General features: G+C 70.0%; 113 protein-coding genes and 3 tRNA genes (2 of these 116 running past the window's edge). 72 read left to right on the forward strand and 44 right to left on the reverse strand.

All coding sequences use genetic code 11. The features are described 5' to 3' along the window. On the forward strand, nt 1–38 hold the end of the coding sequence (locus tag OHT01_RS22680; RefSeq protein ID WP_328554953.1) for a TetR/AcrR family transcriptional regulator. Its footprint begins 724 nt before the window's first position; the window shows 38 of its 762 coding nt (coding positions 725–762); the start codon falls outside the window, past its left edge; the stop codon is at nt 36–38. A 108-nt stretch (nt 39–146) separates the two neighbouring features. On the opposite strand, the gene OHT01_RS22685 is transcribed toward OHT01_RS22680, so the two are convergent. Then, complete coding sequence (locus tag OHT01_RS22685) at nt 147–542, reverse strand: nitroreductase/quinone reductase family protein (protein ID WP_328554954.1); 396 nt, start codon at nt 540–542, stop codon at nt 147–149. Between the two features lie 92 nt (nt 543–634). On the opposite strand from OHT01_RS22685, the gene OHT01_RS22690 reads away from it, so the two are divergent. Further along, nucleotides 635–1,471 carry an endonuclease/exonuclease/phosphatase family protein gene (locus tag OHT01_RS22690; RefSeq protein WP_328554955.1) on the forward strand — a complete coding sequence of 279 codons (837 nt, stop codon included), beginning with the start codon at nt 635–637 and terminating at the stop codon, nt 1,469–1,471. A 6-nt stretch (nt 1,472–1,477) separates the two neighbouring features. Here OHT01_RS22690 and OHT01_RS22695 read toward each other — a convergent pair whose 3' ends face one another. Both OHT01_RS22695 and OHT01_RS22700 read right to left on the reverse strand, forming a co-directional pair. Beyond that, nucleotides 1,478–1,726 carry a DUF397 domain-containing protein gene (locus OHT01_RS22695; protein WP_328554956.1) on the reverse strand — a complete coding sequence of 83 codons (249 nt, stop codon included), beginning with the start codon at nt 1,724–1,726 and terminating at the stop codon, nt 1,478–1,480. An 11-nt stretch (nt 1,727–1,737) separates the two neighbouring features. Then, nucleotides 1,738–2,589, reverse strand: a complete 852-nt coding sequence (locus OHT01_RS22700) for a helix-turn-helix domain-containing protein (RefSeq protein WP_328554957.1) — start codon at nt 2,587–2,589, stop codon at nt 1,738–1,740. A gap of 212 nt (nt 2,590–2,801) precedes the next feature. Between OHT01_RS22700 and OHT01_RS22705 the strand changes: the two genes are divergently transcribed. Both OHT01_RS22705 and OHT01_RS22710 read left to right on the forward strand, forming a co-directional pair. Next, nucleotides 2,802–3,242 (forward strand): ATP-binding protein, encoded by a 441-nt coding sequence (locus OHT01_RS22705; RefSeq protein WP_328554958.1) that lies wholly within the window; start codon nt 2,802–2,804, stop codon nt 3,240–3,242. A gap of 101 nt (nt 3,243–3,343) precedes the next feature. Further along, nucleotides 3,344–3,664: a hypothetical protein gene (locus OHT01_RS22710; protein ID WP_328554959.1), complete on the forward strand. Its 321-nt coding sequence runs from the start codon at nt 3,344–3,346 to the stop codon at nt 3,662–3,664. On the opposite strand, the gene OHT01_RS22715 is transcribed toward OHT01_RS22710, so the two are convergent. After that, the gene (locus OHT01_RS22715; RefSeq protein ID WP_328554960.1) at nt 3,636–5,150 is read right to left on the reverse strand and encodes a CehA/McbA family metallohydrolase; all 1,515 of its coding nucleotides are present in this window, start codon (nt 5,148–5,150) and stop codon (nt 3,636–3,638) included. The two genes, OHT01_RS22710 and OHT01_RS22715, sit on opposite strands and share 29 nt — an antisense overlap. A 207-nt stretch (nt 5,151–5,357) precedes the next feature. On the opposite strand from OHT01_RS22715, the gene OHT01_RS22720 reads away from it, so the two are divergent. Both OHT01_RS22720 and OHT01_RS22725 read left to right on the forward strand, forming a co-directional pair. After that, entirely contained in the window at nt 5,358–7,952 is a 2,595-nt protein-coding gene (locus OHT01_RS22720) for a bifunctional FO biosynthesis protein CofGH (RefSeq protein ID WP_328554961.1), read from the forward strand. A 245-nt stretch (nt 7,953–8,197) separates the two neighbouring features. Further along, the gene (locus tag OHT01_RS22725) at nt 8,198–9,313 is read left to right on the forward strand and encodes an ADP-ribosylglycohydrolase family protein (RefSeq protein WP_328554962.1); all 1,116 of its coding nucleotides are present in this window, start codon (nt 8,198–8,200) and stop codon (nt 9,311–9,313) included. Nucleotides 9,314–9,458: 145 nt separating this feature from the next. On the opposite strand, the gene OHT01_RS22730 is transcribed toward OHT01_RS22725, so the two are convergent. Both OHT01_RS22730 and OHT01_RS22735 read right to left on the reverse strand, forming a co-directional pair. After that, nucleotides 9,459–11,030, reverse strand: coding sequence for a sodium:solute symporter family protein (locus OHT01_RS22730; protein WP_328554963.1), 1,572 nt, complete (start codon nt 11,028–11,030; stop codon nt 9,459–9,461). 376 nt (nt 11,031–11,406) lie between these two features. Beyond that, on the reverse strand, nt 11,407–12,192 hold the full coding sequence (locus OHT01_RS22735) for an SDR family oxidoreductase (protein WP_328554964.1): 786 nt from the start codon (nt 12,190–12,192) through the stop codon (nt 11,407–11,409). A gap of 106 nt (nt 12,193–12,298) precedes the next feature. On the opposite strand from OHT01_RS22735, the gene OHT01_RS22740 reads away from it, so the two are divergent. Then, nucleotides 12,299–13,138, forward strand: a complete 840-nt coding sequence (locus OHT01_RS22740) for a hypothetical protein (RefSeq protein WP_328554965.1) — start codon at nt 12,299–12,301, stop codon at nt 13,136–13,138. 179 nt (nt 13,139–13,317) lie between these two features. Here the strand turns inward: OHT01_RS22740 and OHT01_RS22745 are convergent, their stop codons facing one another. From OHT01_RS22745 to OHT01_RS22755, 3 genes are all read right to left on the reverse strand, one after another. Further along, nucleotides 13,318–13,527 carry a DUF397 domain-containing protein gene (locus OHT01_RS22745; RefSeq protein ID WP_328554966.1) on the reverse strand — a complete coding sequence of 70 codons (210 nt, stop codon included), beginning with the start codon at nt 13,525–13,527 and terminating at the stop codon, nt 13,318–13,320. Between the two features lie 271 nt (nt 13,528–13,798). Continuing rightward, nucleotides 13,799–14,656: a helix-turn-helix domain-containing protein gene (locus tag OHT01_RS22750; protein WP_328554967.1), complete on the reverse strand. Its 858-nt coding sequence runs from the start codon at nt 14,654–14,656 to the stop codon at nt 13,799–13,801. Between the two features lie 456 nt (nt 14,657–15,112). Continuing rightward, nucleotides 15,113–15,868, reverse strand: coding sequence for a GOLPH3/VPS74 family protein (locus tag OHT01_RS22755; protein ID WP_328554968.1), 756 nt, complete (start codon nt 15,866–15,868; stop codon nt 15,113–15,115). 386 nt (nt 15,869–16,254) lie between these two features. On the opposite strand from OHT01_RS22755, the gene OHT01_RS22760 reads away from it, so the two are divergent. Further along, complete coding sequence (locus tag OHT01_RS22760) at nt 16,255–19,119, forward strand: D-alanyl-D-alanine carboxypeptidase (RefSeq protein ID WP_328554969.1); 2,865 nt, start codon at nt 16,255–16,257, stop codon at nt 19,117–19,119. Nucleotides 19,120–19,321: 202 nt separating this feature from the next. After that, entirely contained in the window at nt 19,322–21,187 is a 1,866-nt protein-coding gene (locus OHT01_RS22765) for an MFS transporter (protein ID WP_328554970.1), read from the forward strand. A gap of 28 nt (nt 21,188–21,215) precedes the next feature. Here OHT01_RS22765 and OHT01_RS22770 read toward each other — a convergent pair whose 3' ends face one another. The 4 genes from OHT01_RS22770 to OHT01_RS22785 all read right to left on the reverse strand — a co-directional run bounded on the left by OHT01_RS22770 (nt 21,216) and on the right by OHT01_RS22785 (nt 24,742). Beyond that, nucleotides 21,216–22,151 (reverse strand): alpha/beta fold hydrolase, encoded by a 936-nt coding sequence (locus OHT01_RS22770; protein WP_328554971.1) that lies wholly within the window; start codon nt 22,149–22,151, stop codon nt 21,216–21,218. A gap of 142 nt (nt 22,152–22,293) precedes the next feature. After that, nucleotides 22,294–23,160 (reverse strand): MerR family transcriptional regulator, encoded by an 867-nt coding sequence (locus OHT01_RS22775; RefSeq protein WP_328554972.1) that lies wholly within the window; start codon nt 23,158–23,160, stop codon nt 22,294–22,296. Nucleotides 23,161–23,227: 67 nt separating this feature from the next. Continuing rightward, entirely contained in the window at nt 23,228–23,725 is a 498-nt protein-coding gene (locus tag OHT01_RS22780; protein WP_328554973.1) for a glutathione peroxidase, read from the reverse strand. Nucleotides 23,726–23,734: 9 nt separating this feature from the next. After that, the gene (locus tag OHT01_RS22785) at nt 23,735–24,742 is read right to left on the reverse strand and encodes an ArsR/SmtB family transcription factor (RefSeq protein WP_328554974.1); all 1,008 of its coding nucleotides are present in this window, start codon (nt 24,740–24,742) and stop codon (nt 23,735–23,737) included. 80 nt (nt 24,743–24,822) lie between these two features. Here OHT01_RS22785 and OHT01_RS22790 point away from each other — a divergent pair, with 80 nt between their 5' ends. From OHT01_RS22790 to OHT01_RS22800, 3 genes are all read left to right on the forward strand, one after another. Next, nucleotides 24,823–26,031 carry an MFS transporter gene (locus OHT01_RS22790; protein WP_328554975.1) on the forward strand — a complete coding sequence of 403 codons (1,209 nt, stop codon included), beginning with the start codon at nt 24,823–24,825 and terminating at the stop codon, nt 26,029–26,031. A gap of 222 nt (nt 26,032–26,253) precedes the next feature. Then, a complete protein-coding gene (locus OHT01_RS22795; protein WP_328554976.1) occupies nt 26,254–26,553 on the forward strand; it encodes a hypothetical protein in 300 nt (99 codons plus the stop codon). Nucleotides 26,554–26,737: 184 nt separating this feature from the next. Next, a complete protein-coding gene (locus OHT01_RS22800; RefSeq protein WP_328554977.1) occupies nt 26,738–26,998 on the forward strand; it encodes a hypothetical protein in 261 nt (86 codons plus the stop codon). A gap of 260 nt (nt 26,999–27,258) precedes the next feature. On the opposite strand, the gene OHT01_RS22805 is transcribed toward OHT01_RS22800, so the two are convergent. Together OHT01_RS22805 and OHT01_RS22810 are read right to left on the reverse strand one after the other, a co-directional pair. Beyond that, nucleotides 27,259–28,620 (reverse strand): sensor histidine kinase, encoded by a 1,362-nt coding sequence (locus OHT01_RS22805; RefSeq protein WP_443043540.1) that lies wholly within the window; start codon nt 28,618–28,620, stop codon nt 27,259–27,261. A 79-nt stretch (nt 28,621–28,699) separates the two neighbouring features. Beyond that, nucleotides 28,700–29,377 carry a response regulator transcription factor gene (locus tag OHT01_RS22810; protein ID WP_328554979.1) on the reverse strand — a complete coding sequence of 226 codons (678 nt, stop codon included), beginning with the start codon at nt 29,375–29,377 and terminating at the stop codon, nt 28,700–28,702. A gap of 135 nt (nt 29,378–29,512) precedes the next feature. On the opposite strand from OHT01_RS22810, the gene OHT01_RS22815 reads away from it, so the two are divergent. Continuing rightward, nucleotides 29,513–30,118: a PepSY domain-containing protein gene (locus OHT01_RS22815; RefSeq protein ID WP_328554980.1), complete on the forward strand. Its 606-nt coding sequence runs from the start codon at nt 29,513–29,515 to the stop codon at nt 30,116–30,118. A 370-nt stretch (nt 30,119–30,488) separates the two neighbouring features. Here the strand turns inward: OHT01_RS22815 and OHT01_RS22820 are convergent, their stop codons facing one another. The 3 genes from OHT01_RS22820 to OHT01_RS22830 form a co-directional block, all read right to left on the reverse strand. Then, nucleotides 30,489–31,649: an MAB_1171c family putative transporter gene (locus tag OHT01_RS22820; RefSeq protein WP_328554981.1), complete on the reverse strand. Its 1,161-nt coding sequence runs from the start codon at nt 31,647–31,649 to the stop codon at nt 30,489–30,491. Then, nucleotides 31,646–32,032, reverse strand: a complete 387-nt coding sequence (locus OHT01_RS22825) for a hypothetical protein (RefSeq protein WP_328554982.1) — start codon at nt 32,030–32,032, stop codon at nt 31,646–31,648. Before OHT01_RS22825 ends, OHT01_RS22820 begins: the two co-directional genes overlap by 4 nt. Nucleotides 32,033–32,373: 341 nt before the next feature. Next, complete coding sequence (locus OHT01_RS22830) at nt 32,374–32,826, reverse strand: helix-turn-helix domain-containing protein (RefSeq protein ID WP_328554983.1); 453 nt, start codon at nt 32,824–32,826, stop codon at nt 32,374–32,376. A gap of 215 nt (nt 32,827–33,041) precedes the next feature. Between OHT01_RS22830 and OHT01_RS22835 the strand changes: the two genes are divergently transcribed. The 13 genes from OHT01_RS22835 to OHT01_RS22895 all read left to right on the forward strand — a co-directional run bounded on the left by OHT01_RS22835 (nt 33,042) and on the right by OHT01_RS22895 (nt 41,639). Then, nucleotides 33,042–34,109: a ParB/RepB/Spo0J family partition protein gene (locus tag OHT01_RS22835; RefSeq protein ID WP_328554984.1), complete on the forward strand. Its 1,068-nt coding sequence runs from the start codon at nt 33,042–33,044 to the stop codon at nt 34,107–34,109. A gap of 160 nt (nt 34,110–34,269) precedes the next feature. Then, the gene (locus tag OHT01_RS22840; protein ID WP_328554985.1) at nt 34,270–34,926 is read left to right on the forward strand and encodes a sporulation delaying protein family toxin; all 657 of its coding nucleotides are present in this window, start codon (nt 34,270–34,272) and stop codon (nt 34,924–34,926) included. A gap of 111 nt (nt 34,927–35,037) precedes the next feature. Further along, nucleotides 35,038–35,595 (forward strand): SdpA family antimicrobial peptide system protein, encoded by a 558-nt coding sequence (locus OHT01_RS22845; protein WP_328554986.1) that lies wholly within the window; start codon nt 35,038–35,040, stop codon nt 35,593–35,595. Then, complete coding sequence (locus OHT01_RS22850; RefSeq protein ID WP_328554987.1) at nt 35,586–36,602, forward strand: sporulation-delaying protein SdpB family protein; 1,017 nt, start codon at nt 35,586–35,588, stop codon at nt 36,600–36,602. Before OHT01_RS22845 ends, OHT01_RS22850 begins: the two co-directional genes overlap by 10 nt. A 4-nt stretch (nt 36,603–36,606) precedes the next feature. Further along, entirely contained in the window at nt 36,607–37,542 is a 936-nt protein-coding gene (locus OHT01_RS22855; protein WP_328554988.1) for an ABC transporter ATP-binding protein, read from the forward strand. Further along, complete coding sequence (locus OHT01_RS22860; RefSeq protein ID WP_328554989.1) at nt 37,539–38,375, forward strand: hypothetical protein; 837 nt, start codon at nt 37,539–37,541, stop codon at nt 38,373–38,375. The genes OHT01_RS22855 and OHT01_RS22860 overlap by 4 nt, the downstream gene beginning before the upstream one ends. A 61-nt stretch (nt 38,376–38,436) precedes the next feature. Next, the gene (locus OHT01_RS22865; protein WP_328554990.1) at nt 38,437–38,748 is read left to right on the forward strand and encodes a hypothetical protein; all 312 of its coding nucleotides are present in this window, start codon (nt 38,437–38,439) and stop codon (nt 38,746–38,748) included. Nucleotides 38,749–38,766: 18 nt separating this feature from the next. Then, nucleotides 38,767–38,985 (forward strand): hypothetical protein, encoded by a 219-nt coding sequence (locus OHT01_RS22870; RefSeq protein ID WP_328554991.1) that lies wholly within the window; start codon nt 38,767–38,769, stop codon nt 38,983–38,985. A 409-nt stretch (nt 38,986–39,394) separates the two neighbouring features. Then, nucleotides 39,395–39,462: transfer RNA gene (locus OHT01_RS22875), tRNA-OTHER, on the forward strand. A 214-nt stretch (nt 39,463–39,676) separates the two neighbouring features. Then, entirely contained in the window at nt 39,677–39,958 is a 282-nt protein-coding gene (locus OHT01_RS22880) for a hypothetical protein (protein ID WP_328554992.1), read from the forward strand. A gap of 155 nt (nt 39,959–40,113) precedes the next feature. Beyond that, complete coding sequence (locus OHT01_RS22885) at nt 40,114–40,401, forward strand: hypothetical protein (RefSeq protein ID WP_328554993.1); 288 nt, start codon at nt 40,114–40,116, stop codon at nt 40,399–40,401. Further along, nucleotides 40,340–41,032 (forward strand): tyrosine-type recombinase/integrase, encoded by a 693-nt coding sequence (locus OHT01_RS22890; protein WP_328554994.1) that lies wholly within the window; start codon nt 40,340–40,342, stop codon nt 41,030–41,032. The genes OHT01_RS22885 and OHT01_RS22890 overlap by 62 nt, the downstream gene beginning before the upstream one ends. A gap of 139 nt (nt 41,033–41,171) precedes the next feature. Then, the gene (locus OHT01_RS22895) at nt 41,172–41,639 is read left to right on the forward strand and encodes a DUF4240 domain-containing protein (RefSeq protein ID WP_328558224.1); all 468 of its coding nucleotides are present in this window, start codon (nt 41,172–41,174) and stop codon (nt 41,637–41,639) included. Between the two features lie 6 nt (nt 41,640–41,645). On the opposite strand, the gene OHT01_RS22900 is transcribed toward OHT01_RS22895, so the two are convergent. Further along, nucleotides 41,646–42,401, reverse strand: coding sequence for a GntR family transcriptional regulator (locus OHT01_RS22900; protein WP_328554995.1), 756 nt, complete (start codon nt 42,399–42,401; stop codon nt 41,646–41,648). Nucleotides 42,402–42,479: 78 nt separating this feature from the next. On the opposite strand from OHT01_RS22900, the gene OHT01_RS22905 reads away from it, so the two are divergent. From OHT01_RS22905 to OHT01_RS22925, 5 genes are all read left to right on the forward strand, one after another. Continuing rightward, entirely contained in the window at nt 42,480–42,758 is a 279-nt protein-coding gene (locus tag OHT01_RS22905) for a hypothetical protein (protein ID WP_328554996.1), read from the forward strand. 126 nt (nt 42,759–42,884) lie between these two features. Beyond that, complete coding sequence (locus OHT01_RS22910; protein WP_328554997.1) at nt 42,885–43,082, forward strand: hypothetical protein; 198 nt, start codon at nt 42,885–42,887, stop codon at nt 43,080–43,082. A 217-nt stretch (nt 43,083–43,299) separates the two neighbouring features. Then, nucleotides 43,300–43,524, forward strand: a complete 225-nt coding sequence (locus OHT01_RS22915) for a hypothetical protein (RefSeq protein WP_328554998.1) — start codon at nt 43,300–43,302, stop codon at nt 43,522–43,524. Beyond that, nucleotides 43,521–44,264, forward strand: coding sequence for a GntR family transcriptional regulator (locus tag OHT01_RS22920; RefSeq protein WP_328554999.1), 744 nt, complete (start codon nt 43,521–43,523; stop codon nt 44,262–44,264). Before OHT01_RS22915 ends, OHT01_RS22920 begins: the two co-directional genes overlap by 4 nt. Next, nucleotides 44,261–44,563, forward strand: a complete 303-nt coding sequence (locus tag OHT01_RS22925) for a hypothetical protein (protein WP_328555000.1) — start codon at nt 44,261–44,263, stop codon at nt 44,561–44,563. Before OHT01_RS22920 ends, OHT01_RS22925 begins: the two co-directional genes overlap by 4 nt. Before the next feature lie 544 nt (nt 44,564–45,107). Here the strand turns inward: OHT01_RS22925 and OHT01_RS22930 are convergent. Further along, on the reverse strand, nt 45,108–45,356 hold the full coding sequence (locus OHT01_RS22930) for a DUF7660 family protein (protein WP_328555001.1): 249 nt from the start codon (nt 45,354–45,356) through the stop codon (nt 45,108–45,110). Nucleotides 45,357–45,805: 449 nt separating this feature from the next. Beyond that, the gene (locus OHT01_RS22935; protein ID WP_328555002.1) at nt 45,806–45,970 is read right to left on the reverse strand and encodes a hypothetical protein; all 165 of its coding nucleotides are present in this window, start codon (nt 45,968–45,970) and stop codon (nt 45,806–45,808) included. Between the two features lie 580 nt (nt 45,971–46,550). On the opposite strand from OHT01_RS22935, the gene OHT01_RS22940 reads away from it, so the two are divergent. Continuing rightward, nucleotides 46,551–48,770 carry an AAA family ATPase gene (locus OHT01_RS22940; RefSeq protein ID WP_328555003.1) on the forward strand — a complete coding sequence of 740 codons (2,220 nt, stop codon included), beginning with the start codon at nt 46,551–46,553 and terminating at the stop codon, nt 48,768–48,770. A 238-nt stretch (nt 48,771–49,008) separates the two neighbouring features. Here the strand turns inward: OHT01_RS22940 and OHT01_RS22945 are convergent, their stop codons facing one another. Then, complete coding sequence (locus OHT01_RS22945; protein ID WP_328555004.1) at nt 49,009–49,473, reverse strand: NUDIX hydrolase; 465 nt, start codon at nt 49,471–49,473, stop codon at nt 49,009–49,011. Between the two features lie 18 nt (nt 49,474–49,491). Between OHT01_RS22945 and OHT01_RS22950 the strand changes: the two genes are divergently transcribed. The 12 genes from OHT01_RS22950 to OHT01_RS23005 all read left to right on the forward strand — a co-directional run bounded on the left by OHT01_RS22950 (nt 49,492) and on the right by OHT01_RS23005 (nt 56,889). Then, entirely contained in the window at nt 49,492–50,271 is a 780-nt protein-coding gene (locus tag OHT01_RS22950) for a GntR family transcriptional regulator (RefSeq protein WP_328555005.1), read from the forward strand. Between the two features lie 138 nt (nt 50,272–50,409). Next, on the forward strand, nt 50,410–50,766 hold the full coding sequence (locus tag OHT01_RS22955) for an SCO3933 family regulatory protein (protein ID WP_266614483.1): 357 nt from the start codon (nt 50,410–50,412) through the stop codon (nt 50,764–50,766). A 14-nt stretch (nt 50,767–50,780) separates the two neighbouring features. Continuing rightward, nucleotides 50,781–52,124, forward strand: coding sequence for an FtsK/SpoIIIE domain-containing protein (locus tag OHT01_RS22960; protein WP_328558225.1), 1,344 nt, complete (start codon nt 50,781–50,783; stop codon nt 52,122–52,124). 83 nt (nt 52,125–52,207) lie between these two features. Next, nucleotides 52,208–52,411 (forward strand): hypothetical protein, encoded by a 204-nt coding sequence (locus tag OHT01_RS22965; protein ID WP_328555006.1) that lies wholly within the window; start codon nt 52,208–52,210, stop codon nt 52,409–52,411. After that, on the forward strand, nt 52,411–53,124 hold the full coding sequence (locus tag OHT01_RS22970; RefSeq protein ID WP_328555007.1) for a DUF2637 domain-containing protein: 714 nt from the start codon (nt 52,411–52,413) through the stop codon (nt 53,122–53,124). The genes OHT01_RS22965 and OHT01_RS22970 overlap by 1 nt, the downstream gene beginning before the upstream one ends. Nucleotides 53,125–53,142: 18 nt before the next feature. After that, nucleotides 53,143–53,328, forward strand: a complete 186-nt coding sequence (locus OHT01_RS22975; RefSeq protein WP_328555008.1) for a hypothetical protein — start codon at nt 53,143–53,145, stop codon at nt 53,326–53,328. A 6-nt stretch (nt 53,329–53,334) separates the two neighbouring features. Next, entirely contained in the window at nt 53,335–53,526 is a 192-nt protein-coding gene (locus OHT01_RS22980) for a mobile element transfer protein (protein WP_326785254.1), read from the forward strand. Between the two features lie 11 nt (nt 53,527–53,537). Continuing rightward, on the forward strand, nt 53,538–53,693 hold the full coding sequence (locus OHT01_RS22985) for a hypothetical protein (RefSeq protein ID WP_328555009.1): 156 nt from the start codon (nt 53,538–53,540) through the stop codon (nt 53,691–53,693). Nucleotides 53,694–53,716: 23 nt separating this feature from the next. Then, on the forward strand, nt 53,717–54,034 hold the full coding sequence (locus OHT01_RS22990) for a SpdD-like protein (RefSeq protein WP_328555010.1): 318 nt from the start codon (nt 53,717–53,719) through the stop codon (nt 54,032–54,034). A gap of 91 nt (nt 54,035–54,125) precedes the next feature. Further along, on the forward strand, nt 54,126–55,547 hold the full coding sequence (gene repSA, locus OHT01_RS22995; RefSeq protein WP_328555011.1) for a replication initiator protein RepSA: 1,422 nt from the start codon (nt 54,126–54,128) through the stop codon (nt 55,545–55,547). Then, entirely contained in the window at nt 55,544–55,732 is a 189-nt protein-coding gene (locus OHT01_RS23000) for a helix-turn-helix domain-containing protein (protein ID WP_266614465.1), read from the forward strand. The genes repSA and OHT01_RS23000 overlap by 4 nt, the downstream gene beginning before the upstream one ends. After that, a complete protein-coding gene (locus tag OHT01_RS23005) occupies nt 55,732–56,889 on the forward strand; it encodes a tyrosine-type recombinase/integrase (protein WP_328555012.1) in 1,158 nt (385 codons plus the stop codon). The genes OHT01_RS23000 and OHT01_RS23005 overlap by 1 nt, the downstream gene beginning before the upstream one ends. A gap of 68 nt (nt 56,890–56,957) precedes the next feature. Here the strand turns inward: OHT01_RS23005 and OHT01_RS23010 are convergent. Continuing rightward, nucleotides 56,958–57,033 (reverse strand) — tRNA-Arg (locus tag OHT01_RS23010). A gap of 381 nt (nt 57,034–57,414) precedes the next feature. On the opposite strand from OHT01_RS23010, the gene OHT01_RS23015 reads away from it, so the two are divergent. Continuing rightward, nucleotides 57,415–58,422 (forward strand): hypothetical protein, encoded by a 1,008-nt coding sequence (locus OHT01_RS23015; RefSeq protein ID WP_328555013.1) that lies wholly within the window; start codon nt 57,415–57,417, stop codon nt 58,420–58,422. A 79-nt stretch (nt 58,423–58,501) separates the two neighbouring features. On the opposite strand, the gene OHT01_RS23020 is transcribed toward OHT01_RS23015, so the two are convergent. From OHT01_RS23020 to OHT01_RS23030, 3 genes are all read right to left on the reverse strand, one after another. Further along, nucleotides 58,502–59,194 carry a ScbR family autoregulator-binding transcription factor gene (locus OHT01_RS23020; protein WP_328555014.1) on the reverse strand — a complete coding sequence of 231 codons (693 nt, stop codon included), beginning with the start codon at nt 59,192–59,194 and terminating at the stop codon, nt 58,502–58,504. Between the two features lie 192 nt (nt 59,195–59,386). Continuing rightward, on the reverse strand, nt 59,387–61,354 hold the full coding sequence (locus OHT01_RS23025) for an IclR family transcriptional regulator domain-containing protein (RefSeq protein WP_443043541.1): 1,968 nt from the start codon (nt 61,352–61,354) through the stop codon (nt 59,387–59,389). Nucleotides 61,355–61,604: 250 nt separating this feature from the next. Next, nucleotides 61,605–62,879, reverse strand: a complete 1,275-nt coding sequence (locus tag OHT01_RS23030; RefSeq protein WP_328555016.1) for a M6 family metalloprotease domain-containing protein — start codon at nt 62,877–62,879, stop codon at nt 61,605–61,607. A 360-nt stretch (nt 62,880–63,239) separates the two neighbouring features. Between OHT01_RS23030 and OHT01_RS23035 the strand changes: the two genes are divergently transcribed. Together OHT01_RS23035 and OHT01_RS23040 are read left to right on the forward strand one after the other, a co-directional pair. After that, nucleotides 63,240–63,884, forward strand: a complete 645-nt coding sequence (locus tag OHT01_RS23035; RefSeq protein WP_328555017.1) for a TetR/AcrR family transcriptional regulator — start codon at nt 63,240–63,242, stop codon at nt 63,882–63,884. A 172-nt stretch (nt 63,885–64,056) separates the two neighbouring features. Beyond that, nucleotides 64,057–65,613, forward strand: a complete 1,557-nt coding sequence (locus tag OHT01_RS23040) for an MFS transporter (RefSeq protein WP_328555018.1) — start codon at nt 64,057–64,059, stop codon at nt 65,611–65,613. Nucleotides 65,614–65,920: 307 nt separating this feature from the next. Here OHT01_RS23040 and OHT01_RS23045 read toward each other — a convergent pair whose 3' ends face one another. Further along, nucleotides 65,921–66,430, reverse strand: a complete 510-nt coding sequence (locus OHT01_RS23045; RefSeq protein WP_328555019.1) for a MarR family winged helix-turn-helix transcriptional regulator — start codon at nt 66,428–66,430, stop codon at nt 65,921–65,923. Nucleotides 66,431–66,578: 148 nt separating this feature from the next. On the opposite strand from OHT01_RS23045, the gene OHT01_RS23050 reads away from it, so the two are divergent. Further along, a complete protein-coding gene (locus OHT01_RS23050; protein ID WP_328555020.1) occupies nt 66,579–67,385 on the forward strand; it encodes a dioxygenase family protein in 807 nt (268 codons plus the stop codon). A 100-nt stretch (nt 67,386–67,485) separates the two neighbouring features. On the opposite strand, the gene OHT01_RS23055 is transcribed toward OHT01_RS23050, so the two are convergent. Continuing rightward, nucleotides 67,486–68,010 (reverse strand): GNAT family N-acetyltransferase, encoded by a 525-nt coding sequence (locus OHT01_RS23055; RefSeq protein WP_328555021.1) that lies wholly within the window; start codon nt 68,008–68,010, stop codon nt 67,486–67,488. Nucleotides 68,011–68,178: 168 nt separating this feature from the next. Between OHT01_RS23055 and OHT01_RS23060 the strand changes: the two genes are divergently transcribed. Beyond that, complete coding sequence (locus OHT01_RS23060; RefSeq protein WP_328555022.1) at nt 68,179–69,177, forward strand: sigma-70 family RNA polymerase sigma factor; 999 nt, start codon at nt 68,179–68,181, stop codon at nt 69,175–69,177. Between the two features lie 891 nt (nt 69,178–70,068). Here OHT01_RS23060 and OHT01_RS23065 read toward each other — a convergent pair. Then, nucleotides 70,069–71,052, reverse strand: coding sequence for a helix-turn-helix transcriptional regulator (locus tag OHT01_RS23065; protein ID WP_328555023.1), 984 nt, complete (start codon nt 71,050–71,052; stop codon nt 70,069–70,071). Between the two features lie 62 nt (nt 71,053–71,114). Between OHT01_RS23065 and OHT01_RS23070 the strand changes: the two genes are divergently transcribed. Continuing rightward, nucleotides 71,115–72,737: an MFS transporter gene (locus OHT01_RS23070; RefSeq protein ID WP_328555024.1), complete on the forward strand. Its 1,623-nt coding sequence runs from the start codon at nt 71,115–71,117 to the stop codon at nt 72,735–72,737. A gap of 102 nt (nt 72,738–72,839) precedes the next feature. On the opposite strand, the gene OHT01_RS23075 is transcribed toward OHT01_RS23070, so the two are convergent. The 3 genes from OHT01_RS23075 to OHT01_RS23085 all read right to left on the reverse strand — a co-directional run bounded on the left by OHT01_RS23075 (nt 72,840) and on the right by OHT01_RS23085 (nt 76,360). Continuing rightward, complete coding sequence (locus OHT01_RS23075; protein WP_328555025.1) at nt 72,840–73,589, reverse strand: DUF6227 family protein; 750 nt, start codon at nt 73,587–73,589, stop codon at nt 72,840–72,842. Nucleotides 73,590–73,904: 315 nt separating this feature from the next. Continuing rightward, nucleotides 73,905–74,933 carry a P1 family peptidase gene (locus tag OHT01_RS23080; protein ID WP_328555026.1) on the reverse strand — a complete coding sequence of 343 codons (1,029 nt, stop codon included), beginning with the start codon at nt 74,931–74,933 and terminating at the stop codon, nt 73,905–73,907. A 188-nt stretch (nt 74,934–75,121) separates the two neighbouring features. Further along, nucleotides 75,122–76,360: a low temperature requirement protein A gene (locus OHT01_RS23085; protein WP_328555027.1), complete on the reverse strand. Its 1,239-nt coding sequence runs from the start codon at nt 76,358–76,360 to the stop codon at nt 75,122–75,124. A 115-nt stretch (nt 76,361–76,475) separates the two neighbouring features. On the opposite strand from OHT01_RS23085, the gene OHT01_RS23090 reads away from it, so the two are divergent. Further along, nucleotides 76,476–76,658: a hypothetical protein gene (locus tag OHT01_RS23090; protein WP_261709245.1), complete on the forward strand. Its 183-nt coding sequence runs from the start codon at nt 76,476–76,478 to the stop codon at nt 76,656–76,658. Between the two features lie 67 nt (nt 76,659–76,725). On the opposite strand, the gene mscL is transcribed toward OHT01_RS23090, so the two are convergent. The 6 genes from mscL to OHT01_RS23120 all read right to left on the reverse strand — a co-directional run bounded on the left by mscL (nt 76,726) and on the right by OHT01_RS23120 (nt 82,659). Continuing rightward, entirely contained in the window at nt 76,726–77,196 is a 471-nt protein-coding gene (gene mscL / locus OHT01_RS23095) for a large conductance mechanosensitive channel protein MscL (protein ID WP_328555028.1), read from the reverse strand. 114 nt (nt 77,197–77,310) lie between these two features. Continuing rightward, the gene (locus OHT01_RS23100; protein WP_443043542.1) at nt 77,311–77,859 is read right to left on the reverse strand and encodes a hypothetical protein; all 549 of its coding nucleotides are present in this window, start codon (nt 77,857–77,859) and stop codon (nt 77,311–77,313) included. A gap of 186 nt (nt 77,860–78,045) precedes the next feature. Next, on the reverse strand, nt 78,046–78,924 hold the full coding sequence (locus OHT01_RS23105; protein WP_328555030.1) for an S-methyl-5'-thioadenosine phosphorylase: 879 nt from the start codon (nt 78,922–78,924) through the stop codon (nt 78,046–78,048). A gap of 138 nt (nt 78,925–79,062) precedes the next feature. Further along, on the reverse strand, nt 79,063–79,398 hold the full coding sequence (locus OHT01_RS23110) for an FmdB family zinc ribbon protein (protein WP_328555031.1): 336 nt from the start codon (nt 79,396–79,398) through the stop codon (nt 79,063–79,065). A gap of 68 nt (nt 79,399–79,466) precedes the next feature. Further along, nucleotides 79,467–80,729, reverse strand: coding sequence for an MFS transporter (locus tag OHT01_RS23115; protein ID WP_328555032.1), 1,263 nt, complete (start codon nt 80,727–80,729; stop codon nt 79,467–79,469). A 322-nt stretch (nt 80,730–81,051) separates the two neighbouring features. Further along, nucleotides 81,052–82,659: a potassium/proton antiporter gene (locus OHT01_RS23120; RefSeq protein WP_328555033.1), complete on the reverse strand. Its 1,608-nt coding sequence runs from the start codon at nt 82,657–82,659 to the stop codon at nt 81,052–81,054. A gap of 185 nt (nt 82,660–82,844) precedes the next feature. Between OHT01_RS23120 and OHT01_RS23125 the strand changes: the two genes are divergently transcribed. Further along, complete coding sequence (locus tag OHT01_RS23125) at nt 82,845–85,631, forward strand: penicillin acylase family protein (protein ID WP_328555034.1); 2,787 nt, start codon at nt 82,845–82,847, stop codon at nt 85,629–85,631. Nucleotides 85,632–85,780: 149 nt separating this feature from the next. On the opposite strand, the gene OHT01_RS23130 is transcribed toward OHT01_RS23125, so the two are convergent. After that, entirely contained in the window at nt 85,781–86,356 is a 576-nt protein-coding gene (locus OHT01_RS23130) for a 5-formyltetrahydrofolate cyclo-ligase (RefSeq protein ID WP_443043428.1), read from the reverse strand. 133 nt (nt 86,357–86,489) lie between these two features. Between OHT01_RS23130 and galU the strand changes: the two genes are divergently transcribed. From galU to OHT01_RS23165, 7 genes are all read left to right on the forward strand, one after another. Next, nucleotides 86,490–87,392: a UTP--glucose-1-phosphate uridylyltransferase GalU gene (gene galU / locus OHT01_RS23135; protein WP_328555036.1), complete on the forward strand. Its 903-nt coding sequence runs from the start codon at nt 86,490–86,492 to the stop codon at nt 87,390–87,392. 5 nt (nt 87,393–87,397) lie between these two features. After that, nucleotides 87,398–88,720, forward strand: coding sequence for a molybdotransferase-like divisome protein Glp (gene glp, locus OHT01_RS23140; protein WP_328555037.1), 1,323 nt, complete (start codon nt 87,398–87,400; stop codon nt 88,718–88,720). Between the two features lie 161 nt (nt 88,721–88,881). After that, entirely contained in the window at nt 88,882–89,394 is a 513-nt protein-coding gene (gene moaC / locus OHT01_RS23145) for a cyclic pyranopterin monophosphate synthase MoaC (RefSeq protein ID WP_328555038.1), read from the forward strand. Then, on the forward strand, nt 89,391–89,930 hold the full coding sequence (locus OHT01_RS23150; protein ID WP_328555039.1) for a MogA/MoaB family molybdenum cofactor biosynthesis protein: 540 nt from the start codon (nt 89,391–89,393) through the stop codon (nt 89,928–89,930). Before moaC ends, OHT01_RS23150 begins: the two co-directional genes overlap by 4 nt. 26 nt (nt 89,931–89,956) lie before the next feature. Then, the gene (locus OHT01_RS23155; RefSeq protein ID WP_328555040.1) at nt 89,957–90,616 is read left to right on the forward strand and encodes a GNAT family N-acetyltransferase; all 660 of its coding nucleotides are present in this window, start codon (nt 89,957–89,959) and stop codon (nt 90,614–90,616) included. A gap of 172 nt (nt 90,617–90,788) precedes the next feature. Then, on the forward strand, nt 90,789–92,078 hold the full coding sequence (gene sepX / locus OHT01_RS23160) for a divisome protein SepX/GlpR (protein WP_328555041.1): 1,290 nt from the start codon (nt 90,789–90,791) through the stop codon (nt 92,076–92,078). 109 nt (nt 92,079–92,187) lie between these two features. Further along, nucleotides 92,188–92,261, forward strand: a tRNA-Ala gene (locus tag OHT01_RS23165). Between the two features lie 170 nt (nt 92,262–92,431). Here the strand turns inward: OHT01_RS23165 and OHT01_RS23170 are convergent. Beyond that, nucleotides 92,432–92,908 carry a GNAT family N-acetyltransferase gene (locus OHT01_RS23170; protein ID WP_328555042.1) on the reverse strand — a complete coding sequence of 159 codons (477 nt, stop codon included), beginning with the start codon at nt 92,906–92,908 and terminating at the stop codon, nt 92,432–92,434. Nucleotides 92,909–92,980: 72 nt separating this feature from the next. Between OHT01_RS23170 and OHT01_RS23175 the strand changes: the two genes are divergently transcribed. After that, nucleotides 92,981–93,784, forward strand: a complete 804-nt coding sequence (locus tag OHT01_RS23175; RefSeq protein ID WP_328555043.1) for an exodeoxyribonuclease III — start codon at nt 92,981–92,983, stop codon at nt 93,782–93,784. 69 nt (nt 93,785–93,853) lie between these two features. On the opposite strand, the gene OHT01_RS23180 is transcribed toward OHT01_RS23175, so the two are convergent. Next, nucleotides 93,854–94,495 carry a MerR family transcriptional regulator gene (locus OHT01_RS23180; protein WP_328558226.1) on the reverse strand — a complete coding sequence of 214 codons (642 nt, stop codon included), beginning with the start codon at nt 94,493–94,495 and terminating at the stop codon, nt 93,854–93,856. 329 nt (nt 94,496–94,824) lie between these two features. Between OHT01_RS23180 and OHT01_RS23185 the strand changes: the two genes are divergently transcribed. From OHT01_RS23185 to OHT01_RS23200, 4 genes are all read left to right on the forward strand, one after another. Beyond that, the gene (locus tag OHT01_RS23185; RefSeq protein ID WP_328555044.1) at nt 94,825–96,375 is read left to right on the forward strand and encodes a flavin-containing monooxygenase; all 1,551 of its coding nucleotides are present in this window, start codon (nt 94,825–94,827) and stop codon (nt 96,373–96,375) included. Continuing rightward, nucleotides 96,372–97,475: an alpha/beta fold hydrolase gene (locus OHT01_RS23190; RefSeq protein WP_328555045.1), complete on the forward strand. Its 1,104-nt coding sequence runs from the start codon at nt 96,372–96,374 to the stop codon at nt 97,473–97,475. The genes OHT01_RS23185 and OHT01_RS23190 overlap by 4 nt, the downstream gene beginning before the upstream one ends. Further along, nucleotides 97,472–98,356, forward strand: a complete 885-nt coding sequence (locus OHT01_RS23195; protein WP_328555046.1) for an SDR family oxidoreductase — start codon at nt 97,472–97,474, stop codon at nt 98,354–98,356. The genes OHT01_RS23190 and OHT01_RS23195 overlap by 4 nt, the downstream gene beginning before the upstream one ends. A 153-nt stretch (nt 98,357–98,509) precedes the next feature. Further along, nucleotides 98,510–98,701 (forward strand): hypothetical protein, encoded by a 192-nt coding sequence (locus tag OHT01_RS23200; protein ID WP_328555047.1) that lies wholly within the window; start codon nt 98,510–98,512, stop codon nt 98,699–98,701. 142 nt (nt 98,702–98,843) lie between these two features. Here OHT01_RS23200 and OHT01_RS23205 read toward each other — a convergent pair whose 3' ends face one another. Beyond that, entirely contained in the window at nt 98,844–102,275 is a 3,432-nt protein-coding gene (locus OHT01_RS23205) for a S41 family peptidase (protein ID WP_328555048.1), read from the reverse strand. Nucleotides 102,276–102,578: 303 nt separating this feature from the next. Here OHT01_RS23205 and OHT01_RS23210 point away from each other — a divergent pair, with 303 nt between their 5' ends. Further along, a complete protein-coding gene (locus OHT01_RS23210; RefSeq protein ID WP_328555049.1) occupies nt 102,579–103,169 on the forward strand; it encodes a TetR/AcrR family transcriptional regulator in 591 nt (196 codons plus the stop codon). Nucleotides 103,170–103,330: 161 nt separating this feature from the next. Continuing rightward, entirely contained in the window at nt 103,331–105,547 is a 2,217-nt protein-coding gene (locus OHT01_RS23215) for an MMPL family transporter (protein ID WP_328555050.1), read from the forward strand. Between the two features lie 81 nt (nt 105,548–105,628). On the opposite strand, the gene OHT01_RS23220 is transcribed toward OHT01_RS23215, so the two are convergent. Next, nucleotides 105,629–105,985 (reverse strand): SsgA family sporulation/cell division regulator, encoded by a 357-nt coding sequence (locus OHT01_RS23220; protein WP_328555051.1) that lies wholly within the window; start codon nt 105,983–105,985, stop codon nt 105,629–105,631. 330 nt (nt 105,986–106,315) lie between these two features. On the opposite strand from OHT01_RS23220, the gene OHT01_RS23225 reads away from it, so the two are divergent. From OHT01_RS23225 to OHT01_RS23250, 6 genes are all read left to right on the forward strand, one after another. Beyond that, on the forward strand, nt 106,316–107,365 hold the full coding sequence (locus OHT01_RS23225) for an energy-coupling factor ABC transporter permease (RefSeq protein ID WP_328555052.1): 1,050 nt from the start codon (nt 106,316–106,318) through the stop codon (nt 107,363–107,365). Between the two features lies 1 nt (nt 107,366). Next, nucleotides 107,367–108,128 (forward strand): cobalt ECF transporter T component CbiQ, encoded by a 762-nt coding sequence (gene cbiQ / locus OHT01_RS23230; protein WP_328555053.1) that lies wholly within the window; start codon nt 107,367–107,369, stop codon nt 108,126–108,128. Then, nucleotides 108,116–108,883 carry an energy-coupling factor ABC transporter ATP-binding protein gene (locus OHT01_RS23235; RefSeq protein WP_328555054.1) on the forward strand — a complete coding sequence of 256 codons (768 nt, stop codon included), beginning with the start codon at nt 108,116–108,118 and terminating at the stop codon, nt 108,881–108,883. Before cbiQ ends, OHT01_RS23235 begins: the two co-directional genes overlap by 13 nt. Further along, a complete protein-coding gene (locus OHT01_RS23240) occupies nt 108,880–109,353 on the forward strand; it encodes a MarR family winged helix-turn-helix transcriptional regulator (protein WP_328555055.1) in 474 nt (157 codons plus the stop codon). The genes OHT01_RS23235 and OHT01_RS23240 overlap by 4 nt, the downstream gene beginning before the upstream one ends. A gap of 176 nt (nt 109,354–109,529) precedes the next feature. After that, on the forward strand, nt 109,530–109,934 hold the full coding sequence (locus OHT01_RS23245; RefSeq protein WP_328558227.1) for an organic hydroperoxide resistance protein: 405 nt from the start codon (nt 109,530–109,532) through the stop codon (nt 109,932–109,934). A gap of 74 nt (nt 109,935–110,008) precedes the next feature. Then, complete coding sequence (locus OHT01_RS23250) at nt 110,009–111,169, forward strand: serine hydrolase domain-containing protein (RefSeq protein WP_328555056.1); 1,161 nt, start codon at nt 110,009–110,011, stop codon at nt 111,167–111,169. Nucleotides 111,170–111,265: 96 nt separating this feature from the next. On the opposite strand, the gene OHT01_RS23255 is transcribed toward OHT01_RS23250, so the two are convergent. Continuing rightward, nucleotides 111,266–112,562, reverse strand: partial view of a condensation domain-containing protein gene (locus OHT01_RS23255; protein ID WP_328555057.1) — the 3' portion only. It continues 107 nt past the right edge of the window; 1,297 of the gene's 1,404 nt are visible here — the last part of the coding sequence; its start codon lies off the right edge, out of view; it ends in the stop codon at nt 111,266–111,268.

A 112,562-nucleotide genomic window follows, 5' to 3' on the forward strand; every position in this document is an offset into this window, starting at 1 on the left:
TCACGGAGTGGCTGGACCGCCTGTCCAACACGGATTGAGAACCCGGTCGGGGTCCGTCACTTCGACATGCGAAAGTTTTCAGGGCGGGCGCTCCGGCGCGGGGGGCCGCTTTGTCACCGGCCGCCCTCACCTCGGCAGATCCGCCCTCACCCCCGCAGATCCACCCGGACCGTCAGCAGCGCCGTCCCGATCAGCCGTACCGCCGCGCTGTTGCCCCGGGGCAGGATGCGCAGCCGGGCCACCGGGTCGTCGTCCGGGAGGAGGTGCGCCGTGCCCTCGTGCCACCGGCCGCGGAGTCGCACCCGCACTCTCGGGTCCGCCTGGATGTTGCGTACGTACTGCGACCGTTCCCCGAACTCCGAGACCAGCCAGAAGGCGTCACCGACGCGGCGGCCGCCGAGCGGGGTGCGCCGGGGCAGGCCGGAGACACGGCCGGTGGTCTCCAGGAGCGTCTGGAACGGCATCCGGCGCGCGAGCGGGTTGACGAGGTGCCGCTGGAAGGCGGTCGTGGTGCGGAACCTGAGGTCGGTGAGGCGGGCCATGGTCGGTGGGGCTCCTGTCCGGGCTGGTGTGTGGCACAAGGGAGTTGTTTCAATGGTCCCCGATGTCGCGCGACAGGAGCAGGTGGCTGCGGATGCGGGTTGTGACCTGGAACCTCTGGTGGCGGTTCGGGCCCTGGGAAGAGCGGCAGAAAGCCATCCTGGCCGTGCTGCGCGAGCTGCGGCCCGATGTCGTCGGGTTGCAGGAGGTCTGGGAGTGCGGCGGCCAGAACCTCGCCGGGTGGCTCGCGGACGAGCTCGGAATGCACTGGACCTGGGCGGCTTCCGATGCCTCGGACCGCTGGCAGCGGCGGATCGGGGACCCCACGGTCGACGTCGGCAACGCCGTGCTGAGCCGCTGGCCGGTGGTGGCGCAGGAAGTGCTGCGGCTGCCCGCCCCCGACGAGCTGTACGACGGACGGCTCGCCCTGCACGCCCGCCTGGCCACGCCCACCCAAGAGGTGCCCTTCTTCACCACCCACCTCACCTCGGCCGTCCACGCCTCGGGCGTACGCCGCGAACAGGTCACCGCCCTCGCGGAGTTCGTCGCCGCGCACCGGGGCGGCACCGACTTCCCCCCGGTCGTCACGGGTGACTTCAACGCCTGGCCGGACTCCGACGAGATCCGGTTGTTCGGGGGATACAAGACGTCTCCCGTGGTTCCCGGGCAGGTCTTCCTGGACGCCTGGGAGTACGCGGGCCCGACGGCACCCTGGGCCACCTGGGACCCGGCGAACGCCCATGTCGGCCCGCACAGCCCGGCCGCGCGCATCGACTACGTCTTCGTCGGGCCGCCCGGCCCCGGCGGCCTCGGGCACGTCCGGTCCGTTCGGCGGGCCGGGGACGGGCCGGTCGGCGGGGCGTGGCCCTCGGACCACGCGGCCGTCGTGGCCGACTTGTCCCTCCCTCCGGGCGGTCCGGACACGCCCTGAGGTCCTTCAGCAGCGGTTGTCTCTCTTGAGCACCCGCAGAAGGGCGCCGAAGGCGGCGGGGGTGGTCGAGAGTATGGAGTGGGTCGGGTCGGCGCTTTCGGTGAGACGGACCGTTTCTGCCGTGGCGGTCGCCGTGACGTGGAGACAGGCGTCGCCCTCCTGGCAGTGAGAGGACTTCTGCCAGGAGGCGGCGACGTGGAGGCAGGCCTCGCCCTGTGCGCAGTAGGACGACTTCTGCCAGGTGGTGGCGGGCATTTCGGGTCCCTTCACAAGTGCTGGGCGAGGTTGTGGATGAGGTCCTGCGAGTCCGCATGGCTGAGGGATGCGGACTCCAGTCGGTCGAGAAGTAGCCGGTACTGGCCCAGTTGCGCTTCGGCGTCGATGAATACCGGTCCGTGGGACTGGTCCAGTTGGGCTGTGTCGAGTGCTGGTACGGGGCCGCTCACGAAGTACACCGACTGGCCCGAGCCGGGGAGGGAGCCCGCGTCGAACGGAATGACCCGGATCGAGACATGATCGTGGTCGCTCACCTTGAGCAGGTGGTGAAGCTGGGTGCGCGTTACGTCCGGGCCGCCGAACTTCATGCGCAGGGCCGCTTCGTGGATCACCGCCCGGTAGGGGGCGGGCTGGTCCCGGTAGAGCACCGCCTGACGCTTCACCCGGAAGGAGACCCGATGCTCGATCTCGGGAGGGGACATCTCGGGGACAGCCTGCCGGCAGATCTCACGTGCGTGGTCGACGGTCTGGAGCAGGCCGGGGATGTGCATGCTGTGTGCGGCGTGGAGTCTCGTGCCGTGGTGTTCGATCTCGGCAAGGTCGAGCAGCCTTGACGGCAAGGTCTCGCGGAACGCCTCCCACCAGCCTCGCGTCTTGTCCGTCGCCATCTCGACCAGGGCTTCGACGAAGGCCTGATCGGGGCACGAGTACAAGCGGGCCAGGGACCTGATGCGGTCGGGGCTCACGCCGAACCGCGCCACTTCGACGTTGGAGAGCTGCCCTTGGCTCGTTCCGAGGGCACGCGCGGCCTCGGTTGACGTCATGCCCGCGCGCTCGCGCATCTTGCGCAGCTCTGCGGCCAGGCGAATTCGCCGTGCCGTGGGGGCAGGCCGTGCGGTCATCCGAACTCCTCAGGCATGCCAGTCCAGTTGAGTCGTCACCCACACGAGGGAAGTCGGGCGGGATCATCTCGAACTCGCGCAAATTTCATTTGCGGGAGCCGTATCTTCGTATGCAGGCGCCCCGCCCAGAAGAACCCCGTTCGACGGAGCGGCCAGGTCACTGGGCACCGGAAGCGAAGAGTTCAACCCCCTCTCGTGATCGGAGACTTCCGATGACCACGGTATCGCCGCCCTGGGCCTACACCCTCCAACTCCCGCACGATCCTCGTGCCCCGGGTATCGCCAGGGCCACCCTCCGGACCGTCCTCGCCGCCCACGGCCTCACCGCACTCACCCCCACCGCGGAATTCCTGGCGTCCGAACTGCTCACCAACGCCCACCTGCACACCCGGGGCCCGTACGCCCTCCGTGTCCTGTCGGCCGAGCCGGACCGGCTGACGGTCGCCGTCTGGGACACGGACCCGAGGGTCCCGCCCGGCTACGGACAGACCCGCGTCCCCGTGGCCCCGGCGGAAGCCGAACACGGCCGCGGCCTGCACCTCGTACGGGCCTGCGCCGACGCGTGGGGCGTGTCCGTGCTGCGCGAGATGGGCGCGTCGAGAGGCGGGAAACTGCTGTGGGCGGAGTGCGGGGGCGGGGCGGGGGCCCGGTGACGGCGCAGAGGTCGCTCTCGCGGCCATGCGTGCGATGTCCGTCCTCCCCGGGCGGCGCCATACTGAAGGGTGCAGCCATGCCCGTCCGTCAGGAGCAGATCATGAGCGCACAACCCGAGCACGGCTGGGGAGCGACGCCCCTCCCCGAGATCCGGACCGTGGACGATCTGCGCAGGGTGCTCAGCCGCTACGGGTTCCCCGGCGACCGGGAGAGGTTCGAGGACGAGCTGGCAACGGCCATAGGAGCCTCCCCGACCAACGATTTCGCGGGTGCCGCGGCCGTGGTCCGGGCCTACCGACACAGGGTCCAGATCAGGAATTCCCCGGACATCATGGCCGCCCTCGAAGACGCGCGTGGTGGAGGCAGTGGGCCGCTCACGGCCGCCGGCTCGCCTACGCCCCCAGGAAGATCGGGTTCGTGAACGCCGCCAGAGCCCCCGGTACCGGCCCCGCCGCCGTCTCGTGGCGCAACTCCGCGCGTACGTAGGCCGCGTACTGCGCCGTCGTGTTCCACTCCACCGTTCCGGAGCCCGTGACCGGCAGCGGGTCGCTGGTGAACAGCAGGCCCTCGTCGGTGACGAGGCGGACGGTGCAGCGCGGGGCGCCGGAGGCCTCCAGGCGGACGGTGACCGGGGTGTCCGGGGTGACCCTCAACCGCTCGCCGATGCCCGCGTGTTCGCCCCTGGCGCCGGACGCCGTGAAGGAGAGGGAGACCAGCTTCGACTCGGCGACGTAGGAGCGGCCCGCGCGGATGCCCTCCTGGATCGCCTCGCGGGTCAGGTCGTCGGCGAGGACGACCGTCTGCGGGCTGCCGACCTGGTCGGGGTCGCGATGCGCGTCGCTGTTGCCCATCGCCGGGAGCCAGCCGCGGCCCGCGCGCACGGAGGCGACCAGCATGTTGTCCCAGTCGGCGAGGGCGACCTCGTCGTCGGGGGTGTACGGGCCGTTCCACACCTCGACCGCGTCCGCCTCCCCGAAGCCGAACTTCCAGCCGCAGCCGATGCAGGTGGCGTGCGGATGCGCCGGCACCACGAGCCCGCCGGTGTCGCGGACACGGCGCGCGAACCGGCCGAAGCGGTTGTCGCGGGCCCGGTAGCGCCAGTCGACGAACGTGCCGGGGTCCGTGCCGAGCGCCAGCACATGCCCGTTGCGTGTGGTGATCTCCTCACCGAGCATGATCAGCAGATCGTCGCCGGCCTGGTCGGCCCAGTGCGGGTGCGCGGCATGCGTGTTGTGGTCCGAGGAGTTGATGAAGTCCAGGCCCGCCGCCCGCGCCAGCGCCGCGATCTCCGCGGGGGTGCGGCGGCCGTCCGAGTACCAGGAGTGCAGATGGCAGTCGCCGCGGTACCAGGCACGACCGCGGCCCTTGGCACGCGCGGGCGGGTACACCGGGTCCGGGGCCGGGACCCCCTTCCCGTACGTCAGCGTGACGGTGACCTCGTACGCCAGTCCCCGCGGCGCCACCGTGTACGGGCCGAGCGCGATGTGCCAGGTGCCGGGGCGCACCGCGCCGGGGACGTAACCGGGGGTCGCGTCGTCGGAGCGGATGAAGAACTCCGTGCGCGCGCCGCCCGACCAGCCCCGGAAGCCCCGGCCGCCCAGTTCCGTGCCGCGCTCGTCGAAGATGCCGATGTCCAGGGCGTTGCCCATGGTGCCGGCCGGGACGGACGGCTTGTCGTAGGTGTAGGAGACCCTGATCTCCGCGACCCCGGCCGGTACCTCGACCGGGAGGTACACGAAGTCCGGGGAGCCGGTGGGCAGGGTGCCGCGCACCGTCCTCGTCTCCTGGTCGTCCGCCGCTTCCGCGTCCGCACCGCTGGGGAAGGTCACGCTCCCCAACGTAAGCGCGGCAGCCGCTCCCGTCACGAACAGCGCGCGTCTGCCGATGCCGTGGTCGTCCTCGCACATACCGTTGCTCCCCGGGTGTCGGGCGTGCCAGTGACGCGATGAGCGACACGAGTGATGCGAAGTGCCACGGACCACCTTGGGAGAAGGCGGTGAACGGGGCCGCACGTCCGGGGAATCGACGGCTTTCGGGGAGACCGACAGATGCCGCGCGGTCCCAATGGGGTCAGGCCCGGCGATACCTGATCACCTCGACCGTATGCTCGAAGGATGACGACCTCCGCTACGGGCGCGACTCCCGGATCCGGGCCGACGGCGAACTCCATGCGCCGTGCGCTGAGGCGCGCACGGGACGGCGTCGCGCTCGACGTGAACGAGGCCGCGGTGCTGCTCCAGGCACGCGGCGCGGACCTCGACGACCTGACCGCCTCCGCCGCACGGGTGCGGGACGCGGGCCTGGAGGCGGCCGGCCGGCCCGGTGTCATCACGTACTCCAAGAGCGTCTTCGTCCCGCTGACCCGGCTGTGCCGCGACAAGTGCCACTACTGCACCTTCGTCACCGTCCCCGGCAAACTCCGCCGGGCCGGCCACGGGATGTTCATGTCCCCGGACGAGGTCCTCGACATCGCCCGCCGGGGCGCCGAACTCGGCTGCAAGGAAGCCCTGATCACCCTCGGCGACAAACCCGAGGACCGCTGGCCCGAGGCCCGCGAATGGCTGGACGCGCACGGCTACGACGACACGATCGCGTACGTACGGGCCATCTCGATCCGCATCCTGGAGGAGACGGGCCTGCTGCCGCACCTCAACCCGGGTGTCATGTCGTGGACCGACTTCCAGCGGCTGAAGCCGGTCGCCCCGTCGATGGGCATGATGCTGGAGACGACGGCGACGCGGCTGTGGTCCGAGCCCGGCGGCCCCCACCACGGTTCCCCGGACAAGGAGCCCGCCGTACGGCTGCGGGTCCTGGAGGACGCGGGCCGCTCCTCCGTCCCCTTCACCAGCGGGCTGCTGATCGGCATCGGCGAGACGTACGAGGAGCGCGCCGACTCCCTGTTCGCGCTGCGCCGGATCTCCCGCGCCTACCACGGCATCCAGGAACTGATCATCCAGAACTTCCGCGCCAAGCCGGACACCGCGATGCGCGGGATGCCGGACGCGGAACTGGACGAGCTGATCGCCACCGTGGCCGTGGCCCGGCACATCATGGGCCCGGCCGCCTGCCTCCAGGCGCCGCCCAACCTGGTCGACAGCGAGTACGCGCGGCTGATCGGCGCCGGGATCGACGACTGGGGCGGGGTCTCGCCGCTGACCATCGACCACGTCAACCCCGAGCGCCCCTGGCCGCAGATCGAGCTGCTGCGCGAGCAGTCGGCCGAGGCGGGCTTCGAACTCCGCGAACGCCTCTGCGTCTACCCGGAGTTCGTGCAGCGCGGCGAACCCTGGCTGGACCCCCGCCTGCTGCCGCACGTACGGGCCCTGGCGGACCCGGAGACGGGCCTCGCGCTCCCGGACGCGGTGGTGGAGGGGCACCCCTGGCAGGAGCCCGAGGAGGCCTTCACGTCCTCCGGGCGCACCGACCTGCACCGCACCATCGACACCGAGGGCCGCACCGGCGACCGCCGCGACGACTTCGACGCGGTGTACGGCGACTGGGAGGCACTGCGGGAGGCGGCGGCCCCCGGGATGGTGCCGTCCCGGATCGACACGGACGTACGGGCCGCACTGGCGACCGCGGCCGACGACCCGACGAAGCTGACCGACGACGAGGCCCTCGCGCTGCTGCACGCCGACGGCCCGGCGCTCGACGCCCTGTGCCGGATCGCCGACGACGTGCGCAGGGCGGCGGTCGGTGACGACGTCACCTACATCGTCACCCGCAACATCAACTTCACCAACGTCTGCTACACCGGCTGCCGTTTCTGCGCCTTCGCCCAGCGCCGCACCGACGCCGACGCGTACACGCTCTCCCTGGACCAGGTCGCGGACCGCGCCGCCCAGGCCTGGGACCTGGGCGCGGTCGAGGTGTGCATGCAGGGCGGCATCCACCCGGACCTGCCCGGCACGGCGTACTTCGACATCGCGAAGGCGGTCAAGGAACGCGTCCCCGGCATGCACGTCCACGCCTTCTCCCCGATGGAGGTGGTGAACGGCGCCACCCGCACCGGCCTGTCCATCCGCGAGTGGCTGACCGCCGCCAAGGAAGCGGGCCTCGACACCATCCCCGGCACCGCCGCCGAGATCCTCGACGACGAGGTGCGCTGGGTCCTGACGAAGGGCAAACTGCCCGCGGCGACCTGGATCGAGGTGGTCACCACGGCCCACGAACTGGGCATCCGCTCCTCCTCCACCATGATGTACGGCCATGTCGACCAGCCCCGCCACTGGCTCGGCCACTTCCGCACGCTCTCCCGCATCCAGCAGCAGACCGGAGGATTCACGGAGTTCGTGACCCTCCCCTTCATCCACACCAACGCCCCCGTCTACCTGGCCGGCATCGCCCGCCCCGGCCCGACGACCCGCGACAACCGCGCGGTCATGGCGATGGCCCGCCTCCTGCTGCACCCGCACATCCCCAACATCCAGACGAGCTGGGTCAAGCTCGGCACCGAGGGCGCGGCCGAGATGCTCCGCTCCGGCGCCAACGACCTCGGCGGCACCCTGATGGAGGAGACCATCTCCCGCATGGCGGGCTCCAGTTACGGCTCCTACAAGTCGGTCAAGGACCTGATCGCGGTCGCCGCGGCCGCAGGACGCCCGGCCCGCCCCCGCACCACCGTCTACGGCGAGGTCCCCGAGGAACGCCAGAAGGCGGCGGCGGCCTCGGACGGGCACCTGCCGGAGCTGCTGCCGGTGCTGGACTGACGTCCTCCCCGGCCCCGCGACCGGGGACTCCCGACGTGACCTGGTACGGCCGAGCCCGGACGCCGTCCCGGTGGAACCCGTACCGGCCGGACGGACCGCGTTCTCTGCCGAATGCCGCCCACACCCGACCGTTCGGGGTCACCGGGACCACGAGCCGTATATGGATCCGTACCCTCAACCGACCGTTCCTGTTCGATTACAGTGCTGAGCTGTAGGACGTGCGGACCGTGCAGCAGGAGGTCTCGGTGGGTGCGACAGCCGGTGCCGTCTGGGGCCGTGGGGAACAGCAGGACTTCCGCAGCCGGGTCCGCGGGACGCTGCTGGGCGCGGCCGTCGGGGACGCCCTGGGCGCGCCGCTCGACGGGCTCCCACTGGAGGCGATCCGCGCGGCGCACGGCCCGGAGGGCCTTTCCGACCTGGCCCCCGCGTACGGCCGGCGCGGAGCCGTCACCCACCTCACACAGCTCGCCCTGTTCAGCGTCGACGGGCTGATCCGCGCGCAGGTGCGCCGCGACACCGGGGCCTGGCATCCGCCGTCCGACGTGTACCGCGCCTACCGCCGCTGGGCGGCCACCCAGAGTGACTGGGGGCCCGACGAGCGCCGCAAGGACGACGGCTGGCTGGCCCGCGAGGAATGGCTCTACGCCCGCCGCGACCCGGCCAAGGCCTGTCTGCTCGGGCTCGCCGACGAGATCATGGGCACGCTGGACGCGCCCAAGAACCCCGGCGAGCCGGGCCCCGAGGCAGCCGCCCGCTCCGCGCCCTTCGGGCTGCTCGTCGGCTGGGAACCGCAGCTCGTGATGCAGCTCGCGGTCGAGTGCGCCGCGCAGACCCACGGCCACCCCGCGGCCTACCTGACGGCGGGCGCGTACGCCGTGATCGTCCACGCGCTCGCCCGCGGCGAGAACCTCGACGCGGCCGTGCAGCAGGCCCTCGCGCTGCTGGCGCCCCGCCCCGGGCACCAGGCGGTCGCCGCGGGGCTCCAGCAAGCGCTGGGCGCCGTACGGCGGGGAATGCCCTCGCCCGACCGGGTCGAGGAACTCGCCGGGGACGGCTCCGCCGAGGGGGCGCTCGCCGTCGCGGTGTACTGCGTGCTCGTGGGCGAGGACGTCCGGCACGGTCTGTGCCTCGCGGTGAACCACGGCGGGCCCTCCGCCGTCACCGGCGCCCTCGCCGGCGGTCTGCTGGGCGCCCTGCACGGCGAGACGGCCCTCCCGCCGGCCTGGCTGGCCGAACTGGAGGGCCGTCCCACGGTGCTGGTCCTCGCGGACGACTTCGCGATGGAGATGACCCAGGGACCCGCGCTGCACGGGGCCGCCGCCTCGTCCCCGGGCTGGCTGGCCCGCTACCCACGGGCCTGAGCCGTCCCGATCCCGATCCCGAACTCGATCCCGAGATCCGTACGTCCCTGTGGTCCCTCCAGTCCGCCCGGTCCGCTAGTCCGCCCAGTTGGCCCGGTCGGCCCGGTCGGCCGGGCCGCTGGTCCGTCTGGTCCGTCTAGTCCGTCTAGTCCGTCACGGGAGTGCCCACCACCTCGTCCGGGGCCCCCGCCGGGGCCGGGATCGCGACGGCGGCCGACCCGTCGTCGTCCGTGTTGATCATTTCGATGACCGCGTCCCGCTCCGGGGTGTCCTCGGGCTTCAGCAGGCCGATGAGGATGTACAGGACGAGGGAGATGACCATCGGGACGGAGACCTGGTACTCCAGCTTCACGTCCGTGCGCTGGGAGAAGTCCAGGTTGTAGTTGACGAAGAAGAAGGCGAGCAGACCGCAGGCCCAGCTCGTCAGCGCCGCCGTCGGACCGGACCTGCGGAACGGCCGCAGCAGGCCCAGGATGAACGGGATCGCGATCGGTCCCATGAGCCCGGCCACCCACTTGATGACGACGGTGATGATGTCCTTGAACGTGGGGGAGTTGACCTGGGTCGCCACCGCCATCGAGAAGCCGAGGAAGGCGACGGTGGTGACGCGCCCCGCGATGAGCCCCGCACGGGTGTCCCAGGCGCGCGCGGCCCGGGAGAACACCGGCACCACGTCCCGGGTGAACACGGCCGAGATGGCGTTCGCGTCCGAGGAGCACATGGCCATCGTGTGCGAGAAGAAGCCGACGACGACCAGCCCCAGCAGCCCGTGCGGCAGCAGTTGGTCGGCCATCAGGCCGTACGCGTCCGAGCCGTCCGGCTTCTGCGCCGTGACGAGCAGCGGCGAGAGCCACATCGGGATGAACAGGATGACCGGCCACACGAACCACAGCCCGGCGGACAGGAACGCCGAGCGCGTGGCCTCCTTGGCGTTCTTGGTGGCCATGTAGCGCTGGGCCTGGTTCCACATGCCGCCGTTGTACTCGAACAGCTTGATGAACAGGTACGCGATGAAGAACACCGTCAGATAGGGCCCGGCGAACCCGTTCGCGTGACCGTGCAGCTTCGGCGAGTCCAGCGCCTTGGAGAGGCCGCCCTGGTCGGAGATCTTGTTCAGCGCGATGACCAGCATCGACAGTCCGGCCAGCAGCTGGATGACGAACTGGCCGAGTTCGGTCAGCGCGTCCGCCCACAGCCCGCCGATCGTGCAGTACACCGCCGTGATGCAACCGGTGATGAGGATGCCCTGGGTGAGCGTGACGCCGGTGAAGACGCTGAGCAGGGTGGCGATGGCCGCCCACTTCGCGCCGACGTCCACGATCTTCAGCAGGATGCCGGACCACGCCAGCGCCTGCTGCGTCTGCACGTTGTAGCGGTCCTTGAGATATTCCAGGGGTGAGGCGACGTGCAGCCGCGAGCGCAGCCGGTTGAGCCGGGGCGCGAAGGCCTTGGCGCCGATGGCGACGCCGATGGCGATGGGCAGTGCCCAGGTCACGTACGAGGTGATGCCGTAGGTGTACGCGATGCCGGCGTAGCCGGTGAACATCACCGCGCTGTAGCCCGACATGTGGTGCGAGATGCCGGACAGCCACCACGGCATCTTGCCGCCCGCGGTGAAGAAGTCGCTGACATCGTCCACGCGCTTGTGGGACCAGACACCGATCGCGGTCATCACACCGAAGTACGCGATCAGGACGGCCCAGTCGAGACCGTTCATGTGCCCCCTCCAGGGGTCCGCCTTGTGAACCTGCAGATACCGGACGGCACTTCGCCAGTACGCATGGGTCCCCCTGCTCGAACGGTGCCGAGGTTTCGGGGGAGGGCGGGGCCCCCGTGCGGGAGCGGGGACTTGGGGGATTGAACCGCTGGTCCGACCGGCCGGTCAAGACCTTGCGCGATCACAGATATGAACACAGATCAGAAAGCAGAACGATTTTGCCTCTACTTTACCCGTAGGGCTGTTGTCGCGCTCGTGACGTGGACCACACCATGAGCGGGCACTTCGCCAGACCCACAGCAGCACGACACGTCGACGGCCGTACGGGATGCGGGTCCCGTGCGCCCGGGAAAGGGGGCCGCTCCGGCCGTATCGCCTACCTCATGAGCTCGCCCGCGTTCACGAGCAGCGACTGCCCCGTGATCGCGCGCGCCCGGTCGGACGCCAGGAACACCGCGGCGTCCGCGACATCCCCGTCCGTGGCAAGCTCGGGCAGGGCCATCCGCTCGGTGAGCCGTCGCAGCACGTCCGCCTCGGGCACCTGCTCGGTGTACGCCGTGAACTGCACGTACGCCTCGACGGGAGGGCCCCACATCCAGCCGGGCAGCACGGTGTTGACCCGAATCCGGTGCGGACCGAGCTCCCGCGCCAGGGAGTACATCGCGCTCGTCAGCGCCCCCTTCGAGGCCGCGTACGCCGCCTGCCGCACCTGGCTCGGCGCGGCGACCGACGACTGGGTGCCGATGATGACGACCGAACCGCCGCGCTCCTTCAGCGCGGGCAGGCAGGCGCGGGTCATCCGCAGCGTGCCGAGCAGGTTCACATCGATGACCGACTGCCAGGTGGCGAAGTCGGCGTCCTCCAGACCGCCGAAGTAGCTGTCCCAGGCGGCGACATGGACCACCGCGTCGATCCGCCCGAAGCGCTCGACCGCGAGGGCCGCCAGCGCCTCGCACTGCCCCTCGTCGGTGATGTCCGTCGCGCGGAACGCCGTGTGCGCCCCGTCCGGGTCGAGTTCGGCCGCCGACTTGGCCAGATTCGCCTCCGTGCGCGCCCCGAGCACCGCGTCGCCCCCGTCGCGCACCACGGCCGCCGCGACCTGATGACCGAGCCCGGCCCCGACACCCGACACCACCACGGTCCTGCCGGTGAGCAGTGACATCCGAGGCCTCCCCAGCTCTGGCGCATTGTCTGACGGGGCGTCAGAGTATGGGCGTCCGGCGGAGGAAGGAAGTCCCGCGCACGTTCCACCGAGGAAGGGGTTCGTCATGTCGGAGGAGACCCGCAGCGAGACCTACGCGGAACTGGCCGCACTCGGCCCCTACGGCGTCCACCCGGGCCACGCCCTGATCACCATGGTCGAACCGCACCCGGGCCACGAGTACGCCTACAACCGCTGGTACGAGGACGATCATTACTACGCGGGCGCGATGGCCATGCCCTGGATGTACGCCGGACGCCGCTGGGTGGCCACCCGGGACCTCCAACTGCTGCGCTACCCGGAGAAGTCGGCGGTCGCCCAGCCGGTCACCGCGGGCTGCTACCTCTCCACCTACTGGGTCACCGACGGCCGCTACGACGACCACATGAGGTGGACCGTCGGCATCAACAGGCGGCTGAACCGCGACGGCCGCGTCTACCAGGACCGTACGCACGTCTTCACGGCCTTCCAGGACCACGAGGCCACCGTCTACCGCGACGGCGCCGCGGGCCCCCGGGACTTCCACGCTCTCGACCACCCCTACGCGGGTCTCGTGGTCGAGGTCGTGGACGCCGAATCCGCCGGCCGGCGGGACGAGTTGCTGGAGTGGCTGCGCTCCCGCCACCTTCCCCGGCGGCTGACCGGCTCGCCCGCCGCCCTCGTGACCCTCTTCCGGCCGACCCCGCTCCCCGGAGACCGGATGACCTACGTCAAGCAGGTCGAGGGCGTGGATACGCGGCTGACCCTGCTGTGGTTCCTGGAGGCGGACCCGCGCGAGTGCTGGGAGGCGCACTTCACCGGCCTGGACGAGGCGGTGGCCGAATCGGGCCTCGGGCGAGTGGAGTTGGTGGCCCCCTTCATCCCCACCGTCCCGGGAACGGACACCTACGTGGACCGCCTGCGCTAGAAGGGCGCCCTACGGCGAGTGAGCCGAAGGGGCGCGTCGGCTTCCCGACACCGGCCTCTGCGCCCCGGAGGCGAACCGAGCCTCCCAAAAAAGAGGCCGAGCCCCCTCGGCCAGGACGGCGGGCCGGTCGAGAGGGCTCTTTCGGTGGAGCGTATGAAGTTGTGTCGGGGCATGTGGTGTCAGACGAGGTCGGAAGCCCCTCGGCTCACCTCGGCCACGAAGGTGTTCCACGCGTCCGCGGGAAAGGCGAGCGTGGGCCCGGCGGGGACCTTGGAGTCCCGTACGGCCATCGCCGAGAGAACCGGGGACTTGACCTCGACGCAGGCGCCGTTGCCGGTGGAGTAGGAAGACTTGGTCCACATGTCGGTGGCGCCCTGCTGAATTGCCATGATCGCTCCAGAAAGCAGTCGTTCTTCGGTGAGTTGCCGCCACGGAGCCGTCGACGCGCTGTCACCGGACTGCGGATCCGTCAGGAAACCCGCGGTCCGGTTTGCGCCAACGTTGTTGCTCGGTGGCGTGATCGACGCTACTCGCCAACATCGGCTGGCGAAGCGACTATTCACTCGACCGGATGGCATATTCCATTGGGGTCTTCCATGCCGGGGCGCCGACGGTGTAGGGTCCGGCACCTCGTCGGCGGGGGCACTCTCACCGGGCCGCTCAGCGCGCGTATTCCTTCGCGATGTCCGCGATGAACTGGCGCGACTGCTCCACGTTCAGGGCCTGCGCCCGCAGGTGCTCGTACATCACGCTGTACTTCTGGACGTCGTTCGCCTTCTCCAGGTACAGGTCGCTGGTCACGCCCTCGATGTAGACGACGCTGGAGTCGGCCGCGTCGGGGAACTCCAGGATCGCGTACTGGCCGTTCAGGCCCGGGTGCGCCCCCATGTCGAAGGGGATCACCTGCACGGTGACGTGCGGCAGTTGGGACTGCTCGACCAGGTACTCAAGCTGCTCGCGCATCAGGGAGCGGTTGCCGACCGCGCGGCGCAGGGCGGACTCGTCGAGGACGGTCCACAGCCGAAGCGGGTTGTCCGGGGCGGAGATTCGTTCCTGCCGCTTCAGCCGCACCTGGACGCGCTTGTCGATGTCGGCGGGCGCGGTCTCCGGCAGCGCCCCCGCGATCAGGGCCTCCGCGTACGACCGGGTCTGGAGCAGACCCGGGACGACCTGCGGGTCGTACACGCGCAGGCTCGCCGCGTCGGTCTCCAGCCCGATGTAGACGCTGTACGGGATGTCGCCGAAGGAGTGCCACCAGCCCTGCTGGCGCGAGTCCTTGGCCATCTGCATCAGCGAGTCGACGATCCGGTGGTCCTCGACCTCGTAGACCCCGCACAGATCGCGGACGTCGCGCTGGCTGATACTGCGCCTGCCGTTCTCCAGCCGGCTGATCTTCGACTGCGAGACCAGCAGGCGCTCGGCGACCTCCTCGGCCGTCATGCCCTTGAGCTCGCGGAGCCGGCGCAGCTCCTGGCCCAGCCGGCGCCGCCGGACGGTGGGATTGACACTTGACGCCACGGGACGTGCACCTCCGGCTGCGGGCCTGTACTTTGCGTATCTGCTGTTGAGCAGATTGCCACCAAGGTGCTTTCTACCGCTGGGAAACGGCGTATATGCGCTGGGTGGCCGCAAGTTCGCAGAATCTGCGTGTATACGCGGCCGCGCGCCGCCCTCCGGAGCCCGCGAACTCCCTTGAGGCATCGGATACATCGACGGCATCGACGGCATCGACGGCATCGGAAGACACCGAAGGCGGTGGAGCGACCGCCTGAATGCGGCCGCGCGGGGCGCTGGGACCGTGTCGTCGTCCGGACGTACGGTCTCAGCCACCCCGCGCGAGCCTGCGGCTCCCGAACCGGATCATGGGGACTGCGGTGCGGCGCTCAGGTCATACGGCGGTGCGAGTGCTGCGGTACTGCCGGCAGTGCGGTCGTGCGGGCACTGCGGTCGTACGGGCCGCCGTGGGACTGCGGCTCAGTGGGCCACGGCGCGCGCCATCGAACCATGACGCGGTTGCATCGGAATACCGCGCGCGGTCTCCGGTGCCGACCTGACTCCGGCGGTGGCCGGACGGCCTGCCGGTGCCGGGCTGCGGCGCGGCTGTGCGGCCACACCGTTCTGAACGTCCATCACGGCGTGTGCCACGAGGCCGCCCATGGGGTCGTGCCTGATCAGGTCCCGCAGCCGGGAGCGGGACGAACGTCCCTCGTTCCCCGGATACAGGTGCTTGCCGAGTCCGACCGCATGGGCCAGCGCGGCGAGCGCCGCGGTCCGCGGGTCCGGCGGGACGCCGGTGCGGATCGCGTTGTCCAGCCGGGTTCTGATCTCCCGGCTGATATCCGTGTCCGTCGCTTGGTAGCGAGTTGTCGGAAGCACCCCGCACATCTGGCCGGCCACGGCATGGACCATGCCGCACCTTTCCAGATGCGAAAGGTAGGTCTGGCGAAGCCCCAGGCGGGGTCCGCCAATCCAGTTGACCGCGCGTACGGGTGCTCCGCGTCGGCGAAGCAGTTCCAACGCACAGTCCAGTGTTGGATCTCCAGTCGGCCGTGGCACCACCACGGCGATACGATCCCCGTCTGGGGCTATCCGTCCGGCCAGCGCCAGCTCCACTAGCTGTGCTCCGGCCAGACCGAGGTCGAGCGACTGCGGCTGCGCGGTGGTACCCGTGGCCGGGTCCAACGCCAGCAACAGAAGCTCCTCCGGAATTGTTCTGCGGCTCCTGCCCATCCATGCCTCCCCGCGTGGATGAATGACAGGGTGACCCCTCTCACATTGGTCTGTCGAGGGCGCGTGACCGGAATATGAGGGAACCGGCAGGTATGTCGTTCTCGTCTACCGCAGGGGTCAAGCCCCCACACAGGACACTGGTACATGGTTCGGACAGCGGTGTCCGGGCGGCGGTTCAAGGGTTTGACGGTTCGTTTCGGCGCGCGGAGGGCGTGCGCCGCATGGAGGAGGCATCGGTGGCGGGCGAGTCCCCCGACAGGTCGAAGCAGCACGAGTCGTCGGCGTCGTCGGCAGAAGCGACGCCGGTGACCCCGGCGTCGGTTCCGGGTCCGGCGCGGTCGGGCGCGTCGGCGTCGGCCCAGAGCTCGGCTTCGGCAGACCCCCGAATGGCGATGGCCCGTGAGCGGGCCGCCACGGTGCGGGTGGATCAGGCGACGGCGGTGTTCTCCACGAAGGCGCTGTCGGCGGAGGCCTCCCGTACGGCGGAGGCGTCCCGTACGGCGGAGGCCGAGCTGAGCCCGGAGCCCGCCGACGAGGCGGACGCCGCCGGGAGCGGGAGCGCCGTGGGCGACACCCGGCTGCGCGCGGCGGTGGCCGCGTGGGTCGCCGGATCGGACGAGCCCGCTCCGGCGGGCGCGACCGGCACGGACGCGGGATCCGAGGGCGGTGCCGGGCCCCGGGGCCGTGACGGGGCCGCCAGCGGCCCGGACGGCGCCGATGGGGCCGGCGAGCCCGAGGAGACCGGCGGGGCCGCCGACGGGGCCTCCGGGGACGCCGACGGGACCGACGGGGCCGCAGGGGACGCTCACGGTGCCGACCCGACGGACGACGCCGAGCACGGCGACTCCGCGGCGGAGTCCGCCGAGGAGCCGGGCGGGGCCGCGACGTCCGGGGGAGCCGAGGACACGTCCGACGCGTCCGACGCCGCGTCCATGGCGTCCGCCACGGACGCGGAGGTCGCCGCCGACCTCAACCCCGACATCGATATCGACGCCGACGCCGACGAGGCGCCCGAGGCCGTCTCCGACGAGGTTCCCGCGGCGGACCGGGCCGCGGACGAGTCCGGCACGGCGTCCGACGCCACCGAGGCCGAGCGCGTGACCGAGGGCGGGAACGGGACCGATTCCGCCGCCGGTTCCGGGCCCGTGGCCGGCAGCGACACCGACTCCACGGACACCACCGACTCCACCGACCCGAGCCCGGACTCGGCGGCGGACGAGGCCCCGGACGCCGACGACGGTGAGATCTCGGACACCGCGTCAGCCGGGCCCGCCGACGCGAAGTCCGACGTGATCCCGGACACGCCCGCCGACGGGACCCCGGCCGACGAGGCCGATGAGACCTCGGACACGGCGACAGCCGAGGCTTCCGACGCCGGGACCGACGAGAGCCCGGACACGGCGGCCGACGAGAGCCCGGACACGGCGGCCGACGGGACCCCGGACGCGGCGGCCGACGGGACCCCGGACGCGGACTCCGCGCCCGAGCCCCCCGTCGATCAGCCCACCGCCGTCTTCAAGGCTCCGCGGCCGCCGGCCGTGGACCAGCCCACCACCATGCTCAAGCTGGGCGGAGCCACCCGCCGTCCGGCCACCGGGAAGCCCGCCGCCGGACCGACGGACGCGCCCGCCGGAAAGGCCTCTGACAAGCCCTCCGACAAGCCCTCCGGGCGGCCCGCGGACGAGGAGCGGGGTGCCGAGTCCGCCGGTACTCCCGTGCGCACCAGCAAGTTCGTCCCGCTCAACCGGCTCGACGACCTGGCCGCCGCGGCGCGGTCCAAGCCCGCGCCCACCCCGGCCCCCGCACTCGCCCCGGATCCCGAGCCCGCCGCGAAGGCGTCCCCCACCGCGCGGGCCGCGGCCCCCGCCCCCACCGCGAAGCCCGTCGACAGGCCGGCGGCGGCCACCGCCGCGCTGCCGCAGGTCGGCCCCGAGCGCACCACCCAGTTGCCGCTCCCGCCGAAGCCCCCGCTGGACCTGCTCGCCGAGCTGACGAACACTCCGCCGCCGCCGCAGACCCCGGTCCGGACGCTCGTACGGCGGGTCAAGATCTGGACGCCGCTGGTCCTGCTGCTCGCGGTGATCTTTGCAGTCGCGCAGGCCTTCCGTCCGCTGCCGACCCCGGGACTCGCGCTCACCGCCGACCGGACGTACACCTTCGGCGGGGGCACCCTCGACCTGCCCTGGCCCGGGCAGGGCCAGTCCGCGATCGAGGTGGACGGCGTGGGCAGCCTGGGGACCGACGGCAAGCAGACCCCCGCCCCGACCGCCAGCGTCGCCAAGATCATGACGGCGTACGTGATCCTTCAGGAGCACCCGCTGAAGGGGAACGAGGACGGCGAGAAGATCACCGTCGACCAGCAGGCCGAGGACGAGTCGAAGCTGCCGGACGAGTCGACGGCGGCGATGTCGAAGGGCCAGCAGTTCACCGAGCGCCAGATGCTCCAGATGCTGATGATCCCCTCCGGCAACAACGTGGCGCGGCTGCTCGCCCGCTGGGACTCCGACAGCAAGAGCTTCGTCGCCAAGATGAACGCCGCGGCCAAGGACCTCGGCATGACGAACTCGACGTACACGGACCCGAGCGGTCTGCAGAAGACGACGGTCAGCACGGCCACCGACCAGATCAAGCTGGCCAAGAAGGTGATGCAGAACGACGTGTTCCGCAGCGTCGTCGGGATGGCCAGCGCGAAGATCCCCGGTCTCGACAAGCCGATCTACAACAACAACGACCTGCTGGTCCAGCAGGTCGGCGTGATCGGTCTGAAGACGGGTTCGTCGACCCCCGCGGGCGGCAACCTGGTGTGGGCGGCGACCAAGAACGTGAACGGCAAGGTGCAGACGATCTACGGCGCCGTGATGAACCAGGACGCCGGCACCGGCAAGGTCTGGGACAGCCTCCACCTGGCGCTCGTCAACAGCCAGAAGCTGATCGACAAGGTCCAGAAGAGCCTGATCACCGCCACGGTGGTGAAGAAGGGCCAGGTCGTCGGTTATGTGGACGACCAGCTCGGGGGCCGGACCCGGGTCGTCGCCACCCAGAACATGACGGCGGTCGGCTGGCCCGGACTCAAGACCCGGCTGTCGATCGGCGAGGGCAAGAACCCCGTCCCGCACACCGGCAAGGCGGGCGAGGTCGTCGGCGAGCTGACGGTCGGCGACGGTTCCAGCCGCGCCGTGAAGATCCCCGTCGCCCTGCAGTCGGACCTTGCCGAGCCCGGCCTCGGCGCGAAGCTGACCCGCGTCGGCTGAGCGGACACCGTCACCGATGGCGTACGCGCGCACGCATCGGTGACGTACGGCGGGGAACAGCACCCGCACCGCACTCCGCCGGACGGCGCCCCACCCGGGCGCCGTCCGGCGGAGTGCGTGCTAGCGTCGCGACAATCGGGGCTGCTCGCGAGCCGCGGGTCCCGGCCCAGAACGCGAAACGGGACACGGGGAGAACCTTGCAGTGGCGACAGCGGAGCCGACACACGCCGACGACGCCGATCCGGACACCGGAACAGGCCCGCGAATACCGCCGCACGGCAGCACTCGCGAGGCGGTCCGTGACGGAAGCGACACCGAGGGTCCAGGTGGGACCGAGCCGCTCGCACCGGGTGACCGGGCGCGGCTGAACCTCTTCGACCGCCGTCCCGTCCTGGTCTCCATCGCCTTCGCCGGCGTGCTCCACATCGTGTGGTTCTTCACGTTCGCGAACAGTGGCGGTGACCTGGCGGCGCAGGACGCCTGGGCGGAGTTCGTCGGCCGGCACCCGGACTCGGCGTACAACCTCGCCTGGTACGGCGGAATGCACCCGGTCTCGTACAGCGTGGTGTCGCCGTATCTGATGTCGGTGCTCGGCGTCCGGACGACGATGATGATCGCCGGGACGCTCTCGGCCGGCCTGCTGACGATGATCCTGATCCGCAGCCGGGTGGTCCGGAACCCGATGGCCGCGGCGCTCGCGGGTGTCTTCGCGCTGTTCTGCAACGCCATCTCGGGCCGGGTGACGTACGGCCTCGGCACGGTGTTCGCGCTCGCCGCGGTCGCCGTCGTCTTCTGCTGGCCGTACCGCTGGCGCTACAAACGCTGGGCGAAGGCCCTGTGCGCGGCGCCGCTCGCCGCGCTCGCGACGGCCGCCTCGCCGGTCGCCGGACTGTTCGTGGGGCTGCTGGCGGCGGCTCTGTTCCTCCAGAAGCGCCGCCCCGGCGCCTACGCCCTCGGGATCGCGCCCACCCTCGTCGTCGCGATCTCGGCCTGGCTGTTCCCCTTCTCCGGTACCCAGCCGATGACCTTCTTCTCGGTCATCCTGCCGTTCGCGTGCGCGGTCTCGGTCTACTTCCTGGTCCCCAAGGAGTGGACGACGGTCCGGATCACGGCCGCGGTGTACGGGCTCTCGGTGGTGCTCGTCTGGCTGATCAGCTCCCAGATCGGCTCGAACATCACCCGCCTCGCGATGCTCTTCGCGGGTGTCGCCCTGATCGCCGCGCTGCCCTTCACGGTGCCGAAGTCGCGCAAGTGGTACGCCGTCGTCATCGCCTTCGTCGGGTTCAACGGGTGGATCGGCTTCAAGACGGTCGACGACATCCTGCACACCACCCCGGCGGCGTCCTGGGCGCGCGAGCTGGCCCCGCTCGTCAACCAGCTCCAGGTGGTCGACGCCGAGAAGGGCCGCGTCGAGGTGGTCCCGGCCCGCTCGCACCGCGAGGCGTCCGCCCTCGCCCCCTACGTGAACCTCGCCCGCGGCTGGAACCGCCAGGCCGACATGGAGCGCAACCCGCTCTTCTACGACGACACGCTCAACTCCGCGAACTACCACGAGTGGCTCCAGCGCTGGGCCGTCCGCTACGTCGTGCTGCCCAAGGGCGAGCCGGACGGCGACGGCGGCCAACGCGAACGCGAACTCGTCCAGCGGGGCATGCCCTACCTCCGGCAGATCTGGGGCGACGCCAACTGGCAGCTCTTCACCGTCACCGACCCCACCCCGCTCGCCGAGCCGCACGCCGTCGTCGACCTGGCCGAGCAGGGCGAGCTGACCATCGAGGTCAAGGAGGCGGGCCGCATCCTCATCCGCATCCCGTACTCGCCGTGGCTGAGCATCGTCGACGCGAAGGGCAAGAGCCTGAAGCCGCCGCAGGAGACGAAGGCGTCGAAGGGCGGGGCGGACGGCGCGGTGAAGACGTACGACAACCTCAACGGCTGTCTGATGCCGACCCAGGAGACCGCGGCGGGCGACAAGTGGACGGAGCTGCTGGCCCCGAAGCCGGGCACCTACCGGATCGCGGCGCCGTACCAGCTCCCCCGCGGTACACCGTGCCCGGAGGAACTGCACTGAGCCCCGGCCACCCGTGCCGGGGCGGGCACTAGAACCGCTCGAACGGCCCGCAGTACGGCAGGCCCGTGTCCTCCGGCCGCCCGTCGCGGAAGAACCGGACCAGCAGGTCGCAGAGGTCCTCGGGCCGCTGGAGATGGGCCAGGTGGCCGCACTCCGTGAGCGTGGTGAAACACGCGCCCGGCAGGTCCGCCGCGACCGAGCGGACCAGGTCGGGCGTGGTGAGCGTGTCGTGCTCGCCGGTGAACACGAGATACGGGACGGCGGGGACGGGCGCCCGCCGGTACCACTCGTGGGCCAGCAGCCGCCGGTTCCGCTCGACCGTCACGGCGACGTCGCGCGGGGTCTGCGCCGCGAACTGCTGGTACATCAGCCGGGTCAGCGCCGCGTGCTTGCGTACGGTGCGGTCGCCGGGCGGTGGCACGAAGCACCGTACGAACTCCTCGGCGGTCTCCTCGACGCGTCCCTCCTCCAGGAGCCGCACCCATCCCACCAGCGCCTCGGCGAACCAGACCGGAATGTGGTCCGACATCCCCTGCACGGCGACCCGGCGCAGCAGCTCCGGATACCGCTGGGCGAGCCGGAGGCCGACCGCCCCGCCGTAGCAGCCGGCGTACAGGTTCACCGGGCCGAGCGCCAGCTCGCGCAGCATGTGTCCCGCGCACTCGGCGAGAAAGTCGATCCCGTGCTCGACGGGCAGGAAGTCCGCGTCCCCGAACCCGGGCAGATCCACGGTGACGACCGTCCCGAGCTCCCCCAGCCACCGCTCGTGGCGCATCCACGAGTAGCGCGTCTGGTCCGACCCGCCGAGCACGAGCAGCGGCTCGGTGACGGGGGTGCCGTACCGGGCGATCCGGGCCGTGTACGCGTAGCCCTCCCACGAGAGCCGGCGCTCCGCCACTTCCGTGGCTGCCCCGCCTCCCGGCGCCGGGAGGAGAACGTTGACCGAGGAAGCGACAGAAGGCACAGCGAACTCCCGAGAGGGGACGAGACCACCGAAACTCCCACTCGTACACGGCTGCCGGGTGCGGCGCCGCAATGACACACGAAGGTGGGCGCTGCACCACACGAAGGTGGGCGCGGCGCGGCAGCCGCGCCACGCCCTGGCCTCACTTCACCGGGAACGCCACGTCGCAGACCGCGTCCTCGGGTCCCGCCGCGTCCCAGTCGGCGAAGTAGATCTCCCGGCACGGGCCGTCGACGGACAGCCCCCGCCCGGTGATCCAGCTCTCGACCGCCTCGAAGGCGGCCAGGATCTGCGGGTGGGCGACCTGGGCCTTGTTGATGCGGACAAAGGCGATGCGCCGGGCCGGTTCGACCCGGACCTCGGCCCCGGTGGCCCGGCCCCGACCCTGTGCCCAGGCCCGTGCCGCGGCCTCGTCGGTGACCGGCACGCATGCCTCCGCCGGCCCGTCGCTCTCCGTGCTGACCTCGGCGTGGTACACGACGAAGGGCGGGCCCGTGACGCCCCCGGCCTCCCGGGCGCCCTCCTCCAGCCGTCCCAGCGAGCCGGGGATCCACACCGGCAGTTCGGGCGCCAGGACGTGCCGCTTCTCGGCCAGCACGACCTGCTCGGGCAGCTCGGCGGTCTCGACGACGAACTTCTCGTTCATTTCGGAACTCCTCCCGGAAAGACGTCCACGGAGGTAGCCGGCGAGCGCCCGCTGCGAGGCGAACCGCGCCTCGGCACCGTCCCAGTACGCGGCCAGCAGCGCGGCGGCTTCGCCGCCGGGTGCCTCCACCACGTCCGCGATCCGCGCCAGCGGCATGTCCAGCTGGCGCAGCAGCGCGACGAGCCGGGCCCGTTCGGTCTGCCCGGCGCGGTAGTAGCGGTAGCCGCTGACCTCGTCGACGTACGCCGGGGGCAGCAGCCCCAGCCGGTCGTACAGCCGCAGGGCCTTCGCCGAGAGCCGCGCCCGCGAGGCGAACGCGCCGATGGTGAGCAGGTCCTTGTCCACCCTGTCATCCTCCGTCACCGGGCGCCTTCCGCCCGGTGACAGGGACGCTCTCCCTTGCCCCTGGGGCAAGGTCAACGGCTGGGGCTCAGCCGATCGCCTTCTCGACCGCGGAGACGAGCTCCGCCGACTCCGGCTCGGTCTGCGGGGAGAAGCGGCCGACGACCGTGCCGTCCCGTCCGATCAGGAACTTCTCGAAGTTCCAGCGGATGTCGCCGGAGTGGCCCTCGGCGTCGGCGGTGCCCACCAGACGCTCGTACAGCCCGTGCCGCGCGTCGCCGTTCACCTCGACCTTCTCGGTCATCGGGAAGGTCACGCCGTAGGTCGCGGAGCAGAACTCGGCGATCTCCTCGGAGCTGCCGGGCTCCTGGCCGAGGAACTGGTTGCAGGGCACGCCGAGGACGGTGAAGCCCTGGGCGGCGTAGCGCGCCTGGAGCTGCTCAAGACCGGCGTACTGCGGGGTGAGACCGCACTTGGAGGCCACGTTCACGATGAGGACGGTCTTGCCCGCGTACTGGGAAAGATCGGCGGAGCCCCCCTGGAGGGCCCCGATCTCGACGTCGAGCACAGAGTTGTCAGTAGTCATAAGCGGATGCTAACTCCGGTAGGTGACGGGTCCGCCGGTCCCGCCGGCCGGGCCCTCCCGCTGCGCTGTGACAAGCACCTCACCGGCGGCCGTCCGCGAGTACAGCACCGACCGTCCCGCCCGTCGCCGCTCCACGAGCCGCGCGTCCAGCAGCACCCGCAGGTGCCGGCCGACGGAGCCCAGCCCCTGCCCGGTCACGGCGACGAGCTGGCTGGTGGACAGCGGTGAGTCGAGGAGCACGAGGACACCGGCGCGGGCCGTCCCGAGCAGCGCCCCGAGACCCTCCGGCACCGCGGCCGCCCGTACGTCGGCCAGCGCCCCCGTGCACGGGTAGACCACGGCGTAGCGGCGGGACTCCTCCCAGGACACCCAGCCGGCCTTCGGCGTGACGGGCACGAAGAGCAACCGGGCGCCGGAGATCTCGCGCGGCGGGTACTCGTGGAGGTTGACCTGGAGCCGGTTGCCGCCGAGCCAGCGCGTCCCGGGCCGCAGCCCGTCCAGCGCCGCCGCCCAGCCGCCCTGGCCCAACTGAGCGGTCCGTGCCACCACATCGGCCTCCAGGACGCGTCGCCGTCGTTCCCAGTCGGGGCGTACGGACTCCTCCCACACGGCGGTGAGGAGCGCGGCGGCCCGCTCGGGCAGGTCGTCGCGGTCCGCGAGACGGGCGGGCAGCGGACCGCCCACCGAGCGGGCGAGATGCGCGCGGGCCTCCTGGGGCGAGGCCTCCCGCACCCGGGCGACCTCGGCCTCGAAGGTCTCGTCGCCGTACGGGGTCGGGGTCAGGAAGTCGGCGATCCACTCCGGCCCGAGCCCGCAGCGCACGAGGAGCGCGGTGACGGGGTCGGCGGCCAGCCGCTTCCGGTACGCCGGCAGATGGACGCCCAGCCAGGCGCGCTCACCGGGGTGCGTGGCGGCCCCCGCGTGCAGCAGCTTCAGACAGGCGAACGTCTCGGCGAGCGGCGACAGCACGAACCGGCTCCCGGCGAGCGTGTCGGCGTTCACCTGCCACCAGCCCATACCGCCACCCCGTATCCCTGGACGTTTCGCCGGTGCGCGAAACAATATCGGCCGCCCGTACGCCCCCTCAGACTCCGCGCATGCGCAGCTACTCCGAGCTCTTCCGCACGCGGGAGTTCACCCCGCTGTTCCTGTCCTCCTGTTTCAGAACGGCCGCCTCGACGGTGAGCGGTCTGGCGCTCGGCACCCTGGTGTACCGGGCGACCGCCTCACCGCTGCTCACGGCGCTGAGCATGTTCGGCCCCTCGCTCGCCCAGATGGTCGGCGCGACCACCCTGCTCTCGGCCGCCGACCGGCTGCCGCCGCGCGCCACGGTGGCGGGCATCGCGCTGGCCTTCGGGCTCGGCACGGCGGCCATGGCGATCCCGGGGCTCCCCATCCGGACGCTCTTCGCCCTGCTCCTGCTCCTCGGCCTGATCCAGTCCTTCGGCGGCGGGGTCCTGTGGGGCCTGCTGAACGAGATCCTCGCCAAGGAGGGCTATCTGCTGGGGCGTTCGGTGTTCAACATGATGAGCGGGATCGCCCAGATCACCGGATACGCGACCGGTGGCGTCCTCGTCGCCCTGCTGTCCCCGCGCGTCACGCTCGTCCTGGCGGCCGGGCTGTACCTCGCGGCGGCCCTGACCGCCCGGCTCGGCCTGACACCCCGCGCACCCCGCGCCTCGGGCCGCCCGTCCATCGCCCGGACCTGGCGCACGAACGCCCGCCTCTTCTCCTCACCGGAACGCCGCACCCTCTATCTCCTGCTCTGGGTGCCGAACGGCCTGGTCGTCGGCTGCGAATCGCTGTACGTGTCGTACGCGCCGAGCCGGGCCGGCGCGCTGTTCGCCTTCGCGGCGCTCGGCATGTTCGCCGGGGACGTGACGACCGGCCGCCTGCTGCCGCCCCGGGTGCGCGCCCGGCTGGGCATCCCGTTCCTGCTCCTGCTCGCGACGCCTTACCTGCTTTTCGTCCTCCGTCCGGGCGTGGCCGTGGCCGCCGGTCTCGTCGCCGTCGCCTCGGTCGGCTTCGGGTCGAGCCTGATCCAGCAGGAACGCCTGGTGGCGCTCATCCCCGACGAGATCGGCGGTCACGGCCTCGGGCTCCACACGGCGGGCATGCTCACGATGCAGGGCGTGAGCGCCGCACTGGCGGGCGGAGTCGCCCAACTCACCTCACCCGCAACGGCGATGACGGTGATGGCCGCCGCCTCGATCACCGTGACACTGACCCTGGCCCCGGCATTGCTCCGCCGGGCGGCGACGCCCTCGGATCACCGGCCCCCGGATCATCGCCTGGCATCGCCCTGACCGGCCCCGGAGTGCGGGACCTCAGCGAGCGTACGAGGCCCTCCGCGGGCGCCGGTGTGCCTCCGCACGCTCTGTCCGGCACGGCTCGGCGGGTGGAACGATCCCGGTGCTCGCCACCGGCGGGGGAACGCCTTTGGCCGTCGTGGAGGTGTGAGCGGCGGCGAGTGGATGTTTGCTGGTCCGAGAACGGCGCGCACCACTTCGAGCGGTAAGGGGCTGGACATGGCGATGGTGATGTCGATGCACTGGGCGGGAGTCACGCCGGAGCAGTACGACACGGTGCGGGACGCGGTCGACTGGGAGCAGGTTCCGGCGGCCGGTGGTCAGATGCACGTGGCCTGGTTCGACGCCCAGGGACTGCACGTCACCGATGTCTGGGAATCCCAGGAGGCGTTCGAGGCCTTCTTCGCCGAACGGCTCGGCCCGGCGATCCAGAAGGCCGGCATGACCGGTGCGCCCGACACCAGCTTCAGTCCGCTGCACCGGCGCTTCATCGCACCCGACGTCACGGGTGCCGCGTAGGAGGGACACGGCACGCCGGTTCCGATCCCGCCAGGGCGGGTGGCGCGGTCGCGTCGCTGACCCCGCCGGCCGGTCGAGTCCTGGAGGAAGCCCCCGGCGCCTCGGCCGGGGGCTTCACGGGAGTCCGGGTGAGGCCCCCACGTCGTTTTGGCGCAACTCCGGATCGATGTGCCACGGTTCGGCCATGAGCAACGACTACGACCGCATCCGCACGGGCATCGAGTTCATGACCGCCTACGTCTCCGGGAACGAGATGTTGACGGCGTACGTGGCCGAGCGGCGACGCGAGGACCCCATGGCGGCCGAGACCATGATGGACGGCTCCGCGGCCCTGTGCGCCCTGCTGCTCCGGAAGATGGCGAAGGACACCGGGCAGACGGAGCACGCGATTCTGCAGGAACTGGCCCGGGGCATCTACCGGCACGAGCAGAAGTCCGACGACTGACCGGACCGGGAGCCCCACGGCCGTTCAGGGGCGCGTGTGCGGCGCATCGAGGCATATCGCGTTCTCCCCGCGTGCCTCGGATGTGGTGCCGTCGACCGCGGGAGTTCCCTCCGGGCACGGGCTGCACCCGCTGCCCCTGCTGCGGGAACGGGGGGTACTGCTGCGGGTGTTGCGGGTCCTGCGGGGCGGCGGGGGGTGCCGGAGGCCGGGCTCGGCCACCGGCTGATCCACCGCCAGGAGCGATGGATCAGCCCGATGGATCAGTCGGCCGGAACGGCCTCGGGGGAGAGCGGGAGACGGGCGACGATGCGGGCGCCGTGCGGGTGGGGCTCGGCGGTCAGGGTGCCGTGGTGGTGACCCGCGATGTCACGGGCGATGGCCAGACCGAGGCCGGCTCCGCCGAGGTCCCGGCTGCGGGCGTCGTCCAGGCGCGTGAAGCGCTCGAAGACCCGGTCACGGTCGGCCTCCGGAATGCCCGGTCCGTCGTCGCTCACCTCCAGCACGGCCGTGTCCGTGGCCCGATCGGCTCGCAGAGTCAGTTCGATGCGCCGGTCGGCATGGCGCTGGGCGTTGTCGAGCAGGTTGGTGAGGAGTCTGGTGAGCCGGCTGCGGCTGCCCTCGATGGTGACGCCGGCCTGCAGCCCGGCGTCGATCAGGATCCGGTCGCCGTGGCGCGCCGCGAGGGTCGTACGGCACAGGTCGGCCAGGTCCAGCGGACCGCTCTCGACGGGCTCGGCCGCGTCCAGCCGGGCCAGGAACAGCAGATCGGCCGCGAGATCCTGGAGCCGTACGGTGTCCTCCAGGACCTCGCTGACCAGATCCGGCCACAGCTCCGGGTCCGGGTGGGCGAGGGCGACCTCCAACTGGGTCCGCAGAACGGTGATGGGGCTGCGCAGTTCGTGCGAGGCGTCGGCGATGAACCGGCGCTGCCGGACGACCGCGTCCTCCAGGCGGTCGAGCGTGACGTTCATGGTGCGGGCGAGCCGGGCGATCTCGTCCTGGGCGTCCGGTACGGGCACCCGGCGGTGCAGCGCGTGCCCGGTGATCTCGGCGACCTCGGACCGGATGGCCTCCACCGGGCGCAGCGCTCGGCCGGTCACCCACCAGGTGACCAGGGCGACGGTGGCCAGCAGCAGCGGGGCGCCGATGCCCAGCACGACGGAGGTGATCTCGTCCGCCTGGTCCGCGTCCCGCAGCGAGGTGCCCGCGTACACGGTGACCGTGCTGCCGGGAGTGGTGGCGGTGACGGCGACGATCCGCTGGCGGTGTTCGTCGCCGAACGGCTCGCCGGACCAGGTGGCGCGCAACGGGCCCTCGTCCGTGCGGAGATGACCGATGGGAGGGCGGCCGGTGAGGTTCTGGCTGGCGGCCACCACATGGCCCTCGGCGTCCACGACCTGGATGAAGTCGGCCCCGGGGGCGACGGGCAGCAGGTCGGGGAGCGTGCCCTGGGCGGCCAGCCGCCCCACCTTGTCGGCCTGCTGGGTGGCGGTCTCCTTGGCGCTGCGCTGGAGGTTGGCGTGCAGGATGCCCATGAGCGCGAGGGAGACCGCGGCCAGCGCGAGGGCGACGACCGCGGTCGCCCCGAGCGTCGCCCGGGCGCGCACCGATCCCGGCCACAGGTGTCGCGCGAGCCGCACGGCGCCGGTGCGCAGGCGCCGGACAGCGGCCACGGTCCCGTCGCGACCCGGGAGGAATCGCCTAGCCACCGCCGGCCGCCAGTCGGTACCCGGCGCCCCGGACGGTCTCCAGGGCGGATCGCCCGAACGGGGCGTCGATCTTGCGGCGTACGGCGCTGACGTGGACCTCGACGAGATTGAGGTCCGCCTCGAAGGCCGAGTCCCAGACGTGCTGGAGGATCTCGCGCTTCGTCACCACCTCGCCGGCCCGCCGGGCGAGGTACTCCAGGATGGCGAACTCCCTTGTGGTGAGCCGTATTTCGCTTCCGTCGCGGGTGCAGGTACGGCGGGCCGGATCGATCACCAGGTCACCGAACTCCAGGGTCGGCGGGAGCCGGCGGCCGGTGCGACGGTGCAGTGCGCGGAGCCGGGCGACCAGGACGACGTAGGAGAACGGCTTGGACAGGAAGTCGTCGGCACCGGTGTCCAGCGCCTCGGCCTCGTCGTACTCGCCGTCCTTGGCGGTGAGCATCAGGATCGGTGTCTCGCTCCCGGCCGCGCGCAGCTTGGCGCAGACCCGGTAGCCGTTGAGGCCGGGCAGCATGATGTCGAGCACGATCACGTCATAGCCGTGCTCCAGGGCGAGCCAGAGCCCCTGGTTCCCGTCATGGGCGACATCGACGGTGAAGCCCTCGGCCGTGAGGCCTCGCTGCAGGGCGGCGGCCAACCGCCTCTCGTCCTCGACCACCAGTACGCGCACGGAGTACAGCCTCGCATGCCGTGCGGGCGGTGCCTGAAGAAGCCTTCAGCCACCTTCAGCCTGGCTTCAGCAACGGTGCTCCAAGCTGACGCGGCAGCCGGCACCGGGCCGGCCCAGACGATCAGGAGCACGAGCATGTCCCAGCCCGTCCCACCGGAGCAGTCCGAGCCCTACGAGTCCCACGAGTCCGACGAGTCCCAGCCGTCCACGTCGTCCCGGAAGCGTCTTCCGCGCCTGCCGCGGCTGGGGCGGAGCCGCTGGCTGGCAGTCGGCGTCGGGGTCGTCCTGCTGGGCGGAGCCGTGGCCGGCGCCGCCGCGGTCGCCGTTCATGACCACGGCGAGAAGGGTGCCCGCATGCGGGTCGAGGCTGTGCCCGGCTGGAAGGGCGGCGAGCGCCTTGTCCGCGGGGAGGACCGAGGCGAGAGCCGCTTCAAGGACGACGAGGCCAGGCCGTACCAGAACACCGGGAGCGGCCCCGACAGCCCGAACACCCTGAGCGGTCTCGCGCCCGCGCCGGTCCCGACGGTGTCGGCCGCCAAGGCGATCGAGGCGGCCGGCAAGGCGGTCCCCGGTGGCAAGCCGGACGCGCTGCGCGTGGTGGTGCAGCAGGGCGGCGGAAGCGGCTGGGAGGTCGAGGTGCTCGGCACCGACGGCGTCCGGCACCTGGTGACCCTCGACGGTGCGACCGGCGCGGTGACCGGCAACACCGTCGCGCCCGCCGCCCTGAGCGCCGGCCGCTGAAGAACGCGCCGCTCCTGAGGACCTGACACGGCAGCCCGCGGCGGCAGCCCGCCGCGGGCGACGAGAAAGGGCCGACCCGGGAGGAATCCCACACCTTCCCGAGCCGGCCCGCAGCCGTGTGCCCGGGCGGGCTCGGAACCCGCGGGACCCGCTTCAGGAGTTCGGCCGAGCGGCTGTCGTACGGGCCTCGTGCCTGTGCCAGTGCCAGTGCCAGTGCCAGTCCGGCCGGACTGGCGGCTGCGTGGTCATCACCGGTTGGTTTGCTGTCTTGCCTGGTCCGGCGTTGGGGTGCGGTGGTCTCGGGTGGCTTTGAGGGGGCTTGGGGAGACTGGGTTCGGCCGCATGCTCATCCGACGCGGCCTTGAGCTCATTACGCCGCCTGCTGCCGGGCGGGGGACGAGGTGCGACGGTGCAGCGCGTCCGACAGCATGACGAGCTGCCGTACGTCCGCGTCCAGGCCCTGCGCCTTCGGTACCGCCACGGCGACTGCGTCGTACGGTGCTTCCCCGCCTTCCGTCTGCGCTTCGAGCGCGGCACACAACCGGTCCGCAAGGAGGTCGGCCGAGGACTCCGAGAGGTCCGTGACCGTCATCTCGGCCTGCCCGAGATAGGGGCTGATGCGTACCAGACCGTCGCGGCACTCGATGGCGCGGCGATAGTAACGACGGTCGACCGCCTGAGGCCGGCGCAGAAGGTCCCATGGCCTGGCACGGTTCTGGTGGAGAGCGTCCTGCGGGTACGCCTCGTGCAGCAGGCTCCACAGCGGATGCAGGCGGTGGTACATGCGGCGGCGTTGCCGGCGCAGGCGGATGACCGAGAGACGGGCACGGGCCGCCGGGTAGCCGACTCCGATGAGGAACAGCGGGATCGCCACGCCGATGATGTGGCCGGAGATCGCGGTGACCGCCGGGGCGACCGCGCCTCCGTGCCAGCGGATCACGGTCAGTGCCGCTCGGATCGCGCTCGCCGCGGCTATGCCCGAGAGGGCGGAGGCCATCAGCCACAGGCCGACGGACAGGGGGCGCGGTGACACTCGCGCATAACGACAGGTCCAGCGCAGGGCCATGGTCAGGGCGTAGACCAGATACAGATCGGCCAGGAGATAGAAGGCCGCCAGGGCGGAGACCCGCATGTCGACGCTTTCGTACCTGCCGCCCGTGTCGTGCCCGGCGGCAGCGATCGTGGCCAGCGAGGTCCCCAGAAGAGTGAGTCCCAGCGGGAGCGCTTCCCAACGGGCGCGTATGCGCCCTCTCCGCGGATCCGTCGCGGAGTACAGGTAGAAGCACATCAGCCAGAAGACCATCGCGAACGCGAAGGCGTTCTGCACCAGTCGCGGCGCTCCGGGCCCGCCGACGGAGCGGATCATCCTCGCGGCGGGCGGCAGCGCGAGTCCGAAGGAAGCGGCCGCGCTCGCCAGACACAGAGTCACGGCACGCAACGGAGCATCATGCGGGGACGTGACGATCTGACGGATCTTCCAGCCCAGGGTCAGGACGAACACCGTACCGACGACGAGTGCCAGCGCGATCACTGCCAGCCCTGCCGATCGCCAAGTGCGGACCGGACGCGATCGACCGACGGGTTCACGGACGAGGGCGAGTCGACGTAGTCCAGTACAGAGGCCCATTCGAGGATGATGGTGGCGACCAACTCGGCCTCGCGTTCGTGCTCCTCGTCGTACGAGGTGCGCCAGAGAGTCTTCTTGACGACGTCGGCGGAGATGTCGGGCAGTAGCTGACGGATCTCGTTGCCGGACACCGTGCTCCTGTGGTCCGCCATGATGTGCCCGACCTCGTGCAGGATGATGTGGTCCTGGTGGACCTTGCTCGTCTCGCGCTGATAGAGGATGTAGTCCGCCGTTCTCGTCGCGATCCAGACGCCGAACGGGCCGGGGATGGGCAGCGGATACGGCACGAGGCGGATGGGCCGTCCGCGACGCTCTCCCAGACGCCGGCACAGTACGTTCACCCGCAACGGCGTCTCGATGCCGAGGGATTGAAGCTCCCGTCTGCAGCGCCGCCGCAGCTTGCGCTCGTTCAAAACCGTCCTCTCGTATGTCTGACCTCCGTGCCGCCGGTCGGGCAGCATGAGCTCAGGTGGGGGTAACCAGAGGGAAACTCTGGGCAGTTCACGGCTCCGCGTGATGCACGGCCGTCCCGTGGTGGCCGTGATCAGCATCCGTGTGAGCGGCTGCTTCTGTGTGCGTTTTTACGTGTGTGTCGTCTATCTCACGTACGCGACTGGTGTCGCCCGAGTCACGGTGTGTCCTGCTGTTCCGCCTCCGCCTGTTCGAGGCGGTAGACCACGTCGAGGAGGTCCATGACCTGTTTGCGGCGCTCGGCGGAGAGCTGGCCCGCCCGCATCGCCATCAGCCTGACGTCGCTCTCCGGCGAGGAATCGGCCAGGCGCGCCTGGGTCTCGGCCAGCAGATTCAGTTGTTCGGCGACACGATTGCTCGTTTCCGTGTCGAGGAAGTAGGCGGTGGGCACGCCGAAGAAACCGGCCAGTGCTTCCAGGTGCTTGAGCGTCGGGTTGGTCTTGATGCCCTTACGGAGCTGCCAGATGTAGCTCTGGGAGATGGTGACGCCGGTGCCCCTGATGGCGGCCGCGGCCTGCTCATTGCTGTACTCGTGGCCCACGTCGGGCCGTACGTTCGCAAAGAGCTCGTTGAGCTTGTCCGCAAGACTGCGGTCCGCCCCGTCGACCATGGGTGCCTCCCCGCACTCTTCCACTGTGGTGAATGGGGACAGAGTGTAGCGATGCCATACCAGTTGAACCAGGCCAACCCGTGGTCTAGGGTCTTGACGCACGACGATCTCAACTGTGGTGAAAGTCCGGACCGTTGAACTCTGCACCTGAGTCGACGGACGACCACCGGGCCGCAGCCATTGGTTGGCTCCACTCAGGGGGAGAGGATGCTGTGGTGTCGGCAACGTCGGTGGCGGGGGAGATCGCTGAGGGAGCGATCGATCCGGCAATACCGAAAGAAATCGGGGGAGTTCTCGACCGGACAGTGGAGCGGGTGCCCATCCGCCTGCTGACAGGAGTGAGTTCACCCCGCACAACGGGCGCGGACGACCGGCACGTACGGGCGCTCGCCGAACTGGACGTACCCTTGCCGCCCGTCGTCGTGCACCGCCCGACGAAGCGGGTGCTCGACGGGGTCCACCGGATCAGGGCGGCGGAACTGCGGGGAGAGAGTGACGTCGAGGTTCGCTACTTCGACGGTGGCGAGGAGGAGGCCTTCCTGCTCGCTGTCCAGCTCAACTCGGTGCACGGCAAACCGCTGTCGGTCGACGACAGGACCGCCGCCGCGCGGCGCATCATCGCCTCGCACCCGCACTGGTCGGACCGGCGCATCGCCTCGGTGACCTGCCTGTCGGCCAAGACCGTTGCGGTCCTCCGGGGGTGTTCGACCGGAGATGGGCCGCAGTCGAACAAGCGGGTGGGTCTCGACGGCCGTGCACGACCGCTGCGTCCGGCAGAAGGGCGCCTGCACGCGGGCGAGTTATTGGCGCAGGACCCGAACCTCTCGCTGCGCGAGCTCGCCCGGCGAGCGGGGGTGTCCGTGGCGACGGCGAGCGACGTACGTCAACGCTTCCTCCAGGGCCGGGCGTTGTTGCCGCCCAGGCTGCAGGCCGGTGAACGGGCGGAGGGCGGCGGGCCCAGACCCCGCGGTCATGATGACGACGACGGTCCGAGGGGCACGGGCGCCACCGGCGGTTTGAACGGCACCGGCGGCTCCGGCGGCGCGGGCCGCTCCCCGAGCCCCGCCCTGCTCGAAAGCCTGCGCCGCGATCCCTCCGTACGGCACTCCGAATCGGGGCGCAGGTTCCTTCAGCTGCTCAGCCTTCACCCGGCAGGCCCTTCTGGATGGCAGAAGCTCGTCCATGACGTCCCGGCCCACCGCGCCGATGTCGTCGCGCGTATCGCACGGGATTACGCGGAGGCGTGGCTCCATGTCGCGCGCGCACTGGAAAGCGATGCCTGACGACTTTTGCAATAACCCCAGTGTCTCCAGATCTGGTTGAGCATTCCTTGCCGTCGAAAAGCTGCCCGAATAGCCTTCTGAATCGCTTGAGGATTCCTCAACTCCCGTAAGTCCACGGGAATTCTGGGAAATCTCTTCAACGAACAGGGGAAGTTCCATCATGAGAATCAAGAAGCCGCTGATCGGTGCCGTCCTCGCCGCCACCATGGTGGCCGGCGCCGCCGGCACCGCGTCGGCGCACGCCCGGGCGCCGCACACCGCCCCGGTCGCCGCGGCCAGGGCGGAGCAGGGCTACTCGGACAGCGACGTGGTCGCCTTCCTGGTCTTCGGCCAGGGCAAGGCCGCCAAGGACCACCCGGAGCTGGCCCAGCAGATTCGCAGCCGCCGCTCCGACACCTCGGTGACGCACGCGCAGCTGTCGTACCTGATGGCCAAGCTGCACCAGGCCGATCCGGCGTTCCACGCCAAGGTGACGGAGGCCGTCCAGGCCAAGGACCCGTTCGTGGTGCAGCGGGGCATGGTGGCACTGAACGACGACCTCAAGGCGGCCATCGCCTCGGACAGCAAGGCCAAGAGCCTCAACAGCGCCGACATCGCGCGCCCCAACGGCTGGGTGTGGACCAAGTCCAACATCGTGACCGTGGCGAATGTCGCGGCCGGCATCAACGTCGCCGTGGGCACCAATGTCGCCGCGGGCGCGGAGGTCGTCGTGGTCGTCGTGATAGCCCCGGCCGCGGCCAGCTACGGCTTCGACCTGAAGCAGTCGGACCAGCTCGACGAGAACGACTTCGTCGCGGCTGTCACTTCCGCGCTCTGATTCCTGTGCGGGGGTGGCCTGCCGCGACCGCGGCGCGGCAGGCCACCCCGCCCAGGGGCATCAGCCCGGCTGGAGCGTTCCGTCCATTACAGGGGGAAAGGAAAACCGCGCATGTCGACGTCTGTCGCAAGGCGGCAGCTGTACATCTTCGCGACCACGCTGGCGGTCATGGTCGCCTATCTTCTGGTCGCGCTCTTCTACACGCTGCCGAGCAACGCCCTCAGCAGCCGCCATTCCAAAGGCGCACGCCAGTACTTCAATGAGGTCACCCCGCAGGTCTGGGCCTTCTTCACCAAGGATCCCGAAGGTGTCCAGATCGGCACGTACGCCTTCGACGGAAAGCACTCCAAGAATCTTCTGAAGACCCCGCAGGGCAGCCCTTCGAACCTCTTCGGACTTGACCGCACCCAGCGCGCCCAGGGTCCCGAGATCGCCTACATCAACACCTCGGTGACCCAATGGCAGCCATGCGCGGGCAATTTGGACGTCTGTCTGCACGAAGCGGCCGCACGCCCCGCCGAGAAGGTCAAGAACCGCAACCCCGTGCGGACCGTGTGCGGGGATTCCTTCATCACTCAGGAACGCGTCGTGCCCTGGTCGTACCGGAACCTGGTGCCGTACGACCGGCACGTCACCAGAATCGCCCACCTGGACGTCTCATGCTCATAGCCGCCCGTACAGCCCTTTCCGGACTTGTCGAAGAGCAGTCCGCTCGGCTCCAACTCCGCCTCTCCACCTTCGACTTCCGCTCGCGCTGGTTCGGCGTGGGACGCTCACTGATCTGTTTCGCCGAGCTGACGGTGGTCCTCGTCACCCCGTCGAAGGCGCTGCTCACCCCAGTTCTGACCATCAGCGACGGCGCCCGCTGTGGGGGAGTGCGTGCCGCGTCCGCGTACTGTCTGGTGGGCGGCACCTCCCATGCGGAGTACGCCCGTTGGATCCTGGTCGCCGCGCTTCTCGTGGCCGCCGTCGGATACCGGCCGCGCTGGACGGCGATCCCGCAGCTGTGGGCCATCTACTCGATCGCGGTGAGCATCACCGTGCCTGACGGCGGCGAATCCGTGGGCCTGATCATGTCGCTCCTCATGCTGCCGATTCTCCTGACGGACAACCGGACTTGGCAGTGGAGCCCGCCGTCGAAACCGCTGCACCAGTCCGCGCACGCGATCGCCTACGCCGCCTTCTGGGCGGTCAGACTGCAGCTCGCGTACATCTATCTCGACACCGCCATCAGCAAGTTCGGAGTCGCCGACTGGGCCAACGGGACGGCGGAGTACTACTTCCTGCGCGACAACATGTTCGGCGTCGCCAAGCCCTGGGACGGGCTGCTGCTCACGCTCTCCAAGTACCCCCTGGTCGTGGTCGGCATGACCTGGGGCGCGCTCGTCGTCGAACTTCTCATCGCCGTCTGCATCCTGGGCTCCGACCGTTGGCGCAGGGTGGGGCTGGCGCTCGACATCCTGCTGCACGGCTCGATCATCCTGCTGATGGGACTGTGGAGCTTCGCCCTCGTCATGATCGGCTGCTCGGTCGTCGCGTCGATGCCGCTGCTGCGTACGACGCCGGCCGAGACGTCCGACGAACAACTCCCCGCCGGGCAAATCCCTGTTGAAAATGGCACCAATGACAGGTCAGTTGACCACTCGGTCGGCCGCTCATCCGCAGTGCTACGTTGAATCGGTGGCCAAGCTGGAAGTGCTGAATGTGTCCGCAGGTTACCGGGGGCGGCCGGTGCTCTGCGATGTCAATCTCGAATACGGCGCGGGAATTCACGTATTGCTCGGCCCGAACGGCGCCGGCAAGACAACGGCGTTCCGTGTGCTCGCCGGGATTCTCGCGCCCTTCGAGGGCACCGTCCTCGTGGACGGCACCGACCCGCACACGCACACGGAGACCAAGTCCCTGATCGCCCTCGCCACCCACCGCTCGGCGCTCGCACCACGCCTGAGCGTCGTGGACAACCTCCGGTACTGGTCACGCGTCCTCGGCCTGCCGCCCAGGTCCTCGGAGGAGCGGATCGCGGAGGTCCTGGACCTGCTTGGCCTCACCGACCTTGCGGACCGCCGGATCGGCAGCCTCAGCCGCGGCCAGAACCAGCGCGCGGGCCTGGCGAAGGCGTTCCTGGGACGCCCGCCGATCCTTCTCCTGGACGAACCGATGTCGGGCCTCGACCCGACGACGACCGCTCAACTCACCGATCATCTGCGGAGGTTGGCGGACGAGGGGCACACGGTGGTCGTCTCCACACACGCCCTGGCCGACGCGAACCGCTTCGCCGACGACGTGACAGTGCTGCAGCAGGGACGCATCGTGGGCCGAGGTGATCCGGCCACCCTGCGCACCGCCCTGCTGGGCAGCGCCTACCGGCTGCGCGTCCGAGGCTCCGGTGACGTGCCGGCGGTCCTCGACCGGCTGGGCCTGCGCTACGAGGAGCAGCACGGTGCCGTGGTCGTGGAGGTGCCCGACGAGCGGGCGGCGGAGTCGCTGGTCGCCGATCTGGTGAGGGAGGGCATCGGCGTACGAGAGGTAGTACCCGCCCGCAACCCGCTGGAGGACGTCTACCAGCAACTGCAGACGGACATGCCGGCACCGGCGAACGGAAGGCGCACCCCGTGAAGCGACGCGGACTCCCCTTCGACGTGACCCGGGCCAGGGTCCTGGCGTCGGCGCTGTTGTGGCGGATGAGACGGGAACGGCTGCGGAACTTCGCCACGGTGTTCCTGCCGTTCGTGCTGACGGTCGCCTCCGTGATCGTCCTGCCGCTCGTGTCCGACGACGCGGACATGAACGGTGCAGCCAGCAGCGGCCGGCTCGGCGCGCAGTACGGGGCGCACGGGGACGCGGTCGCTGCCGGGCTGCTGCTCGTCCTGATGCCCGGCGTCATCGCCCTGCACGGAACGGTCGGGGCGGGCCTCGCGGTGCGCAACGTGGTCGGCGCGGAGGCTGGGGTCGGCGCCCTTGAGGCGATGCTCGGCGCCCCGTACAACCCGGCGAGCATCGCGGGCGGACTGCTCGGCTACGTACTGGTCGTCACGACGGCCCAGTGGGCGGTGATGAGCGCCCTCGGCGCCCTCGCTCTCGCCCTGTCCAGCGTCCTGCACCACGACAGCCTCACGCCGGACGCCGGCTATTTGACACTCGCCCTCCTGCTCCCGCTCCTGGCCACCTGGGCGGGCGCGGCCCTCGCCCTCCTGCTCAACCTGCTCTTCCCCCGCCTGTCCCAGCCCGGCGCCGGCGCTCTGGCGGGCAACGGCGGCGGCCTGGTCAGCCTGGCCGCGATGCTGCCCGGCTTCGGCGCCCTCCTGGCGATGTCCATGGCTCTGGACCCGCTGGGCCCGACAAGGCTGCTGTTGTACGCGGGCGGGGCGACCGTACTGATCACGGCGGGCAGCCTGGTCGGCATCGCGAGGGGATTCCGCCCGGAGTCGGTGCTGTCGTCGTCGGCGTGAGAGAGGCCGACGCAAGGCGCCTGCTGGACCGCAACCAGTCAACTAGGCAAGAAAATCGGTGATGTTCATGGTGAAGGTCCTGGTCGACATCCGTCCCTCGCTGGTGGCGCTCCCCTTCCACCGCGCCTTCACGCGACCGGTCGTGGAGATCGACGGGGTCGAGTGGCCGGCGAAGTGGGGCACGACGGAGGTCCCGGTCGAGGAGGGAGCCCACGAGATCGCCGTGTTCTTCCGCTACAAGGGCCAGCGATCGGCCCGACTCGGCGTAGGCACCGATGAGTTGACGGTGCACGACGCCCCAGGCACACAGCCACGGGTAACTGCTCGCCTGGGTCCACGCAACGGCAGCAGCTTCAAGGTCACGTCCGCCTGAGGCGCCAAGGAGGCACACATGCCCCAGAAGTCGATCGTGCAGTGCACGGCGGGACACCTCTACACGGCCACATGGATACCGTTCCTCGGCTTCAAGTCCCTACGCCTCACCCCGTCCGCGCGCTACGCCCGCTGCCCGGTGGGGAAGCACTGGGCGGTGGTCAGCAGGCCCGACCAGTCGGCCCTCACCGAGGAGCAGCTCGCTGCGGCGGGTTCGCACGACGCGGGCTGGATGTAGGCACGAAGCAGACGAAGCCGGCAGCGTCACGGAGGCGGACTTCGGTAGGCGCCGGTTTGAATCCGGCAGTTCGGTCGTGCACGAGTCCGGCTCCGGCTACGTCTTCACCACCCGCACCGGCCGCCAGGTCGAGCCGCGGAACGTCTGGCGTCTACGTCGTCGTCGGAGCCGCAGTCGTCATCATTTCCACCTTCGGCTCCGTGCTGTGGTGGCGCCGCTCCAAGCGACGCCCGCCCATCAGCCCCGACGAACAGACCGGTATCGCCGCCATCCCGCCCGCGTGAGCCAGGCGCGCCCGGCTTCCACGGCCCGCGGCCAGCTCGATCCGAGCGCGACGCCCAACCCTGCGGGGCTCATTCTGAAGATCCGGCGAGGGGAGCTCCGTAGGTCGACGGAGTCTCAATGGGCGAGTCGAGTGGTGCACGGTCTTGGAAACCGTCGTGGCGCGAGTCGCCGTGGGTTCAAATCCCACACCCACCGCAGGTGAACGGCCCCTGACCAGGTAAATCGGTCAGGGGCCATGCTCGTGGGCGTTGTCCGCCAGTGACCGTGACTCCCTGCTGCTTCCCGACCGAACGGGCCCAGGAGGGGCACGGGCACAGTCCCAGATGTACGGAGCCAAACAGGTTGCGACTGTCCGATCCGTCCCGCAGTCCCGTGTCCGTCCGCGCGCAACAGTCGTTCCCTGGGCATGACCAAGATCTTCAGTAGAACCCTCGGAGTCGCGGCCGTCGTCGGCGCCTTCGCCCTTGCCGCTGCCGCACCCGCGTCGGCCGACCCCAACCCCATGAGGGACGACATCAGAGTCAGCCAGACTGCCAGCGGCAACGAAGGTGCCGACAGCGGAAACGACGGGTTGCTCAGCAACCACAACAGCGGCAAAGGCAACTCTGCCACCAACAACATCGTCGACCCATCGAACGTTGCCCTGATCAACACGGTGAAGCGGCTAGGAGGCTTCCTGGTGCTCTGAGCCAGGCCACCGGTCTTCTCCCTCTCCGCCGGGTGGGTCGTCCATCTGTACTGCTGGAGCCGACCGCCCCAGCCCGCGCGGAGCGGGCCGAAGGCAGGAGCGTCGCGCGGAGCGGAGCCGGGAGCGCGCCCGGTGGAGCGGAGCGCAGCCGGGTCTTGATCACGACGAGGCAGGTCCGGGCCTGGCGTACGGCGTGCCTCGCGCGGACCGGTGAGCCGACCGCGGTCAAGGCGTACCAGATCATGCGGGCGATCCTGAACACGGCCGTTGACGATGAGCTGATCCGCCGGAACCCGTGCCGGATCAAGGGCGCCGACCGCTACGACGTACCGGAGCGTCCCACCCTCACCGTGGCGGAGGTGTTCGCCGTGGCCGACGCGATTGCCCCGCGCTACCGGCTGCTCGTTCTCCTGGGCCGCGTTCACCGGACTGCGCTTCGGTGAGCCGGCCTCGCTCCGCCGGCGGGCCGTCGACACGACGAACGCGACGCTCATGGTCCAGCGCTCACAGGCGGAGATGCAGACGGGCGCACTCTTCGACAAGGCGCCCAAGTCCGATGCAGGGGCTCGGCCCGTGGCCTTCCCGACTGAACTCCTGCCGGACGTGAAAAGTCACCTCGACAGCTTCGCTGGGGCCGGCCGTGACGGACACGTGTTCCTGGGCCACCGGGGCGGGCGGCTGCGGCGGAGCAACTTCCGCGACGACTGGAGCAGGGCGCGGGCCAAGGCGCGGGCCAAGGCGCGCATCACCGCAGACGTGCACTTCCATGATCTACGGCATACCGGCAACACCCTGGCCGCATCAGGTGCGAGCCTGCGGGACCTGATGACCAGGATGGGTCACAGCACGCCCCGCGCGGCGCTGATCTATCGGCACTTGGTCAGTGGCCGTGACCGTGAGATCGCCGATCGGCTCGGCTCGATGATCCGCAAGACGCGGGGCAGACAGACGACTAGCGGACCTTGTGGCACGGCCGCGTTCATACGAAAGGGCCAGTTCGAGAGGATCAAGCCTCTGAACTGGCCCTTAGTCGTGTGCCCCCGGCAGGATTCGAACCTGCGACACCCGCTTTAGGAGTTCGATCTATGCCCGCCCCAGGTGCCGTTGTCGGCAGGTCCGGCGGTCGTGCGGGGGCGCTGATGTATGCCACCGTCCGGCCTCGTTGATGTCAGCCGTGGATGTCAGACGGCTCTGGCATCCTGCGCCAGTGACAATGACATGGGCTGCCTTCTGGGCACTGATAGCCACCCTGAACGGCGAAGCCACGGAGGCGAGCTGCCTGCGCCTGGCCGAGGAGCTGAGTCGCCGTTCCGTCCCCGACATCATCGGCTTCGCGGAACGTCATGCCGAGGCTCTCTACCGCTTGGACCAAGAGAAGTTCGGGACGCTTCCGGTTGCCGACATGACGGACCGGAACGGCGAGCCCTTCCCACAGTCCGCTGATGTGTTCCTGTACGCCCGTTGCGCTGTTGTCGCCGCGGGACGAGCCGTATGGGAAGGCGTCTTCTTCGACGTCGACAAGTTCGCCCCGTACACCTCCACCGAGTTTGACGGGGAGTGGCTGCTGTACGTGCCGGATCAGGCGTACGAACTCGCTACCGGGAAGGAGTGGGACCGTTTGACCCGGTACTGCTGCGAGAGCTACTCCAACAGGGATGGATGGCCGGACCTGGAGAGCTGAGATGGACTACCGCTTGATGGGGATCTCGTAGACGATCTCGCAGTGGGCGGCGGGCACGATGATGTCCGCTGTTTCGACGGGGCGTCCTTCATCGCTGTAGTACGTCCGCCGGATGTGTGTGACGAGCGCGGCCTTCTGGATGCCGAGCAGCGACGCCTCCTCGGCGGTCGCCTGCCTCGGCTCCGGCTGCTCCACGGCGTGGCTGACGGTGACACCGATGGCGGCCATCCGGTTCACGACACCCTCCCCGGCGTGCGGCCCTCCCTCGGGGAGGACGACGAGAGTCCCGGCGGTGAGGTCGTACGGCTCCCAGCTCGTCGACAGTTGTACGGGCCTGCCGTCAGCCATGAACTCGTACACCGTCCGGACGCACAGCTCGCCCTCGACGACGCCGAGCCGGGTCGCGATCTCCGCTGGAGCCGGCACCTTGGCGTCGGTCCGGCTCTCCCAGTCACCCTGTCTGCCCAGCGCCTTCATGTCCGCCCGGAACGGGGACCCTTGGGGCTGCTCGCGCGCCGATGAACGCACCACCCGCACCCGCTTCCGGGGCTCGGCGACGTACGTGCCCGATCCGGCCCGCCCCTCCAGCACGCCCTGGGAGATGAGCAGTTCCTGAGCCCTGCGCACCACGTTCTCGCCCACGCCGCATTCCTGGCCGATCTGGGCGCGGGACGGGAGGCGGTCCCCCGGCTCCCATACGTGCTCCGCGATCCGCCGCCGGAGTTCGTCGGCGATGCGGAGATAGGGCGGCTGCTCAGGCATATGGAAAATCTAGTCCACTAGCTCTAATCTAGTTAACTAGCTTCACGCAAAGTGATTGCCGGTGATGGAGGCTGCCCTGTGCCCGCTTCGGGAGTTAGCGCGGCGGCCCTCGCTGCCCGGCTGTCCGCCATCGGGCTCCTCGCGCGCCTGGAGGAGCACGCCTTACACACGTCAGTCGAAGCGGAGGTGCCGGAATCGCTCTCCGTCGAGTCCTGGCGGGAGGTCCTGGAAGTGGTGGCCGAGGCAGATCGGTTCGGGCTCCTCGCCACCAGCCTGAACGGCCGCACCCTCTGGGCGGTCGTACGCAAAACGGTCCCCACGACGGGCGATGTCGGGGGACCGGGCCATCAGCGATAGGAGCTGAACAGCGTGCTCAACCGTATCCGCCGCGCCGTATTTCTCACCAGGGCGCGTCATTGCGCCAGGGGCAGGCACCGCCGCCCTTTAACGGCCGTCCGTCCGCCGACCTCTTCCACATTCCCCATGTCCGCTGACGCGTCGACGGTCATCTTCGGCCAGGCTTCCACCGACGCGGACCACCGTCACTCGCTCGCGGGTGAGGACATCGCCCTCGTCCGCCCGTACGTGCTGGCCTGGGAGAAGCGCGTCCGCACGCGCTCAGTGGTCGTCGCTCGCCATCTGCCGATCCATGCGTGGTCGGCCCTCACGGGGGTCCACTGATGCCCTCGAAGTCCTCAATGCCGTCTCGCCGACATCTCCACATCGCGGACACCTCGGCCGCGCCCTACCGCTCGACCGCCTGCCGCATCGGCACGCATCCCGCCTGCGCGGAGTCCTCCCCGGCTTCGGCCCCAGTCGACCTTCCCGTGATCTACGAAGCGTGCGACTGCCCGTGCCACCCGGCAGCCGACCGATTCCCCACCGCGGAGGTGGAGCGATGAACGCATGGGCCCCCGGCGGCGCGCTGGTCGCCAGCATCGAAGTCACCGCGACCACCGTGCAGCGCGGCGACGTCATCCAACTCGGCGGCCGTGCCTGCCGGGTGAGAGACCTCTTCCAACTCTCCCAGGGGGCCAAGCAACTGGTCTTCGAGTCGGGCGAGCTGCTGACCATCCACGCGCGCACCCGGCTCGTCGCCGTGCGGTCGCTGAGAAGGCGGTGACCGTGTCCGTGCCCTCTCGTCACCACACCATCGCGGACGACCTCCGCCGCCAGATCGCGACCGGCCGCATCCAGCCCGGCGAACGCCTACGGTCCGAAGCCGACTTGGCAGACCGGTACAAGGTCAGCACGGTGACGCTACGGAGAGCTCTCTCCGTGCTCCAGGTGGAGGGACTCGTCGAGAAGATCCACGGCAAGGGCAACTTCGTCCGCCTCCCCCTCCGCAAGATCATGTACGTCGGCGGCTGGGGAACCCTGGACCCGTGGACCGCGGCCCAAGCGGCTCTACGCGTCACCGTTCGCACCACCACGGTTCAAGCGCACGGACAGCTCACGACCTTGCTCAACGTCCCCGCGGGCAGCCCTCTCGCCGAGTTCTCGTGCCTCAGCCTCGAAGGAGCGTCACCGCACGGACTGGCCCGCATCTACATCCCGCGCGACTTGGCGCCGGCCGGAGTGCTCGGCGAAGAATCCGCGTACGGGGAAGCGGCCACGAGATTCGCCGTACTTGGTCCTGCGCCGGCCGCTGTCCGGGAGACGGTATGCGCCCGCCCACCGACACCCGACGAAGCATCAACCCTTCGGATCGGCTCCACCGTGCCCGTCCTCGCCATCACACGCACCGCGACCGACTCCGCCGGGCGCGTTGTCGAAGCCGCACTGCTGGCCTTCCCCGGCGACCGCATCGACGCGGTCTTCACCACCCACCACGTCATCGACGAGAGGCAGACGCAAGGATGACGACACAAGACGAACTGCGACTCCTCCCGTGGTCGGGCCCCGGCGGAAACCCCTGCTACCTGAGCACCGACGACCGGGACGGCTTCATGTCCCGCCTAGCGGACAACATCGAAGCGGTCCAACTCGGCACGGCCGCCGAGCTGCTGGAGCGAGCCTCCGAAACGCTCGACGACCAGGACACGGACCCGGAGGAGAAGCAACGCCTGGCGAAGGAACTGACCGGGGCCCTACGAGACGTCCTCCGCGTCGCGATCAGCCGCGGTCACCTGCTGGCGGTGAACGAACCACACGGCACCTGAAGAAGCGTCCGCACAACGGCGCCTGTCGATGACGGCCCTCCCTTCTGCACGGGGAGGGGAGCCCGAAGACCATCCGGGGCTCCCCTCCCCGTCATGCTGTACCGACCTGGTGCAGACGCGTCGCACACCGAGGCAGAGGCGAACCCTTTTGCGACCGCCTGAACCTCAGCCACCGAAAGTCAGCCACGACGGCGGGCGCGCCAACCGACCAGGCGCGCGTGTCCCTCGCTGCACCCCCACCACGCTCAGCCATGCAGCCTGGTGACGTCCACCAGAGCGAGTAGCGACGGCGACTTCTTCGTCCGAAGCAACTTGGGTGCGTGCGCCGCCTTGGGGCGGTGTGGATATGAGCTGTAGCGATGGTCCGTGGGTGTCCGCCGATGTTCGTCGGCGTTGTCACGCAGTTAGACACTCGCCCGAGGTACGAGCCGGCGCTTAGAAGGCGCTTGGCCCGTACGCTCGCAATCGAGCCCTGGCCTGGACAATCACCCGCGCCGACGACGGCTTGCCACCCGACTTTGACAGGCATTCGACACGGCCCGGACTACTCGTAGATGGTCGCCGCTCGCAGAGCTCGTGCGAAGAACCTCCAGTCACCGCTGGCCGGCAACTCGCGGCCCGTGTTGCTGTACCAGCCGTCCGCGTCGTCGATCCATGCCGCCAAGGCCTCCAGGAAGCTTGGGAGGTCAGCGTTCTCCCATGAGCTTCCATCCTCGGCATGGCTGCGATGCAGGGAACGAACGAAAGCTGCCAGGTCTTCTCTGCTGTCGACGTGATCAGGAGAAGTGGTCATGCCCGGACCCTACTTGGCATGCCAGCTCCGGGGCTCGGTGAGCACCGCCGGGTAAGTTCGGTCTACCTCGGCGTCGGCTGGGCCCAGCTGCGCACACGAGAGTCATCTACGGTCACCCAAAGGTGCGGCTGTCCGTGGTCGTTGATGTCAGCGCTGGATGTCAGCCGAACAACTCCGGCACAGGGCAGATCTCCAAGGGCTCGTCCGGCCGATCCGCCCAGCTCCACCAGACGTGCCGACTGGCACACCCCCACAGTGATCGGCACGTCCGCCGGCCATCGTCCTCGCGCTTGGAGAGCACGAGGCCACCCGACTTCATGGGTCGGCTGCACTCAGGACAGGCCGGAACAACGCTGGGCATGCGCTGCACACTAACCCGAGCCCCCTTACCCCGGGGAGGCCCCAGACGTGATCGCCCAAGCGCCGTCCCCGACCTGTGCAGCCGACTCTCACCGGGTGGTTGTGCCGGCGTGCCCGATGACCTCACCGTGGATACGTGCCCCGAGAACGGACAGTCCCATCCCCTCGGGCATGGCAATGATTTCGGCCAGCGCGACGGCGTTCGGAACTCCGTCGACCCGGATGAAGATGCCGAAGGGCTGACGTCCGATCACCTCTCCCGCGACGGAGCCCCCAGAGGGAGAACTGCAAGCGTCGCCGCCCAAACTTCCTCCGGCGACTGCCCCGGCACGTCGGGGCGGCGTGCTGGCCAGGTGTACTCGTCCATAGGCAGATCATGACCTGCCCAGAAGCCCGCGACCACTGCGTTGTAAGGACGACTGTGGTCGGCGGCGGTGGTGCCCAGGTCACTCCGGCTGTAGCGGCAGCCCACGTCTACAGCACATGTCGACTGCGGCGGCCTGTCATTGACCGTGGTTGACCGCTCTATGTGGCACGACTGTGGCACATGCAGGAGCACCGGCTCTGAGAGGGGCGGACGGCGTCACGGCATCCGCCCCTCTCAAATCGTCACTGGCTGCGGTGCCATCACGGTTCTCTTCCACAGCCCGTCGTACTTATTTCGGTAGACCGCAGCGATGTCGTCCGCCAGGGGCCGGTGGTCTAGGTGGGGCTGCCGACTTGGCACGGGATATCTGGATCATGTGTGGGCGGGACGACTTCTCGGGAACCGGTAGCACTAGATCGACTAGTCAACTAGGATCGCGCACGGACCTAAGGGGAGGGGATTTCAGCATGCGTATTGATTCAGTGCGAATTTCCGAGTTTCGAAGCATCAAGAGCACCCAACTGGGAGCTTGCGGTCAACTGAATGTGTTGATCGGAAAAAATAATTCCGGCAAGTCTAATCTCCTTATTGCAATCAAGAGATTCTTCAGTTTTTTTGATGCCGCTGGCCAGGTTGCCACCGTTGACCCTGAAATGCAGCAGCCTAATGATTGGCATAAAAAGAACGTCCAAGCTGTGATCGACATTTCGGTAACCCTCAAGCTGAGCAACGACGAGAGGGAGGAAATCCGGCAGGCCATTGTGGACGAGACGCCCCAAGTTCGTAACGCTCTCACCAGCGTCGAATTGAGTAATCTGGTCACCGTAGATTTGAGATTCCTCCCCCCGCCCATGTCAATTGGATACGTATCAAAAATCAAGTTCGGCGATGCCGTCGGCGACGACGATGGCGTGATCTTGGCAGTTAGCGAGAAGAGCGGCATAGAAGTTGCCCAAAAAGCTGCATCGGTTGATGATCACACGGGAGAGTGTCAAGTACTTGAATGGGTAATTTCTGAATTTGATGAAGATGATTGGAAGCGCACCAGGGAACGCGGATACGTCATGCCGCAAACAGTACGTAACTCAAGAACCCTTAGTGCGAACCCTCAATCTATGGACATGATTGTGAAGTACGTTCGCAGCGCATCCAGCTATGCCGAATTTAGCATTAACTCCCGAGAGCGTCTTCAACTCCTTAATGCTCGGATCGAAAAGATCCACACCACGCCTTTCGAGTATCCAATTTCCACATTTTCGGGCAACGCGACGAGTGTGCCCGAATACGTAACCTTATTCCTGCGCAAGATTGCCGGGATGAGTGTCCACATGCTTTCTGAGCAAAGGAGTCCGATTGGCCAGGCTGAAGCCAGTCGAATTCTGAAACTTAAGACCAGTCGCGGGCAGGGCGATGTACTGCGGGCAATCCAATCAGTAGTATCTGGTCTTCTCGGTGTGCAAATTGATGCGTTTAGCGCCGATGATCCTCAGTTGGCGCGACGGTCTACGCCGGCAGTGAGGCGTAACGATGGCTTGCCTGCCGAGTTGGACGTCGATGATTTCCTTGTTCAGTTGAATGGTTCGGGAATTCGAGAGGCGCTCCGGCTGATCCTGGATCGTGAATTTGAGCGTCCAGAGGTTCTCCTCGTTGAGGAGCCCGAAGTTCACCTACATCCCGCGCTAGAGATTGCAATTATGCAGTACCTCAAAGAGGTTAGCGAGGACTGCCAGATCTTCCTAACTACGCACTCTACAAATTTCCTGGATGCCGGATCGCTGAGGAATATTTACTTGATCCGGAAGGATCAATCCACCTCCGCCCAGCACATGGATGTCATTGATGCGGAAACTGCTATCCCTGAAGAACTGGGACTCCGGCTCAGTTCGCTATTCATGTTTGACAGATTGGCTTTTGTTGAGGGGCCTTCGGATGAGCAGATTTTGCGCATCTTCGCATCAACCCTTGGCATCAGTTTTGGTCAGGCGGCGCTGGGGTTCGTTACTACCGGTGGCGCTAGAAACTTCACACACTATGCGACGACGGCGACGCTGAGCTTCCTCAAGAAGAGAAATGTTCGCACTGTTTTCATTATCGACCGAGATGAGCGAGACGTCGCTGATGTCGAGTCACTGCAAAAAAGAGTTGAGGATCTTAGTGAATTGGTAGTGTTGCGCAGAAGAGAGCTCGAGAATTATCTGATTTCTCCTGCTGCTCTTGCGCGTTTCATTGCCGGAAAATCTCAAGGTGTGGCTACTCCGTCAGCGGACCAGATCGAATCCGATCTTGACGAGGTTTGTCAGGAGCTATTTCAAACAGCGGTGGAGCGAAGGGTTCTCAAGCGTGCATGTCGTCCAATTATCCCAAAACGAGAAAAGGTGCTGCGCCGTGAAGACGGCTTGGACTTCGAATCTTCCTTGAAGGCTCAGCTCGAAGAATCGCTGAAGGAGATTAAAGAAACATCCGAAGGGGTGGAAGATCTCATCATCAGCGCTAAGGCGGAGGTTCTGTCTGAATGGGAATCGCGTAAGCGGGAAATGATTCCGGGCGATGAGATTCTAGACTCGGTATTTAGGCGCTATGGACTGCGCTTCAATAAGAGGCGGGATGCTATTGAGATCGCCTCTTCGATGCAGCCAGATGAGATCCCAGATGAGATCAAAAAAATCTTGAATGAAATCGTTCGATAGGAACTTAGGTCGGCGGAACGACTTTGGCCAGAACGACGTTGGGGCCATGATCTTCGAGGCTCGCTAAAAGTCGTGGAGCCGACCGCCCCAGCGACAGAGGGTGTCTCCCACTTCACGCCCGCAGCTCGCTAGCGCGCCGCCGGGCGGGGCCGCCGCTGGCGAAGACAGGGCGGCGGCCCCGCCGACAAGGAGGCGCGCGCCCGCGCCCTGCGCGGGCCTTGATGATGGAGAGAAGGTCTTATCCCGCTGGGATGACGTGCTTTCCGTCGTGGCTGCGTACGTGCGGGCCGCTGTCGTCGAGGGCGTCCAGGAGTCTGATGGCGAAAGCCTCCGACATCCGTTCGCTGACCTCGTCAGTCGTGAGCCACGAGACCGCCAGGGATTCGCTTGAGGTGCGTTCGGTGCCGCCCGAGGGCTTGCAGCGGAAGACCAGGGCGACGACTCCGCGGGTCATGTTCTTGTAGACGCCGGTGAGTTCGTCGATCTCGACGTGGATGCCGGTCTCCTCCAGGACCTCGCGGGCGACGCCGGCTTCCGGGGTCTCGTCGAGTTCGAGGATGCCGCCCGGGAGCTCCCAGGTGCCGTTGTCGGCTCGGCGGATGGCCAGGAGGCGGCCGTCCTCGCGCACCACTACTCCGGCTACGGATACGGAGTGCAGGGGGGAGGGTGTCGCTTCCTGTGATTGACTCATGTAAAGGAGCATAGGAGGCAGGGAAGGACTATGGGAACTGCGGCGGGAGGGGTCGGTTCCGGGCCTCGGTACGTACAGATCGCGGACGAGATCGTGCGGCAGATCCGGGCGGGGGTTCTGAAGCCCGGTGACATGGTGCCGAGTGAATCGGAGCTGGTGGAGCGCTACGGCGTCGCCGGCGGGACGATCCGTAAAGCCATGGTCGAGGTGCGGGCGAGTGGGCTGGTCGAGACCCGGCACGGCAAGGGTTCGATCGTGAAGGACCGACCTCCGGTGCGGCACCGTTCCTCCGACCGCTTCCGGCGCTCGCTGCGGCGGGGAGGACAGGCGGCCTACCTCGCGGAGTCCGCGCAGTCCGGTGCCACCGCCAAGGTCAGCGTCCTCTACATCGGCCCCCTGGAGGCGCCCGAGGATGCCGCCGGACGTCTGGGCGTCCCCGTCGGCACGCAGGTGCTGGCCCGTCGGCGTCTCTACTTCCGCAACGGCACGCCGGTCGAGACCGCCACGTCCTACCTGCCCTGGGATGTCGTGAAGGACATCCCCGAGCTGTTCGCCGAGAATCCCGGCGGCGGTGGCATTTACGCCCGACTCGAAGACCACGGGCATGAGTTCGCCGAGTTCGTCGAGACGGTGCAAGCACGGCCGGCCTCCAAGGCGGAGGCTTCGGAGCTGGCGCTGAGCCCGGGCGCGCCGGTGGTTCACCTGATCCGGGAGGCGCGTACGACCGCGGGTCTCGTGGTCGAGGTGTGCGACACCCTCATGGCCGCTGACCAGTTCGTCTTCGAGTACCGGATCCCCGCCGAGGACTGACGTCCACTCAGCATCCCGCAACCCGCCGCGAGTTCCTCTTCGTGGCGGGTTGACTCATGTATAGGAGTGAGGCACTCTTCTTCATGTCACTCCTATACATGAGTGACGGAGTTCGGCATCTATAGAGGAGTGAGTTCTGTGCGTCAGATTCCCGTCGACACCTCCGGCGCGGTCGTGATGGTCGCCAAGTCCCCGCAGGTCAAGGTGCGTGACCGCCGCACCGGTGAGATCGCCACCGACACGGAGACCGGGGCGAGGCTGATGACCGTGGACGTGATGTTCGCGGCGAACGAGGAGGTGGAGATCCTGTCCATCACCGTGCCGGAGCCGGGCATCTCCGGTGAGCTGGCCATGGGCACGCCGGTCGCGCTCACGGGCCTGATCGCCCGGCCCTGGGAGAACGACTTCAACGGCCAGAGGCGGCACGGGATCGCGTTCCGCGCGGTCGCGGTCACCTCGCTCGTCGGTGCTGCCGCAGGGTCCAAGGCGGCCTGATCGTGGCCGACTTCATGGTCGTTCTGGTGCTGGTCGTCGCTGCCGTGGGTCTCCTGCGGTGGCGGCGTCCCGCCTGGTACTGGTTGACCTTCGGGGTCACGCTGGCCGTGTTACGGGTCCTGGTCCGCTACGGCTCGGTCATGGACGCGTGCGGGCTCACCGTCCCGCCCTCGCGCTGGCGGCTCGCCCTGGCCCGTGCCGCCAACCGGCCGATGCCGGAGCCGCGTCCGCCGCGCATCCTGCGGCTGCGGCCGACCCGTACCGGCCTGGTCCTGAGACTCAAGCTTCGCCCCGGGCAGGACGCGTTCGACGTCGCCGCCGCCTCGGACCGGCTCCGGCACTCGTTCTCGATGTACGGCGTGACCTCGCGTGAGCTGCGCTCCGGCGTCGTAGAGGTGCGGATGACCGGCTACGACGTGCTCAAGCGGGTACAGATGCCGGCCGAGACCGACCACCGGCCGATGCGGGTACCGGTCGCCATGCGGGAGGACGGGTCGGTGCACTACCGCGACTACCGGGCCGTACCCCATGCCCTCACCCTCGGCGCCACGGAGTCCGGCAAGTCCGTGTACCAACGCAACCTGGTCGCGGGACTCGCCCCGATGGACGTCGCCCTCGTCGGCATCGACTGCAAGCAAGGGGTCGAACTGTTCCCCCTGGCACGCCGGTTCTCCGCGCTGGCCGACGATCCCGACACCGCCGCGGAAGTGCTCGAAGCGCTCGTGGTCCGGATGGGACACGTCTATCAGCTCATCCGGTCCCAGCAGCGGATCACCTCCGACGTGCCGGACGCGGAGATCGCCGCCGACATCTGGGACCTGCCCGACGACCTGCGCCCAGTCCCGGTCGTGGTCCTGGTCGACGAGGTCGCCGAACTCGCCCTGTACGCAAGCAAGGAGGAGGAGAAGCGCCGGGACCGCATCATCACCGCCCTGGTCCGCCTCGCCCAACTCGGCCGCGCTGCCGGCATCTACCTGGAGATCTGCGGGCAGCGTCTCGGCTCCGAACTCGGCAAGGGCATCACGATGCTCCGCGCCCAGCTCACCGGCCGTACCGCCCACCGCGTCAACGACGAGACCTCGGCCAACATGGCCTTCGGCGACATCTCCCCGGACGCTGTCCTGGCCGCGATCCAGATTCCGGCAGAGACGCGGGGTATCGCCATCGCGGGCGACTCCTCCGGCGGGTGGCATCGCATCCGCGCCCCGCACACCTCGCTCCGCCAGGCCGTGAACATCTGCAACCGGCACGCCGACCGGACCCCGGACCTGCCCGAGCTGGCCCCGTTCCGGCCCGCCCTCCCCAGCACCGCCGCCGAGCCCGTGCCGCTGGTCAAGGCGTCCTCGATCACCGTCTGATCCCTGCCCCACCCTCACGGTCGGCGCGACCGCTTTCGCGCCAAGTCCCTACCCCCGCCATGCCCAAAGAAGGGAGACCCGCCATGTGCCCGAACTGCGAGGACTTCGCCCGGACCGTGCTCCTGCTCGGCCAACTCGCCCTGTACGCCGACATGGCCGGCGCCGACCTCGATTTCGTGGATGCCGTCAGCCTGTCCCTCGCCGTCTCGCTGCCCGAGCCGCCGTCCGGCGTGTTCCCGGACGACTACGACCCCGACGACGGTCCCGCCTATCCGGGCGACGTCTGATGGGCGCCCGTCACGGCCTCCGGGTCGACGCTGTCCTGATTCAGGCCGTGATCGCCGGTGCTCTGTCCTTCGCCCACCTGCACGACCTGGCCGCCGCTGCCGGACAGAACGGCTGGAAGGCATGGGCCTACCCGGTCAGTGTCGACCTGCTCCTTGTCGCCGCCTGGCGGAGGCTGCGCAGTGAGGGACCGTCCCGGCTGGCCTGGTGCTGGTTCGTCGTAGCGCTGTTCGCCTCGCTCGGCGCCAACATCGCCACCGCCGGATTCCTCGACCTGGCCGACCCGCCTGCCCTGCTCCGTCTCGGCATCGCCGGATGGCCTGCCCTCGCCTTCCTGGGCGGCACGCTCCTCGCCCACTCGGCGGCCCCGGAGCCGCAGATGGCACTGCCGACGCCGGTCGCCTCGCCGCGGGACCCCGAGCACTCGGACGAACAACCGTTGCCGGACACCGAACGCGCATCGGTCACGGAAGCCCTGCCCGAGCCTGCTCCGGTCGCTGCCCCCGCCGGGGAAATCGCCACTTCTCCGAGCCCTGCCCCGGCTCTCGTCCCGGCCTCTGCTCCGCCGATCCCGGCCGTCCTGGTCGACCACGCTCGCAAGGTCGCCGACGAGTACCGCGCCCGTACCGGCGCCCCGATCGACCCTGACACCCTCCGCTCCCGCCTCGGCGTCCCGCCCCACCTCGCCGACGCCATCGCCGCCCACCTCAACTGACCGCGAGGGAGAACAGAGATGACCTCCGATCCGGCTGACCTGACCGCGGCCGACTACCTCGACGCGGCACGGGACATGGCTGCGGCCGGACGTTCCTTCCTCGCCCACCTGCTCGCCGAGGAAGCCGCCCGACGCGTCGACGACCCGGTCACCGCCCGGAACATCCGCTCCCGGTACCCCGACCCCACCACCCGAACGGACTGACCCGACGTGCCCGCACGCGACAACTTCCACTCCCTGATGCGGATCGGCCCGGTGCAGATCGGCACCCACCGCGACCGCAACGGCCGCACCACGCACGCCGCCGTCTGCACCGCCGACCGCTGCGGCTGGTCCGCCGACTACTCCAGCCAGACCGCCGCCCAGCTCGCCGCCCGCACCCACCGCTGCACCGTCCGCTGAGGAGACACCCCGTGCAGGTCCCGCTCTGGCTCGCCCTGGTCGCCGTCGGCTACCTCGGCGTCAAGCTCATCCGCCCGCCCTGGTGGCTCATCGCCGTCCTCCTGCTCGGCGGCTACCTCCTCGCCGACAGCGTCCTCGCCCCCGCCATCGACACCGCCGTCAAGTAGCGCACTGCGAAGGAGAACTGCCCATGCTCCGGCCCAAGTTCCCGACCATGCCCCAGCCCACCGGCCTGACCACCCCGCCCGCCGTCATCCAGCCGACCACCATCACCCCGGGCGCCCCGGTCCCGCCGCCGATCCCCGTCGCCCCCGCGCCGTCCCGCCCGGTCGTCCAGCTCACCCCCGGCACCGCGCTCGCGCTCGTGGGCGGTGGAACGGCCGTGGTCCTGGTCGTCGGCGCCGTCCTGGTCTCGCTGCTCCTGGCGGTCGCCATCACGGGGGCATCGGTCGCCGTCTGCGCGGTCGTCCTGCGTTCCCTGCTCGCCTCCGACGCCAAGCGCCGCTGACCGGCCCCCGGGCGGCCTCGATACCGCCAAGCATCCGCCGCCCGGGAGCCGTCCCCGCCGATCGATCTCGCAACCGGAAGGAAGCCCCAGCATGGCCCACCGGGCCTCACCCGCGACCCAGAAGGTGCCCACGCTCGCCCCAACGCTCGACCCGATCACCCTCGGAGACATCTTCCGGGTGGCCTCGGCCTCCGACTACACCCGCTGGGAGGACCAGATCCGCCGCACCGGCGGCTGCGCCGACCCGATCCACCTGACCGGCTGGACTCTCACCAAGGACAAGACCACCGGCGAGACCCTGCACCACTACTCCACCGAGAACGAACCCGGCGGACGCCTGCGCCTCGCGTGCGGCAACCGCCGCGCATCCCGCTGCCCCTCCTGCGCCTGGACGTACGCGGGCGACACCTACCACCTGATCCGCGCCGGCCTCGCCGGGGACGATCGCCGGGACATCCCCGCCACCGTCCGCGATCACCCGCGTGTCTTCGCCACGCTCACGGCTCCCTCGTTCGGCCCGGTCCACAACCGGCCCGATCACGGCGGCACCTGCCGCTGCGGCGCCCGGCACGCGTCCGACGCCCCGGAGCTGGGCACCGCCCTCGATCCGGAGACCTACGACTACGCGGGCGCCGTTCTCTTCAACAACCACGCCGGACAGCTCTGGCAGCGCTTCACTACCCGCCTGCGTCGCGAACTCGCCGCTCGCGCCGGACTGCCCCGCCGCGAACTCGCCGATCACCTGCGCGTCTCGTACGGCAAGGTCGCCGAGTTCCAGAAGCGCGGCGCCCTCCACTTCCACGCCGTCGTACGCCTCGACGGTCCCGAGGGGCCTGGGACACCGCCACCCGCGTGGGCCACGGTCGACCTGCTCACGGAAGCGGTACGTGCCGCCGCCGCGCACTCGTACACGTCCGTCTCGGTTCCGGCCGCTGATGACCAGCCCGCCCGGACCTTCCGGTGGGGAAGACAGCTCGACGTCCGGCCGGTCAAAGCCTTCGGGGACGGCTCCGACATCACGGAACAGGCGGTCGCCTCGTACGTGGCCAAGTACGCGACCAAGGCCGCCGAGAACACCGGGACCCTGGACCGCCGCATCGGTGAACTCGCCGAACTCGAACGCCACCACGTCCCCGACCACACCCGCCGACTCATCACTGCCTGCCGTGACCTGGACGCCCTGTACCCGGACCGGCGCCTCTGGGCCTGGGCGCACATGCTTGGCTTCCGCGGGCACTTCTCGTCCAAGTCGCGCACGTACTCCACCACCCTCGGCGCCATCCGCCAGGAACGCGCCGACTACCGCGCGGCACAGGAGGCATCCGTCCTCGGCCTCGACGACCGCGAGCCGGACACCGTCCTTGTTCTGACCGACTGGCAGTACGCCGGCCACGGCCACACCCCGGGCGAAGCTGCCCTCGCCGCGACCATCGCGCGCGATCTCCAGACCAACCGTGAGACCGCCCGCGACGCCCTACGCGACGAGCTGACCAAGGAGGGAGTCGCAGCATGACCACTGCCACCGCCGAACTCCTGACCGTGCCGGAGGTCATGACCCGGCTCAAGGTCGGGCGCTCCAAGGTCTACGACCTGATCCGGTCGCGCCGCCTCGTCTCGATCAAGATCGACGGGGCGCGTCGAATCCCTGTCGACGCCGTCACGGACTTCGTCCTCGGCCAGATCGAGGAGGCCGCCTGATGGCCCAGCAACGCAAGCGCAACCCGAACGGCGCGGGAACGATCACCAAGCGCAAGGACGGCCGCTTTCAGTGCGCGGTCTACGTACTCCAGCCGGACGGCACGCGGGCCCGTAAGTTCGCCTACGGCAAGACCTGGGCCGAGTGCGACTCGAAGCGCCGCGAGCTGCTCGACAAGGTTGACCAGGGAGTGCCGGTGCCGACCAAGTCGGCCAAGCTCTCTGAGTGGCTGCCGTACTGGCTGGACAACGTCATCAAGCCCCGGCGGAAGCTCAGCACGTACGACAAGTACGAGACGCACGTCCGGCTCTACCTGGTGCCGCTGCTCGGTGCGAAGCGGCTCGAATCTCTCGGCGTCGCCGACGTCCGTCGCTTCCTCGTCCGACTGGAGAAGGACACCACCGCCGCAACTGCCAAGGAATCGCACCGAGTTCTGCGCTCGGCCCTCTCCTCTGCCTGCCGAGAGGAACTGATCGCGCGCAACGTCGCCAAGCTCGTCGAGCCACCTCGCACGGACAACAGGGAGCTGAAGCCCTGGACGCTGGAAGAGACGCTCGATTTCCTCGCCGCCTCCCGCAGAGATCCGCTCTTCGCGGCCTTCGTGCTCGCCATCGCCATGGGGCTCCGGCGGGGCGAGATCATCGGTCTCCGGTGGTCGGATCTCGACCTCGACAACCGGGTCCTATACGTCCGGCAGCAGACGCAGCGCCGTCGCGGTGTCCTCTACGACGACGATCCCAAGAGCCGTCGGCGCCGTGTCGTTCCGCTGCCCGCGCTGTGCATCGCCCCGCTGCGCTGGCACCGGATGCGGCAGGCCGCCGCACGCGCCAAGGCGGGGGAGCAGTGGCACGAGTCCGGCTCCGGCTACGTCTTCACCACCCGCACCGGTCGCCAGGTCGAGCCGCGGAACGTCTACCGCTCCTTCACCCGCATCGCTGAGTCCGCCGGCATCCGCGTCGTCCGGCTCCACGACGCTCGGCACGGCACGGCCACCCTGCTCACCGCGGCCGGGGTCGCGCCCCGAGTGGTGATGGAGATCCTCGGTCACTCTCAGATCAGCATCACCATGGACGTCTACACGCACGTCGTGCAGGACACCCAGCGCGAGGCCATGAGCCACATGGATCGGCTGCTCAGGAAGCGGCCCGGTCGTCAGTGACCGTGCTCGTTGATGTCAATCGTGGATGTCAAAGGCCCCGGACCATGATCGGTCCGGGGCCTTTTCCCTGGTGCCCCCGGCAGGATTCGAACCTGCGACACCCGCTTTAGGAGAGCGGTGCTCTATCCCCTGAGCTACGAAGGCGGGGATCTGTCGGAAGACGTGTCTGAAAGTCTGCCGGGATCGGCGGACCGCTCAGGCTTGTCTGGCGACAGGTCGTGGTGGCAGCCGTGAGGGCGTAGCCACCGCGGCCAGTGTAGCGGGTGGTGGTTGATCCGATGGCGGAGATATGTGCGCATCGGCTCAGGCGGCGAGCGTGTGGGTGATCTTGGCTCGGGAGGCGGAGTTGCTCGGCCAGACGCAGGCGATGTGGATCAGCGGGACCGCGCCGGTCCCGTAGGCGGGGACTCTCATGTGGGGGTAGCTCTGGTCGTGGCGGGAGTGCTGGGACTCGCTGTCCTGGCGGAAGCCCTTGAGGTGGTGGCCTGCGTGGGGATCCGGCGGTAGCTGCAGCAGGTGCTCGGTGTGGTTGAAGGGCAGACGGAGCAGGCGCAGAGAATGGGCAAGGAGAAGCCGACCGCGCTCAAGTCGATCGAGTGGGTGGTGCGAGACCTCGACGTCAAGGGCGCCCCGATCGGCTGCACATGGGTCAGGAGCGGAACCCAGGTCGACAAACTGACGGCCACGTCGCGAAAGGTCATCGTCCAGCTGAAGTACATCGGCAAGGGAAACCGTGCGCACCTTCATGGCAAGTGGGTCGTCTATACCTCCATATTTGAAGGGGTGACCGTGGCACACGAGCATGAGAGCGACAGCGAGGACGATTTCGTCGAGGTCGAATTCATCGAAGACATCTTCGTGACGGACATCGGCCTGACCTGGCTCGCCTCGCGATGGCGCGTGCTGGAGGAGTTCTACCGGGAGCACTTCCCGTCCCTTGCCGACGACCCCGGCCCCGTCACGGTGTGGCTCATGCTCGCGGAGACGTCGCTCGACCAGTTCGACCGCACCAAGGCCGCCCAACTGGGCCAGGACATCCAGCGGCTCCTGCGCTCAGCGCTGCCGGACGAGACGATCCGCACGGTGTGGCTCGCCGCCACTCACGGCGTCCTCGACCCGGACGAGCACGGCATGACGGCCCGCACCTGGCTGCGGCGGATCGAGGAGACGCGGCTGGCCAGCGTGCACCAGGACGATCCGGCGTTCGTCCCTCCACCGCCACAGCCAGTGGTCGACGAGGAACTGCGGCGGGCGGTGATCGAGGTGATCCACACGGTCGCGAAGCCCTTGGCCCTCGCCTCGGAGACGACCCCGTACGGGGTTCCGGCGACCGGCCTGGTCCCCGCGCTGGAGCGGGTTGTCACCGAGGTGTGCGCCGACCTCGGCTACCGGCTGTTCCTGCGCGCGGTGAAGGCCTACTTCGTGTCGGTGCCGGCCGACGGGGACACCTACGGCGAGTTCGTCGCCCTCGGTGAGCGCTTCGGCTACCCGTACTGGGTCGCGCGCGAGGGGCTCAACGACCGTACCGACTGACGCCCGGGCGCGGGGGCGGGGGCGGGCGGACAGACACCACCAGCCCCCGCGTCACGCCCCCGGACCGGGGCCTTGCTCCTCATCCCGGCCGGGGCCCCGTGAGCGCTGGGCGGGTCAGGCGGAGCATGCGGGTCAGCCACTGGTCTCCTGTTTCGCGGAGGGAGTGGGAGTCGACGTGAGGGTGGGGGAGCGGTGAGCTGGAGGTGGGGAGGCGGGGCAGGGCCGTGGTGCCGGTGATCATCGACAGCATCAGGACGGCGGCCGCGCGGACATCCACGTCGGGGAGCAGGGAGCCGTCGCTCCGTGCCCGGCTCAGGGCTCCGTGCAGGGCGCCGAGCCAGTTGAGGTGGCAGTGGAGCGCCGGGTCGTCGGGGGTCCTGATCTCCTGGGCCAGGCGGGCGCCCGCGCGGACGACCATGTCCGTTTCGAGGAGGCCCACGAGGGTGTGGGCCATGGCCGTGGCGATCTCGAAGGCCGGAGTCTCGCGCCGCGCCAGCTCCACGAGCGCGGCGCCCGACGTGGCGCAGGCCTCCGCCTGGACCGCACGGGCGAGATCGGACTTGGCCGCGAAGTGGAAGAACAGGGCGCCCTTGGTGACCTGCGCGCGATCACTGATCGCGGACAGGGTGGCGCGCTCGTAACCGGCCTGGTCGAACGTGGTCGAGGCGGCTCGGATCAGGTTGCGCCTGGTTCGCTCGGACCTCTCCTGCCTCACCACGACGCGACCACCCGGACGCTCCTTGTCGTTCGGCTGCTGTCTGTCCTGCCGCAAGCGACGCTAGGAACCTGCTTTTGGGTCTGTCAACGGGGCATGGGCGCGCAGATCATCTTCACGCCAACGTGGTGACTCGTTGCGGTAACTCGCTTATGGATAAGGCTAGTTGAGGCGTGAAGGAACTTCGGGTGGGGACCGGGGCCGGGGGCTGGAGCTGGCGGCTGGCGGCTGGGGCAGGGCGGAGTGCGCTCAGTTCGGCTGTACGCGGCCGAAGCGGTCCGCGATGTGCAGGTCCGCCTCGATGCGGGTCGCCGTCGCGTGGAGTTCGGGCAGTACGTCGCGGACGCACTCCTCGGCGGTACGGCGACTGCTGTGCATGGCGACGTTCACCGCGGCCACGGCCCGTCCGCCCCGGTCGCGCACCGGGACGGCGACGGACCGCAGGCCCTGCTCCAACTCCTCCTCGACCATGGCGTATCCGGCCTTCCGCACCCGGTCCAGTTCGGACGTGAACCGCTCCGGGGCCGTGGCGATCGGCGGGGTCGACGGGAACCCGGTCGACGGGTCCGACCGCTCGGGCCGCTCGCCGGAAAGGGCGCCGCCGGGCCGGCCGGAAACGTCTTCGGGTGGTTCGCCGCCGAGCAGTTCCACCGCGCGGGCCTCCGGAAGGTCGGCCAGGATCACGCGGCCCAGCGAAGTGGCGTACGCGGGCAGCCGGGTGCCGACGGTGACGTTGACGCTCATGATGCGCCGGGTGGAGACGTGCCCCGTGTACTGGATCTCGTCGCCCGTCAGCATCGCGAGGGACACCGAGTCGTGCAGCCGCTGGGAGAGTTCGGTCAGATGAGGGGCCGCGATCTCCGGGAGCGAGGTCCGCGAGAGTGGCGGAAAGCCGAGGCCCAGGACTCGCGGGGTGAGCCGGAAGACGCGGTCGTGGGCGGTGACGTATCCGAGGTGTTCCAGCGTGATCAGGGCGCGGCGCGCGGTCGCGCGGGCGAGCCCGGTCGCCTGGGCGACCGCGGTGAGGGTCAGTTCGGCGCGGCCCTCACCGAAGGCGGTGATCACGGTCAGCCCGCGGGCCAGCGACTCGATGAACTCCCGCCCCAGTTCGTGCTTGGAAGCGGCGGTCCAGTCGGCGAGCCCGGACGGGGTTCTAGCGTTGCCGGACGGGGGCCGCGCGTTCCCGGCTTTCGCGGTGTCGTCGTCCCCGCCGCTCTCCGCGGGCGGCGTCCTTCGCTCCGGGACCGGCTCCCTGTCCAGTGCCAACTCCAGCGCCAACTCCCGTTCCATCTCGGCCACGGCCGTCCGCAGCCGCGGCAGCAGCGTGTCCCTCAGGTCGGTGGCGGTGTGCCGGCTCGTGTGGCTCACCACGTTCACCACGCAGGCGATCCGCCCCGCCTCCCGTACGGGCATCGAGACGGCGACGAGCCCCGGTTCGATCAACTGGTCGTCCAACGCCCAGTCCGTACGCCGCGCTTCGGCCACCCGCGTCTCGAAGTCATCCCCGACCGTGGGGAGTTGGCCGACAGACGGCGTGGATGTGTACGGCCTGCTCCGTGCCGGTACGGCGGGGAAGCCGCGGTCCTCCGGATCGGCCGCCCGGCGTTCCCGCCAGCGTGTCCAGTCCTCCTCGTTCCAGTCGGAGGCGAACAGGGGTCCCGGAGCGGTGCGTTCGGCGGGGAGCAGGTCGCCGATGCGGAAGCTCAGGGACATCGCGCGGCGCCGGGTCGCCTGGTGGATGAAACGGACGCCGTCCCGGTCACCGACGGCGAGCGACACCGACTCGTCGAGTTCGTCCGCGAGTGCGTCGGCGTGCGCGTCCAGGAGGCGAGGAAGCCGCAGAGCGGCGAGATAGGCGTTCCCGAGTTCCATCAGACGCGGAGCCAGTACGGCGTCCCGGCCGTCGAGGCGTACGTATCCCATGCGGGCGAGGGTCGCCGTGATCCGGTCGACGGTGGAGCGCGCGAGGCCGGTGGCCCGTTCCAGTCCGCTCAGACTGGACACCCCGTCCGCTTCGGTCAGCCGGCGCAGGACGGCGATCCCACGGATGAGCGGCGTCACCGCCTCTTCGGGCACCTCGGCCCCGTTCCCGGCCCCGATCCCGACCCCGCCCGCGGGTTCGGAGGCGGACAAGCCGGACCCCGGATTCGAAGACCCCGGATTCGAAGACCGGGGGGCCGACGGTGTGCGACCCGACGGCGTGGGGCTCGGCGACATGGGGCTCGATGACATGGGCTCTCCGATGCGGCTCTCAGAGGAGCACCGTCCGGCGGTTCTCGGATGAGCCACCGTGTGGCGGATCTCAGAGGAGCCACGGTAGTGCTTGCCCGGCCGCCGAAGCGGGTCGGCCGCCTCCCGACACGGGCGCCGACCTGCCGCGCGCGGCAGGTCGGCGGTCCCGTTCCAGGGGCCCGTACGGTCTGTACAGAGATCAGTACGGCGGTCAGTACAACGGTCCGTTCCGCGGTCAGCGGCGCGTCACGTACACCCGGTATTTCCCCGCGGCGTTCTCCGACGCGACCTGGACGGTCACCCCCGCCTTCGTGTCCTTGAAGGTCTCACCGGGGGCGTAGGGCGCGTCGGAGAGCTCGGCCTGGACGTTGGGGGAACGGGTGCAGCCGCCGCTGTCGCGGTGGGAGTCCGACACCGTCACGGGTCCGTTCCCGGTGTCCACGTCCGCGTCGACCTTGTAGATGAGGATGCCGGGACGGCAGACCGCGGAGTCGTTGCCCGCGTGGGTGCGCAGTTCGAGGACGTACCCGCTTCGGGCACTGGTCGGTATGACGACGAGCTTGGCGCCGCCGCGCAGGGCCAGCGGGGTCAGCGTGTACTCGCTGGTGCCGCGCGCCGCCGCGCAGCTGACCTGGGAGGCGTCGAGCCACCCCAGCTTCCACTTGTGCCAGCCCAGGAGGTCGTTGTCGGCTCCCCAGTCCTCGCTCATGATGTCCCAGTGCCCGACCGCGCCGCCGCCGTCCTGGGTGTAGAGGTCGGGGAGGCCGAAGGTGTGGCCGTTCTCGTGCGGCAGTACGCGGTAGCCGGTGTCGGCGTAGGAGCCCGAGCCGTCGTCCTGGCGGCTGTAGACGAAGGACGCGTTGGCGACGGGCACGCCGTCGGCGACCGGCGCCTCGGTGTTGCCGGCGAAGGTCACGGACAGCACGGTGTCCAGCGCGGACGGCCCGGCGTTCGGGGTGACCAGCACGTTCAGGATGTCGTACGAGCGGAAGTCGACCTCGGGATCGGCGGCGGCCACGATGTCCTGGACCAGTTCGCGGTAGCCGGGATCGAAGGGCGCGCCTCGTTCTATGCCGTACGCCTTGAAGGGCTTGGGCATGCGCAGCCAGTGCCGGACGGGGGCCGCGGGGCGGTAGTCGAGTCGGCCGTAGGAGGCGGTGCGGAACCATTCCTGCGTCTTCGGGAAGAACTCGGCGTACCGGTCGAGGGCGCTGCCCTTGCCGGGCGCGTCGGAGAAGTCGACCATCAGGGTGAGCGCCCGGAGGGTGCCGGTGGAGCGGGCGTAACCGGGTGTGGTCGGGATGCCTTCCCCCATCTGGACGCCCGACGGGCCGTTGATCATGCAGGGGCCGAGCGCCGTGGAGCGGGCCAGCGCGGTGGAGCCCGCCGTGGCGGAGCCGGCCGTCAGGTGTCCGGTGCCGGCGGAGGTGCTGACCGCCAGCGTCAGCACGGTCACCGTGGCGAGCGCGGCCGCACGGCGCGGGCGTATCCGGCGGCTGGACGGCTGCATGCGGGGGCCCTTCGCTCCACGGCAGCCACCCGGTACCCGACTGCACCCTTTCGATCACCCTGTGTCGCCGACGCGCCGGGCGCGCGCTGGATGGGACCGATCGGGTTCATCTCGGGGGCACCTGAAAACGGGCTCCGGCCGAGAGGGTGCGGGCGGGTTCGAGGAGGTCGCGGAGGTCTCCGGGGGAGGCCGGGGAGGGCGAACAGTCGCCCGCTACGCGAGTGTGACGCAGGTCACGTATTTCTCTCCCGGGCGGGGAAATAACCGGGGATCGTTTCCCCGTTTAGTCATACGTCCGAGCGAAACGGGGAGCGAATCCCCGGATCGCATTCAAGATCCGAGATCTTCGAGGAGTACGTCGTGGACACCGCAACCCCCGTGCAGCGTCGAGTGGCCCGGCCCCGTGCCGACGCCCTGCGCAACCGGGAGCGGATCGTCGCAGCCGCCCGCGAGATGTTCGTCGAATTCGGCGCCGAGGTGCCGTTCGACGAGATCGCCCGCCGGGCAGGTGTCGGCAACGCCACGCTGTACCGTAACTTCCCCGACCGCGACGCCCTCGCCCGCGAGGTCGTGTGCTCGGTGATGGACCGCACCTCGGAGTGGGTCGAGGAGGCTCTGGCAGCGGGTGGCGACGCCTTCGACTCGTTGAGCGGTTTCGTGCACTTCGCCGCCGACGAGCGGATCGGTGCCCTGTGCCCGATGCTCGCCGAGAACTTCGACAAGGACCACCCCGACCTGGTCGCCGCGCGCGACCGGATCACCGATCTGATCGAGCAGCTGATGGCCCGCGCGCGCGAGGCCGGACAGTTGCGCCCCGACATCGAGCTGGGCGATCTGATGATCGCCGTCAGCCAGCTCACCAGGCCGTTGCCGGGCACCGCGTGCCAGGGCATCGACCGCTTCGTGCACCGTCATCTGCAGCTGTTCCTGGACGGTATGCGGGCCCCGGCCCGCTCCGTACTGCCCGGAGTGGCCGCCACCGTGGAGGAACTGCGACGAGTGTGACATCACAACTCGTACAGCCAGTAGAGCGCACGTACACCTCGTAACTCGTCGCGCGTGAGGCGCACTCGTCATCAGGGACGAGTCGTGCCGAGCCGCTTCCCGGCCGTCAGCGTCGACGAGCCGTCCCTTGTCACTGAATTTTTCGCTACGAAGTCCCGGAGTGGGTACCCCCATGTCTGAAACAGGAACCATCAAGGCAGTCCCGGACCCAGCGTCCGACGCGCACAGCAACCGCTGGAAGGCGCTCGTCTTCATCGCGCTGGCCCAGCTCATGGTGGTGCTCGACGCCACCATCGTGAACATCGCGCTGCCCTCCGCCCAGCAGGACCTGGGTATTTCGGACGGCAACCGGCAGTGGGTCGTCACCGCGTACGCCCTCGCCTTCGGCGGTCTGCTCCTCTTCGGCGGCCGTATCGCCGACCTGTGGGGCCGCAAGCGGGCGTTCGTCGTGGGCCTGGTCGGCTTCGCGGCGGCCTCCGCGCTCGGTGGCGCGTCGCAGAGCGGCGGGATGATGTTCGGCGCCCGCGCGCTTCAGGGTGTGTTCGGCGCGCTGCTCGCGCCCGCCGCGCTCTCGCTGCTCGCCGTGATGTTCACCGACGCCAAGGAGCGCGCCAAGGCCTTCGGCATCTACGGTGCGATCGCCGGTGGCGGTGGCGCCGTCGGCTTCATCCTCGGCGGTGTCCTCACCGAGTACATGAACTGGCGCTGGACCTTCTTCGTCAACATCCCGTTCGCGATCGTCGCGGCCGCGGGCGCGTACTTCGTCATCCGTGAGCCGAAGGGCGGCCGCAACCGTTCGCCGCTCGACATCCCCGGCGTGGTCCTGTCGACCCTCGGTCTGGTCTCCCTCGTCTACGGCTTCACCCGCGCCGCGTCCGACGGCTGGGGCGACTCCGTGACGGTCGGCCTGTTCGTGGCCTCGGTCCTGCTGCTGGCCGCGTTCGTCCTGACCGAGTCCAAGGTCAAGGCCCCGCTGCTGCCCCTGCGCGTCCTCACCGAGCGCAACCGCGGCGGCGTCTACCTCTCCCTCGGTCTCGCGATCATCGCGATGTTCGGCACGTTCCTCTTCCTGACCTACTACCTGCAGATCGTGAAGGGCTTCTCGCCCATCTCCACCGGCTTCGCCTTCCTGCCGATGGTCGCGGGCATGATCACGGGCTCCACGCAGATCGGTGCCCGCCTGATGACCCGGGTCGCGCCGCGGCTGCTGATGGGCCCCGGCTTCCTGACCGCCGCGGTCGGCATGCTGCTGCTGACGCAGCTGGAGATCGGTTCCTCGTACTCCACCGTGGTGCTGCCGGGCCTGCTGCTTCTCGGCCTCGGCATGGGTACGGCGTTCATGCCGGCCATGTCGCTCGCCACGTACGGCATCGAGCCGCGTGACGCCGGTGTCGCCTCTGCGATGGTCAACACCTCGCAGCAGGTCGGCGGCGCGATCGGTACGGCCCTGCTCAACACGATCGCCGCCTCCGCGACCACCGCCTACATCAAGGACCACATGGCGGGCGCCGGTACCAAGGCGCAGCAGCAGCTCGTCCAGGCCGAGGGCATGGTGCACGGCTACAGCAACGCGATCTGGTTCGCCGTCGGCATCCTTGTCCTCGCCGCGGGAATCGCCTTCACCCTGATCAACACCGGCCGTCCGGACGGCTCCGTGGTCGTCGGCTCCGGTTCGGGCGGCGGCGCGGGCGTGGAGGACGAACTGAAGGTGCCGGTCATCGCCCACTGACGGCCCTCGGTACCCCGGCACTTCGCCCACGGCGCGTGCACGGGTACCCCGGGTACTTCGCCCACGGCACGTAGCGCGTGTACGGGCGGGGGTGGGGACGCCCCGCCCGTACCACTCCGAAGGACTGCCCCGGCTCCGAACTCGACGGAGCCGGGGCAGTCGCCTGTCCGGGCCCCACGGCCGGCCCCGGGCGCTCGCCTTTCGTGTGGCGCACATGACGTATGCGCTGCCGCGTCCGGCGCACGTGCCGCACGTGACGCGCCCGACCCGCCTGACCCACGTGACGTGCCTGACCCACGTGACGCGTCTAGCGCAGCCAGGGCAGGTCCGCGCCCGCGTCCTTCGGCTGGAGCCCCTCGGCGATGATCAGCATGGCCTCGCCGAAGGCCTTCTGCTGGTCCGGGCCGAGCCGGTCGAACAGGGCCTGGCGTACGGCGGCCACATGGCCCGGCGCGCTGCGCCTCAGCACTTCGTAGCCCGCGTCGGTCAGTACCGCGAACTGCCCCCGCTTGTCGGACGGGCAGTCCTCGCGGCGCACCCAGCCGCTCTTCTCCAGACGCGCGATGGCGTGCGAGAGCCGTGAGCGGGTGATCTTCGCGTTCATGGCCAGTTCGGTCATCCGCAGCCGGCGGCGCGGCGACTCGGCGAGCTGCACGAGAAGCCCGTAGTACATGTGCGGCATGCCCGCGTCGCGCTGGAGCTGGCGGTCGAGGTGGTCATCGAGGAGGGTCGTGGCGTGCATGTACGCGCGCCAGATGCGCTGTTCCTCGTCGGTGAGCCAGCGCGGCTCTTCAGCGGGAGCGGGTGCCGAGTTCATGTACTCCACTGTACGAGCCTCTTCTTGAAAATTAAACAAACGGGGCGTACCGTCGGCCTCGACGTAGAACTTGAGAGTTTAAGTAACTGCTTCAAATATCAAGCACCGCGTCGTACGATCGGACGCGAAGCCTCTGGAGGGAGCCGCCATGTCCGCCGCCACCGAGGAGCGCCCCGCACAGGAGCGCATGCCCGCTCTCTATCTCAGCCATGGCGCCCCGCCGCTCGCGGACGACCCGGTCTGGCCCGGCCAGCTCGCCGCCTGGTCCGCCGGCCTGCCCCGCCCCAAGGCGATCCTCATGGTCTCCGCCCACTGGGAGGAGGCCCCGCTCGCCGTCGGCGCGATCGAGACGGTCCCCCTGGTGTACGACTTCTGGGGCTTCCCCGAGCACTACTACCAGGTGACGTACGCCGCGCCCGGCGCCCCGCGGCTCGCCGAATCCGTACGGAAGCTGCTGCGCGCGCCCGGTACGCCGGTGCAGGACATCCCGGAGCGCGGACTCGACCACGGCGCGTACGTCCCGCTGGTGGAGATGTTCCCCGAGGCCGACATCCCGGTGCTCCAGATCTCCATGCCGACGCTCGACCCGGTCCGGCTGTTCGAGATCGGCCGGAAGCTGGCGCCGCTGCGCGACGAGGGTGTGCTGATCGTCGGCTCCGGCTTCTTCACCCACAATCTCGCCGCCCTGCGGCACACCGGCGGGGGAGTCCCCACCTGGTCGAGCGAGTTCGACGACTGGGGGCACCGCGCGCTGGAGGCCGGTGACGTGGACGCCCTGCTCGACTTCGAGCGCAAGTCCCCGGCGGGCCGGCTCGCCCACCCGCGCACCGAGCACTTCGCCCCGCTCTTCGTGACCATGGGCGCGGCGGAGGCCTCGGGGGAGCTCGACGCGCAGCGGTCGGTGATCGACGGATTCTGGCTCGGGATGGCGAAGCGGTCGGTGCAGTTCGGCTGAGCGCCCGGCGTTCCTGATCGGGGAAGACCCGACGGCACCCCGTCCGAACGGCACCCCGGGGAAGGCGGATCGCGCCGCCGGCTCCCCTGGAGGGCGAGCTCTAGCGGGTGAGTTCCCTCTCGTACCAGGCGACGTCCCAGTAGCGGCCGAACTTGCGGCCGACCTCCCGGTAGGTGCCGATGTGGTGGAACCCGAAGCGTTCGTGCAGGCGCACGGACGCTTCGTTGGGCAGGGCGATGCCCGCGTAGGCCCGGTGCAGGTCCTCGGTGGCGAGCGCTTCGAAGAGGGCTTCGTAGAGGAGTGAGCCGACGCCCCGGCCCACGGCGCCCGGGGCCACGTAGACCGTGACCTCGACGGAGGTCGCGTAGGCGGGCTTCGCGCGAAAGGCGCTGGAAGTGGCGTACCCAAGAATTGCCTGTGAGTCCTCGTCCGTGGCAACCATCAGGCGGTGCGGTCCGTCTTCAGGGTGGGAGAGCAGCCACGAGCGCCGTTCTTCCGGCGTGAAGACGTCGGTGTCGAAAGTGATGGGCGTCTCGCGCACGTAGTGGTTGTAGAGGTCCGTGAGAGCGCCGAGGTCGGCGGCCACTCCCGGTCTGACCTGCACATCTGTACGTTCTGACGGCATCGCCCCTCCTGTGTGCTGCGACAGGGTACTGCATGGTCAGAAAAATCCAGGCGCGGGTTGGGAATTCTGTCCTGATTCCAGTCGTTGTTTCCATCAGATGCCGGGCACCCGGGAGGGTGAAACCGATGTCCAGGATCACCCGCAAGCCCACCACGCAAGGGAGCACGCATGGCAACCCGTGCCGTCGCCCGTCGTAAGTCCGCCACCGGCGGGACCTCCGACGCGGCACGCAGTGTTCGCGCCGGAGGCGGCGAGATCGCCGATCGCGACCTGGTCGGCATGTACCTCGACGAGATCGCGCGTACACCGCTGCTCGACGCCGCCAAGGAAGTCGAGTTGTCCCAGGTCATCGAGGCGGGTGTGTTCGCGCGGCAGATCCTCGACGGCGAGGCGGAGGCCAAGGCGGACGCGTCCCGTGAGGAGCTGGAGGCGCTGGTCGCCGACAGCGAGCGCGCGAAGGACGTGTTCATCCGCTCGAACCTCCGACTGGTCGTGGCCGTGGCGCGCCGTTATCCGCGCAGCGGCCTGCCCCTGCTCGACCTGATCCAGGAGGGGAACGCCGGCCTGGTGCGCGCGGTCGAGAAGTTCGACTACCGCAAGGGCTTCAAGTTCTCGACGTACGCCACCTGGTGGATCCGTCAGGCCATCACCCGTTCCATCGCGGACCAGTCGCGCACGATCCGCCTCCCCGTCCACCTGGTCGAGGAACTGGGCAGGATCCGTCGCGTGCAGCGCGAGTTCAACCGTGAGAACGGGCGGGAGCCCGAGCACACGGAGATAGCCGCCGAGCTCGGTTCCACGCCGGAGCGCGTGGGCGACGTGCTGGACTGGGCCCGCGACCCGGTCTCACTGAACATGGCGGTGGACGACGAGGGCGAGACCCAGTTCGGCGACCTGCTGGAGGACACCTCGGCCGTGTCGCCCGAGCAGTCGGTCCTCACGCTGCTGCGCAGCGAGGAACTGGACGGCCTGATCGGTCACCTCGACCAGCGCACCGCCTCCATCATCAAGATGCGGTACGGCATCGAGGACGGCCGGGAGCGCACGCTCACGGAGGTCGGCAAGGAGCACGGGCTCACGCGCGAGCGCATCCGCCAGATAGAGAAGCACGCCCTGCTCGAACTGAAGAAGCTGGCGCGCGACACCGGATTCGACGCGGCCGCGTAGTGGCCCACCGGATTCGACGCGGCCGGGCGGCGGCCGAGTCGGCCGAGTCGGGCGGGGTTGGCCGGGTGAGCGAGGCGAGTGGGCCGTACGGGTTCATTCGCCGTAAGGGCACGAGACGGGGTTTGCCCGGTCCGCGCACGGGCACGCCCGCCACGTTGGCCACAAGTCGACCAGACATGGCCATGTAAGGCCGCTTCAACCTGCTGGGCTCTGGGAACAAGACTTCAGGGCCCACGCTTCAAGCCCCACGCTTCAAGGCTCGACCCGGGCGGACTCGTATCGCCCCCGAGAACCGAGTCCCGACGCACACCCCCCCCCGCGCCGGGACTCTCCCAGAGCCGAGCTTCGGCGCCTCCCCCCCCTGGCGCCGAAGCTCGGCTCCACTTCTGCCCCGGTCCGGTGCGGGGCGGCGAGAGCATGCCGCCATCAGGCCGAGCGCGATCCGACCGAGTCCGATCCGACCGAGTGCGATGCGACCGAGCGCCATCCGATCGAGAGTGAGCCCCCGTCCGGCCCCGGACGGGGGAGTGCCTGCGCCGGGAGCCGGACCGAGAGTGCTCGTGCCCGCATTCGGATCGGGAGCCGTACCCAGAGTGCCCGTGCCGGCATCCGGATCGGGAGCCGTACCCAGAGCGCCCGTGCCCGCATCCGGATCGGGGGCGAGTCAGGTGTTCGGACCGGTCTTCGCGCCGGGTCCGAAGGGCTGTGAACCGGGCGCGCGGAGGTCGGGTTTTCCGGGCAGCATGGGGACGGGCCACCCCGAACCTGAACCCCGGGGTGACCCGGATGGCAGATTCTGCCACAGCGGCACAGCCTGCCGTCCGTGACGGCTGGGGGCGCCAACAGCCTCGCGGCGCGGCTGCCGCCCGCCTAGCGGTGTGCCGCCGACCGTCACGCGTGGTCAGTCTGCTGCACTCCCGCCGCCCGGCTCAGCCGCGCACCCAAATCCCTTACGTAATCCACGAGTTCTCTCGGTTCCCGAACCGTGAACTCGCAGTCGACCATCGCGATGCGCACCGCCAGCCATTCCATCGAGTCGCTGGAGGAGGCGCGCAGCCGGCAGCTGTGCTGGTCGAGCGGCTCGGGCGTGCCGACCCACGCGGGCACGCGCGCCGCGACGAAGTCGGCCGGGGCGGCGAAGGTCACGTCGAACGCGTACGTCTCCTGGCGCCGGTACATCGACTGCCGCAGGAATTCGGCGGCGTTCCCGGTCGGCAGTTCACGGGGCGCGAACCGGGCCCCCGTCGGGAACGGCTCGCTCACCCGGTCGACGCGGAACGTCCGCCAGTCCTCGCGGTCGAGGTCGTACGCGACGAGGTACCAGCGGCGGCCGGTGGAGACCAGCCGGTACGGCTCGGTCAGCCGCCGCGACGGTGTTCCGTCCCCCGAGCGGTACGCGAACCGCAGCCGCTCCCGTCCCGCGACGCTCGACGCCATCACGGTCAGCGTCTCCGGCGCGATGCTCGCCCCGTCTCCGCTGGTCAGGGGTGTGGTCGCGGCCTGGAGCGTGGACACGCGACGACGCAGCCGGGCCGGGAGCACCTGTTCCAGTTTGGCGAGGGCCCGTACGGAGGCCTCGTCCACGCCCGCGACGGCGTGCCCGGCGCCGGCCCGCAGGCCCACCGCGATGGCCACGGCCTCCTCGTCGTCGAGCACCAGCGGCGGCATCGCCTTGCCCGCCACCAGCCGGTAGCCGCCGTCCGCGCCCTTGGCCGCCTGCACCGGATAGCCCAGCTCGCGGAGCCGGTCGATGTCGCGGCGGATCGTCCGACGGGACACCCCGAGGCGCTCGGCCAGCTCGCCGCCAGGCCATTCGCGAGGCGTCTGGAGGAGGGAGAGGAGCTGCAGAAGCCTGGCCGGCGTATCGGTCGTCATGTTTTCCAGGGTGCCGTAGAACTAGGACATGATCTGACCTAATAGGGGCCTACCTTGAAGGCATGACCTCCACCGACACCTCTGACACCTCTGAGACAGCTCTCAGCAGCCCGGCGCCGGGCGCGGCGGCCGACCGGCGGCGCTGGTTCGCCCTCGCCATCGTGATGACCGCGGCCTTCATGGATCTGGTCGACGTCACGATCGTCAACATCGCGATCCCCTCGATCGAGCGGGACGCGGGCGCCACGTTCAGCCAGATCCAGTGGATCACCGCGGGCTACGCGCTGGCCTTCGCCGCGGGGCTCATCACGGGTGGTCGGCTCGGCGACATCCACGGCCGCAAGCGGCTCTTCCTTCTCGGCATCGCCGGTTTCACGCTCGCGTCGGCGCTGTGCGGCTTCGCGGCGAACCCGGAGATGCTCGTCGCCTCGCGCATCCTGCAGGGCGCCATGGCCGCGATGATGGTGCCGCAGGTGCTGTCGATCGTGCACGCCACCTTCCCGGCGCACGAGCGCGGCAAGGTCTTCGGGCTCTTCGGCGCGATCGTCGGTCTGGGCGCGGTCTCGGGCCCGCTCCTCGGCGCGCTGCTCACCGAGTGGAACCTGTTCGGCCTGGAGTGGCGGCCGATCTTCCTCATCAACCTGCCGGTCGGCGTCGTCGCGCTGGTCCTGGGCCGCCGTTTCATCAGCGAGTCCAAGGCCCCGCGCGCCCTCAAGCTCGACCTCGTCGGCGTCGCCCTCGTCACCCTCGGCCTGCTGATGCTGCTCTACCCGCTGACCCGCGGCCACGAGCTGCACTGGCCGCTGTGGGGATACGTCTCGATGGGCGGCTCCCTGGTGGTCTTCGCGGCACTGGTGGCCTACGAGAAGCGGAAGACGGCGCGGGACGGTTCTCCGCTGGTCGAACTGTCGCTGTTCAAGGTGAAGAGCTTCGCCGCGGGCATCGCCGTGCAGACCGTGTTCGGTGTCGCGCTCGGCATCTTCTTCCTCGTCTGGACGCTGTACATGCAGATCGGGCTGGGCTGGAGGCCGCTGCGGGCCGGGCTGACCGGGGTGCCGTTCTCGATCGCGGTCTCGGCGGCGGCGGGCACGTCGGTGCAGTTGCTGGTACCGCGCTTCGGGCGCAAGGTGCTCCAGGCGGGCGCTCTGATCATGGCGCTCGGCGTACTGCTCTACATCTGGGAGTCCGACCGGTACGGCATGTCCATCGCCTCCTGGCAGATGGCTCTTCCGCTGGTGGTCATGGGCGCCGGCATGGGCTTCATCGTCGCCCCGCTGACGGACGCGGTGCTCTCCGAGGTCCCGCGCGAGCACTCTGGTTCGGCCTCGGGCCTGATCAACACCGTGCAGCAGATGGGCAACGCGCTCGGCCTCGGCCTGGTCTCGGTCCTCTTCTTCGGCGAGATCGGCGACCGTCTGACCGCCGCCCAGGTGGGCCCGGCCTTCGTGAACGCCTTCCAGCACGCGCTGGGTTGGGTCGCCGCGGTGCTGACCGTCATCTTCCTGCTGATGTTCGCGCTGCCGAAGCGGCCGGCCCAGCATGTGGAGGGCGCGGAGGACGAACCGGGCGCACAGGACCAGGACCAGGTTCACGGCCAGGACCAGAACCAGGTTCAGGGCCAGGACGCGGATCAAGGCCAGGACAAGGATCAAGGTCAGGGACGGAAGCCGGAATTCGTCGGCTGATCCCCGCCCGAGTCCGCTGCTGTTCGCGCGACCCGGAGGTCCACGACGGAAGGGGCCCCGGCACCTCAGGTGCCGGGGCCCCTTCCGCCGTCGGCCGAGTCGTCAGCCGAGTCGTGCGGCGCGTCGCTCCATCGCGTCGCGCGCTGCGTCCTCGGTCGCGTACACCTCGCACATGTGCCGCCGGTCCGGCGTCGCCGTGTGCTCGACCTCCCACAGGGAGATCTCCTGCCCGTCGCGCAGCAGGAACGCGTGCTCGTAGAGCGAGAAGCACAGCCCCGCCTGCCCGGCCCGGCAGGGGCGGCCGAAGGCCTGCGTGATCTGGTGCGCGAACGCCTCGCGGAGCAGGAGCGTCGTGAGGTCGTGGTCCGGCCGGTCCGGATTCTCCGCGCGCCGCAGGAGCCGGCGCGCGTGATCGGCGGAGTCGTCCGGCACGTACGTGTGTCGCGGCTCGGGGATCGACGACAACTGCACGAACACGGGCAGCTCGAAGTCCGGAGCATCCGGCGGGAGCGGGAGGCGGGCCGTGGCCGCGCGCAACTCCTCCTCGTCGGCGTAGACCTCGTGCCGTGCCTCGCGACCGGCCGCCGTGTTGTGCACGAGCTCCCACAGCGTGACCGCTGAGCCGTCGGCCAGCAGCCAGGTGTGCCTGTACGTCTCCCGGTGCAGGCCCGCGCTGTGGTGCGCGGAGTGCAGCGAACTGTCGTGCGCCAGCGCGCAGTCGAGTCGCCGTATCGCCTCGTCGGGCAGCTCGAACGAGTTCAGGGCGCGGCCCAGAAGTCGAGCGAGATGCTCCTCCGGAGACTCGGGCGACTCGGGTGGTTCGTACGCTGCTGTCTCGTACGGAACGCTCAAGGTTTCTCCCGGCGTTGCTGCATGTCACCTTGTGGGTGCATACCGTAGCCCCTCGGTCGGACATCATGTCCGCGAACCGAGAAAACGTGCGGACGGAAAACGGGCGGGGCGCGCGGCAAGTTCCCGCGCGGCTCGACCCGACGTCAAAAGGCCCTCGTCAGACGGTACTTCCCTCGGCCCTCGCGATCCACGACAGGTTCCAGCCGTCGGTCCGATCGGCCTGCGCGACGGGTTCCCGCCGACCCGACCCGACCCGACCCGAGCCGAACGCCGTCACGCGACGGAAAAGGGCCGTTCGCCCGACCTGCTCCCTCCTCACCGCTCTCCGTACAGCTCTTCGTACGACGGCCACACCCCGCCCGGCCCGTCCACCGACTCCGCGGCACGTACGGCGCGCACGATCGCCCGGGTCACCAGGTCCGCGCCCGCCGCGAGGATCTCGTTCAGCGCCAGGGGATTCCCTGCGGCGAGCGGCCGGGCGCCCGTGGCCAGCGCGAACACCGTGTCCCCGTCGTTCAGCAGATGCACCGGACGCACGGCGCGCGCGATCCCGTCGTGTGCCGTCCCCGCGAGCTTCTGCGCCTGCGCCCGGGTCAGCTCGGCGTCGGTGGCGACGACGGCGAGCGTGGTGTTCAACGGGGGCGGCGCGTTCCTCGCGGCGGCCTCCGCGAGCCGCCGCCGGGCGGCCTCGCGCACCGGGGCGGACGGAGTCGCCGTACGTCCTCGCGTCAACTCCCCGTACAGCGCCCCCGTTTCCGGCTCCACCACAGAACCGGCCGCGTTGGCCACCACCAGCGCGGCCACCGTGATGCCGGACTCCAGCAGCGCGCTCGCCGTCCCGACGCCGCCCTTGATCTGCCCGACCACGGCCCCGGTACCGGCGCCCACCCCTCCTTCGGGCACCGGCGCGCACAGCGCACTCGCGTCGGCCGCCTCGACCGCGGCGCGTCCGGTGGAGGCGTCCGGCCGTGACCGGAAATCGCCGCCACGCCCGAGGTCGAAGACGCAGGCGGCGGGCACGACGGGTACGACGTGCGAGGGGTCCGGCCCCACGCGCACCCCGCGTCCCCGCTCCTCCAGCCAGGCCATCACGCCGGACGCCGAGTCCAGCCCGTAGGCGCTGCCGCCGGTCAGTACGACCGCCTCGATCCTCTGCACGAGGTTGCGCGGATCGAGCGCGTCCGTCTCCTTGGTGCCGGGCCCGCCGCCGCGCACGTCCACGGCGGCGATCACGCCTCCCTCGGGGGCGAGTACCACCGTCGTCCCCGTGAGCCGGCCGTCCCCGGTACGCGTCGCGTGTCCCACCCGCAGGCCGGCGACATCCGTCAGAGCGTCAACTGTCATGGGCCCAGTGTTCCCCGGCCCCGGGTCCCGGCGGTGGCAGTCGTACGACCCGGGCCGCGCGCCCCGCCGGGCGGCTCCCCTCTCCTTCGCCCGCCGCTGCCTTTTCGCTCGCGCCCCCGTCGTCCCGTCCACGCTCCCGTCCGCTCGTCCACGCTCCTGCTTCTCTCCGCGAGCCCTGTGCCGGCTCTCTACGCGCCCCCGGGCGCCGCGCCACCCACCGCTTCCCGAGTCACCGTCCGCGTCGTCATCACCACCCCGACCGCCACGGCCAGCGCCGAGACGATGCCCGAGGTGAGGACCGCCCAGTCGCCGAGGAAGGTGCACAGGATGACGAGCAGCGCGGTGGTCGGCAGGACGAGCTGCTGGGCGATGCCGATCTTGAAGTGGCGGGAGTGCAGTGCCCAGACGGTGAGGAAGTAGAGGGCGGTAGGCAGTGTCACCGCGGCCGACGCCGAGAGGGCCGAGATGTGCGCGGTGCCGACCGTCTGCTCCACCGCGACTTCCAGGCCCGCGCCGATCGCGGCGGCCGAGGCGAAGATCAGATAGTGGCCGTACCCCCACAGGAAGGCCTGCCGGTTGGATCGCAGATGCCCGTGGATCGGCACCGCGAAGTAGATCCACCAGGCGGAGAACACGATCAGCAGCCCGCCCGCGGCGATGGGCAGCAGCTCGCCCAGGGCGTCGTGCTCGTCCACGGCCGACTTCACCGCGACGGTGGCCGCGGCGATCGTCTCGCCCAGCACGATGATCGTGAACAGTCCGTACCGCTCCGAGATGTGGTGCGGATGCCAGGACGTGGTGAAGTCCTTCTCCGCGAACAGGGGGACGCTCAGCTCGGCGACGACCACCACCAGGAACACCCACGTGCGGCCCGAATCCGGCGCCAGCAGCAGGCCGAGCCAGCCGATCTGGCACAGCAGCACGCCACCCGCGTACCGCAGTGCCATGGTTCTCTCGGCTCCCTCGGTGGACCGTGCCACCCGCAGCCACTGGGCGATCATCGCCAACCGCATGATCACGTAACCGAGCCAGACGACCAGGAAGTCGTGGCTCTCGAACGCCTCAGACACTCCGGCCGCGAGCACCAGGACACCGGCGATCTGCACCAGCGTGACGACCCGGTAGAGAACGTCGTCATTGTCGTAGGCCGACGCGAACCAGCTGAAGTTCATCCAGGCCCACCAGATGGCGAAGAAGATCATCGCGTAGTTGAGGATGCCCTCACCCGCGTGCCCCTCCGCCACGGCGTGCACCAGCTGGGCGCCCGCCTGGGCGATGGCCACCACGAAACACAGGTCGAACAGGAGCTCCAGCGGCGACGCGACCCGATGCGCCTCGTCGCGGCCGCGGGCGGTCATTCTGCGCAGGGGCCGACGGCCTGCGGGCCGCGGTGCCGCGGCGGATTCCGGGGTGGGACGGGACGTCATGGGGCCAAGCACAGCAGAAAAGCCCCGGAAATTCTTGTGAATGCGTTCACAAGCGAACCTGGTGTCGAAGTCGCCGACCGGGTGGGGAGCCACCCCCGCGGCGTACCCTTGGGGCATGAGTCCCGCCCCCGCCCCCGAACCGCGCGATCCGAAGCCGGCCCTGGTCTTCGACGATCCGTTGAGCCAGCAGTCCTCGGACGATACGGACCGCGGGTGGGGCGAGCGGGCCGACAGCACCGGTGACAGTGCCGCCGACCTGAAGCGCTTCCTCGACGAGAAGCCGCCCCACCACATCTGAGCCCGGCCCCCGGTGTTCCGGCACGGGCGCCCCCCGGTCCTCCCGGCGCGGGCCCGGTGCTCCGGCGTCAGTACTCGCGGCGTCCCGGACCGCGCTGGGCGACCAGTGCGTCGCGGATCTCCTTCAGCACCTCCAGCTCGGACACCTCGATGACCTCGCGCGTGCCCTCCTTCGCCTTCTGGCGAGCCGCCTGCCGGGCCAGGAACTTGGCCATCGGCAGAACCATCAGGAAGTAGACGACGGCCGCGGTGATCACGAAGCTGAGCGTGGCGCCCAGCACCGAGCCCCACATGATGCGGATCCCCTTGGCGGTCGCCCCCGTGCCGGTGCACGGGTCCTCCAGGCAGGCGGTGTAGTTGTCGAGGTTCTTCGTGCCGATCGCACCGACCAGCGGGTTGATGATCCCCTTCACCACGGAGTTGACGATGTTGGTGAAGGCGGCGCCGATGACCACGGCGACGGCAAGGTCGATGACGTTGCCCCGCATCAGAAAGGCCTTGAAGCCCTCCCAGACACCGGGCTGCTTGTTTTCGCTCACTAGGAGGCCCCTCCGAACAGGTTGTGGAACAAACAGCTCCGCAACCTACGGCAGGGCGTGCCGGACCCGTCCAACTGGGTAGCTCGAACGAGGGACTTGACACGGTTTCTGCACTCATCGCAGCGTCACTGCCAGCCGTGATGTGGTGCCGGCGCCGGCCAGCCGTGTCGCCGTGGCGCGCGGAACGGCGAGGACGACCAGCGCTCCGGTGTCGGTGGCGGCGGATTCCGGGACCTCGGTGACCCGCGCCCCGGCCGCGACCACTCGCACCCGGCCTTCGCCGTCCGCGGCGACCACGTCCACCCGGTCGCCGGGACGCAGCAGCCGCACCGCGCCGCCGTCCGCGATGCGGACCGGCGCCCGCACCGTCTCGACCGCCCTCGGACCGCGCAGGGGCGCGGAAGCGGTGGTGGCCGACCCCGACGCGGCGGGGAGCGCGGGCGCCGGATGTCCACGCGCCCGCCCGGCATCACCCGGGCCGGCCGCCACGAGGGCGGCGGCCGTCATCGCGAGGCCCGCGGCCACGGCCCGCCTCCTGTGGCGGGCCAGACGCCGCAGCCGGTACCACCCGCCGCACACACGGACGGGCGCGAACTGCGGCACCGCACCGGTCGGCGGCGCGTCCGCCCCGGGCGGGCGGACAAGAGGAGAGAGCTGTGCCATGGTGACCACCACCTGCGACGAGGGATCTGCTTGCGATCCCACGATGAGGTCCCGCGGCGAAGTCCGCCGGAGCCCGTGGACCACCGAGGGATTGTGGACAACTCCCTCACCCGAACGGGAGGTTCCGCGCTCTCCGCGACCCGGGAGACTCCGCCGCCGTGACGGCCGGGGCCGTGACGGCCGTCGTCACGGCAGCTCGAACCCGGGATCCATGCCGCCCAGCGCCGTCGTGCACAGGCAGTCCCGTGTTCCGTCGTCCGGCAGTCCCGCCACCGCGTCGAAGAGCACCCCGCGCAACCGGTCCACGTTCGCGGCGAACACCTTCAGCACCTCGTCGTGCGAGACGCCCTCGCCGGTCTCGGCCCCCGCGTCGAGGTCGGTGACCAGCGTCAACGACGTGTAGCAGAGCTCCAGTTCACGGGCGAGCGCGGCCTCGGGATGTCCCGTCATGCCGACCACCGACCAGCCCTGCGCCCGGTGCCAGAGCGACTCGGCCCGGGTGGAGAACCGCGGACCCTCTATGACCACGAGCGTCCCGCCGTCCACCGCTTCCCAGTTCTGTCCGCGCGCCGCTTCCAGGGCGACCCGGCGTCCGACGGGGCAGTACGGGTCGGCCAGCGACACGTGCACCACGTTCGGCACCGATCCGTCCGGCAGCGGCAGCCCGTCGAAGTACGACTGGGACCGCGCCTTCGTACGGTCCACCAGTTGGTCCGGAACGAGCAGGGTCCCGGGCCCGTACTCCGGACGCAGTCCGCCCACGGCGCAGGGGCCGAGGATCTGGTGGGCGCCGACGGAACGCAGCGCCCACAGGTTGGCCCGGTAGTTGATGCGGTGCGGCGGCAGATGGTGGCCGCGGCCGTGGCGGGGGAGGAAGGCGACCCGCCGGCCGGCGATCTCGCCGAGGAACAGGGAGTCGCTGGGCGGCCCGTAAGGGGTGTCCACCTGCAGCTCGGTCACGTCGTCCAGGAAGGAGTAGAAGCCCGAGCCGCCGATGACACCGATCTCGGCCAGGGCCGTCGACTGCTCCCCGGCCGGGGACTGTGGGTTCTCCGTGTTCGCCATGAACGGCACCCTAGCCGGGACGGGGGAACGCACGGGACCCCGTCGTCGTACGACGACGGGGTCCCGTGGGAACGAGCCTGGTGAGGCCTCGCGGAGACGGCCGGACCGGGGCAGGAGCCCCGGCGGACCGCGGAGGCCCTAAGCGGCGGAGCTGCTCGACGAGCCGGTGCCCGACGACTTCGCGCCCGACGACTTCGAGTCCGAGGACGACGACGTGGACGCCGACGACGAGGACTTCGAGTCCGACGAGGACGTGGACGTCGACGGCTTGGAAGCCGGCGAGCTGCTCGACGAGGAGCCGCGGCTGTCATTGCGGTAGAAGCCGGAGCCCTTGAAGACAATGCCGACGGCCGAGAACACCTTCTTCAGGCGGCCGCTGCAGTTCGGGCATTCGGTCAGGGCGTCATCGGTGAACTTCTGCACCGCCTCGAGGCCCTCGCCGCACGCGGTGCACTGGTACTGGTAGGTCGGCACTTGTCTTCCTCCTGGCACTCTCACTCAGTGAGTGCTAACGACGGTCCATACTGACGTATTCCGCGAGATCAGTCCACTGTCACCGGCACGCGGTGACCGACGCCACGCGCGACGGCTCGGCTCGGGGCCTGCGCGGCGAGGCGTGAGCGCAGTGCCACCAGGGTCACCAGAGCCAGTGCGGTACCGGCCATCGGCACCAGGAATCCGGCGCCGCCCCAGAGCCGGTCCTCCAGTTGTCCGGCGACGGTGACGGCCGCCGCCTGGCCGAGCGCGACGGCGCCGGTGAGCCAGGTGAAGGCCTCGGTGCGGGCGCCCTGCGGAACGAGGCTCTCGACCAGGGTGTAGCCGGTGATCAGGGTCGGAGCGATGCACATACCGACCACGAGACCGAGGCCGGAGAGCACGATCACCGAGTTCGCCGCCCACAGTCCGGAGGCGGCCAGCGCGAGCGCGGCGTACCCGAGGACGAGCCGTCGCTGCGGGGCCACCCGCCAGGCGATGGCACCGCAGACGATGCCGGAGAGCATGTTGCCCGCCGCGAAGACGCCGTACAGGACACCGTTCAGGCCGGGCTCGCCGATCGACTCGCTGTACGCGGCGAGCGAGACCTGCATGCCGCCGAAGACGGAGCCGATGCCCAGGAAGGTCACGATCAGGACGCGCACCCCGGGGATGCGCAGAGCGGAACCGTGCTCCACGCGCGCGTGTCCGGCGAGGGCGACCGAGGGCTGGGTGCTCTTCTGCGCGGCGAACAGCAGACCGCCGATCAGAGTCAGCGACGCCTCGGTCAGCAGGCCCGCGGCGGGGTCGACGGCCGTGCACAGCGCGGTCGCGAGCAGCGGTCCGAAGACGAAGGTCAGCTCATCCGTGACGGACTCGAAGGCCGCCGCGGTCGGCATCAGGGGTGAGTCCTGAAGCTTCACGCCCCAGCGGGCCCGCACCATGGGGCCGATCTGCGGCACCGAGGCGCCGGTCGGGACGGCGGCGGCGAAAAGCGCCCACAAGGGGGCGTCCGCCAGCGCGAGCGCGGTCAGGGAGAACCCGGCCACGGCGTGCACGAGTACGCCGGGCAGCAGTACGGCCCGCTGTCCGTGCCGGTCGGCCAGGCGCCCGGTGAAGGGCGCGAACAGCGCCATGGAGACACCGGTGGCGGCGGCGACCGCGCCGGCCGCGCCGTAGGAGCCGGTGGTGTGCTGCACGAGCAGCACGATGGAGATCGTCAGCATGGCGAACGGCTGACGGGCGGCGAAGCCCGGGAGCAGGAACGTCCAGGCGCCGCGGGTGCGCAGCAGCTGTCCGTATCCAGGACGGGAGGTGACCGTGGATGCCACGGCCCGTGCCTTTCTGCCGCCTGGTAGCGCGCCCGTGCGGGGGGCGCCGAGAGCTGTCCTCTTGCGCGGATCTGCGGTAGATACCGGCGTCTCCCTCGGGAGGACGTCACGGCCGCCATACGGTCGCGCCAGCTCTGCGTCAGGCAGAGTTGGTTCGATCAAGGTGTGCCTTCATCGTACAGGGGGCGATCGTCGCCAGGCCTGTGAAAATGAGCACCACGAAGACGTGCGCCTGTGAATGACTCTCGCTGTCTCAGGGCGCCCGTCCGTGGTGCCGTGAGAACCCCGTTCGGAATCCCGTAAGAGTCCGCCCGGAGTCCCGTCACAAGCCCGTTCGGTGTTTCGTACGGTGTTCCGCTCCGCCGTCGGCGTCGCCGATCCCCAGCCAGTCGGCCAGCTTGCCGCCCTGGCCGACGGAGCGCAGCCGCCGCTCGGTCGCGTCCCGGACCGGGTCGGTGGCGACCACCAGCAGCTCGTCGCCGAGCCGGAGCACCGTCGTGGGATTCGGTACGAAGGACTTCGCGTCGCGGACGACGAGGGTGACCGCCGCGCCCGGGGGCAGCCGCAGCTCGCCCACCTCGACGCCGTGCATACGGGACCCCTTGGGGATCGCGACGGACAGCAGATGGCCGCGCAGCCGCTCCAGGGGCGCCGATTCGATGCCCAGGTCGGCGGCTCCCGGGGACTCCCCGAGGCGGAGCTTGCGGGCCAGCCAGGGCAGCGTCGGGCCCTGGATGAGGGTGTAGACGACGACGAGGACGAAGACGATGTTGAAGATCCGCTCGCTCTCCGCGATGCCGCTCACCATCGGGATCGTCGCCAGGATGATGGGCACGGCGCCGCGCAGCCCCGCCCAGGACAGCAGCGCCTGTTCCTGCCACGGGATGCGGAACGGCAGCAGGCTCGCGACCACGCTCAGCGGCCGGGCCACCATGGTCAGCACCAGGCCTATGACGAGCGCGGGCACGATGTCGTCGCCCATCTCGTGCGGGGTGACCAGCAGGCCGAGCAGCACGAACATGCCGATCTGGGCGATCCAGCCGAGCCCCTCGGCGAAGCCGCGCGTGGCGGGCCAGTGCGGCAGTTTCGCGTTGCCGAGCAGCATGGAGGCGAGGTACACGGCGAGGAATCCGCTGCCGTGGGCGAGCGCGCCGGCGGCGTACGCCGCGACCGCGATGGCCATCACGGCGATGGGGTAGAGACCGGAGGCCGGGAGCGCCACGTGCCGCAGTCCGTACGCCCCGAGCCAGCCGACCGCGAGGCCGACGGCCGCGCCGATGGCCAGTTCCAGCGCTATCTCGCCGAGCAGCGCGTACCAGTGCTCCACGGGTCCCGCGGTGGAGAACGCGACGACGAGGATGACCACCGGGGCGTCGTTGAAGCCCGACTCGGCCTCCAGGATGCCCGTCACGCGCGCGGGGAGGGGGATCTTCCGCAGGACGGAGAAGACCGCCGCGGCGTCCGTCGACGAGACGACCGCCCCGATGATGAGCGCCTGGCGCCACTCCAGGCCGATCAGGTAGTGCGCGGCCGTCGCCGTGACGCCGACGCTGACCGCGACGCCCACCACCGCCAGCGAGGAGGCGGCCGGCAGGGCCGGTCTGATCTCCTTCCACTTCGTGCCGAGACCGCCTTCGGCCAGGATCACGACCAGGGCCGCGTACCCGATGACCTGGGTCAGTTCGGCGTTGCTGAAGTGGACGTCGCCGACTCCGTCCTGGCCGATCGCGACGCCGATCCCCAGGTACACGAGCAGGGTGGGGAGCCCGCTGCGTGAGGAGATCCGGACCGCCGCCACCGCGAAGAGCAGGACGAGCGAGCACACGAGCAGGAGCTGGTTGAGGTGGTGGACAGTCAGGGGCTGTTCCTTTCTCGCCGATCCGGGCCCGCCGCGGGCGGCCTCCGGATCTGAGCACCGGAAGCCGGCCACTTCAGTGCAAGTACTTCGTTACCTTACCTAACTCTTGACGCTTTCTTGACGTTCCCGGAGGCAAGATCGAACAGTCGTGCTTCCCGGTTTCCTACTCCGCGTCAAGGCGCGGTTGGCCCTGCGCCTATGGTTGCCCCAGCACTCCAGGACCGCCTGCCGCTCGCGTTAGGACAGCAAGGACAGCGATGCCCCCCAACACCACCGCCTCTTCCGGCCAACAGCCCGGCAAGTCCGGCAGGAAGAAGGGGCGCAAAGCCCGACTGTTCTTGATTGTCCTGGTTCTCGCCATCATCGGAGGCATCGCCTTCGGCGCGTACTGGAGCATCAGCACTGTGCGTGCCTCCTTCCCGCAGACCTCGGGCTCCATCCGGCTCGACGGCCTGTCGGGGCCGGTGACCGTGCAGCGCGACGGCAACGGGATCCCGCAGATCTACGCCTCGTCCGACGAGGACCTGTTCATGGCCCAGGGCTTCGTCCAGGCGCAGGACCGGTTCTACGAGATGGACGTGCGCCGTCACATGACCTCGGGCCGGCTGTCCGAGATGTTCGGCGAGGGACAGGTCAAGAACGACGAGTTCCTGCGCACTCTCGGCTGGGACCGGGTCGCGAAGAAGGAGTACGACACCAAGCTGTCGGCCTCCACGAAGAAGTACCTCCAGTCGTACGCCAAGGGAGTCAACGCCTATCTCAAGGGCAAGAGCGGCAAGGACATCTCCCTGGAGTACGCGGCTCTCGGCTTCACCAACGACTACGAGCCGACCGCGTGGACCCCGGTCGACTCCGTGGCCTGGCTCAAGGCGATGGCCTGGGACCTGCGCGGCAACATGCAGGAAGAGATCGACCGCTCCCTGATGACGAGCAGGCTCGGCCCGAAGCAGATCGCCGACCTGTACCCGGACTACCCGTACAGCCGGAACAAGCCGATCGTCCGGACGGGCTCGTACGACAGTGTCACCGGGACGTACAGCCCCACCGACACCACCTCGACGACCACGGCGGGCACGGGGCTCACGGGCAACACCGCGGCACCCACCGGGTTCCAGAGCCAGCTCTCGGGGCTCTACAAGGTCCTCGACGGCCTGCCCACCGCCGTCGGCGTGAACGGCAACGGCATCGGCTCCAACTCCTGGGTCGTCGCGGGCAGCCACACCATCACCGGCAAGCCGCTGCTGGCCAACGACCCGCACCTGTCGGCGTCGCTGCCCTCCGTCTGGTACCAGATGGGCCTGCACTGCACCGCGGTCTCCGCCAAGTGCCAGTACGACGTCTCCGGCTACACCTTCGCGGGCATGCCCGGCGTGGTCATCGGCCACAACGCGGACATGGCCTGGGGCATGACCAACTCCGGGGTCGACGTCACCGACCTCTACCTGGAGAAGATCACCGGCGAGGGCTACGTGTACGACGGCAAGGTGCTGCCGTTCACCACCCGCAAGGAGACGATCAAGGTCGCCGGCGGTGCCGCCAAGACGATCGTGGTCCGGCAGACCGACGACGGAATGCCGCTCCTGTCCGACCGTGACGACGAACTGGTCCAGGTCGGCAAGAAGGCCACCGTCGACGCCGGGGCCCCCGACCGCGGCGACGGCTACGCGATAGCGCTGCGCTGGACCGCGCTGGACCCGGGCAACACCATGGACGCCGTCTTCGCGATGGACAAGGCGTCGAACTGGAACGAGTTCCGCAAGGCGGCCGCGTCCTTCGAGGTGCCGTCCCAGAACCTGGTCTACGCGGACGGCGCGGGCGCCGACGGCAACATCGGGTACCAGCTCCCCGGCAAGATCCCCACGCGCGCCAAGGGCGACGACGGCTCGCTGCCCTCGCCCGGCTGGGACTCCAAGTACCGCTGGACCGGGTACATCAAGCAGTCCGCCCTGCCCTACGAGTACAACCCCAAGCGCGGTTACATCGTGACCGCCAACCAGGCGGTCGTCGACCCGGCCAAGTACCCCTACACGCTCACCACGGACTGGGGCTACGGCACCCGCAGCCAGCGGATCACCGACCTGATCGAGTCGAAGACCAGGGGCGGCGCCAAGATCTCGACCGATGACATGCGCCAGATGCAGCTCGACAACAGCAGCGAGATCGCCAAGCTGATCGTGCCCAAGCTGCTCAAGATCGACGTGCCCGACAAGGACGTCCGCGACGCGCAGAAGCTCCTGGAGGGCTGGGACTACACCCAGGACTCCGACTCCGCCGCGGCCGCGTACTTCAACGCCACCTGGCGCAACATCCTCAAACTCGCCTTCGGCAACAAGCTGCCCAAGGAACTGCGGGTCAAGGGCCAGTGCCTGTGGGTCGACCGGGTCGACAGCACCGGTCCCGCGGACGAGGACCAGAAGGTGCGCGAGTGCGGCGAGCGTGACGCCGACCAGGCGCAGCCGGACGGCGGCGACCGCTGGTTCGAGGTCGTCCGCAAGATCATCGACGACGAGCACAACGACTGGTGGAAGGCGCCCACCACGCGCAAGACGACCAAGATGAGCACGGCGAGCAAGAACGATCCGATCGACACCCGGGACGAGCTGTTCCTCCAGGCCATGACGGACGCCCGCTGGGAGCTGACCGCCAAGCTCGGCAAGGACATCGACACCTGGAACTGGGGCCGGCTGCACCGCCTGTTCCTGAAGAACCAGACCCTCGGTACCGAAGGCCCCGGCTTCCTGCAGTACATGCTCAACCGCGGCCCCTGGAAGCTCAGCGGCGGCGAGGCGACGGTCAACGCGACCGGCTGGAACGCGGCGGGCGGCTACGGAGTGGTCTGGGTCCCGTCCATGCGGATGGTCGTCAACCTCCAGGACCTCGACAAGTCCAAGTGGATCAACCTCTCGGGCGCCTCGGGGCACGCCTACAGCGCGCACTACACCGACCAGACGGAGAAGTGGGCCAAGGGTGAGCTCCTGCCGTGGGCCTTCACCAAGAAGGCCGTCGACAAGAAGACCACCGACACCCTGGTCCTGAAACCGTGACACTCCGACGGGCGTCGAGATCCTGACGGCCTGAAGCCGGTTGCCTGACGAAAGTGGCCCTCCACGCGTGCGTGGAGGGCCACTTCGCGTCCGCCGTCCGCCGTTCCCCGACCCGTGCCGGTCGTCCGCCGTCCCGTGTCCGTCGTCCGTCAGCGGAAGCGGCGGACGCCGGAGGGGGTCACCACCGCGTGGACGGGCCGGTCGTGCGCCTCCTCCGGGACCCGGTCGACGACCTCGGTGTCGTACAGGAGCACCACCAGCGCGGGATCGGCGCCCGAGCGCTCCAGGCGGGCCAGTACGCGGTCGTACGAGCCTCCGCCGCGCCCCAGCCGCATCCCGCGCGCGTCGACCGCCAGACCGGGCAGCAGAACGGCGTCCGCGTCCAGGACGGCCGCCGGGCCGAGCCGCTCGCCCGCGGGCTCCAAGAGGGCCATTTTCCCGCCGTGTTGGACCCGCGCGAGCGAGCCGGCTCCCGTGTACGCCCCCCAGTCCAGATCGTTGTCCGCCAGCAGGACCGGCAGGAGGACGCGCGCCCCCCGCGCGCGAAGCGCGTCCAGCAGCGCGAGGGTGCCCGGTTCACTCCCCACGGAGACATAGGCCGCCACCGTGCGGGCCCGCGCCAGTTCGGGCAGCTCCAGAGCGCGGGCGGCCAGGGTGGCGGCGGTCTTCCGCACGTCATCGGCCGTCAACCCGGTCCTCACCGCCAGGAATCCTCGTCGCAACATTCGCTTGTCAGGCTCGGGTTCGTGTCCGACGTGACTCACAGCCGACTCCTGTAGTTCTCTTAATCCACTCATATACCAGTGAATTAACCGGAGCCACAGATTCTGCACATAGCCACCGGTTATGGTTGCGGACATGACTGAGTCACACCCCAGGATCAGTAAGGCTGTCATTCCGGCGGCAGGCCTCGGAACCCGGTTCCTGCCGGCCACCAAAGCCACTCCCAAGGAGATGCTGCCGGTCGTCGACAAGCCGGCGATCCAGTACGTGGTCGAAGAGGCCGTGTCCGCGGGTCTTGACGACGTCCTGATGATCACGGGTCGCAACAAGCGACCGCTGGAAGACCACTTCGACCGCAACTACGAGCTGGAATCGGCCCTTCAGAAGAAGGGCGACGCCAACCGGCTCGCCAAGGTCCAGGAGTCCAGCGACCTCGCGACCATGCACTACGTGCGCCAGGGGGACCCCAGGGGTCTCGGTCACGCCGTCCTGTGCGCGGCCCCGCACGTCGGCCGCGAGCCCTTCGCCGTCCTCCTCGGCGACGACCTGATCGACCCCCGCGACCCCCTGCTGGCCCGCATGGTCGAGGTCCAGGAGCGGCACGGCGGCAGCGTCATCGCGCTCATGGAGGTCGCGCCCGAGCAGATCCACCTCTACGGATGCGCCGCCGTCGAGGCCACCGTCGAGGGCGACCTGGTCAAGGTGACCGGTCTGGTCGAGAAGCCGGACGCGGCGGACGCGCCCAGCAACTACGCCGTCATCGGCCGCTACGTCCTCGACCCGCACATCTTCGACATACTGCGCAAGACCGAGCCGGGCCGCGGCGGCGAGATCCAGCTCACCGACGCCCTCCAGCAGCTCGCCGCGGACGAGAAGGTCGGCGGCCCCGTGCACGGAGTCGTCTTCAAGGGCCGGCGCTATGACACCGGGGACCGAGGCGACTACCTGCGTGCCATTGTCAGACTCGCATGCGAACGTGAAGACCTGGGCCCGGACTTCCGGGCCTGGCTTCGCCGTTACGTAGCCGAGGAGATGTAGGGACTTTGAGCAGCGCCGCGACCCGCACCACCGGCCAGGACCAACTCTGGACGGTGGACGACCACCTGGAGGACATCCTCACGACCGTCCGCCCCCTCGAACCCATCGAGCTGCAACTCCTCGACGCCCAGGGCTGCGTCCTGGTCGAGGACGTCACGGTGCCGGTCTCCCTGCCGCCGTTCGACAACAGCTCCATGGACGGGTACGCGGTCCGGGTCGCGGATGTCGCGGGCGCGAGCGAGGAATACCCGGCGGTCCTGACTGTCGTCGGCGATGTCGCGGCCGGCCAGGCCGAGCAGCCCTACGTGGGCCCCGGCCAGGCCGCCCGCATCATGACCGGCGCCCCGCTGCCGCCCGGCGCCGAAGCCGTCGTCCCCGTCGAGTGGACCGACGGAGGCCTCGGCGAGGGACCGGTCTCCGGGATGCGCGCGCACAGCACGTCCCCCGAGGGCTCCTTCGGACAGGTCCACGTCCACCGCCAGGCCGAGGCCCGCGCGCACGTCCGCGCGAAGGGCAGCGACGTGAAGGCGGGCGACCGCGCCCTCGAAGCGGGCACAGTCCTCGGCCCGCCGCAGATCGGCCTGCTCGCCGCGATCGGCCGCGGCACCGTGCGGGTGCACCCCCGCCCGCGGGTGGTCGTCCTGTCCACCGGCAGCGAACTCGTCCAGCCCGACGAGGAGTTGGGCGCCGGCCAGATCTACGACTCCAACAGCTTCGCCCTGTGCGCGGCCGCCCGCGACGCGGGAGCCATCGCGTACCGGGTCGGCGCGGTCGCGGACGACGCCGAGACACTGCGCTCGACCATCGAGGACCAGCTCGTCCGCGCCGACCTGCTGGTCACGACCGGCGGGGTGAGCGTCGGCGCCTACGACGTCGTCAAGGAAGCGCTGACCTCGGTCGGCGACGAGGACGAGGCGGGCGGCGGAATCGACTTCCGCAGACTCGCCATGCAGCCCGGCAAGCCCCAGGGCTTCGGCTCCATCGGCCCCGACCACACACCGCTGCTCGCGCTCCCGGGCAACCCCGTGTCCTCGTACGTCTCCTTCGAACTCTTCGTGCGGCCCGCGATCCGCACACTGATGGGTCTGCAGGACGTCCACCGGCCCACGACCAGGGCGACCCTCTCCACCGAGAAGGCGCTGACCTCTCCGAAGGGCCGTCGGCAGTTCCTGCGCGGGACGTACGCGGACGGCACCGTGACGCCCGTCGGAGGTGCCGGATCCCACCTGGTCGCGGCCCTGGCGCACGCCGACGCGCTGATCGTCGTCCCCGAGGACGACACCTCGGTCGAGCCCGGAGCCGAGGTCGAGGTGGTGCTGCTCGGCTGAGCGGCCGGGTGCGGGGGCGCCCAGTGCTGGGCGCCCGGGTCGCGCAAGGGCGCCCAGCTCCTCGCGGAGGCGTGGCGGTGGACGGACGGGCGGTAACGTGTCGCGCACACCAGGCCCACGCGCCGCACCGCGACGGGCCCTGACCGGGAGCGCCCACGCACATGACTGTTCCGTCCCGGGGGGAGACCTCCGGACCCCCTGTGCAGGACCGACTGACGCACATCGACGAGGTCGGGGCCGCCCGCATGGTCGACGTGTCCGGGAAGGACGTGACCGCCCGCACCGCGCGCGCGAGCGGCCGGGTCCTGGTCTCGCCCCGTGTCGTGGAGCTGCTGCGCGGTGAGGGGGTACCCAAGGGCGACGCCCTGGCCACCGCGCGCATCGCCGGGATCATGGGAGCCAAGCGCACGCCGGACCTGATCCCGCTGTGCCACCCGTTGTCGGTGTCGGGTGTCAAGATTGATCTGTCGGTCGCGGACGACGCCGTCGAGATCCTCGCCACCGTGAGAACGACCGACCGCACGGGAGTCGAGATGGAAGCCCTCACAGCGGTCAGCGTGGCGGCCCTCACCGTGATCGACATGGTCAAGGCTGTCGACAAGGGGGCGGTCATCACGGACGTACGAGTGGAAGAGAAGACGGGCGGCAAGTCGGGCGACTGGAGCCGGACATGAGCGTCGACACCGTCATCGGCGGAACCCTCCCGGCACCGTACAGCGCCCTGGTGATCACGGCCTCCAACCGTGCCGCCGCCGGCGTCTACGAGGACAAGGGCGGTCCCCTGATCGCCGGGAGCCTCGCGGAATTCGGCTTCGCCGTCGACGGGCCGCAGGTCGTTCCCGACGGTGACCCCGTGGAGGCGGCGCTGCGCACCGGAGTCGAGGCGGGCTACGACGTCATCGTGACCACCGGCGGCACGGGGATCTCGCCCACCGACCGGACCCCCGAGGCGACCCTGCGGGTCCTCGACCACGAGGTCCCGGGCATTCCGGAGGCCATCAGGGCGTTCGGAAGGGACAAGGTGCCGACGGCGGCCCTCTCGCGCGGGCTCGCCGGAGTCGCCGGAGGGACCCTGATCGTCAACCTTCCGGGCTCCACCGGCGGGGTGAAGGACGGACTGGCCGTTCTTGAACCCCTCCTGATCCACGCCGTCGACCAGATCCGCGGCGGCGACCACCTCAGACCCGTCGGCAGTGGGGGTGCGAGCTGAACAGCCCATCCTGGCCGGTCGAGCTGGTGGACGGCGATGTCGTCCTCCGGCCGATAAGGCTGCGCGACCAGCGGGCCTGGCGCGAGGTGAACCGGCGCAACCGGGACTGGCTGCGCCCCTGGGAGGCGACCATCCCGCCCCCCACGCCGAGCGGCCCCATCGCGCACCGGCCGACGTACCGGCAGATGGTCCGGCACCTGCGCGCCGAGGCCAACGCGGGCCGGATGCTGCCCTTCGTGATCGAGTACCAGGGGCGGCTGGTCGGTCAGCTCACCGTGGCCGGGATCACCTGGGGGTCGATGTGCTCCGGGCACGTCGGCTACTGGGTGGACCAGTCGGTGGCGGGTCGCGGAGTGATGCCCACCGCCGTGGCGCTGGTGAGCGACCACTGCTTCCGTACCGTCGGACTGCACCGCATCGAAGTCTGTATTCGCCCCGAGAACGGGCCCAGCCGCAGGGTCGTGGAAAAGCTCGGATTCCGCGAGGAAGGGCTTCGGCCGCGCTATCTCCACATCGACGGCGCCTGGCGGGACCATCTCGTCTTCGCGCTCACGGCGGAGGAAGTGCCCGAAGGGCTGCTCGCGCGCTGGCGCCGGACGCGTTCGGCACCGCCCCGTTCGGAGCAGGTGGGATCGGAGCAGTCCGGCTCGCAGAACCCGAGCAAGCCGGGCAACACCGGGAAATGAAATAGGTGTTCGAAATGATCGGTGGGCGATCGCCTCAGGGCATTAAATTCGCGCTCGCGGTGGCCTGCTGATCGCATCGGTCACAAAAAAAGCTCGAAATATCAGCCGGATCGTGCGACACACCGGCCCAATTGGCAGATGGCCTCACACAAACCCCTCTACCGTGTGAGGCGTGAGCAGCAGCGGCCTCATCTACGCAGTCATCGTCGGGGCCTGGGCCGCCTACTTGGTGCCGATGTGGCTCCGTAGGCAGGACGAGCTGAACGAAGCCCGTCCGACGGAACGCTTCAGCACCGCCATCCGGCTGCTGTCCGGACGGGCGGGTATGGAGCGCCGATACGCCAAGGACCTGCGCGCACGCTCCGCCGAGGAGGAGGAGCCCAGCGCCGACCCGGACGACGTCACCGATTCGGTGGACGTCCGGGCCTTCGCCGTGCCCCCGGCCCGGCCCCAGGCGGCGGCCCAGCACCGTCCGCACGTACAGGAACGGGTTCAGGTGCCGGATCCGGTCCAGGCGGAGCAGAAGCCGGGCGCCCGCGCGGCCGGCAGGGAGAGCGGCACGTACGAGACCTCGGGCACCGCCCGGTCCGTACCGCATCAGTCGGGCCCGCCCGCGTCCACGCCCCGACCCTCCGTCAAGTCCGCGTCCCAGCAGGCCACTCCGTCCGCGGCGGGGCGCACGCCGGGCGCACGCCGGGCACCTTCGGCCGAGGCTGCAGCGCGTGCCCGGCGCACCAAGGTCCTCGCGCGCCGTCGGCGTACGACGGTCCTGCTCTTCCTCGCCTTCACCTTCGGCGCGGTCGTGGCGGCCGTGGGCGGGCTCGCGTTCCTGTGGGCGCCCGGCGCGCCGGCCGTGATGCTGAGTTCGTACATCCTGCACCTGCGTGCCCAGGAGCGGCGACGCTTCACGTACACCATGGACCGGCGCAGGGCCGAAGCCGCGGCGCAGCGGCTCCGGGAGCGGCAGCCCCGTCGGCGGGCGGCCGTCGACCCCGCGGCGGACGAATCGGAAGACGGCCTCGGGTCCGACACCGACCCCGGTTTCTCGGCGCTCGCCGCGGACCGCCGCGCCCTCGTCGAGCAGACCGACCACGCCGAGTGGGTCGACCAGCAGCGCGAGCGACAGTGCGGTCCCGCCCAGGGCGACAGCTGGGATCCGGTGCCGGTTCCCCTGCCGACCTATGTGACCGCGCCGGTCGCGCCCCGGGCGACGTCCAGCGTCGACCTGGGGGCGCCGGACGCGTGGAGCTCCGCGCGGTCCAGCGCGGCCGAACCGAGCGCGCCCGAGGCCGAGCCGGCCGACGAGGGCCTCCCGGAGGGTTCCGACGACGCCGACGCGGGGGACGACAGCCGCAGTGACGCGCGCCGCGCGGCATCCGCGCGGCGCGCCCGCGAGCGGGGCCGTACGCCGTTGTTCGACCAGTACGAGGACGGGGAACGGCCGCGCGCGGCCAACGAGTGACGGGTGTGCCGCCCGGCGCTCACGGGGGTCTCCCCGACGGCCTCCCTGACCAGCCCGGAACGGATTTCCAAGCACCTCGATCGGGATGCTAGAGTTTCACTCGTTGCAAGGGCCTGTGGCGCAGTCTGGTAGCGCACCTCGTTCGCATCGAGGGGGTCTGGGGTTCAAATCCCCACAGGTCCACCGCAGCCAAGAGGCCCGTTCCCACCCGTGGGAGCGGGCCTCTTGCCATGCCCTGGAGCCGACGGCGGCACCTCGCGTCGGCGGCCTCGGTGCCGGGGGTGCCGGGGGTGCCGGGGCGGCCGGGCGGCCCCGGCCGGCCGTGCGGCCGGCCAGGGTCAGTGCCCTGCGCGCTAGAGGGCCTTGGCGAAGCAGAGGCTCAGTTCGTGGAAGCGGTAGTAGCCGAACTTGGCGCACGGCTCGTAGCCGCTCGACGCGTAGAGGGCGACCGCCTCGGGCTGCTTGGTGCCGGTCTCCAGGACCATGCGGACGCGGCCGGCCACGCGGGCGTCGTCCTCCAGGGCGGCCAGGATGCGCCGGGCGAGACCGAGACCGCGGGCCTCCGGGACCACGAACATCCGCTTGAGCTCGGCGTCACCGTCCGAGTAGCCCTCGTCGTTCTCGTCCTGGGCGCGCCAGCCGCCCGTGGCCACCGGGCGGTCCCGCTCGTCGTACGCGATCAGGTAGAGGCCGACGGGCGGGGCGAACATCCGCGGGTCCAGATGTGTGGCGTCGCCGTCGTCGCCGTAGCGCTCGGCGTATTCGGCCTGAACCTGGTCGTTGAGCTTGATGGCATCGGGATGGTCGAAAGTGACCGGGCGGAAATGCATGCGAATTACCGTACATCTATGCGGTGAATGATCGAGTTCGGGTCGGTGCGACCGATTAAGTATCGTGCCTGCGTGCTGACACTGACCTCTGTGAATGTGAACGGGCTCCGGGCCGCTGCGAAGAAGGGTTTCGTGGAGTGGCTCGCGGAGACCTCCGCCGATGTGCTGTGCCTTCAGGAGGTGCGGGCGGAGCCGGACCAGCTCTCCGCGGAGGTGCGCGCGCCGGAGGGCTGGCATGTCGTGCACGCCCCCGCCGCCGCCAAGGGCCGCGCGGGTGTGTCCCTTTACACACGCCGCGAGCCCGACCGTGTCCGGATCGGCTTCGGGTCCGAGGAGTTCGACTCCTCCGGGCGGTACGTCGAGGCGGACCTGCCCGGTGTCACCGTCGCGAGTCTCTACCTCCCCTCGGGCGAGGTCGGGACCGAGCGGCAGGACGAGAAGGTCCGGTTCATGGAGGAGTTCCTCGCCTACCTGAAGGAGCTCAGGGTGCGGGCCGCCGCCGACGGACGCGAGGTCGTCGTCTGCGGCGACTGGAACATCGCCCACCAGGAGGCCGACCTCAAGAACTGGCGCGCCAACCGGAAGAACTCCGGCTTCCTGCCCGAGGAGCGGGAGTGGCTGGGGCGGGTCCTCGACGCGGGCGACGGCGGGTACGTCGACGTCGTCCGCGCCCTGCACCCGGACGCCGAGGGGCCGTACTCGTGGTGGTCGTACCGGGGGCGGGCCTTCGACAACGATTCAGGTTGGAGGATCGACCTTCAGATCACCACCCCGGGGCTCGCGGGCAAGGCGGTCAAGGGATTCGTGGAGCGCGCGGCGACGCACGACGAGCGCTGGTCCGACCACGCGCCGGTCACGGTGGTCTACGACCTCTGAGCCGCCCGTCGTCCGCGAGCCGTCGGCCACGTCCTCCGGGCGGGGCCCCGTCGCGGTGAGCGCCGTCTCCTACGTCCGGGGGTCCTGGTGATCGCCGGATCGGAGCCGCCGGTCCAGCGCCATCGACAGTTCCGCCTCCACCACGCTCTTCGCCAGGGGGCGCAGGCGTTGGAGGTCGTCCGGGGTGCGGTCCTCGGTGAGGACGAGGGTGGTGAAGAGCTCGGCGAGTGCCTCGGTGTGGTCGCGGACGCGCCGGGCCGCCGTCAGGACGTCCGCGAGCGGTATGCCCTCGCGGACCAGGGCGGCCGAGACGTCGAGGAGCCGGCGGCTTATGTGGACGATCTCGCCGCCGTCGGTGCCGAGATAGCCGAGGTCGAGTGCCGCGGCGAGGTTCTCCGGGGTCGCCTGTCCGGCGAAGACGTCGGCCAGCTCCTCGGGGGACAGCCGGACCGGGGTCTCCTCGGAGGGCTCGCCCAGCCCGAGCAACTCGCCCACGTCACGGCCGTGGTCGAAGGCCTCGGCGAGTTCCGCGATGCCGTTGAGGGTGTGGCCGCGTTCCAGCAGCGCCGAGATCGTGCGCAGACGCGCCAGGTGGGTGTCGTCGTACCAGGCGATACGGCCCTCGCGCCGGGGCGGCGGTATGAGCTTGCGCTCCCGGTAGAAGCGCAGGGTGCGCACGGTGATGCCGGCCTCCTCGGCCAGCTCCTCCATGCGGTACTCGCGTCTGCCGGGCTCCGGCGGGGACCGGTCGGCGCCCGCGGACGGGCCGGAGCCGGGCTCCGCGGCCTCGCGCGGGCGGGCGTCGCGTGGTCGCGTGCCGGACGCGTCCGGTGGTCGCGTGCCGGTCGTCCGCGTCCCGGCGCCCTGTGCTCGCGCCCCCGCGCCTCGCTTTCCTGATCCCTCGGCCACGTCCGCACCCTACGTCGTACCCCCGGTAACTTTCCCGGTCGCGACCCCTACCCATGAGTACGAAGCTGCTCTACTCTCCCGATTGTGCCAGTGTTCACTGGCAGGGTCGTGCGGGCTAGGGAGGCGTCGGGATGACCGAGCACGAGCATGTACGGGTGGCGGTGATCGGGTCCGGGTTCGGCGGGCTGGGGGCCGCTGTGCGGCTGCGCCGCGAGGGGATCACCGACTTCGTCGTCCTGGAGCGGGCCGGCGCGGTGGGCGGCACCTGGCGCGACAACAGCTATCCCGGGTGCGCCTGCGACGTCCCGTCGCACCTCTACTCGTTCTCGTTCGCGCCCAACCCCGAATGGCCGCGCACCTTCTCCGGACAGGAGCACATCCGCGCGTATCTGGAGCATGTCGCGGACGTCTTCCGGCTGCGCCCGCATCTGCGGTTCGACTCCGAGGTCAAGATGATGACCTGGGACGCGCAGAAGCTGCGCTGGGGGATCGAGACCAGCAGCGGGTACCTGACGGCGGACGTCGTGGTCTCCGCGACCGGACCGCTGTCCGACCCCAAGATCCCGCACATCCCCGGGATCGACACGTTCACCGGCAAGGTGTTCCACTCGGCCCGCTGGGACCACGACTACGACCTGCGCGGCAAGCGGGTCGCCATGATCGGCACCGGCGCCTCGGCCATCCAGATCGTGCCGGCGATCCAGCCGGACGTCGCCCGGCTGACCCTGTTCCAGCGCACGCCGCCGTGGGTGATGCCGCGGGTCGACCGGGCCATCAGCGGCGCCGAGCGGTGGCTGCACCGCAAGCTGCCGTTCACGACACAGGCCAGGCGCGGGCTCCTGTGGGGCATCCGGGAACTCCAGGTGCAGGCGTTCACCAAGCGGCCGAACGAACTCGGCATGGTCGAGCGGCTGGCCAAGCGGAACATCGCGCGCGCCGTCAAGGACCCGGCGCTGCGGGAGAAGCTGACGCCCGACTACCGGATCGGCTGCAAGCGGATCCTGCTGTCGAACGCCTACTACCCGGCGCTCACCCGGCCGAACGTGGACGTGGTGGCCTCCGGACTCGCCGAGATCGACGGCTCCGCGCTCGTCGCCGCCGACGGCACCAGGGCCGAGGCCGACGCGATCGTGTTCGGGACCGGGTTCCACGTCACCGACATGCCGATCGCCGAGTGCGTCGTCGGGGCGGACGGCAGGACGCTCGCGCAGGCGTGGGAGTCGGGCATGAAGTCGCTGCGCGGCGCCACCGCCGCCGGCTTCCCCAACTGGATGACGATCATCGGACCGAACACCGGGCTCGGGAACTCCTCGATGATCCTGATGATCGAGTCCCAGCTGAACTACATGGCCGACTTCGTACGGCAGTTGGACGTGCTCGGCGGGCGTGCGGCGCTCGACGCGCGCCCCGCCGCCGTCGACGCCTGGAACGACCGCGTGCAGGAGCGGATGAAGCGCACGGTGTGGAACACCGGCGGCTGCACGAGCTGGTACCTGGACGCCAACGGCGTCAACACGACCGTATGGCCCGGTACGACGGCCGAGTTCCGGAGCGCCACGCGCCGGGTCGACCTGGCCGAGTACGAGGTGCTGCGCGCCCCGGAACCCGCGGCCGGGCCCGGGGCCGCGCCCGAGCCGCGTACGAGGAGCACCCGCGAGAAGAAGGTGGAGGCGGACGCGTGAGCCGACCGACGTATGAGACGCACGGCGCGTACACGCCTCCCGTGCCGGTCCGGGAACTGATCGCGCACTCCGCGGACGGGGCGCGCCTGCACGTCGAGGTGCACGGACCCGAGGACGCGCCCGCCGTCGTCCTCGCGCACGGCTGGACCTGCTCGACCGCCTTCTGGGCGGCCCAGATCCGCGACCTCGCCGCCGACCACCGCGTCATCGCGTACGACCAGCGCGGGCACGGGCGCAGTCCCGCGAGCGACACGTGCAGCACCGAGGCGCTCGCCGACGACCTGGAGGCGGTGCTCGCGGCCACCCTCGCGCCGGGCGAGAAGGCCGTCCTCGCGGGGCACTCGATGGGCGGTATGACGTTGATGGCCGCCTCGGCGCGGCCGCGGTTCAGGGAGCACGCGGCGGCGGCCCTGCTGTGCAGTACGGGAAGCACGCGGCTGGTCGAGGAGTCGCGCGTGCTGCCGATGCGCGCCGGGCGGCTCCGGACCCGGGTCACCGGGGCGGTGCTCGGCTCCCGGGCGCCCCTCGGGCCCGTCACACCGCTCGCCAGGCGGATCCTCAAGTACGCGACCATGGGCCCCGGTTCGTCCCCGGCCATGGTGGACGCGTGCGCCCGGATCGTGCACGCCTGTCCGCGCACCGTGCGCCACGCCTGGTCCGCCGTGCTCGCCACGCTCGATCTCGACCGGGGCGTGCGGGAGTTGAGGGTGCCGACGGCGGTGATCGCGGGCACGGTCGACCGGTTGACGCCGGTCGTGCACGCGCGTTCCCTGGTGGCGGCGCTGCCGAACTGCGTCGGCAGCACCGAGCTGCCGGGGCTCGGGCACATGACTCCGGTGGAGGCGCCCGACCTGGTGACCGCCCGGATACGGGAACTCGTCACCACCTACGCGCGGCCCGCCGAGCCGCCGAAGGCGGCAGCGGGCGCGGAGAACACACGGACCGCCGTCGAGGGCGCGGAGAACACACGGACCGCCGTCGAGGGCGCGGAGAACACACGGACCGCCGTCGAGGGCGCGGAGAACACACGGACCGCCGTCGAGGGCGCGGAGAACACACGGACCGCCGTCGAGGGCGCAGAGATCAAGGAGGGCGCATGAGCAGGGTGGGTCTGGATGGACAGGTGGCCGTCGTCACGGGGGCCGCGCGCGGTGTCGGTGAACTCCTCGCGCGCAAGCTCTCCGCGCGCGGGGCGAAGGTCGCGCTGGTCGGGCTGGAGGCGGACGCGCTGAAGCGGGTCTCGGAACGGCTGCCCGGCGAGAGCGACCACTGGTACGCCGATGTCACCGACCACGAGGCCATGGCGCGGGTCGCCCAGGAGGTCGGGCAGCGGTTCGGCAAGGTGGACATCGTCGTCGCCAACGCCGGTGTCGCGAGCGGCGGGCCCTTCGTGGACTCCGACCCCGTCGCCTGGCGGCGGGTGATCGAGGTGAACCTGATCGGATCCGCGGTGACCGCGCGGGCGTTCCTGCCGGCGCTGATGGAGAGCCGGGGGTATCTGCTGCAGATCGCGTCGCTGGCCGCGATCACTCCCGCTCCCATGATGTCGGCCTACTGCGCGTCCAAGTCCGGTGTGGAGGCGTTCGCGCACAGTCTGCGCGGCGAGGTCGGGCACAAGGGCGTGCGCGTCGGCGTCGGGTATCTGTCGTGGACCGACACCGACATGGTGCGGGGTGCCGACCAGGACGAGGTGATGCGGGAGCTGCGGCAGCGGCTGCCGTGGCCCTCCAACAAGACGTATCCGCTGGGGCCGGCCGTCGACCGGATCGTGGCCGGGATCGAGCGCCGCTCCAGCAGTGTGTACGCGCAGTGGTGGCTGCGCGGGATGCAGGGCATCCGCGGCTATCTGCCCGCGGTCATCGGGGCGGTCGGGCAACGTGAGATGCGGCGGTTCGAACCGCGCCTCGGACAGGTTCCGAGGGGGCTGGTCGGGGCCGGCGGGGCGGCCGACGAACAGGAACGGAAATCGACGGCTCCGTGAGGCGGACAGGGCGTCCCACCGGCGCGTCTCACGGTGAGTGACTGATCGAAATGCGTGCTCTGTCCGTGCGTGCAACTCTGGTCGAGGCCCGAACCCCCTGATCGCACAAGGGGGTCGAGCCGGAATCCCTCACCCACTACGGGAGTGAATCGCATGAGCATGCAGGACCAGTTCAAGGACAAGGCCGAGCAGCTTAAGCAGACGGCCAAGAAGCAGAAGAAGACGGGCGAACCGCGAGGCAGGGCGAGCGAGCGTTCCCCGATGGGGAACGACCGCCCGATGCCGGACGCGGAGCGTGCTCAGCGTGAGGCCCAGGACCGCTTCGACCAGGACTACGACGTCTGATCGTTCGCCGGTTCGGCCTGAGTGGGGTGCCCTCTCCCAAGAGGGCACCCCACTCTTGTTGTTCGGCGTCGGGGTTCGGCGTCGGGGAGGCCGCGACAGCCGCCCCGGCAACGGTCCGTTGCCGGGGCGTTCCCGGGGGCGGTCAGCCCGATCTCGGGGGGAGCTTCGGGCGCGTTCTGTCGGGCACGTCCGAGTGGTCCGGCGGCGAGGCGGCGGGATGGGTGCGCAGCAGGTCCAGGGCGAGCTGGATGGCGTCGTCCAGTTGGGCGTGGCGGCCCTCGGCCCAGTCGAGCGGGGTGCGCAGGATCTCCAGGTCGGGTGCGACGCCGTGGTTCTCGACGGACCAGCCGTACGCGTCGAACCAGGCGGCGTTCATGGGCACGGTGATGACGGTGCCGTCGCCGAGGCGGTGGCGGCCGGTCATGCCGACGACCCCGCCCCAGGTGCGCTGACCCACCACCGGGCCCAGCTTGAGCAGTTTGAAGGCCGCGGTGATCATGTCGCCGTCGGAGGACGTCGCCTCGTCGGCCAGGGCCACCACCGGCCCGCGGGGGGCGTTGGAGGCGTACGACACCGGCTGGGCGTCGCGGGTGAGGTCCCAGCCGAGAATCGTCCGGGTCAGCTTCTCGACGACCAGTTCGCTGATGTGGCCGCCCGCGTTGCCCCGCACGTCGACGATGAGGGCCGGGCGCGAGACCTCCATCCGCAGATCGCGGTTGAACTGGGCCCAGCCCGAGCCGCCCATGTCCGGGATGTGCAGGTAGCCGCAGTGGCCGCCGCTCAACTCCCGTACGACCTGGCGGCGTTTGGCCACCCAGTCCTGGTAGCGCAGGGGGCGTTCGTCGATCAGCGGGACCACGGCCACCCGGCGCGAGCGCCCCTCGCCCTCCGCGGGGGTGAAGGTCAGCTCCACCGTCGTACCGCCCGCGCCCGCGAGCAGCGGATACGGGCCGGTGACCGGGTTCACCGGGCGGCCGTCCACATGGGTCAGGACGGCGCCCTCGCGAATTCCGGCACCCGCCAGCGGTGAGCGGGCCTTGGAGTCGGACGAGTCGCCGGGCAGAATCCGCTTGAGCATCCAACCGCCGTCACGGCAGACGAAGTTGGCGCCCAGGAGTCCTTGCCAGCGCTGGTAGTGGGGTGGGCCCTCGTTGCGGCGCGCGGCGGTGACGTACGCGTGCGAGGTGCCCAGTTCGCCGAGGACCTCGCGCAGCAGATCCGCGAACTCGTCCGGGGAGGCGATCCGTTCGACCAGCGGCCGGTACTGCTCAAGGATCGCGTCCCAGTCGAGGCCGCACATGTCGGGGTCCCAGTAGTAGGCGCGGATGATGCGGCCGGCCTCCGCGTACGCCTGGCGCCATTCGGCGGGCGGGTCCACGTCGTGCAGGATGCGGCGCAGGTCGATCCACACGGTCGAGTCGCTGTCCCCGGACTCGGTGGAGGGGACGGCGCGCAGGTCGCCCTCGTCGACGACGACGAGCCGGGAACCGTCGCCGCTCACCGCGAACCAGTCCAGGTGGTCGACCAGTTCGGACTTCTTCGCCTTGGTGATGTTGAAGAACTCCAGGGTCGGACGGCCGGTCGTGTCGTCCGGGTTGGCGAACGTCTCGCCCAGCGCGCCGGAGATCGGCCAGCGCAGCCAGACCAGGCCGCCGCCCGAGACCGGGCGCAGCGCCGAGTACTTGGAGGCGGTGACCGGGAAGGGCGTCACCCGGCTCTCCAGGCCTTCGAGTTCGACGGTCGTCGCGCTGCCGTCGCCGGTGCCCTCCTCGATCGGGTCGAGGCCCCCGGCGACCGGCCGTCCGTCCGGGTTCAGCGCGAACGGGGAAGGCGTGGCGGAGGACAGCGGGACGAGGTAGGGGCGGCAGCCGAGAGGGAAGGACAGGTCCCCGGTGTGCACGTCGTACACCGGGTCGAAGCCGCGCCAGGACAGGAAGGCCAGATAGCGGCCGTCCCGCGTGAACACCGGATTCTCGTCCTCGAAGCGCCCGTTGGTGACGTCGACGATCAGACGGTCCTTTATGCGGGCCATCTTGATCTGCCGCAGGGAGCGGCCGATCCCGGGGTGCGACCACGTCAGCCAGGCGCCGTCCGGGGAGAAGGCGAGGTCCGTCACCGGGCCGTTGATGGAACGGATGAGCTCGGTGACCTCGCCCTGCCCGGTCTCCGTTCCGGAGCCGTCCTCGGACTCCGTTTCGGACTCCGTTTCGGACGGGTCCTCGGACTCGGTGCCGGAGGCGTCCTCGGACTCCGTGCCTGAGCTGGTGTCGGACTCGGGGCCGGAGGTCTCCTCGGACTCCGTGCCGGTGAGGTCGGCGGACTCCTCCGTCGCGTCGAGGAGGAGCAGCCGCCCGTCGTTCGAGGCGATGGCGAGCCGCTCGCCCTGCGGGTCCGACACCAGTTCCTGTACGCGGCCCAGTTGTCCGGAGGCGAGGCGGCGCGGCTCGCGGGCGCCGGACGCGCGCGGCAGGTAGGCGATCTCGACGGCGTCCTCGCCCTCCGCGTCGGTGACGTAGGCGACCTGGCCGCCCGAGCCGAGCATCTCCGGGAGCCGGACCCGTACGCCCGGGGTGTCCGCGATGGTGCGGGCCGGCCCGTCGCGGTGGGTGAGCCAGTACAGGCTGCCGCGTACGACGACGGCGCCGGCCCGGCCCGTCTCGTCCACGGAGATGCTGTCCACGTGCTGCGCGGCGGGCACCTGGTACGTACGCCGTCCCGGACGCGGACCGCCCAGGCGGATGTCGAGGCGCCGGGGAACCGACTCGGGGGAGAGGTTGTCGACGATCCACAGGTCGCCCGCGCACTGGTAGACGACCCTGCTTCCGTCCGAGGCGGCGTGCCGGGCGTAGAAGGCGTCGTGGTCGGTGTGCCTGCGCAGGTCGGAGCCGTCGTACGCGCACGAGTAGAGGTTCCCGACGCCCTCGTGGTCGGAGAGGAACGCGATCCGTCCGCCGACGAACATCGGGCAGGCGAGGTGGCCGTCGAGGTCGGCGACCAGTTGCCGTCCGTGCAGCCAGATGCGGCCCGTGGCCCCGCCGCGGTAACGCTTCCAGGCGGCCGGTTCGTGCGGTGGGGTGCCGGTGAGCAGCAGGGTCCTGCGCTCGCCCTCGACGTCGGCGACCCCGATGTCCGAGACCGGACCCCAGGGCAGTTTGCGGCCGGGGTCGCCGTCGGTGGCGACGCTGTAGGCCCAGGTGAAGTACGAGAAGGGCTGGCCGTGCGAGGCGACGGCGAGGATGTCGCCCTCGGGGGACCAGCCGCACACCTGGGTGTCGGCGCTGCCCCAGTAGGTGAGCCGGCGGCCCGGTCCGCCGTCCACCGGTGCCAGGTGGATCTCCGGGACGAAGCTGCGCCAGCTCGTGTACGCGATGTGCCGGCCGTCGGGGGAGAAGCGGGGGTGGCCGACCTTGGTGCGGTCGACGGTGAGCCGCCAGGCACGCCCCTGGCCGTCGAGCGGGGCCAGCCACAGATCGTCCTCCGTGACGAAGCACAGCCGGTCACCGCTCAGATGCGGGAAACGCAGATAGCCGGGGGAGTTCTCGTCCGTGGTCGCCTTCTCGTACTCGTCGCTCACCTCCCCATGCTTTTCCGCTGGACGGGCCCCGGCAACTCGTGGAACCGGGGGCGCGTTGTGGGATGTGGGCGCGGTCGGGATACGGGAGGTGCGCACGGGGCGCGTTGGGAACCATGTGCGCCCCCTTCATCCCGTCCTCCCGCCCGCCGGCGTTCATCCCGGTTCGCGCCCGTCGACGTCCTCCTGGTTCCCGTTCGCGGCGTGACTCAGCACACGTACGAAACGGTTTCGTTTCGTTGGTGTCGCGGGGTATCTTCAGAGGCATACGAATCCGTGTCGTTCGAAGCGGGAGAGGTGAGTGGGATGGCTGAAGCCGCAACGGCGCGACGCAGTCGGATCACGCCCGAGCGTGAGGCCGAGCTGTACATGGCCGTGCTCGACCTGCTTCGGGAGGTCGGCTACGACGCCCTCACGATGGACGCCGTCGCGGCCCGCACCCGTTCCAGCAAGGCCACCCTCTACCGCCAGTGGGGCGGCAAGGCCGAGCTCGTCGTGAAAGCGCTGCGGCACCAGAAGCCGCTGAAGTTCTCCGACATGGACACCGGGAGCCTGCGGGGCGACTTCCACGCGCTCGCGCTGCGGCAGGACGACTGCCAGATGGAGCAGGACTCCGCGTTGATGCGGGGCCTGGCCATGGCGGCGCACTCGAACCCGGATCTGCTGAAGGCGTTCCGGGAGTGGCTGATCGAGCCGGAGCTGGAAGAGCTGCGCCGGGTGCTCCAGCGCGGTGTCGACCGAGGTGAGATCCGTGCCGACAACCCGGCGATGCAGTTCGTGATGCACATGCTCATCGGTGCCTTCGCGGCCCGCACCATGATCGACGAACTCCCGCCGACACAGGCCTTCCTGCATTCGTATGTCGACGCCGTGGTCCTCCCCGCTCTCGGCGTCTGAGCTTCCCACCACCACCCCCATCTCCTTCTCCTTCACCCCCTACGGACCTCCGTAGTCGCACCTGACGCGCCGCTCACGTCGTCGGGCTGATCCCCCCTGCCCCCACTCGGGTGATCACACCAGCCCCTGCCCTTCCACGACCTGACCGGGAGTACGCCCTCGTGGCCACATTCCTTTACAAGCTCGGCCGACTCGCCTTCCGGCGACGGCATTTCGTCGCCCTGATCTGGGTGGCACTCCTGACGCTCGCGGGTGTCGGCGCGGCCTCCGCGCCCGTCGCGGGATCGTCCTCCTTCTCGATCCCCGGCACCGAGGCCCAGAAGGCCTTCGACCTGCTGGAGAACCGCTTCCCCGGTATGAGCGCCGACGGAGCGACCGCGCGGGTCGTCTTCAAGGCGCCCGCCGGCGAGAAGATGGCCGACAAGGAGAACAAGGCGACGGTCGAGAAGGCCGTCGAGGTTCTCGGCACCGGCTCCGAGGTCACCTCCGTCACCGACCCGTTCAAGGTCCACGCCGTCAGCAAGGACGGATCGATCGCGTACGCGTCGGTGAAGTACAAGGTCTCCGGGATGGAGCTGAAGGACGCCTCCAAGGACGCCCTGAAGGCGGCCGCGCAGGACGCGCGGCACTCCGGGCTGACCGTCGAGGTGGGCGGTGACGCGCTCCAGGCGACACCCGAGACCGGCTCCAGCGAGGTCATCGGCATCGCGATCGCCGCGGTCGTCCTCGTCATCACCTTCGGTTCGCTGATCGCGGCCGGGCTGCCGCTGCTGACCGCGCTGGTCGGCGTCGGCATCGGCGTCTCGACGATCACCGCGCTCGCCAGCGCGCTCGACCTCGGTTCCACCACGTCCACCCTCGCGATGATGATCGGCCTCGCGGTCGGCATCGACTACGCCCTCTTCATCGTCTCCCGCTACCGGGCCGAACTGGCCGAGGGCCGCGCACGCGAGGAAGCGGCCGGACGGGCCGTCGGCACGGCGGGCTCCGCGGTGGTCTTCGCGGGACTGACCGTCGTGATCGCACTGGTCGGACTGTCGGTCGTCAACATCCCGATGCTGACGAAGATGGGCGTCGCGGCGGCCGGCACGGTCGCCATCGCCGTCCTGATCGCGCTGACCATGATCCCCGCGCTGCTCGGCTACGCGGGCCGCAGGGTCCAGCCGGCCGGCCAGAAGAGCCGCCTGCTCGGCGGCCGCCGCGCCGCCAAGAAGGCGGGCAAGCCCAACATGGGCACCCGTTGGGCGAGCTTCGTCGTCCGCCGCCCGCTCGCCGTGCTGCTGCTCGGCGTGATCGGCCTCGGCGCCGCCGCGGTCCCGGCGGCCTCGCTCCAGCTCGGTCTGCCCGACGACGGTTCGCAGCCGGTGTCCACCACCCAGCGGCGCGCCTACGACCTGCTCTCCGACGGCTTCGGGCCCGGCTTCAACGGCCCGCTGATGGTCGTGGTCGACGCGAAGGCGAGCGACGCGCCCAAGGCGGCGTTCACCGAGGTGCATGACGAGATCAAGGATCTCAAGGGTGTCGTGAGCGTGAGCCCGGCCGCGCCCAACAAGGCCGGTGACACCGCGATGATCACGGTGATCCCCGACTCGAAGCCGTCCTCCGTCACGACCGAGGACCTGGTCCACACCATCCGCGGCGGGGGCGCCGGCATCAAGGCCGAGACGGGCGCGACGGTGCTGGTCACCGGCTCCACGGCGATGAACATCGACTTCTCGCAGAAGCTCAACGACGCGCTGATCCCGTATCTCGCGCTCGTCGTCGGCCTCGCCTTCCTGCTGCTGATCGTGGTCTTCCGCTCGATCCTCGTCCCGCTGAAGGCGGCCCTCGGCTTCCTGCTCAGCGTGATGGCGGCCCTCGGCGCGGTCGTCGCGGTCTTCCAGTGGGGCTGGCTGTCCAGCCTGATGGGTGTCGAGGAGACCGGCCCGATCATGTCGATGATGCCGATCTTCATGGTGGGTGTCGTCTTCGGTCTGGCCATGGACTACGAGGTGTTCCTCGTGACGCGTATGCGGGAGGCCTACGTCCACGGGGAGAAGCCCGGCCAGGCGATCGTGACCGGGTTCAAGCACGGCGCACGGGTCGTCACGGCGGCCGCGGTCATCATGATCGCCGTGTTCTCCGGGTTCATCGGCTCCAGCGAGTCGATGATCAAGATGATCGGCTTCGGCCTCGCGATCGCCGTCTTCTTCGACGCGTTCCTCGTGCGGATGGCGCTCGTCCCGGCGGTGCTCGCGCTGCTGGGCAAGCGGGCCTGGTGGCTGCCGAAGTGGCTGGACCGCGCGCTGCCGAACGTCGACGTCGAGGGCGAGGGCCTGCGCGCGCTCGACGAGAAGTCGCGCGACGGGGACCACGACCGGAAACTGGCCCGCGTCTGATCACGACGGGAGCCGTCCGGTCACGGCGGGAGCCGTGAGACCTCGCCGGTCCTTCGGCGAGGTGGGGGTGCCGGCGAACACTCAGTGAGCCACCGGGGTGGCGGCCGTGTACGTACGACGCAGAAAGCGCATCAGCGCCTTGGTGTCGAGCTGCACGACCGCCACCCCGTGCGCCGAGTGGAACTCCAGGACGGCCTGCACGCGGCCGCACGGCCAGATGCGGACGTCGCCGCTGCTGACGGGGACGCGCAGGCCCTGCTCCAGGAGTTCGCGGTCGAAGACCCATTCATGGGGGCCGGGCAGCGTGATGCGTACCTGGCGGGGGTCGGTCTCCGGGTCGTAGCGGAGGGCCACCGGGACGGCCCGGTGTTCGTCGTCGGCGGAGTCGGCGGTGTCGGTCACGATATGAGCGCGTGCATATTGCTCGACGGCGTGCATGAACCGACTCCTTACGCTGCGTAACCTATGTGGAGGCTGTGAATCCCGTCACTCTTCAAATGTCGCACATCTCACGGAAACCGCTCTCCGGCCACCCGTGACCGCCCTTCAGGAAGCGCCTGCCCGCCCTCGGCGGGTGCATGTGTCCGGCGAGGGCCGGGTCCGACGGGGCCGTCCCGCATGGTGGGATCCGCGGCGGACGCGGTCGTCGCGGCCGGATCGCGCCGGCCCCGCACGGCGTGAACTGCTCCCGCGTTCACGCCTGTCGTGAGCTATTCAGGGGTCCGTCGCTCTTGCAAGTCGTTCGCAACAAGGCACTATCATCGAACGGTGCATGTGCCTGACGGATTCATCAACGCCCCGGTCTCCGCCGCCACAGGCGTGGTCGCCGCCGGCGCCATCGCCGTGAGCCTGCGGGGTGCCCGCCGTGAACTCGACGAGCGGACCGCGCCGCTCGCCGGCCTCGTCGCCGCCTTCATCTTCGCGGTGCAGATGCTGAACTTCCCTGTCGCCGCCGGGACCAGCGGCCATCTGCTCGGCGGTGCCCTGGCGGCCATCCTCGTCGGCCCCTACACCGGTGTCCTCTGCGTCTCCGTCGTCCTGCTCATGCAGGGCATCCTCTTCGCGGACGGCGGCCTCACCGCGCTCGGCGTGAACATCACCGACATGGCCATCGTCACCACGGTCGTGTCCTACGCCCTCTTCCGCGGGCTCGTGAAGGTGCTGCCCCGCAAACGGCGTTCGGTCACCGTGGCGTCCTTCGTCGCCGCGCTGCTGTCCGTCCCGGCCGCCGCCGTCGCCTTCACCCTCATCTACGCGGTCGGCGGCACCACCGACGTCGCGGTCTCCAAGGTCGCCACGGCCATGGTCGGCGTCCACATCCTCATCGGCATAGGAGAGGCCGTGATCACCGCGCTGACCGTCGGCGCCGTCATCGCCGTACGGCCCGATCTCGTGTACGGCGCCCGCGGCCTCCAGCAGCGGCTCAAGCTGCGGATCGGCGGGGAACTGGTCGACGCCCCCACGGCCGCCGCCCCCGTCGCGGCCCGCTCCTCGCACCGCACGGTGTGGATCACCGGCCTGGTCACCTCCCTCGTCCTCGCCGGATTCGTCAGCTTCTACGCCTCCGCGAGCCCCGACGGCCTGGAGAAGGTCGCCAAGGACAAGGGGATCGACACCCGGACCGGGAAGCACGCGACAGGGGACTCGCCGCTCGCCGGATACGGGGTCAAGGACATCTCCGACGCCCGGGTCTCCGGCGGCCTCGCGGGGGTGATCGGCGTCGGCGTCACCGTCGTCGCGGGCACCGGCGTCTTCTGGGTGGTCCGCAGACGCCGTACGTCCGACACCTCGCCCACCTCCGTGCCGGAAGGCGTCTGACGTGGGGGCGGGCCACACGCACCGGCTCTACCGGCACGGGCACTCGCCCGTGCACGCCCTCCCTCCGCACACCAAGCTCGCCGCGGCCTTCGCCTTCGTGGTCGTGGTCGTCTCCACCCCGCGCGAGGCGATGTGGGCGTTCGCGCTGTACGCCGCGCTGCTCGCGGTGGTCGCCCGCCAGGCCCGTGTACCGGCGGGCGTGCTGCTGAAGCGGCTGCTGATCGAGATCCCGTTCGTCGCGTTCGCGGTGCTGATGCCGTTCGTGGCGGAGGGCGAGCGGGTGGACGTGCTGGGGCTGTCCCTGAGCGTCAACGGCCTCTGGGGCGCCTGGAACGTCCTCGCCAAGGGCACGCTCGGCGTGGCCGCCTCCGTCCTGCTCGCCTCCACCACCGAACTGCGTGAACTGCTCCTGGGCCTGCAGCGGTTGAAGCTTCCGCCGCTCCTCGTGCAGATCGCCTCCTTCATGATCCGCTACGGCGATGTCATCACGGACGAGATGCGGCGCATGCGGATCGCGCGGGAGTCGCGCGGATTCGAGGCGAGCGGCGTACGGCACTGGGGGGTGCTCGCGAAGTCGGCGGGGGCCCTGTTCATCCGCTCCTACGAGCGCGGGGAGCGGGTGCATCTGGCCATGGTGAGCCGGGGGTACGCCGGTTCGATGCCCGTCATCGACGAGGTGACCGCGTCCCGGGCGCAGTGGTCGTACGCCCTCGCCCTTCCGTTCGCCGCCCTCGCCGTATGCCTGTTGGGATGGACGCTGTGACACCTGCCGCAACTTCTCTGGAGGTCTCCGGCCTCGCGTTCGCCTACCCCGACGGGCATCAGGCCCTGTTCGGCGTCGACTTCGGCATCGCGCGCGGCGAGCGCGTCGCGCTGCTCGGCCCGAACGGAGCCGGCAAGACCACCCTCGTCCTGCACCTCAACGGCATCCTGAGCGGCGGCGCCGGGACGGTGACGGTCGCCGGACTCCCGGTCGGCAAGCGGCACATGGCCGAGATCCGGCGCAAGGTCGGCATCGTCTTCCAGGACCCGGACGACCAGTTGTTCATGCCGTCCGTGCGCGAGGACGTCGCCTTCGGTCCCGCCGCCGCGGGCATGAAGGGCGCCGAGCTTGAGGAACGCGTCCGTACGGCGCTGGAGCGGGTCGGCATGGAAGCCTTCGCCGACCGTCCGCCGCACCACCTGTCCTTCGGGCAGCGGCGCCGGGTCGCCGTCGCGACGGTGCTGGCGATGGAGCCGGAGATCCTCGTCCTGGACGAGCCCTCCTCCAACCTCGACCCCGCCTCCCGGCGTGAACTCGCCGACATCCTGCGCTCGTTGGACGTCACCGTCCTCATGGTCACCCACGACCTGCCGTACGCCCTCGAACTGTGCCCCCGCTCCCTCGTCCTCAGCGACGGCGTGATCGTCGCCGACGGCGGGACCGGCGCCCTCCTCTCGGACGACGAGCTCATGCGCACCCACCGTCTGGAGCTGCCCTTCGGGTTCGACCCGCGCTCCGTGACAATGGGGGCGTGACGAAACAAGAGGACGTCGGGCCGCCGGCCGGGTCGCTGCTGCTCGACGACCAGCTGTGCTTCGCGCTGTACGCCGCCCAGCGCGCCGTGACCGCCGCGTACCGCCCGCTGCTGGAGGAACTCGGTCTCACCTACCCGCAGTACCTCGTCCTGCTCGTTCTCTGGGAGCTCGGCGAGACCACGGTCAAGGAACTGGGAACCGCCCTGCACCTCGACTACGGCACCATGTCCCCGCTGCTCAAGCGGCTGGAGTCGGCCGGGCTCGTACGCCGTGAGCGCTCGGCGCACGACGAGCGCTCCGTGCGGGTCGCCCTCACCGGTCGCGGCGAACTGCTCAGGGAGCGGGCGGAGGAGGTGCCGCAGGCGCTGCTGACGGCGACCGGCCTGAGCGAGGCCGATGTGACACGCCTGCGCGAGGAGCTGCGACGGCTGACGGAGCGCGCGGAGGACGCGGCGGCGAGGGCGCGCTGACCCGGGCGGGTCAGCGCGGGTCAGAGGGGGGCAGGGCTCCCACCCCTGGGCGTCCAGGGCTCCATACCAACCAGTACCTTGTGCACGATGTACTCGCGTACTCCTTTGTTGCCCGCCCTGGGGGAGGTCCTGCCGTGATCGAGAGCGCCACTGTCGACAGCCGTCCGACGAAGATCATGTATGTCGCCGAGGCCACCGCCCACGGCGGCCGGAACGGCCATGTGACCAGCCAGGACGGGCAGCTCGAACTGAAGGTCGCGATGCCTCCGGCCCTCGGCGGCGACGGGAACGGCACGAACCCGGAGCAACTGTTCGCGGCCGGGTACAGCGCCTGTTTCCACAACGCGCTGGTACTGGTGGGCCGCCGCGCCGGATTCGACCTCTCCGGTTCCACGGTCGCGGCGAAGGTCGGGATCGGTCCCAACAAGCAGCGCGGCTACGGACTGGCCGTCGCTCTCAGCGTCTCGCTCCCCGTCCTCGACCAGGACGTGGCCAAGCAGCTCGTGGACGCGGCGCACGAGGTCTGCCCGTACTCGAACGCCACGCGCGGCAACATCGAGGTCACGATCCTGCTGGGCTAGCGGCCCCAGGAATCGGGCGCCGCGGACGCGTGTTGCACTCGTTACCGGCATTGAAAGCGACAAGGAGCGCGGGCGTGGACGTGAACGGCACAGTGGCCGAGGGCTTCGAGCCGGTCAGGGAGGCGTTCGCGGGCAACTTCGCGACGCTGGGGGACCGGGGCGCCGCCGTCACCGTCTACCGCGACGGGCACAAGGTCGTCGACCTGTGGGGCGGCACCCGTGACGTCGACGGCACCGAGCCCTGGCAGCGCGGGACCGCGCAGATCGTTCGCTCGGCGACCAAGGGCGTCGCCGCCGCCGTACTCCTGCTGCTCGCCCAGCGAGGACACCTCGACCTGGACGCGCCGGTCGGCGCCTACTGGCCCGAGTACAAGGCGCACGGCAAGGAGCACACACGCGTACGGCATCTGCTCGCGCACCGGGCCGGAGTGCCCGTCCTGGACCGTCCGCTCAGCCCCGCCGAGGCCGCCGACCTCGACCTCGCCGCCGCCGCGGTGGCCGCGCAGACGCCGGTGTGGCGGCCCGGGGCCGAGCACGGGTACCACGCGCAGACGTACAGCTGGCTGACCGGCGAACTGGTCCGGCGGGTCACCGGGCGCACGATCGGCCGGTGGATCGCGGACGAGATCGCCCACCCGCTGGACCTGGACCTGTGGGTCGGGCTTCCGGAGGCGGCGGCCGGCCGGGTGGGCCGGGTCGCCCAGGTCGAGGCGCCGTCGACGGCCGGCGGCCTCAAGACCCGTCCGAAGCGGGCGGTCTCCGAGGCGTACGCCGACCCGGACAGCCTCACCCGCCGCGCCTTCGCGGCGATCACCCCGATGCCCGACGAGAACGATCCCGCCTACCGCGCGGCCGTCCTCCCCGCCTCGAACGGCATCGCCACGGCCGACGGCCTGGCCCGTTTCTACGCCGCGCTGACCGGCGAGGTGGACGGCGTACGGCTGTTCACGCCGGAGACGCTGTCGGCCGCGCGCACGGAGCAGTCGGCCGGACCCGACCGGGTCCTGGTCGTCAACACCCGGTTCGGCCTCGGCTACATGCTCCACGGCGGCGCGTCGCCGCTGCTCTCCCCTGGTTCCTTCGGCCATCCCGGCCGCGGCGGCGCCCTCGGCTTCGCCGACCCCGAGTCGGGTATCGCCTTCGGTTACGTCACCAACGCCTTCCGCACGAGCGTGACGGCGGACGCGCGGGCGCAGGCGCTGGTACGGGCGGTGCGGACGGCCGTCACCGCGTAACCGCCCGGATACCGGCTGCCCGACCACGACCGGCCGCCCGTGTTCGCAGGTCCGGCCTCGGCTACGAGGGTGGCACCGTGCGGCAGGCGATGCGCGTCATCGCCCTGCAGCGGTCGAAAAGGCTGGAGGACAAACCGAGACGATCAGTTCTCGAAGCTTCTCGGCGTACAGGCGCACGTTCTTGGAAGCGATGTCCGTGTCCGGGTAGCGGCATGCGATCCACAGTCCCTCGTGCAGCCGGTTGACCCAGGCGCACACCTGATCGCCGTACGACACGCGGAGCAGCCCGTACGCCTTCTGTTCGCTCCAGCAGGCCGAACCAGGAGTGAGGCGGGCGTCCACATACGAGACGATCGAGTACAAGTCGGGTGATGTGGGGCGGAAGTCGTCGCCCAGGAGGCGTAGTACTCGGGCCAGAGGAATGCGCGCCAACGACCGATTGGCATGCAACTGGGCCCGGACCGAGACGAGCGCGGCGTCGAAGTCCCGGGCCGCGGGTACTTCGATCGGCGCGCCGCCGACATACCAGCCCACGGAGTCCGACCAGGTGGACTTCAACCGGGTGTGGAACGGCACGACCGTGCGGTAGACCGGTTGCCCACCGAGCTCGTGGACGATCAGACTGGTCGCGGCCAGAACGCCCACCAGGCTGCCGCCGTAGGGGCGGCAGTACGCCTCGAACGCCGCGGCCGCGTCCGCATCGACGAGCGGCTCGCGCATGAGCTTCTGGACGGGCAGAGCGTCGCCGGCCCGCAGGCCCAGATCGACAGGGAACTCCGGAAGCCTTCCGTCGCACCGGCCGATGAACTCCCGCCAGCGCGTGACGATCGCGTGTGTGTCGTCGACGGCGTTCGCGTTCGTCCGCTCCTGCTCGCAGAAGTCCACATAGCTCGCGACCGGTGTGGTGGTGAGGGGCTGCCCGGTGACATGTGCCGTGTACAGCTCCTGGACCTCGTACGGGATGCGCTGCAGCGAGTAGGCGTCGACATTGGTGTGGTCGAATGCCAGATATACGCTGGTGGAGTCCTCTCGGACGACCGCCGCGTAGATGAGATTGGGCCAGTCGAGAGCATCCGCCGCGTCGTCGAAGCGGTCCTGCAGATGCTGGGCCAGCAGGTTCCCGTCGGAGAAGTCGCCCACCACTTCGCGGTAGAGCGTGACATCGTCCCGGTCGAGAGTGAACCGGTGCATCTCGTCGCCCACCCATCTGAACCCGCTGCGCAGCGTCTCGTGGCGCAGTGTCCAGCAGCGCAGGGTCTGTTCCAGCGCGTCGAGGTCGACCTGGCCGGGCAGGTCGAAAGCCGTACCGAGCCAGGTCGGCACGAACAGGCCCCCCTCGCGCACCGACCGCGCCGTTCTGATGTGTGACTCCTGGATGTACGCCGGCGGCCGC

This window comes from Streptomyces sp. NBC_00358, from assembly GCF_036099295.1.
In the GTDB taxonomy this organism is placed as follows: domain Bacteria; phylum Actinomycetota; class Actinomycetes; order Streptomycetales; family Streptomycetaceae; genus Streptomyces.

Bases quoted from the DNA above. Each gene is read 5' to 3' on its own strand.
- OHT01_RS22745 (WP_328554966.1), bottom strand. From the start codon at position 13,527: ATGGCAATTCAGCAGGGCGCCACCGACATGTGGACCAAGTCTTCCTAC.
- OHT01_RS22740 (WP_328554965.1), top strand. From the start codon at position 12,299: ATGTCGGAGGAGACCCGCAGCGAGACCTACGCGGAACTGGCCGCACTC.
- OHT01_RS23055 (WP_328555021.1), bottom strand. From the start codon at position 68,010: ATGCCGTCAGAACGTACAGATGTGCAGGTCAGACCGGGAGTGGCCGCC.
- OHT01_RS23025 (WP_443043541.1), bottom strand. From the start codon at position 61,354: ATGTCGCCGAGCCCCACGCCGTCGGGTCGCACACCGTCGGCCCCCCGG.
- OHT01_RS23005 (WP_328555012.1), top strand. From the start codon at position 55,732: ATGGCCCAGCAACGCAAGCGCAACCCGAACGGCGCGGGAACGATCACC.
- OHT01_RS22840 (WP_328554985.1), top strand. From the start codon at position 34,270: ATGAGAATCAAGAAGCCGCTGATCGGTGCCGTCCTCGCCGCCACCATG.
- OHT01_RS22685 (WP_328554954.1), bottom strand. From the start codon at position 542: ATGGCCCGCCTCACCGACCTCAGGTTCCGCACCACGACCGCCTTCCAG.
- OHT01_RS22960 (WP_328558225.1), top strand. From the start codon at position 50,781: ATGGTCGTTCTGGTGCTGGTCGTCGCTGCCGTGGGTCTCCTGCGGTGG.
- OHT01_RS22815 (WP_328554980.1), top strand. From the start codon at position 29,513: ATGTCCCAGCCCGTCCCACCGGAGCAGTCCGAGCCCTACGAGTCCCAC.
- OHT01_RS23030 (WP_328555016.1), bottom strand. From the start codon at position 62,879: ATGCAGCCGTCCAGCCGCCGGATACGCCCGCGCCGTGCGGCCGCGCTC.
- OHT01_RS22790 (WP_328554975.1), top strand. From the start codon at position 24,823: ATGCGCAGCTACTCCGAGCTCTTCCGCACGCGGGAGTTCACCCCGCTG.
- OHT01_RS23050 (WP_328555020.1), top strand. From the start codon at position 66,579: ATGTCCGCCGCCACCGAGGAGCGCCCCGCACAGGAGCGCATGCCCGCT.
- OHT01_RS22735 (WP_328554964.1), bottom strand. From the start codon at position 12,192: ATGTCACTGCTCACCGGCAGGACCGTGGTGGTGTCGGGTGTCGGGGCC.
- OHT01_RS22930 (WP_328555001.1), bottom strand. From the start codon at position 45,356: ATGACCACTTCTCCTGATCACGTCGACAGCAGAGAAGACCTGGCAGCT.
- OHT01_RS23080 (WP_328555026.1), bottom strand. From the start codon at position 74,933: ATGACAGTTGACGCTCTGACGGATGTCGCCGGCCTGCGGGTGGGACAC.
- OHT01_RS22895 (WP_328558224.1), top strand. From the start codon at position 41,172: ATGACATGGGCTGCCTTCTGGGCACTGATAGCCACCCTGAACGGCGAA.
- OHT01_RS23105 (WP_328555030.1), bottom strand. From the start codon at position 78,924: ATGGCGAACACGGAGAACCCACAGTCCCCGGCCGGGGAGCAGTCGACG.
- OHT01_RS23200 (WP_328555047.1), top strand. From the start codon at position 98,510: ATGAGCATGCAGGACCAGTTCAAGGACAAGGCCGAGCAGCTTAAGCAG.
- OHT01_RS23065 (WP_328555023.1), bottom strand. From the start codon at position 71,052: ATGACGACCGATACGCCGGCCAGGCTTCTGCAGCTCCTCTCCCTCCTC.
- OHT01_RS22940 (WP_328555003.1), top strand. From the start codon at position 46,551: ATGCGTATTGATTCAGTGCGAATTTCCGAGTTTCGAAGCATCAAGAGC.
- OHT01_RS23195 (WP_328555046.1), top strand. From the start codon at position 97,472: ATGAGCAGGGTGGGTCTGGATGGACAGGTGGCCGTCGTCACGGGGGCC.
- OHT01_RS22945 (WP_328555004.1), bottom strand. From the start codon at position 49,473: ATGCTCCTTTACATGAGTCAATCACAGGAAGCGACACCCTCCCCCCTG.
- OHT01_RS23100 (WP_443043542.1), bottom strand. From the start codon at position 77,859: ATGGCACAGCTCTCTCCTCTTGTCCGCCCGCCCGGGGCGGACGCGCCG.
- OHT01_RS22780 (WP_328554973.1), bottom strand. From the start codon at position 23,725: ATGACTACTGACAACTCTGTGCTCGACGTCGAGATCGGGGCCCTCCAG.
- OHT01_RS22880 (WP_328554992.1), top strand. From the start codon at position 39,677: ATGACCAAGATCTTCAGTAGAACCCTCGGAGTCGCGGCCGTCGTCGGC.
- OHT01_RS23245 (WP_328558227.1), top strand. From the start codon at position 109,530: ATGTATGTCGCCGAGGCCACCGCCCACGGCGGCCGGAACGGCCATGTG.
- OHT01_RS22830 (WP_328554983.1), bottom strand. From the start codon at position 32,826: ATGGTCGACGGGGCGGACCGCAGTCTTGCGGACAAGCTCAACGAGCTC.
- moaC (WP_328555038.1), top strand. From the start codon at position 88,882: ATGACTGTTCCGTCCCGGGGGGAGACCTCCGGACCCCCTGTGCAGGAC.
- galU (WP_328555036.1), top strand. From the start codon at position 86,490: ATGACTGAGTCACACCCCAGGATCAGTAAGGCTGTCATTCCGGCGGCA.
- OHT01_RS22730 (WP_328554963.1), bottom strand. From the start codon at position 11,030: ATGAACGGTCTCGACTGGGCCGTCCTGATCGCGTACTTCGGTGTGATG.
- OHT01_RS23070 (WP_328555024.1), top strand. From the start codon at position 71,115: ATGACCTCCACCGACACCTCTGACACCTCTGAGACAGCTCTCAGCAGC.
- OHT01_RS23130 (WP_443043428.1), bottom strand. From the start codon at position 86,356: ATGTTGCGACGAGGATTCCTGGCGGTGAGGACCGGGTTGACGGCCGAT.
- OHT01_RS22795 (WP_328554976.1), top strand. From the start codon at position 26,254: ATGGCGATGGTGATGTCGATGCACTGGGCGGGAGTCACGCCGGAGCAG.
- OHT01_RS22910 (WP_328554997.1), top strand. From the start codon at position 42,885: ATGTCCGCTGACGCGTCGACGGTCATCTTCGGCCAGGCTTCCACCGAC.
- OHT01_RS22785 (WP_328554974.1), bottom strand. From the start codon at position 24,742: ATGGGCTGGTGGCAGGTGAACGCCGACACGCTCGCCGGGAGCCGGTTC.
- OHT01_RS22900 (WP_328554995.1), bottom strand. From the start codon at position 42,401: ATGCCTGAGCAGCCGCCCTATCTCCGCATCGCCGACGAACTCCGGCGG.
- OHT01_RS23040 (WP_328555018.1), top strand. From the start codon at position 64,057: ATGTCTGAAACAGGAACCATCAAGGCAGTCCCGGACCCAGCGTCCGAC.
- OHT01_RS23045 (WP_328555019.1), bottom strand. From the start codon at position 66,430: ATGAACTCGGCACCCGCTCCCGCTGAAGAGCCGCGCTGGCTCACCGAC.
- OHT01_RS23180 (WP_328558226.1), bottom strand. From the start codon at position 94,495: ATGGAGGAGCTGGCCGAGGAGGCCGGCATCACCGTGCGCACCCTGCGC.
- OHT01_RS22850 (WP_328554987.1), top strand. From the start codon at position 35,586: ATGCTCATAGCCGCCCGTACAGCCCTTTCCGGACTTGTCGAAGAGCAG.
- OHT01_RS22970 (WP_328555007.1), top strand. From the start codon at position 52,411: ATGGGCGCCCGTCACGGCCTCCGGGTCGACGCTGTCCTGATTCAGGCC.
- OHT01_RS23210 (WP_328555049.1), top strand. From the start codon at position 102,579: ATGGCTGAAGCCGCAACGGCGCGACGCAGTCGGATCACGCCCGAGCGT.
- OHT01_RS22870 (WP_328554991.1), top strand. From the start codon at position 38,767: ATGCCCCAGAAGTCGATCGTGCAGTGCACGGCGGGACACCTCTACACG.
- OHT01_RS22975 (WP_328555008.1), top strand. From the start codon at position 53,143: ATGACCTCCGATCCGGCTGACCTGACCGCGGCCGACTACCTCGACGCG.
- OHT01_RS22925 (WP_328555000.1), top strand. From the start codon at position 44,261: ATGACGACACAAGACGAACTGCGACTCCTCCCGTGGTCGGGCCCCGGC.
- OHT01_RS23060 (WP_328555022.1), top strand. From the start codon at position 68,179: ATGGCAACCCGTGCCGTCGCCCGTCGTAAGTCCGCCACCGGCGGGACC.
- OHT01_RS23085 (WP_328555027.1), bottom strand. From the start codon at position 76,360: ATGACGTCCCGTCCCACCCCGGAATCCGCCGCGGCACCGCGGCCCGCA.
- OHT01_RS23000 (WP_266614465.1), top strand. From the start codon at position 55,544: ATGACCACTGCCACCGCCGAACTCCTGACCGTGCCGGAGGTCATGACC.
- OHT01_RS22705 (WP_328554958.1), top strand. From the start codon at position 2,802: ATGACCACGGTATCGCCGCCCTGGGCCTACACCCTCCAACTCCCGCAC.
- OHT01_RS22700 (WP_328554957.1), bottom strand. From the start codon at position 2,589: ATGACCGCACGGCCTGCCCCCACGGCACGGCGAATTCGCCTGGCCGCA.
- OHT01_RS22695 (WP_328554956.1), bottom strand. From the start codon at position 1,726: ATGCCCGCCACCACCTGGCAGAAGTCGTCCTACTGCGCACAGGGCGAG.
- OHT01_RS22710 (WP_328554959.1), top strand. From the start codon at position 3,344: ATGAGCGCACAACCCGAGCACGGCTGGGGAGCGACGCCCCTCCCCGAG.
- OHT01_RS22690 (WP_328554955.1), top strand. From the start codon at position 635: ATGCGGGTTGTGACCTGGAACCTCTGGTGGCGGTTCGGGCCCTGGGAA.
- OHT01_RS22720 (WP_328554961.1), top strand. From the start codon at position 5,358: ATGACGACCTCCGCTACGGGCGCGACTCCCGGATCCGGGCCGACGGCG.
- OHT01_RS23150 (WP_328555039.1), top strand. From the start codon at position 89,391: ATGAGCGTCGACACCGTCATCGGCGGAACCCTCCCGGCACCGTACAGC.
- OHT01_RS23220 (WP_328555051.1), bottom strand. From the start codon at position 105,985: ATGCACGCCGTCGAGCAATATGCACGCGCTCATATCGTGACCGACACC.
- OHT01_RS22715 (WP_328554960.1), bottom strand. From the start codon at position 5,150: ATGTGCGAGGACGACCACGGCATCGGCAGACGCGCGCTGTTCGTGACG.
- OHT01_RS22950 (WP_328555005.1), top strand. From the start codon at position 49,492: ATGGGAACTGCGGCGGGAGGGGTCGGTTCCGGGCCTCGGTACGTACAG.
- OHT01_RS22800 (WP_328554977.1), top strand. From the start codon at position 26,738: ATGAGCAACGACTACGACCGCATCCGCACGGGCATCGAGTTCATGACC.
- OHT01_RS22865 (WP_328554990.1), top strand. From the start codon at position 38,437: ATGTTCATGGTGAAGGTCCTGGTCGACATCCGTCCCTCGCTGGTGGCG.
- OHT01_RS22965 (WP_328555006.1), top strand. From the start codon at position 52,208: ATGTGCCCGAACTGCGAGGACTTCGCCCGGACCGTGCTCCTGCTCGGC.
- OHT01_RS23185 (WP_328555044.1), top strand. From the start codon at position 94,825: ATGACCGAGCACGAGCATGTACGGGTGGCGGTGATCGGGTCCGGGTTC.
- OHT01_RS22990 (WP_328555010.1), top strand. From the start codon at position 53,717: ATGCTCCGGCCCAAGTTCCCGACCATGCCCCAGCCCACCGGCCTGACC.
- OHT01_RS23090 (WP_261709245.1), top strand. From the start codon at position 76,476: ATGAGTCCCGCCCCCGCCCCCGAACCGCGCGATCCGAAGCCGGCCCTG.
- OHT01_RS23235 (WP_328555054.1), top strand. From the start codon at position 108,116: ATGGACGCTGTGACACCTGCCGCAACTTCTCTGGAGGTCTCCGGCCTC.
- repSA (WP_328555011.1), top strand. From the start codon at position 54,126: ATGGCCCACCGGGCCTCACCCGCGACCCAGAAGGTGCCCACGCTCGCC.
- OHT01_RS23125 (WP_328555034.1), top strand. From the start codon at position 82,845: ATGCCCCCCAACACCACCGCCTCTTCCGGCCAACAGCCCGGCAAGTCC.
- OHT01_RS22915 (WP_328554998.1), top strand. From the start codon at position 43,300: ATGAACGCATGGGCCCCCGGCGGCGCGCTGGTCGCCAGCATCGAAGTC.
- OHT01_RS22845 (WP_328554986.1), top strand. From the start codon at position 35,038: ATGTCGACGTCTGTCGCAAGGCGGCAGCTGTACATCTTCGCGACCACG.
- OHT01_RS22760 (WP_328554969.1), top strand. From the start codon at position 16,255: ATGGCGATGGCCCGTGAGCGGGCCGCCACGGTGCGGGTGGATCAGGCG.
- OHT01_RS23170 (WP_328555042.1), bottom strand. From the start codon at position 92,908: ATGCATTTCCGCCCGGTCACTTTCGACCATCCCGATGCCATCAAGCTC.
- OHT01_RS22755 (WP_328554968.1), bottom strand. From the start codon at position 15,868: ATGGGCAGGAGCCGCAGAACAATTCCGGAGGAGCTTCTGTTGCTGGCG.